Here is an 87,318-nt window from a genome sequence, read left to right as displayed (position 1 = left end):
GGATATCCAGGAACATCCGCATTTCAGGGAGTATAGGCGGTCGTCAGGGGTGCTTTTACCCAACCCCCTGGTGAGGGGCACGTTCCTCGGACGTGCCCCAGTCTGTCACAGCGTGCCCCGCGATGTCCCGCAAAAATGTGGCACAGGATCTGACACTTCCCGCCCCGCGATGTCCCGGTCGCCAAGGCGCAGAACAAGATCATTTACTGCACTTACGCCTCGATGCGGACACGGTCCAGACCCCAATACGGCAACTGCCCAGCAATTCGACAGGACCGGCCCGCAAGGCGCTATCATCGCACGCATGTTCGAACACTGGCCGGATGAACTGACGCCATCACTGAGGCGCGAGGTCCACCCACCTACCCCAGTGACCGTCGACCTCGGCGCCGCCATCCCCACCGATGGCGCCAAGTTCGGCGCCAACGAACTCCCCCTCCGCGTCCGAGCCGGCGGCCTCGAACTCACCGGACGCGTCCCGGGGCTCCTCCACGCATGGGCACGCAGCCGCGACGGAGACTGGATCGCGCTCGTATCCCTGACCGTCAAGACCAGCAACGGGCGCGGTTCGATAGAGATCCAGCAGTGGTGTTCCCAACGCGCGATTCAGCCGAGAGAGACGGACAAGGCGACATGAACGACGAACGCATCGTCACCATCGCAGCCCTGACCCTCACCGCCCTCACCGACGAAGGCCACGACAGCGACTTCGCCGCCTCCGATCTGTGGCCAGCGGTCCGGCATGGCATCGAGCCGAGCCCTACAGTCGCCGAGATCAACCAAGCCCTGAAACTGCTTCAACTCCCGGACATCCAGGGCGTGATCGAAACCGCGGCAGGTCTCTACCGGCCCGCTCCAGACATCGACGACGCGATGGTGCGGCTATACGACGAGGAAGACGACGACTACGGCTACGACCCGCACTTCAGGCCGACGTTTGCCGATGACCGCTACTGACCGGTCAGCCCAGCCACGGGAGACTTGCACCCTCCCTATGGTGTTGAAGTCTCAGGCGCACAGTCGGATGAACCGGCAAGCCCTCCAGCTCTTCCAGCGTGAGGAATCGAACCTCTGTGGATTCATGGGATACCTGGATCTCGCCACCGACCCGCCGGCCGTAATACACAATCGCGAACTCTTGGCGGACCTCACCGTCCGAGTACTCGATCACATGCTCTGGATCGGTGTAGATACCGAGCAAACCCGTGATCTCGATGTCCAGTCCAGTTTCTTCATAGGTCTCGCGGACCACGCAATCTTCAAGAGTCTCCCCAACCTCCATGATTCCGCCCGGCAATGACCAGTTCCCGGAGTCGCCCCGACGCTGCATCAGCACGCGGCCGGAGTCATCCACCACCAGCGCCGAGCCCCCCGGCTTCAGCGAGTTGGGCTTAGGTGCGTTCGGGTCCTTGTAGTAGTCACGCCGTGAGCCCATGGTTTACCTCTGTCCTGTACGGGGTTGTACTACCCCATATCTGCTCAAACTGATCCGCGAACGACTCGAATATGCCGTGCGGAGACAACTTCCGCAGATAGAGCGCAGTGTGCTGGTAGCCCCTGGCCCGGAACAGGTAGGGGGTAACAATCATCTCGGAGTCGAACCGGAACACAGAGTTGTACAAGTGTGTGGCGTGAAGCCCCACCGAACACCCTGGGGTGTCAACGAGAGGCCCGAGCATGGACAACGCGTTGCGTATCCGGCCGGGAAGAGTTCCGCCCATCTGCTCCAGCGTGTCCCGCTCCAGGACGTGAGGACAGTCAGGATCAGCGAACCCTAGCCGCACCACGCACCCCGATTTCGCTTTGGCTGCAATGAGTTCGGACGCTTTCGGCAACAACTCGAACACGAACGGGTACGCGTACCCGATGATGTCTATCCGTTCGGTTGCCTTGTGCACCAGCGACACCCACAGATCGTTAGGTATCTCAGCACGGTGTGCGTAGGCTCCGAGCACCTCTGCCGTAGCTGGCGCCCCAGGCTTGGTGTCCGGCCGGGAGGCAGGCCACAACGACTCTTCAGTCTCCCCGAGTGCTTCGGCTACCTGCAGCCTGGTTCTCCGATGGGGTACCCGCCCGGCAAGCCACCTGTTCACGGTTTTCACGTCCACCTTGACCGCAGCAGCCAGCGCGGCCGAGTCGATTCCAGCCCTGAGCATCGCGGACTCCAGCCGTCGAGTCATAACTTGGAACCCTACGGGCATTTCGAGGACGCATGGGACGTTTTGAACGTCTCCGGATGTGTCCTAGACACAGTTCTGGCGTCCCGAAGTTCTTCCTAACGTCGTCGTAGGCGCTCGGGGCCGGTGATCGTCGTCCCCGCCCCGAGTCGCCACCGACGACGACACAGACGACGAACGACGGCGAGGGACGACGATGGCCTTGACCGAATCAGAAGCGAAAGTGCTTGGGGCACTGTCCGCCCTAGGTTCACTAGAAACGCTCACAGTCCGACAGCTCTGCCCCGCAACGAAACTGACCGAGACGACGATCCACCGCGCCTTGCTGCGGCTGTCACGCTCCGGTCTCGTCGTGAGCGCCCCGCATGGACCGACCAGGTGGCGGCCGACAGACCGCGGTCGAGTCGCGATCCACCAACCCCGGTACCGAGAGTTCCTTGGGGTGCAGCCATGAGAAGGCAGGCCATCGGGTTCCTGCGCCGAGACGTCTCCGGCGCGAACTGGCAGAACGATGAGGCGGCCATTCACGCTATCGCCGAGGAGTGCGACACGTGCGTTGCGCTTGTGGTCCTTGCCGATTCGGCTCGCTGGGGTGACCGTCTGGTCAACCATCTGTTCAACCTCACCTACGGCGAAGACGCGGACGATCTGATCGTGCCGACGATCGACCATTTCGACCACAGCGAACTTTGCGCGCTGGTGAAGATGGCCGATGTGATCTGCGTGGATACACGCAAGCGGTACACCGTCGCCTTCAAAGGCGACGACGGGTACGACCTGGAGCAAGTTGTGGTCCACGACATGGTCCCTCCGCAAGGGGTCTCACCGCTGGGACAGTGACCCACAAATGAATCGAAAGGGGGTGATGAAGTGCAGATTCTCGAACCCGGCCCGAACGGCAGCAGCCACGACAACTGGAACGAGGAAGCAAACTCTGACGGCCACAACGAAGACCTGAGCGGCTGGATCAACAAGCGGTAGAGGGTCTCCTGGCAATCAAGGCCCCCGGATGTGGATCAGGATGCGACCGCAAATTCATCCATCAGTCCCACTTGCCCGGGGGTCTTTCCATCCATTCCTGCGCGGCGAGATCGATCAGCTCAGCTGCAGCTCTGCCTGTTGCCGCGCGACTTTCAAGCACACCCCACGCTCGCCGGAAGACATCAACGTCCGCCGAAGTGGTCGCAACCAGATCCGACGTCAGTGTCTCGGCGATTGCAACGGAATCATCGATCAGCGCGAAGTTAGTTACGCGCCTCATCCACGCCGCGGTGCGCGGCACCACGCCGATCGACACAGTGTCTGATTCGACCAAGGCCCGAAGGTGATCCAGTTGAGCGAGCATCACTTCCGCGGAACCGATTGCGGACCACAGTGCCTGTTCGCCCAACAGAATCCGAATGTCGCGCCGGCCGTCGATCAGTTTCGCGCGGCGACGACGCACCTCCAACGCGCCCTCTACATCGGCTCCCCCCAGCAGCTCGGCATCGGAATCCATGAGCCGCGCCGCATACTCCTCTGTTTGCAGCATCGCCGGAACCGTCACCAGCTCGAACTCGAAGACAGACTCCGCGCGCCGCTCCCGCTCATACCGTTGCTCGTGCTGGTACAGCAGATCACCAGAGCGTTGTTTCGCCGCGGCGACAAGGCTTTCCAGATTGCGAAGGTCGGCGCGCAGTTCGGGTTCGATCCGGCGGGCATCGGTGGCCTGGCACCACAGGGTCAGGTCTTCGTCGGTCGGCAACTGCTGTCCGGTCTCCAACTTCGACACCTTGGACTTCGGCCAACCAGCACGCTCTGCCACTGCCGCACCAGTCATGCCTGCGCGCCTCCGCAGGGAGCGCAGACGAGCACCAAACTCGCGCCGCGCCTCGTCGACCACGCCCACAACCTCCTCAAGCCAGATATCCGCTTGAGCATGAGGTTAATGGCCGTCGCACGATTGATCGTGAACACGACGACACGACGACGCATTGAAAGTGAGCCCATCTCCACCCCTGATTCTCTATGATTCGAGGTTGGCTCAATTTGCCCTAGTCAGACTACACACATTATAAGTTTCTAGAAACACAACTCGCGGAACGAGACACACCAATGAGCGACGACCCACCGAGCCCTAACAGCAGCCATCGCAGCGAGGCCCGCTTACTTCGCCAGCCAACGGAAGAAATCCTGGTCCCCTCTGCGGACTTGCAAGTCCTGCTGAAGGCCGCCGCGGTGGCCGCACACGAGGCCGGACAGACGATGATGGGTGTCGAGCACGTGATTCTCGCGTTGCTCCAAACGCCGACGCTCTGGCCACACGAACAGCTCACTGCCGCAGGATTGCCCCCGCAGGAAGTCGCCGAGACGTTGGCGCGCGACGTAATCCCAGCCAGCAATGCCCAGAACGATCCGTCCGCCAACTGAAATGGCACGCGATGTCAGCGACAGCGGTCAGCCGGCAAGCTACGATCCCCCAAGCGCTTGCAAAGTAACAGCAAACAACCGCGCACCCGATGAACGGCTGAAAACGCTTCCTAGCCAGGGGGATCCGTGACCTACCCGCCACAACCGCCGCTCGGCCCCCAGGAACCAACTCGGCCGTATCCGATGCAACAGTTCCCGGGCGCCGCTCCCCTGCCCCACCCCGGTGCGCAGCCAGCAAAGAAGCCCTTCCCAATCTGGCTGTTCCTTGTGGGCCTCGCGGTGCTCACGGTCTTTGGACTGGCGAGTGGACCCGACGACATTCCTCCAATCGTCGTGCTCATCGTCGCAGTCCCAGTTCTCATCTTGTTCCTGGTCATCCGAGCACTGATCAGGGTTGGCGACAAGCGTCCGCCACCTGTGGTTCTCGCTCCTCCACCACAAAACCTGCCGCCGGCTGGTTGGTACACAGACGGCGCCGGCGCGGTCCGCTGGCACAACGGTACCGAGTGGACGGACATTGTCCAACCACCCACGAGCTGACCCACATACGACGAAATCTGCCCCGACCTTTGAAGGTCGGGGCAGATTTCTTTTCGAGAGGAGAGGGGGTCAGGTGATTCGGACGTAGCTGCCTATGCCGGTGTTGATCCGGAGGTTGCTCGCAGCGCTCGCGATGGCTTCGACCGTCAGCACCTGCCCGGAAGTGACATCAGCGTTTACAGACAGATCGACATTCGCCGTGGCGGTGGAGCCGATGGTCTGGGGCGTCCCAGTCACCTTGACGACGCCATCGAGCAGTAGCCGCACTGTGATTGTGAACGACCCGAAGTTGACGTTGGTGACCGAGAGCCGCACGGCGAGCAGTGCACCTGTCTTCGATCCCTGCGCTACGAGGCCATTGCCCGATGTCGTCGAGCCTGAATAGCCCGAGGTATCCGCCGTCCAGCTGGGCACTTGCGCGGGAAACGAAGTCGCAGTGATCAGATAGTCGGTGTTCTTGTTCATGCCGGATGGCTTGAACGTCGTCGCGGTCGCTGACAGGGTTCCAGCGCCTGTGAATGGCGCTGTCGCCGATGGTGTTCCAGTCGCGACGAGCGTGCCGGCGCCCGAGAACGATGCTGTCGCACGGGCGACACCCTGTGCCGAAAGTGTTCCTGCACCCGTGAATGGCGCTGTTGCAACAGCGACGGCGGTCGCGGAGAGACTCCCCGCTCCTGTAAACGGTGCGGAGCCCTTGTTTGTCGGCACGATCAAAGTGCCGTCGCTGGAGAACGTCGCAGTCGCAGCGCCAGCGCCCAGAGCCGACAGCAAGCCAGAGCCAGTGAATATCGCCACAGCTTGAGGAACCGCGACAGCGGACAGCGTGCCAGCCCCAGTGAACTGCGCAAGTGGGGGCGGCACGTACAGCATGTCGTGGCGGAGAACGGATCTCGACCGAGTAGGCAGAACGGGTGATGTGGAGCCGCGGGCTGGGAATGACGCGCGCCAGCCTGGGCGGCGTGGCAGCTCAGTCATTGGATCAGCTCTGCGCGAAGCTCGGTGTCACCTTGATCGTGCCGGCCGAACTCAGAGTGATGTTTGGCGACAGCGCGCACTTGTCATAGAAGGTGCCGCTCGTACTCGCCGACCACAGGCCAACATGGGTGTAGCTTCCGGTCGGGGCGGTGAACGTCAGCTCCGCCATCGTGAGCGAACCGCCAGTACCGGACGTCCAGGTGCCCTGCACGCGTGCATAGCCGCCGCCGCTCGCTTCGTTGTTGCCCACCGTGGTCGGGTCCGAAGTGTGCAAAGACACCCACACCGTGGACGCGCCAGACAGGGTCTTGTAGGCATCAGCCAGTACCTGGCGAGTCGTCGCAATAGCAATGGACATGGTTACTCCTGTCGGGCGACTTGCCCGCGGTACCAGCAGAAGTCCGCGCCGTCGTTGTAGCGGAAGTAGATGCGGAAATCGGCTGGGAGAGGGATGGTGTCGGCGACCGTCGAGGAGACCGTCCAACTGGCCGCGGATGAAGACACCGACGCAGACCAGGTAGCGAGTACGGCCCGGCTGCCGGTGGCGTAGAAGATGAGGTCGACAGTCGTGCCCGTGGGGATACTCGCACCGTCGGGCGGGTAGATGTCGTGAAGGAAGTCTTGGCCGGGGACCAGCACAAGGGTGTCGATCAGGGGTTCGTGACCGATAGTCATAGGCGCCGCCTTGAGCGAATGAGAATTGGTGCGCGGCGGGCGATTTCGCGGGTTAGGTGCGCGTCAGTAGGCGCACGTCATTCCAGGACGCGGAGTTGTTTCCGCTTTTCTGCGAAACCCGAAGGCCGCCCCAGGAATTCGAGGTGGTGACCTTGTTGTTCACGTCGGCCATGAGGACGATCTGGCCGTTCACTTCGATCCACGCCGCCTGATTCGTGCAGGAGAACGCCACGGTCGCGCCGTTCGGGACGGTCACCTCGGCGGTGTCCATGTAGTCTGTGTAGGTCGGATTCGTGAGACCGCCGGTGAATCGCGACAGGTAGATGTGGCCCGCGTAAAAGTTCGCCGAGAGTCCCTCGGAGCCATCCGATTTCGCGCGCAGGATCAGGCTCGCGTCCGCTCCGCTGCTCGGTGGGAGGTTGCCGCCGATGACGCCTTCGACACGTTGAATCCCGGACGTCATGCCCGTGTCGCGGATCAAGCCGACGTTGGTGTCCGCAGTTCCGGTAACCGACCAAGAGTTGCCGACGATGCCTGCGTTGGTGCCCTGCTGCGTCCACCCGTTGCTGACCGCGCCGTTCGCACGGTTGAAGTCGTCGTAGAAGACACTGGACCACGGTGCGACGCTTTGGAAATCGCTTTGCTGGTCGAACAGCACGAAGTTCGACTGCTCGGACCAGGCCGAGGTTTGATTCAAAAAATTCAGGGCGCGCCTGCCGGGACCGGCCTTCAGCGCAGTGGATAGCCAGTACTGGAAAACAAACGTACCGCTGACGTAAACCCGGACGAGGCGGTCCCGGTCCACCAGGATCGTGAGCCGGTACGTCGATCGGTTCATCAGGCCCGAGTACTCCTGTGTGGAGGCGAGCGTGTCGTGGAAGTTGAGGTCGTGATAGACCAAGATGCGGATCGAGGCGGTTGATGAGAAAACTCCCCGATAGATCGCGATCATCGGCAGTTCTTTGAGATCCGTGAACGCCACGCTCGTCCAGGACGGCGAGATGCACGCGGCCCAGAACTGTTCCTGGATGATGTTGCCGTCGATGTTGAGATCCATCTCGCAGCCCCAGTTTTGGGTGAACGGCATCTGCCAGTAGGAGACACCGCCGAGCTGCATCGGCGTTGAGAGGCCGTCGTTGATCTTCAGGACGTTGTTCTCAAGCCAAACGGTGCGGCTGTTATTCGTTTGCCGCCAAGGTGGCTGCACCGGATTCTCGTCCGGCCGCGAATGAAGGGCGTCGAGGTCGCGCCAGCCTGCCCACGCCCGCGCAGTGCGGCGCAGAAGGAAGCTCACGCAAGCACCTCGTCATCCACGACGCCGGTGATGGTGCCGCCATTCTGAGCCAGCCAGGCCCGAATCTTCAGCAGTGCCTGACGGTTGCCGAACAGCCCGATTGGATCGTCGGGGGCGACCCGGGGGCGGAGAGTCTCGGGTTCAGAGTTGAATCTGGCGACCGCAGCGTCGATGACAGGGATCGCCGCATCGTCCGGCGTCATATCGAACAGTGCCTCAAGCGATTCCACACCAAACGCGGCGGTCCACAGTTCAACCCGGTTCGGTAGGACCGCGAACGTTGCGTGATAGGTCCCGCCACGGTCGATGCACTCGAAAGCCTTCAATCCACTTGCCTCTCAGATGAATACGCCAGCGACGCAGATTTGCAGGACAGTCGGCGGGGTCGTCCCGGTGATCGAGGTGACGTACGGCCAGAACCGTTCTTTGTCCAGCACGGAGACGGACAGGGTGCCGAAGTCGCGGCGGGTGACGTTGGCACCCAGCACGCCGGTGTGGATGGTGGTGTAGCTGGTGCCCGCTGCGTTCCACTTCCGTGTTTCCACCGTGAACCCATTGGGTTGATTCAGCAGGCCCACGTGGATGTCGGTGAGCAGCGCGGTCCGTCCATCCGGGACATTGAGAATCGGTCCCAGCAGAAGCTCATTCACACCGAGGAGCACTTCGGCGCTAGCGACGATGAACTCGATGCTCCAGAAACTCGCTGTGTCATAGGCGATGTCGGCCTTCTCAGAGGCGTTCGCAGCGTCATTGGCCGCCGCCTGGGACGTCGTGACAGCTGCGTCCGCCGCACCTTGCGCCGTTTGAATCGGCGCCCGGATCTCGGTGCCGACCTTGTCCTGCGCGCCACCGAAGGCGCCCAGTGCACCGGATTTCATCGCGGTTTTGGCGTCGTCTGTCGTCGCAGTCTGGAGCGCCCTAAAGCCGCCTACATTGATCGAGCCATTGGGATCCGGCTGATTGGGGGCAGTCACGAGCGATCACCCCCATTGTTCAGATGTCGTTTGAGATTTCGGGCGGGATGGGTGGAGGCGGCGGCGCTGGCACGTGCTCGCGAATGAAGGCGAGCAGGTCTTTGACGTAGTCGACGAGGACATCGATGCGCCGCTGGTCCTTGTAGTGCTGGGCGACGTCGTCGACATGCTGTGTCTCAAGGGTTTTCACGCGTGACCGCAAGTCTTTGAGCTCTTCGCTCAACGGCGCGAGGACAACCGCGAAGTCGGCTCTCTGTGAATCCAGAGAGCGTGACCTCGGCGCGATAAAGCCGAGGACAAGCCCAAGAATGCCGCCGCCCGCCCCGAAGACGGCTTCCCACACGCGGGGTTAGCCGATGCTCGGGGTCTTGGCAGCAGCCACACCCAGACCCAGCACAGCCGAGACGACAGCCACGACCGCGGCAACCTGCGAACCAGTCGCGACCCCGTAGGCGATCAGGACCGGCTGCGCGGCACCGATGATGCCGTACAGCCAGCTACGCCACGTCGCGGTCGAATTGGCGCCGGCCATGGTGAAGCCCAGCAGGGCGGTGACCACGGAGGCCCACAGGGACGCGTTCGAATCGGAGAGCAGGCCGAAGGCGACCAGCAACACCTGAAGAGGAGCCAGGACCGCGTAGATGCGGCCCCGGATGTCTGCGGAGATGTCGCGCAGGGTGTCGAAAGACATGATGATACCTCGCAATGCGTTGAGGAGGTGCAAGAGTCAGGCGGCGTCCGCGACGGGAGTGTCCGTCTCGCCTGAAGTCAGCAGGCCGAGGGTCTGCTTGGGGGTCCAGTAGATGCGGCCATGCTCGAACTCCTGATAGGAGCCGGTGTCGAACGGGACCTCATCGGAGGTCGGCCAACCGAAGGGCCCGGTCTCGAAGCCGGAGCGGTTCCAGCGGTTACGGATCTCGCCGTGCACCCACGCGCCTGGCTGCCCGTAACGGCGGTAGATCGCGCCGTTCTCGAAGCCCTGCACGTCGCCCACCGCAGAGCCGTCCGCGGCCTTGAGGACGGTGTGGTCGCCGACCGGGTAGCCGAGAGAACCAGCCTCCCAGCCGAGTTCGGCCCACTTTTGGAACACGTTGAGCGGCAACGCGTGCGCGCCTACGCGCGGATGCCAGTACACGTAGCCGTTGTCGAACTCTGCGTAACGGCCTTCACCGTCTGAAGTGGGCAGTTCGCCTTCGGTCTGGCGCTTCCCGATCCACGCCGCGGCACGTGCCGCCTCTTGATCGATCATGTTCACCGCCGGGGCGACAGGAGCTGGCGTTGCCCCGCTCACGAACTCCGCGACGTGCTTGGCTGCAACATCCCACGGGAACGCGTAGCCAAGATCAGTGTGCGTGCCGATACCCAGGCATTGGGTGACGTACTTGTGGTCGGAGATGCCATCGCGGCGCGTGTAGGGCGGCGGGATCATGTCCGTCGAGGTGTTGTACTTGCGGGCGTCCTGCACACTCAACCAGGCGGCGATCCGGATGTCAGCTTCGCGGGCCAGCCACTGATCACGTGACCACGACGACCGCGAGCCCGCGAAACACATGTTGATCGTGTACGGATTCGCGTCCAGCACACTCCAGCTGGCGTAGTCGGTGTCCACCACGTCCACGACGACACCGTCGCGGATGGTGTAGTGGTAGGAGACCTCGTTGCCAGTGTTGTTCAGGTAGGCAGCCAGGCTCTCGGCCGAGCTGTTGCCTTCCTCGGTGTGCCAGAGGATGTTGCGGACACGCGAACCCCACCGGTTCGAGCACGAGTTGCCCATCCGGTCCAGTTCGACGTAATCAGGCTTCGACGCCATGGATGGACTCCTAGAGGGAGATTGAGAAGAAGTGGGATCGACGGCGCCGGCGAAGTACGGTGCCGGATCGACCGCTCGGCCGCCGACGCGACCTGGCGGGGTCCAAACCTCAAGATGGAGGTGCGGGCCGGTGCTCTGCCCGTAGGTGTTGACGTAGCCGAGCAGCTGCCCCGCGCGAACGCGGTCGCCTCCGCGCACCGCGGGGTCGCCGTGGCCGAAGATCAGGTCCACGCCGGCCGCGGCTTGGGCGTCGAGCCACACCCATCGGCCGAAACCTTCGACGTCGGTGCGCTCGGCGCCCTCGACGATCGTCCCGGAAAGCGGGGCATAGAACGGGGTGCGCATCTTCGCGGCGAAGTCCATGCCGTAGTGGAAGCCACCATCACGCGGGCCGAAAGGCGAAGACACTGTGTAGGTTCCGGACTTGAGCGGAAGGTACTCGAAGCTCATCGGCTACCCCTGCGGCTCGTAGCGCTTCAAGATGCCGCGGCGCGCGCTGCCGAGGAAGCGTTCGATGTCCAGCACGCGCCCGCGTTCGTCCTCGTCCACGTCACGCAGGTACGCCAAGACCTCAGTGACGGTCTTGTGGATCGGGTCGAAGGGCAGCGGCTCGTTGGAGACGCTTGCACCGTCCCGCGACGGCCGGCCATAGCGACGCTCTGGTGCTGGGGCCTCCCAGCGATCGGCCAGCTGGTCGTCCTCAGGTACCGCGGTCTGAGGGTCGAAGCCGAGTGCTTCGGCCAACTGCCGCTTCGCGTCCTGTGGCAGCGACTGGACGAATTCCTTAATGTCGAGCTGGTTGCGCTCCGGCTCATTGATGTCGACCCACACGCCAGGGCTGGTGAGCCAGTGCGGGTTCGAGGTCTGGGGACGCTGGTACTTGATGATCCGCTTCGGCGGAATCACGGATCCCATCGGCCGAGAACCGCAGTCCCACTGGCGTCGCGAGACCATCTTCAGGTACTCGACCGGGAACGGCAGCGGTGCCCCCTTCATCCCCGGAAGACCAGCGAACGTCGGAAGGAACGCTTCCTCTGGGCAGTTCGGATTGCAGTTCTCGAAGGTCGGGAAGCCGCCCTCAGGCAGCCACGGTGAGGTATCGACCTCGACTGGTTCGTCACTCAAAGTGGTTGTGCTCCTGGGCTATTTGCCGGTCACGCCGAGCGTGCGGACCGTGCTGTAGAGGTCGCTGATCAAGCTGAGGGTGCGTGCGCCTCGGTCTTTGTTCTTTTCCTTCTCGCCGATCGTGCATTTCCACTCGGCGAAGCTGTCGCGATCCCACGCGAGCGTGAGCTCAGTGACCTGGTCGACGTAGATCGTGAAGTCGTCGAAACCTTGCGTTGCCGCGAAGTCGCCGAGGACTTGCGCACCGATTCGGTCGCCAATGAAGAAGTGGCCCTTGCCCTGATCGCCGATATACCACGGGGCACCGTCACGGATCATGACCTCGTGGGAGAACCATGAACGAGTGTCGTGGAGGCCCTTGCGGATCGAGAGAAGTGCTTCGAGTGTGTACGCCCGGTCGCCAGACGATGCGATGTACTCGTACAGCCGCGCCCAACCCGAATGGGTCGCTCGCGCTTGGGATTTCGCATGATTCCAGGCGGCGATGGTGTCCCAGTAAAATGGCTGAAGCACGGCATCAGTGGCGCCACCAACCGGCGGAACACCGATCATCATGGCGATCAGATCGCCTGCGGTCTGGATCGTGTTGTGGTTCCAGAAGCCGTTGGCGGAGTAGTTCTGCCACCCTGGTACGGACATGTCGTAGTAGTCGTCGACGCCGAGTGGTCGGATCTCCACCACAACCTCGTAGGTTGCGTAGATCGATTCCGGCACTGCGCGATAGCTGGAGTCGTCCAGATCCGATGTCGGCAACTGGACTTCAGCTCTCGAATAGGTCGAGTGGTTGGCCGCTGCGACCGCAGATCCGACCTGAACATCGACGCCCCGTATCCATCCGGATGGCGACAGAAACCGGTGTTTGTGCGTCGCTTTGATCGATCGTCCACTCTCTAGGACATATTCGAAAAGCTCGGCCCGCCCTTTGAGGAAAGCGCGTGTCGCCGTTGCTGGAACACAATCGCCTGATGGGGTCAGCGACCATACGCGGAACGGTTCACCGTGAGCAGCGAGCGCATCGATCCGCAGAGCACCATCGGGACCGTCGACAATGGTGTCTCCAGACACGCAGGCACTTATCAACTCGTTTACGAACGGCATCGAATGGCCGCCCGTGACAATCTGAATCGCTGTCGAGGGCGTGTACGTGAACTTCGACGATTCGATGCCGGTCTCTTCGCCCTCCATGTACACGACGTATGGGCACGTCTTGTCGGTGAGCTTCTGCCCCGGAACGCCATAGGAACCAGGCACAGCTGGGTCGACGATGGCGTCTTGGAAGTCGTCGAGGAAATCGTCGGTGAATTTCGCGACGGTGCGTTTTAAACCGAGGAACGGGTCGCCGCCGTTAGACGTGTCGCTGTAGTAGCCGGACTTGTCGACGATGTCGATGACGAGGCACCCGTTGCGAAGCGTTTGACCGGCGATCGGCTGCTCGTCGTCATCAGTTAAAAACCGGCGGCAGATGACGGAGAGCTCGGCATCCGCGAGGATGTCCTTCGACATCTCTGTCCAGTACTTGAACCGCGAATTCGGTACGGACCAAAGCGTTCCCGCATTCATGTCATCGAGGAACTCAGTCGGCTTAACGACCACCGACCAGTTACCCATGCCCGGCGCTGAACTTCCCTGGTTCATTGGGTCGTCGGGAAGCTCCCACAAGCTCGTCTGCTCGCGCATGATATTCAGGAACAGCGCGGTCTTGAGCGTCCAAATCGACGGGCCAGCCAGGAAAAATGTGCGCGGGAACTGCACGAAATCCGGGAGGAACGGGTTACACCAGACGAGATAGTGCGACAGGAAGAAGAAGTCGTGCATCCAGCGCACGACCAAAACCCGTGTGCCGTCTTCTCTTTTTTCAATCGTGTGATCAAAGAGAACACCGGACCAGCGGGCGCCGTCCTTGTCTACAGTGATGAAGACGTTGCGACGCTCGCCAGCGTCCACACGGTCCTTGACCTGCCAAATCCACTTGGCGATCGGGTCCCAGAGAGGGATCTCGGTGAGACCGGTGCCCGCGTCGTTGTCGATCCATGTGAACTCGGCTGTGTACTCGGTGTTGAGCACGCCAGCCAAATCCCAGTCACCGGTCCAGATGCGGACTTTCGGTGGTTCGAGGCGTGAGCGGGCTTCGGCTTCTTCGCGGGCTGTGGTGGCAGCCCAGATCATGTTGCACTGTTCTTCGAGGGACAGCGTTGATATATCGGTCATTCCGGTTTGACACCGCACCTAAGCTGAATGGGATCCCCGAAATCAGGTGCCTACCTGGAGGTTTGGCGTGTCAGAGTCCCCTGAGAAATGGCTCCCAGTAGTTGGATGGGAAGGGCTGTACTCGGTGTCAGACCGAGGGCGCGTGAAGGCTGAGGCGCGAACTTTGACGCGCAGAGACGGAATTCCCCAGCGGCGCCGAGAGACGATCCTCAGCCCTGGCCTCACGCCCACCGGCTATCTCACACATTCGCTGTCGAAGGACGGCGTAAAGACCACCGTCCCGGTTCATCGGCTTGTGCTCGAAGCCTTCGTCGGCCCCCGACCTGAAGGCTGGCATGCATGTCACGGCGAGGGCGGCAACCAGGACAACCGCGTCGTCAATCTGCGCTGGGGAACGATCCAAGACAACGCGCAGGACCGCATTCGTCATGGAAACAACCCCATGCTGAACAAGACCCACTGCCCGCGGGGGCACGAGTACACACCGGCGAACACGTACAGACGACCTGGAAATGAGGCTCGGAACTGCCGAGCATGCCGTCGCCAGGAGAAGATCAACCGCAAGACTCGTTCCGCCCAGCCGCAGTTCCCGGCCTAGTGCAGACCCCAGGCTCGACCCCACCGACGTGGGCAATACACCTCAACTCGTGCACCACCGGTTGGGGCGCTTTCGACCCGGACCGGTAGTTCGGTCTCTGGGGTGTACGGCGGCAATTTGTGCATAAACCAGATGCCGTTCATGCGGCCGATGAGGTTGGTGTCGTTGTAGTCGCGGATTTGCAGCTTCATCGGGTCGAGGTCGATGCGTGCGCCGCCTTCAAGACTGGTCAACAACGGGAGGGTGATCTTCCGGTTCGCCCAGTCGCCACCTGGGACCCGGTGATACCGCTTACCTGTCCATGAGAAGTCCGGAAGTGTCCACTTACCCTGCGTGACAACCCATTTTAAAAACAGGGGTTGATCCGTCGGGTTGTAGACAGTCACGAACCCGTCGCTGGTGCCGGAAGCGCCTGTCTGGAAGTAGTCGTATGGGGTGTTCTCCCATTTGTCTTCGAACCAGAATGGCTGTGCGGCAGTGACTGCCATCGGGACGACCGATGAAACTGTGAGTCGTGGGTCATGCTTCGACTCGAATGCGATCGATTCGGAGAGGGCCAAATACAGTGAGCGCGTGCCGGATCGATCGGTGGTGACCGACATCTTCGTCAACGTCGATGCCGGATCCCACGGGTCTGGTTCGTAGTCCCAGGCTTGCCGCCAACGCGAGTCGAGATCTTCCCAATCCTCGGGGGTTTCGCCCTTCAGATTGACAGCGAAGGTGAGGTCTCGCTGCTGGACCTTCTTACCTTGATACGTGGATCCACGTTGGTACGCCGACGACTTGTACTTTGTGGTGACCGGCGTGTCGTAAAGCCCTTTGACATCTGTTGCCAGATACATGCGGGTCGACACGCCGGGACCATTGATGACGTGATGCGAGTCGTCGACGCCGAAGATTTCCACCTTGGCGGACTGGCGCAATAGAACTCAGTTCCCTCGTGCGGTTTTGGTCAGCGCACGCAGATCCGCGATTTGCTGTGCCTTCCGATAACCCTCGGTGACGTCAGCGGGGTAGATGTTGATCGTCGTCGATTGGTCATTGCTGATTTGCTGTCCAGCGGGCGTGGCCGAAGTTGCCTGATCCGCAGCGCCGGTGACGTTTTGGCCGGCGTTGTAGTAGCCGGAGTCGGTCAACGCCTGCGACGCTTGTGCCGCTGCGGCCTTCTTCTTCTGCCACTCATCCCAGGTGTCCTTGTAGGACGTCGCCTGCTTGTACAACGGAATGTTGCGGGGGTCGTCGATCCCCAGCGCGCCGAGATTCGCGTCGATAGCGTCGGTGAGCCCGGTATCCCACACGGACTGGAAGCGCTCTTTTGTCTTGGTGCCGAGCGTCTTCCAAGTGTCGAGACCGACCTTCTCGTTGCTATTCACGCTCTCGCTGAGCAACGGATCGTTCGAAACCTGCGTCGAGTCGGGCAGCGTCTGCCCTTCGACCGTCGTGCCTGGGTTCGGCGTGGGCGTCGAGTCCTTCTGCAGGATCCCAAGCCCTTGACCGAAGTCCCGCAGTGCTTTCCACTGCGGATTCGTGAGCACCGCCTCAGGCAAGCCCGTGGTGTTCCAACCGAACGTCATGTTCGGCCAGATGCCGCCCTGGTCGTAGCCGTGGCCTTGGAACCCTTGATCCAGCGACCCATGTGCGTGGATTGCCCAGTTGATGCCGGCGCGGATGTTCGACTCGGGATCCCAGATATCGGTGTTGTATCCAGGGTCCGCGTAGGCTGCGAAGGTCGGATCGATGACCTGCATCAAGCCCTTGGACGGCGTGCCCTTCTTGGCGTTGTCGTCGGTGAGGTTGATCGCCTTCGGGTTGCCGCTCGACTCGGACTGCATCTGCATCAGAACCCGGTCGGTGTAGCCCTCAGAGAGGCCCTTGGCCTTCAGAATGCTGACGACCAGGCTGCGCCATTGCTCCACGCCCGCGGACGGGGTGTAGTTCGCCGAGCCACTACCCGCGCCGACGCTGCCCTTCAAGGTGCTGACGACGGTGTCGACGATCTTGTTGGCGAAGTCCTTTGGGATGCTGCCGAACTCGCCAAGGCCGTTGAAGGTGGGGACGCTGTCCGCCATCGCCCGCAGGGGCTTCTCGACGAGGTTGTTGACCATGAGATCGCGACCGCCACCCACGATGGCACCGACGCTGCTCTTGATGCGCTCCCAGAGGCTCTTCTGCTGATCGCCGCTGAGATTCGCCAGAGGCTTGACGTTCGCCCAGTGGACGTGGTCAAAGTGGCCACCCAGATCGCTCGCGTAAATGCCTTGCAGCTCAGCCTGATTCGACGGATCTGCGTGGTAGCCGCGCGCGTTGTAGAGCAGCGGACCAGGGCCGTAGATCAGCTGAGTCGACTCGGGGTAAGCCGAATAGATCCAGTTCGCGATCTGCTGCAAGGGTCCTGCGATGTCGATTGCTTCGCCCTGGCCGTGGAAACCGCTGTCACCGGGCCGGTAGCCGCTGGTCACAGTCGCATTTGAGAATGCCTGCTGGATGACATCAGCCATCCAACGGTCAGCGTCGGACCCAAAGGTGACGCCACCGCCGATGGCGAAGTTGCCATCCGTGGACTGCTTGCCGCCGCCAGCGAGCACCGACTTGCGCATCCGGTACATGGCCTGATGGCCACCAGCTGCTTGCACTTCGGCGGCGGTCCACATGTGTTCGCCGGCCGATGCCATGATCGGCACCCGGTCCTCGGTGGGGCCGCCTGGTCCGTAGATCGGGCCGCCAGTAGCGCGGTGGAGAGGTCCACCCGATCGGCCGCCGGTATCGCCGCCTTCGCCGATCCGCGGGATGTCGGTCCACTTCTTGTCGGAGCCAAGGAGATTCGCGACCGCGTTCCAGGCGCCGCCGAGCCCGGAGTTCAGGAGGTCGATGACGGTGTTGAGCGGGCCTTTGATCTTGTCGCCCAGTCCGGACCAGTTGAGGCCCAGCTTGTCGGCTATTCCGCCAAAGAAGCCAGGCAGGTCACTGAAGGCTTTCTTGATCTTGCCGAGTCCGTCATCGCCGGTAAGGAAGCCAGCCAAGCCGGACATGCCGCCTTTGAGCTTCTCAAACCCGTTGTCGCCCAGGATGTCTGTGATGACACCGGGGAGCAGGTTCTTCAGGCCATCGAGCGATCCGGCGATTCCGTTGCCGCCCAGGAGGTTGTCGAAGGCACCAGATCCGAGGCTGCCGAGGTTCCTTGTCAGGTCGGTGAACCACTTGGCGATCGTCGGGATCTTCTCGGCAACCTTCTGTTGCAGGCCGTCGAGCTGATTACCGATCCATCCGGAAATGTCGCCGGTGAGTGGTCCGATGTCGCCGCTCAGTAGTTTGCTGATGTCGAAGGCGCCGTTGCCGATCTTGCTGAACAGACCGACTTTGCGATCGAGCCAGTCGAATGCGCGAAGCACCTTGTCGGCGTCTTCACCGATCTTCTTCATGGTTTCGCGCAATTCGCTGAAGAAGTCTTTGATGCGCTGCTGCCCCTCAGGGCTACCCAGGTAGTCGGCTAGTTTCTGAGCACCGCTGACCAGGCTGTCCATCCAGGACTTTCCGGTGTCGTCGGAGCCCTTGAAGATGGATGCGATGATTCGAACAACTTGTTTGCCGAGTGACATGAATCGGTTGAACGCGTCGATCGAGTCTTGAATGAATTGCTTGAATTTAGCTTTGCCCTCATCGGATTCGGCCCACTTGCGGAACTTCTCGGTAAAGCCGAGGAAGCCCTTTGACATGTCCGGGAAAAAACCGGAGCCGGTTTCCGAGAGCGACAGGAAGCCCTGGACCAGATTGTCGATGCCATCGACGATCGGGCCGATCGAATTCTTGACGTTGTCGAAGACGGTCGACAGCTTGGAGCGAGTCGCGTCGGTGTCGAGGTCGGCGAAGGCGCGGCGCAGGGCGCCGTTGATCTGGTCAGCGATGCCACCCAAACCGCCCTTCAGGGTCGGAATCCAGTTGTTGACAAAGCTTTTCGCGGAGTCGCCAAGCTTGTCGAAGAAGTTCTCCTGGACCGAGAGCTTCAGGTCCTTCAAGCCCGACTTGACGTCGAGCATCTTGGTGACGAAGTCCTGTGCCGCCGGCGACAGCTTGCCCATCGCCTTCTCGAAGTCCTTCACCGCATCGCTTGGCTCGGTCAACGCCGTTTGGAGATCCTTCGACGCGTCCGCGAGCGCCTGTTGCGACTTCGCCAGGGTCTTGTAGGCGTCCGACAGGTTCTGCTGGGCGGTCTCTTCAGCCTCTGCAGCGGAGGTGACCTTGTCTTTGGCGGATACGACAGCGTCTGCGCCTTCGACGCCCTTCTGATTGGCCTCGGCGGCGTCTTCGGCTGTGCGCTTCGACTTTTCGATGACGTCTTGCTGGTCGGCGAGCGCTTCCTTAACCTGAAGCTGCGCTTTCGCCTTGTCGATCGCGGTCGACGACGTGTCGCTGAAGACGTCGTACAGGTTCTTGTATGCCTCGGCGACACTGATGGCCGCGGACTCTTCGTTCAGCTTTGTTCGCGCGAGCGCACGGTTGAGGTCGTCGATTTCCCGCGCCGCGGTCTTGCGGGCAGTCGTCAGGTCCTTCTGTGCCTGCAGCGAATTCTTTTGCGCGTCACGCACACCACGCTCAGCAGAGACAATCCCCCGTTCGGCAGACTCGAGAGAGTCCGCTGCCGATGCTTGCGCTTTCTGGGCCGTCTCGATCTTCTTGCCGCGTGCTTGAGCATCGTCGGCGGCGTTATCGGATACCTTCTTCGCTGCCGCAAATGCGTCGCTGACGCCATTGAGAGCGACCTTCAGCGTGCCGAACACGGCGGCAGCACCGGTAATCGCTGCAGGAAGCAACGCGACTACGCCCAGTGCCTGCACGAGCTGACCGATCAGCGGCACAAGGCTCACAGCAGCGAGACCGATCAACGCGACCTTCGCGATACCCAGGAGGTTGCTGAAGCTGAAGAGTTGGCTGAGTGCGTTCGACAGTCCATCAGCAATGGCCGATCGCAGCCCTCTGAATCCCGCTCCCAGCAGGCGGGTGGCTGAGTTCTGGTTGCCGTGGGCGCGGGTGAGGTTGTCGGAGGCTGTGGCTTCTCGCCCCATCAGGTCGAGGACGTCGCCTGTAGCGCGGCCCAGTTCGCGGTTTGCTCGCGTGAGGGCTTGTCTGGCGGAGGTGCGTCGGGATTCGCTCGAACTCGAGCGGTTCATCACCTCGTCGTAGCGTTGCTGCGCGAGGGTGACCGCGTCCTGCGCGTCGGACTGCCTCTGGCGTGCAGCGCTCAATCTGGCTGCGACGCTGGCAACTTCGGCTTCTGCACGCGCGACGGAGGTCCGGTCGATCTCGATCTGAAGGCGCACCGCCCGCACAGGGCGGGTGAAGATGTTGCCAGTCAGTCTTTGGGTGCTGCGGCTGGTGCCGGTCCCAAGGTCACGGAACTGGTTGTTGATCGCGCCTGCGAGGCTGCGCAATGCCAGCAAATGCGCCGTTGCGGCCGCGGTATCAACGTTGACGTTCAGCGTCAGCGGAATCGCGTTTTGCCCGGTGCGGAAGGCTTCGAGCTGAGCGGTTGCCTGCGTGACATCGGCGTCGACGTTGGCGGTGATCTTGGCGGCGATGCCGCCCTGAGCGGTTTTGACCTTGTTGCGGAGAGCGGTCTTGAAACCCGTGATGTCAGGATCGACAGGGACTTTGACGGTTACACCGGCCGCTGCGGTGTTGACAGCCTGACGCAATTTGGTCTTCAGGCCAGCTGTCTTGGTGTCGACCGGGATTTCGATCTTCACGCCCTGTTGGGCAGTCTTGACCTTGTCAGCAATCGACGTCTTGAGGCCGATCGTCCTCACATCAACAGGGACACTGACCTTCACACCCGCCGCAGCGGTCTTGACCTTGTCTCGAAGATCAGTCCTGAAGCCGGCCGCGAGGGTCGGCTTCGCCTCGATAGAGACGCTTATCCCTGCTGAGGCGGCATTGACCTTCGACTTGAGGTCGGTCTTGAAACTCTTCGCCAGTGTGGGCTGAACAGTGACCTCAAACGACTGCTGAATCGGCTCGAGAAGCTTCTTGACATCGGCCTTGAAGGTCGACGGCAGTTTCGGTTTCAGCAGGAGCCGCGCCGATCCGGCGGTATAGCTGCCCCATTCGGCCACAGCGGCCCCCTGTGTAGTTAGTCGTAGATGCCGAGCTCTTTGAGCGCGTTGGTGACTTCGATCTGGTCCATGCGGTCGCGCATGCGCTGGTAGGCGGTTTGCGGGCGCGGTTCAGGCGGGAAAGGCGGCGGGAGCTTGCCGCTGAAACTGGCGGGGACGACCCGCATCAGCTCCTTCAACAGATCGATCTGCTTGAGTGCGAGCAGCACTTCGAGGCTGTATCCGCGCGGTGAGATCGGCGGAACCTCTCGCTGCTCAACGTGTTCCGAGTCATCGGCCTGAATGCGCTGCCAGGCGAGTTCCTCATCCATGGCCAGCGCTGACTGGTAGCGGGACTCGATCGGCAGCTGTCGCAGGAACCGATGCAGCTGTTGCCAGGGATGGCGACCGCGGAAGAAGTCGAGCAGGTCCCAGCCGTGCCCGTACTCCCAGAGGTCGCCTTCGATTTCCTCCCCGTACTCCTCGATGAGGAGGACGAGGGCTACTCTCCCCCCGGCAGCTCGGCACCGTCCTCGTCAGGCACCGATCCGAAATGCTTGTTGAGGTCGTCGACGAAGTCGTACAGCAGCTCGATCGGCTCGTTCTTGAGCTCAGCCCACACCGCGTCGAAGGCGTCGCCGCAGATGGCAGCCAGGAGCGGTCGCAGCTCGGAGATGTTCGCGGCGCCGTTGTTGTCGATCATTTCCGCGATCGCCAGAGAGCGGGCGACGGTGTCAGGCGCTGTGATCAGGATCGGCGGATCAACGGCATCGAACTCGTACGGTTCCTGCGCCTTGTGCTTCGCGCGCGCCTGGTCTCGCAACGTGGCGAATCGCGACTTCTTCGCAGCAGTCTTCGGTGCAGTGTTCTTGGCGGTGGCCATGTTTCGTCTCCTGGCAGGAAGGGGTTACTTGGCGGTGGGCTTTTTCTCGACCGGAGCGGGACGCTCGACGGCCGGCCGCTGGACCGGCTTGGGGGCCGGTGCGGCGATGCTGTAGCCCTGGTTCAGCAGCTGCTCACGCTCGGTCGCGGAGCCAACGAGGCAGTCGCGGCCATCGGGCGCGACCATGCGAACGGGTTCGAATGCCATGGGGTTCTCCTGGCTTGAATCCCTGGCGGCAGAGGAAGATTGGGCCTGCCCCGCGCGCGGCCAGGAACACGCGCGGGGCGGCTGTCAAAGAACGCCGGTTAGGCGTAGGTCACCGCGAACGGCGCAGACGCACCGGTCGCGTTGGTGACGATCACGTTCTGCGAGCCAGCCGTCTTGGGCGGCGTGGTGATCGCCAGAGTGAGGTCGTCCACAAACGTGAAATCAACGGCGTTGGTGCCACCGACAGTGACCCCGGTGGTGCCGGTGAAGTGCTGGCCACGCAGCACGACCGACTCGTTGCCGGCCGCCGCCCAGGTGCCCGCGGGCAGATAGGAGCTGATGACCGGAACCGCAGCGGTGGAGGTGAAGCCCATCGCACTCAGGAGCGGCTTGATGCCGGGACCGCAGAGCACGTTCTTCACCGAGTAGCCCAAGGTGCTGTCGATCTTCGCCTTGAGGGTGATGTTGTACTCCAGGGCCTTTTCCTGCGACCAGGACTGCTCGCCGACCTCGGTGACGGTGGCGCGCGGAATGACCCGCAGGTAGTAGATGGCATCAGCACCAGCGCCATCGACCATGCCGACGATGACCCGGTTGTAGCGGGTCGCGGGCGAGGTGGGATCGGTGAACTGGACCTCGCCGGTGGTGGCGTCAGCGGTGACCGCGGACAAGTCGACACCGGAATACAGTTCGAGGGTCTGACGGCGGGTTTCGATCAGCGTCATGCTGATGGACATGTCGCGGGTCAGGATGTCGGTGCGCGGCGGTTCGAGCGCACCCCACGCCTCCACATCGGAGCTCTTGACGTCCGGCTTGAAGCTGGGCGGGTTGTCCTTGCCGATGTAGCCGAGACTCTTGAAGTCCGACAGCGACTGGAAGTCCGCGGCCACACCGGAGGTGAAGCTGGCGGGGATGTTGGCGTCATGCGCGCCGATCAGCACGAACCCCTTGTTGGGCCGGCGGATCAGCTCGGGACGCCATTCAGCGATCTGCTCGAAGGTGACAGCAGTCATGAAGGTTCCTTGGTTCAGCCACACCCAGAAGCCCGGCGCCACTAGGCATTCCGGGTGGTGTGGGAGGAAGAAGAGTTGCGCCTACGCGCGGGGTCGCCGGTAGGAGAGCTCGACGGTGGCGGTGACACCGCGGGCGTCGCGACGGAAAGGCGGGATGTACTGGCCGCCGGTTTTCTCACCAGCGGTGTCGATCAGGTGGCCGCCGGGTGCGGTGTTGCCTGCGAATTTGATGCGGTCGAGGACAACTGTTTTGAGATCCTTGGAGGCTGCCCGGTCAGCGGCGACGCATTCGACGTCGATGATCGGGCTGTCGATGAGATCGGTTGCTGCCCCGCCGACGCGGGTGACGTAGATGTAGGGCGGAGGGATCTCGTCGGACTCGTAGGTGACCACGGGCGCGATGTCGTTGAGCAGTGCGCGCATGACGTCGTCGAAGTTAGGGAAGGGAATCAATCGCTCACATCCCGAATGAAGTCGGCCATCACATGCTCGGGTCGGTTCCAGCGGGTTCCGTGTTCACGGAAGCGTGCGTAATAGCCTGAGGCGTAGACGATTCCGGTGAGAACGCCCTCGTCGGGGATCACTCCGGCTTCCACGTGGGTGGCATTGAATCCGGTCCTCCACCTCGAACGGAGTGCCCACCGGTCCGCGCCCTGCTCCGCGACCTCTTGGAGGAATGCGCGCAGCTCGTCGCTGTCGACCAGGATGCGTTCGAGGTCGAAATCACCGCTGTCGTACTCCATTGGTGCCGTCCTTCGCGATCTTGAACCGGACGCCGGGAGCCCAACCGGTGTAGCCGTTCTGAGCCACCCGCACCTCACCGTCGATCACGAACTCGTGAGCGACGCCTGGGACGCGAATTCCGTCCGATGCCAACACATCCGAGCCGAGTGGTGCGGTGATCTGCGCGAGGCGCTGCAGCAGGTCGCCGGTACTGGCGTCGGTGCTGTCGGTCAGCCACTTCAGGTCGACAGGCCCGATCTGGTGGGTAGTCGCGGTCGCGGTCACGTGGTCGCCTTGCCAGTCACGGGCATTAGCTGTGCCGCGGCGGACCACGGTGAGCATCGTGCCGTGTGGGTAGCGGGCTGGCGCGTAGTTCACCATGAGCGGGGCCTCGTCGATGCCAGGCCGGCGTTGCGCAGGATCACCAGTGCTGCGGGTGCGAGGGTGCTGAGTGCGCGGCTGATTTCTTCTGCGCTGGGTGCGTCGGCGTAGGTGACCGATCCGCCGTCCGCGGTCTGCGATTTGATGGCGACGGCTCGCCCGACACTGCCCGCTGTGGGATCGATTCCCGCGAGATGCCATTGCGCGGCTTGCGCGCAGGTGGCGTTCTTCATGGCCTCGGCGATGTCGAGGTCGATGGGCAGCCCTGACGGGTAGGTGTCGTAGAGGTCGCAGCGGGTGGTGTTGCGGACGAGTTGGGAGGCGTAGCGGATGAGGCGGTTGGCCGTGGCCGTGTCCGGGAGGTCGGTCAGCCAGTCGGCCAGATCATCCGGTTCGGCGTAGACCAGCACGTGTCACTCCTTGGTGGCGGCGCGACGAGTGCGCTTGGCGACCGGCTTGGGCTCGGCCGCCGGTTCCGCGTCGGGCTCCGGTTCGGCTTGACCGCCGGCGGACGGTTCTGGCGCCGGTTCCCGGACGGGTTCGCGCGTGGGTTCTTTTGCGGGCGCGTCGATCTCGGACCAGTACGCCCATTCCAGAAGGTCTGGTCGCGGCTGCTCGGATTCGATCACCCGGTTCGAGTGCAGGTACTTGTAGTAGTGCACGACTCTCCGAAGGTGTTGGGCCGCGACCGATCACCCGATGCCGCTGGGCGACACCGGGTGATCGGGAGCGGGATTAGGCCAGGTCGCCGCGCAGCAGCACGCCGCGGTTGGCGTCGAGGACCTTGGTGCCGAACAGGATGTCCAGGCTGATGACATCGGACTTCTTGTCCATGCTGTACTGCTTGACCAGACGCAGGCTCAGGCCCTTGTAGGACTCGATCGCAGCCCAGGTGTTGTCGGTAGGCAGCGCCAGGGTGGCCGACGCGAACGCGGTCGAGGTCCGGTGGAACGCCACACCCACCTCAGTGGTCGGCTGGCCGGTCGCCGGGCTACCGGCGGGCTGCACGATGTTCTGGGTCATGTAGGTGTCGAAGCCCAGCAGCTGGCGACCCAGCGAGCCCTGACGCAGCGCGTCGGTAGAGCCGCTGTGCTCGGCGAACTTCAGCCAGTCGGTGCCCAGCCACTGGGCCCGCGTGGTGGGGCCGATGACCGCGGCACGGTCGGAGGCCGGAACGTTCGCGATGTTGAGCAGACGGTCGGCCTCGATGAGGGTTTCCGGGTGCTTCCAGTTGTCGTGCGCGCCGGTGGTGGTGCCGGGGAAGTACTCGTCACCCGCCACCTGCGTGAACGCGGCCTTCTGAGTGGCGATGATCGCGCGGTCCACGGCCTGCGCCAGCGATTCCGCGGCCGGGGCCAGGAACTGCTGGTCGAAGTCCTCGAGCCGCAGGGTCAGATCCGCAGAGCTGATCGCGAAGGACACATCCTTGTGGGTGTCCAGGGTGACCTGCACGCCGGTTTCAGTGGCGTTCTGAATGGTGATCGACGGGCTGGCCGGATCGAAGGTGTTCGCGACGAAGGTGGCCGGCTTGCGGATGGTGACGGTCGAACCGATCTTCTGACCGGCCCATTCCTGCGACACATCGGTGTACACCAACGGGACCATGCACAAGTTCTCGTACAGATTCGCGAGAACCTGGCGCGCGATAACGCTGGGAGTGAGAAGGGTATTCGCCATTGAGGATGGCTCCTAAAGAATTACGACCGCTCACGATCGCGGCGTTCGCGCCGCTCTCGGATCAGGTCTTCAACGGTTTTGGCGGCATTGGGCTTGGGAGCCGCATTGCCGCTGCTGAGGTCACCGCCGCTTCGGGGAGCCGCCGCCTGGGCGGGCGCCTTTTTCAGCTTCGGGTTGGATGCGACTGCCGCAGAAACGATTTCGGCCACCTGGGTCGCGAAATCGTCGGCAGTGGTGTCGAGCTTCTCGATTTCGCCCGCGATCTTGCGCGAGTCGAGAATGGCGTCGAGATCGCCGTCTACGCCCTTCGCCGCATCGGCGAGGGCGTCCTTACGCGCGTAGGAGCGCAGCTTCTCGGCGTAGGAGTCGCGTTCGGCAGCGAAGTCCGCTGCCTGCTTCTCCGCGGCCTTGAGCAGTTCGGCCGGATCGGGTTCGGCCGGATCGAGACCGAGGGTGGCCCGTAGCTTCTCCACGAGATCGGTGGTGGCCTTCTTCGCGGCTTCCTGAGCTGCGGTTTCGGCCTTCTCGTTGCCCTTGACGCGGTTGGCGGCAGCTTCCTTGCGGAGCTTGTCCACCTCGCGATTCAGACGAGCGATCTCGGGATCGACTTCAGGCTTCGCCGAATCGGTTTCGGCCTTTTCGGTTTCGGTGGCCTGTACATCGCCACCGAGTTCCGGGGCCGCAGTTTCCTCGGCGGAGGTGTCGACGGTTTCGTCGACGAGGGTTTCCTGGGCGTCGGCTTCGTCAGCCATGAATGTGCCTCCTGGACACGCAGAAACGCCGCACGGCAACCTGGCCGGATACGGCGTTGAAATGACGAAACCCCCAGGGCCACAGGCCAGAACTGGGGGTTGTGAAGCCGCTAAACGCGGCGGGGATTCAATTGAGAATCAGATCGCTCGCCAGGACTCGAACCTGGACTAACTGAACCAAGGTCAGTGGTGCTGCCAATTACACTACGAGCGAGCGCCTCATGCCTTGCCCGAAGATGCATCCATTTGGTTGATCTGTCGGTCGAGGGCGGCGCGGGCTTGATCAATCAATCGTTGAGGCACAGCGGGGTGTGCATCCGCGATGTCCCACATGAGGTCTTCGATCTCCGAGGAGAGCCCTGTCGAGGTCGGCAGAAGCTCACCACGCAGGGCGCTGGCAAGAGCTGCCTCGAACGCCGGCGGCAGTTCGTCGCGGGAAAGACGACGTGATCTCACGGCCTTCCTCTCTGCTGGGATCGCTCGACCAACACCCTATGCAGCACCTTGGCGGGATCGCTCGCACGGTCGCCGAGGATCTCGACATCAGCGAAGGAACTGGCCAGTGCTTCACCGGGATCGAGAGGCCCATGGTTGCTGTCCACGAAGCTGTATCCGCTGAGTTGGGCGCGCCACTGTTTGTAGCGCAAGTCCCACTGGCCCTGCCGCTCGCCCGGTTGGATCGGGTTGTTCTGTCGCCAGTGGGTATCCAGGATGTCTTCGGCTTCGTTGCGCAGCTTCTTGCGGCGCCCGGTCGCGAACTCCATTACGTGCCCGTACTCGTGAACGACAGTGGAGTACACCGGTCTTGCCGCAAACTCGGGAGGAAACAGGCCGGAGGCGATCGCGGCTTCGATCTGCGACTGCATGTATGCGGGATCAGCCGCATGCATCGCGTTGATCATCAGATCCTTGCCGGCCAACCGGCCATCCGGGGTTTTCTTTCCCGTGGTCATGCCAAAGATCCGGTCGGGCTCGAAGGACGGATCCAGCAGTTGCCGGAAGTCGCGGATCGCGACCGTCTCGATCTCGCCTTGCGGATACTTCGTCAGCATGTCGTGGACGCCGCGGGCGATCTCCTGGGCCGTGTCTAGTGTGACTCCTGGGGTTTCGAAACCCTCGACGTTGATACCGTGCAACCGTTGAAGGAGCTGTGCCACTTCGGCATTCGTCGTGGCCGAATCGAACGGTGACGGCGGTATCAGACTGTTGGGCCGCGAAGCAGTGGAGCCGTCGCCGCTGCCGCCGGCGCCTGCCATGAACGACGGTTCGCGCTCGAGTTGGTTCTGTGCGTCGACCAGTCGACGTCGTGCGGCGCGCTCGGTCTGTGGGGATTGCGCGACATCGGCGACTCGTTGACGGCCTCGCACCTGTCTTTCCAGGTAGCGCTGACGTTGTTGGGCGCGATATGCGCCTTCGTCCGGAGCCGAATCCGTTGGAGGTAGAGGCGAATCCGCGGTCCACACGCTGACCACATGCCTGCAGCCGGGGTGCCAGAGCCCACGGGCGCGCGCCTCCGCGATGGAGGCGTACACGGTCACGGTGACCGATCGGCCGAAGCTGTCCGAAGCAGTCCGTGCACCCGATGCGCCCGTAATCGAGAGCACTTGCCCTTCGAACGGCCGGCACAGCTTGCATGCCTGCGGTACGTCGGAGACGACCACGAGGTCATGGCCTTGGCTGGACAGGGTCGAGATGTACGCCTCGACCTCCGCGAAGGTGGAGGCCGCGCGGACGGTGGTTTCGACGTAGGAGACCAGGTTGTGTCGGCGCCCGTGTGGGTCGGTGTAGCCGGTCACTCCTGGTTCGGCTGCCTGATCGAGGATGCGCTGTACCGCGGCGGCGCGTTCAGCTTCCGATAGCGCGGGGTCGCTGCCGGCGTCGATGGCTTGGCGGAAGACCTGCTCTGCCCATGCGCCGATACGTGGGTGCGTCGCGGCGATGCGCGCGAACACTTCTCGGGTAAGCCGGTCCGACTGCCCGCGACCGATGATTGTGCCGGCCATGCCGAGGTCGTCGAATGCTGCGGACGCGCCGTGCTCCCACGATGCGGTGATCGCGGCACCTACTCGGCGCGAGGATTCCTGGTCGAGGTCTTTGGTGATGCGTTTGACGCCGCGGCGCAACTTCAGCAGCCGTGCCAGCATGCGCGCGACCCACTGTCCGCCGGGGAACGGCATGAGAATGCGGGCGAGCCACTTCAGGACGCTGCGTTCGGCGTTGTTGTAGAGGGAGACGACTGGGCCGGCTACGCGGTCACCGAAGCTGGGTTTCAGCGGCATCGCTGCTGCCCGAATCGTTCATCGAGTCATCCGCGCCGGGGTCGGTGGCGGAAGTGTCCGCTGCCACTGGGTTGTCGAACTCGCTGGGCAGGGTGGGTTGCTGCTCCATGGCGTCCTCTTTGAGGATCCGTTCGACCTCCTCCTGGACCTCGTCATTGCTCCAGTTCGGGTTGAACATCCGCACCGCAGTCTCGGTCGAAACCGCCCGCGCATTACGAAGGTTCGAGATCGCGGTCGACAGGGACACAGGGTCCTGGTCCACGCGCACCGGAAACTTCATCTCCGGATCCGCGGACAAGCCGTAGTCGCGACCATCGCCGTAGACGATGGCGTCGAGTTTCAGGGCGGTCGTCGCCAGCGGCTGTACGTTGGCTTGCCAGTACAGGATCTTGCGGGACCGGGTTTCGTTCGACTTGTTCTTGCGCGCAGACACTTCCGTCGCGGTCATCGCCGCGGCATCCGAGTCGTCAAAGTCAGCGCTGGAGTATCCACACGCGCGCAGAATCTGCTTCAGCAGCTTCTCGCACGTCTTGTTGTGCTCTTCCACACGGATCTCGAACTGCTGCGCCTGCACCAGGCGGCTGCCCTGTTCGTCGTTGAGGCTCATTCCGTCGGACGGCACAGGCGTGAAGATCTGCTGCTCCGGATCCCAACTGGCGCCTTTACCGGGGCCTTGATCCTCCAGAAGCTCCTGGGCTACGAATAGGCGGCCCTTCGCGATGTCCAAATCGCGCATCCAGCTCGACCAGGCTTCGTCGAGCGCATCGAACAGCGGCTCGACGCCTTCGAAATCGCTGCGCCCCAACGCACTCAACTGAGGGACGTTGCGCCACTTGCGGGCGGGTCTCACGTTGGGCACATAGGCGGCGGTCAAACCATCCACGCCCGTGTCGATCCCGGAGTTCTCGTCAACGAGGTCAGCAGCCCAGGCTGTGGCCTCCTGGTCGGTGAGCGGCATGCGCCGGCCGATCGAGGCATCGTCACCCACGTAGAGCGCGTGCTCGATACGGCCGGCCTCGTGGTGCTCCAGGTGCCGCCAGGTGCCTTGGGCGTCTTTGCCGACGATGGTCCAGAAGGTCACTTCACGCAGGCGCCCGTACTGCCAGACCGGGATCGCACCATCCGGCGCGACCGCGGACACCATCACCTTATTGGAAGCGGTGTTGTCCCACCACAACCGCAGGAACACCCCGCCTAAAGCGGCTTGGATCTCTGCGGCTTCCAGGAACGTCGCCACGGTATCGGCGTCGTCGAATAGGTCATTGAGCCGGTCCTGCGCGCCTTCGACATCGGTGGCGTCATCAGCATCGAACAACCAGCTCGGCGGCTGCCCGAACAGCAAGTCCGCCGAAGTCGTTGCGATATCCGCCGGCGCGGGCACATGCAGACGTTTCGTGTCCTGCAAGACTGGTCGGCCCCACCACAAGCGGCTGAGCATCCCAACCACACCGCCTCGCAGCTGCGAAGGCCGCGGGGTGGGAATCAGGTAGTTGGCGTTGCTGTAGATCGTTTGCAGGGCGAGCGTGTCGCCGGCCCACCAGGAGCTGTAGACGCCGTAGTCGTCGTAGGCGGTGTCGTGCGGCTTGGGAGGCCATACCCCCGCATAGTCGGGCATCGCCACAGGGCGCCTCCGGAGTTCAGGAAGGCGCGGGTGGCTGCGGAGCTAGACGAGGCTCATCGAGGAGACTTCACCCGCGCGGGTGAGGTAGACCAGGCCGCCGCGTTTGGCTTCGGCGCCGGTCAGGTCGCGGTAGTAGTTGCTGCCGCCGTCGAATGTCGGGGAGCAGATGCGGGTTCGGGTCTTCGCGGTTTCGACGGCCCACGTGTGGTAGTGGCCGTGCGCGAGAATGTGTGCGCCCGCAGGGTTTTGCTGATGGAACGACTGGTCGGCCCACCAGGTGAAAGCGTGAGAGCCCTTCGCGGTGCCGCCGCCCTTCCACTGATGCCCATGCGCGATCGTGAAGATCGTGTCGCCGCGAGCCACCGTCATGAACCCCTGCTCGGGGTGCGGCACTTCGACGGTGACGTGCCCAAACGCAGCCGGGTTCATCTTCAGGGCGTCAGCGACGCTGATGGCGCATTCGGTGGCCCATCCATCGCCAGGGTTGGTGGTCTGGAAGCGTTGGGCCTCATCGTGATTGCCGTTCACAACCGACAACCACACCTGATCTGTCAGGGGCGCGAACTGCTCGACCGCGTGCAGCATGAGCCGGCGCAGGATCCGGGTCTGGGTGGTGACCGCGTATTCGGTGCGCCACCAGTTGCGGCCTTCCTGCGAGACGTTGCCTTCTATGCAGTCGCCAGGGAACAGGACGTGCACGCCACCGAGGCCGCGGTGAGCCAGCGATCGATGTTCGGCGACTGCACGGTCGACGGACTCAAGGAACTTCTCGACGATGGCTTCGGTGCCGCCACCGTCGACCTTGGCGATCTGCAAATCACTGGCCTGGAAGTTGAAGACGTGCGGGCCAGCTGCGGTAGTCGGCTGGTGCGCGGTCCACGAATCGACGCGAGCGATCAGCTCATCCATGCCCGCGGCGGTGGCACGGCGCGGCGCGATCCGGAATCGGTAGGCCGCAAGCCAGCGTTCGTCATACGTCTGCCAACGGCTAATCCGCGGGACGCCAACGATTTCGACCTCATCGGGGTCGTACCCGAACTGCCGGAGGAGCTCAACGTGCGAGGCAGGTGCTTCTGCGAGCGGGCCCGTCTGTACGTAGCCATCGCGTCCGTCGAACTCAGTGCGTGGACGGTGCTCGGCCTCGGCGGCAGTAGGCTGACGGGCCAGGTCATCAGCGAGGCTCACGCGGCGTGCTCCAACTTGAAGCAGGAGCAGCGTCGCCGGAAGTGCGCTCGAAACCTTGTTTCCGCGGCCCCGCATCCGTTGCGCACCGCGAGACCGTGGAGGTGGGAGACCGGTTTTCCGGCGGTGAGGAAGTCCTCGATGGCGGCGCGGTCGCGATCGTTCAACGATTCGACCCAGGCACCGGTTTTGCAGAGTTGCTTCTGGTTTGCTTCGAGTTCCGCTTCGCGCATATCGTCAGCGAGGGACACGGTGAATTCTCCTCGTTTCGGTTCATGCACAGTGTATTTGCGGGCGCAAACCAGACGGTCCGACAGATTGCTAGGCGGCTTCCAGGTCCGGATCTTGCAGCTGACGACCAGGGAGTGTGCCGAGCTTGATGTGCCGGCGCCATTTCCGTTCGGCGGTCACCAGCAGGTACCGCGTTCCGTCGATGCCGTGGTCGTTGAGTTTGACGACCTGGTCTTTGCCTTCGGCGCTGGCCTTCTCGTCCCAGACGTAGGCGGGGATCTCTTTCAGCAGTTCCGGGCAGCGATCGGTGATTTTGAGCCGGTCCGCGCTGAAAAGGGCAGCCATCGTGCGGATCCCGTACAAGACGTCCTTGGTCGCTTTGAGCGAGCTCAGCCCGTCTTGCTTGAGTTGGACACGGAAGTCTGCGGCTGCCGAGTCGACGACCACTGATCCAGTCAGCCGCGGGGGCTGCTCGGGGTTGTCGCTCGGGTGGTGGGCGGTGTCGATCCAGTCCCGAACACCCTGCGACAGTTGCACGTTCGACCATCGGACTGATTCGTTCGATGCCTTGTACCGCCATTCGTCCATGCAATACAGGACGTCATCGACACCGTGGCCGATCATGACCGCGTGGGTGGGATTGGTTGTGCCGTGGTCGATTCCGACGCCGAGGATCCACCGCATGGGCGGCAGATCCTCCCAGCGGACCACATGCCGGTCAGGATCGAAACTGTCGAAGACAGCGCCTTCCGCCGCAACCCATTCACCGCGAATGAACCGCTTGTAGAAAACCCCCGTGAATTCCGCCTTCTTGCGTGCGATGTAGTCGGCCCCCAACTGGGGGTTGTCGTCCATGTAGAAATGGAAGACCTTGACGTCCATCCCAGGTTCGCCGGCCCGGTCGATGAACTTCTTCTTGAGATAGTGCTGCGGGTTGTCCGGGTTCGTCGTCGCCAGGCAACGCGCCCCCGGTACAGACAATCGGCCCTGAAGCTGGGTCCAGAAGTTCTCCGGGATCAGTGTCGCCTCGTCGACCATCGCCAGATAAGCGGTCAAGCCGCGGATCTTGGCTTCAGCGCCGACATCGTTGGCGCCGATCAGATGGACTGTGCGACCGAGGATTACCGCAGTCGAGGAGCCTCGGGTGTGGTGCACCTGACGCGCGAGCGGGCCGTAGATGGCCTCGTCTTGCATCAGCTCGATGACGTTGCGTTCGATCGTTTGCAGTGTGCGTCCGACGATGAGGATGATGCCGGTTCCTGGTGCGCGCCACACGCCCAGGAAGAACGCGAGGATGCTCGCGACGGTCTTGCCAGCTCGGATGGCGCCTGTCCAGATAGTGATCGCTGCGGTCTCAGCACCGATGATGGATTCGAGCTGCTTGGCCGACATTGGCATGTCGATGTCGGTCACGCTGCCTCGTCAGCGGATCCTGGATCCGGTTCCGTGGCTTTCGCTTTGGCGTAGGCGTCCAGGGCGGAGGCAAGCGCGCCGACCATGGAAGTGGCGTCGTCGGCGACCGTGCCCTTTGCATCGGCGATGGCCTTGAGTTCCGCGGCCTTGTAGGTGCCGGTCAGCCTCGCGCGCATGTCGGTGATCGCGAGGGCGCGGTCGATCTTCCAGGTGTCGCCGTGGGTTGCGTCTTTCCAGATGCCTACCCACATCGCGTCGAGGCGGGACAACTCGATCTGGAGGTATTCGTCTGCCTTCTCGCGGGTGATGTCGGCGAGGGCGTGTTGGATGTAGTCGCTGATGGTGGACTTGTGCAGTCCCATTTCCTCAGCGATCTGCGTTTGATTCAGCCCGGAGAGACGTAGTTCGAGAGCGCGTTTGCGGCGCTGCTGAACGTCGTGCACTTCTTCGACAGGCTTGGTCTTCTTACGAGCCATTCGGCGGACCTCCAGGATGCACGGCGGCTCCTGGCCGATCCGCGATCAGGTGGTGGGAACGGCTGCCACCTGGGCTAGCCGGGAAACGGGCACGATCAGGGTGTGCCCGTTGGTGAGTGACGTGATGAGCGCACGTCCACGCTCGATGCGGGTGATGCGGTAACGGCCGCGGCCGTCGAAGGTCACCAGGTCGTTGGATCCGAGTACTTCGTGGCGCATTGGCCGTCACCAATCATCAGCGGAAGGATTTAGGCGGCAAAGCCTTTGGCGGCTTCCCACGCCTTGAACGCCGCAACCAGGGCAGCGTCAGCATCGGAGGGAACCGGAGCCGGCGTGGGCGCTGGTGCGGGGCTGGGCGCTACGGTCGGGAAGGGGCCGGGCTGCCCGGTCAGCGCCTCGTAGTTCGCATTGAGGGCGGCACCGTCGATCGCAGCGGGCGAAACACCTTGCGCGGTCAACCAATCCAAGTCAAGAACCGTCCAGACCTCATCGAAGTAGCGTTCGAAGAAGTCAACACTGAGCTTCTGGGTCTTGCCCCAGGTGACACAGGTGAAGCTCGAAGCGTCGTAGGCGCCGATCGGGACGCAATGGCCGCCCTCGATACGAGACCGGGAGACAACAGTCCACGGCTTGCCAGAGTTGAACTGGTCCATCGCACTGGCCGGGAAGTTCATGCCCGTGTAGACGGCACCGAAGAGGCTGATACAGGCGCGGATCGTGGCCAAATCAGTGGCTTTGATCTGCGCGTAGGCGGCGATCTTGTTCCCGCCGACACCGGTTGTGTGCCAGTACTTCAGAGCGTCCTGGAGGGTCGCGCCGACATCGGTGGACGCATTGCCGGGCTGATATCCGGAGATCGCCTCGTACATGGCGAGCACATCACTGTCAGCGACGGGCGCGTCCTGATGCTGCCCGTACCAGTTGATTTGCTGGGCGACGTGTCCGGCGCCGGCCGCGGTGCAATCGCCCAGGCTGTCGTTCAGCGACATAGGCCAGGACGGCACTTTAGACAGCCAGTCTGCCGTGGCGGGTGGGGTGTAGCCGCGGAGGTGGTCTGCGGTGATCGTCAGGCGTGCGGGGCGCGGGTCGTGTGGGAGACGACCGAACGCAAAAGTCTGAGGCAAGGAGTGAGCACTCTCAGGAGAATGGTGAACGGATCGACCTGGCGGGGCAGGAGATTCGCGAGGTGAAGCGCGGTGACCGCGATGAGGGCGCGTGTCACGATGGGTCGGCGTTGGATTGCCCGGTCGACGCCCTCGGACAGCAGCTGATTCGGCGGGGCCGCCAACTCCCATACGCCGATCGCCGTGAGAAGGATGGCCCAAGCGTTTTCCGCGGTGCAGCGGCGCGCGGTCATTCGCTGTCGCCGTCGCTGTCGACATCCATCGGGATCCCGATGAAGCCTTCGGCTTGCGACATCGCCGAGTAGACGGCCGTGACGAGATCGAGAGTGGAGACCTGCTCAGGTGCCGGAGTGTCGATCTCGATTTCGAACCACAGGAGCTTCAACCGAAATCTCATGGGAACTCCTGTTCAAGAAGGGAATCGCGGCTACTCGTCACCGTCGCGCGGTGCGCGGATCGAGCCACGCAGATAGGACAGACGGCTGTCGAGCAGCCCGATCTGGATGTAGCCGGGCACGTTGTCGTCACGGGTGAGCGTGACTACCGACGTCCAGCGGTCACCCTCATCGTCGATGCCGCCGCGGGCCGCGATGACGGTGTAATCCATGAGCAGGCCGGGGTCGTCGCCGTCGTCGAAGTAGACGCGCATGGCGTGTTCGATTGCCGCGGTCAGCGCTTCGTCGGCTGCCTTCTGCTCAGGCGTCCGCGCCATCGGCAACTGCCTTGGTGATCTTGTCCGGTGAGTAGCCTGACCAGTGACGTTCTCCCGCAACTACCACCGGCGCTTGCTTGTAGCCGAGGCTGCGTATGAAGTCGAGGGCATCGTCGTCCTCGGTGACGTCGATCTTGCGGAACTCGGCGCCCAACGATTCCAGCTTGCGGATCGTGAACTTGCACGGCTGGCAGTTCGGGCGGCTGTAGACAGTGATCTCCGGCATCAGGCGTCGCCCAACTCCTTGTTCAGTTGCTCCATGCGTGCGTGTGCACGGCTGACCACTTCTGCAAGCGCGTCGAGCGCCTGGTCGAATTCGTCTTGCGCCGCGATCTCGTTGATCTTGGCTTCATCTAGCCCGCGTTTTGCGTCCGCAACCCGCTGCTCTGCTGTCTCGACAGGATCAGCGGACATAACGGACCTCCGAGGACGGATGCGGCGTGAGTTTGAAGCCCGCCGCGGCGCGGGGTAGCGGGCCGGCGCGGCGGGCTGGTCGCGGCGCCGATGGCTGCCTGCGACCCGCCACCGAGAGACCCTGCTACCCGTCGTGAGATGCGGGTGGCCCCTTGCCGAATGGGGCACTAGGGTGGTGGCGAAATCTTGGTAAGATCTGCGGCAGACGCCCCAGGTTCAGCTGCCTCTGCTATTGCATGCAGCGTTCGCCTCTCCCCTATTCGGGTGATGCGGCCTGGGGCTTCGCCATGTGTTGCGGTAGGTGTTCTCTGGGCAGCACCGCTACTACCACTGCGTTACCTCATGCATTGAGGTCGCACCGCGCCTATCGCGCGGTTAAAATTTGTTGTCCCAGTCGGACCAGCCAACGGTTATCGACGGCTCGGTGACGTCGTCCGGGGCGCCGGGGACGGCGATAGTGGTCGCCGGTTGGTATACGAGCTCGGAAAGGGTCAACGTCGACCGCTGCCCGTCCTCGTCCACGGTGAGGTGGACGGTCTCCCCTCGATCGACGAAGGCGTCGATGATGTGCTTCGCGCCGGGGTGGTCGGTCGGGAGCTCAGTGAAGGATTCGCCCTCGGCGAAGGTATGGACGAGGTTGAAGTCCTTGTCCCACATGCGGCGAACGACCTGCTGGGGCTTGCTCTCGTGCCCGATCTTCACGATGCGGGCGAAGAGAGTGAGTGTCACCTTGACTGGTTCGTGGGCGTTCATCGTGACTCCGTGCACGATCACCGGATCGTCAGCTGGCGCGAGCACGGGTTTGCCGTTTATGCGGATCTCGTTCGGGGTGACGATGCCGCCGGCACCGTCACGGCTCGCACGCGAGGTCTTCTCGATGATCTCGATGTCGGCGCAATCGGGGTACTCGCTCACTTGCCGCCCTGCTTCCTATGTTGGGCAGATCCTGGGTAATAGCCGAAGTGGGCATGGAAGTACTCGGTTGCCAACCCGTTCGCCTTCTCGATCGACATGTATTGCAGGAGTTGGGTTCTCAACGCCCGCCACGGCGTGGGGCTGTCAGCCCACTTGGCGAGACCTTCGCCGAGCCAGTACGCGTTGAGCTCGCGGCTCGCACCTGTCTTGCCGTCAGGATTGGCCAATGCTGTACACCCCCTCGGGCGGGACGTCGCCTACCGGCTTGGTCGTAACGGTGCAGCACAGATCCGCGTCGTACGGGCACGGGCGGTGGTCGCGTGGGCACTCGTCGTCACACTCGTTGACCGGGTTTGTCTCGTACTCGTCGCGCCAGTCCGCGACTTCCTGCTTCTGGCGGGAGCGCAAGAGCCGCCGGCTCTCGGCGACCAGGCCAGCACGCCTGCGGTGGACACGTTCGCACGAGCAGCGCGCACCGTACATGCAGAAGTACGGCGTCTGATCAGACCTGCCAAGCATCCGAGCCACGTGCACCGCCATTTACATCGCAAAAAGGAACACGCTGGTCAGAGACTCGCAGCACCCGAAGCGCCAGATACATCGCAAAGAACGGCAGCCTCAGCGGCCATGATCTCGGCAGCACTCACGACATCGATCAGGACATTGGCGTAATCGAGCTGATCACCGGTCTTGCGGCAGATCCATTTGGCCATAGTGAGTTTGATGTCGTCGCGGTCGACGAAATCGGCGACGACCTTGGTGGCAGAGTGAAATACCCGCCAGCATCCGTCCGGGTACTGGGAGGCCAACACCCGGAAGCAGGACATCAGGACTCCATCGGCTCGTAGGTCTGCTCGAAGATGTCCGCCTTGCAGGGGTAGAACTCGCCAGCCACACCGCGGATGATCCAGTCGCCGACGTTGGCGATCATCGTGCCTTCGAGGGTTTCGATCTCCACCCAGTTCGGGCAGTCGCCATCGAACACTTCGCGTCGGATGGGGTCCGAATGGACGTGCCTGGCTTTGCCGCCGTTGGCTTGGATCCAGTCGACCAGCCGCTGCCCGTTCAGGCTCGAAAGGCGATTGGCTTCGACTTCGACCGACCGCTTGCGATAGCGGAGGGCGTTCACCACGTCCACACGCCGATCGGGGCTTCCATCCGCAACTCGAGGGTGCGAATCGGCTGGTGGCAGAACAGGCGGATGATGGCCGCGAAATCCATTGAGGCTCCTGGCGAGAGTAGTGGTTGTCAGACGCGGGGCGGCCAGTTCCAGTGGCCCGGAGTCGCGGTCTCGGCGAACGGAACGGCCTCGTTGAAGAACATCCCAGTCGGGTTCAGGACCGCCAAGCCGACGACGCCGCCGTCTCCGACTGTGGTGATCACCGCCGCGCGAGCCTCAGGCAGATACTCGCCGCCCGGAGTGCCGTAGGACTGATAGTGGACAATTCGACCGACTGAAGGGGTCACCGATTTCTCCTGGCTTGGGATGGATGGTGCTACAAAGTGATTGGGTCTCCGAGGACCCCGCCGTTCAGATGACGGTGCGACCAATACAGGTCCGGGCTACCGTTCTCATCGAGAAACAGGATCCATCGGCTACCATCTGCGCGTTCGCCTTCGATGAGGCCGGACCAGTCGCAGGTGGTCGACGGGTGTTCGTAGCGTTCGATGCGGATGTTCTTCACTGGATGCTCCTGAAAAGTGTTGCCGGAACATCCATCCGGGCGAGTTAAGCCCGTCACCTGAGGCAGCGGGCGGGTTGTTCGGGTGGCGGGATTCGAACCCACGTATCTCGCGCCCAAAGCGAGTGCCCTAGACCAAGCTGGACGACACCCAAAGAACCCGCCGAAGTGAGGAAGCTTGCGCTCTAGCCTTGGCGGGCATAGTTGTTCGTGCAGCGTTAGCCGATCACGGCGGTCAGCACCGCGAGAATGACCTTGCCGGCACATTCAGCGACACCGACCCAGTCGATGGCGGACGCGGCAGCAGACAGGGTAGACAGCATGAGGGACTCCTCGATCAGGGGTAACCATTCGGATTCGAATGGGGCCAACGGGCACGTGCGCCCGAGGGCGCTTGTTGCAGCGCCGGTTACCTTCGAAAGGTGTTGGCAGGTCCTTTGACCACCCGGTCTTACCTTGCCGAGACTGCATCGATGCGGTGGCCGGATTTGAACCGGCGACAGACCCGGGTTATGAGCCCAGCGAGCTACCGAACTGCTCTACACCGCAATGAAATAGGCGAAACCCGGCTCACCAACCGTCCGGATGGCTGCCGGGTTCTCGCAGGTTACGGGCCTCGCCTGAGCGAGTAGTCCTGCATCCCCACTTCCGGCCTCTCCTCGAAGAGGCCAGCAAAGCACGCGCGTTTCCCGGCGATCAACTCGGGCACCGCAATTGCGGCGGACTTGAGACGCGCCCCTCAAGCTCCATCCAATGTCCTCAGGGGTAGGCCAAAGCCCAGCATTACCCGAGGCGAAGTAGAGAGGTGGGGAGTTTCCTAGGCTCCGACCGGGGCACGGGCCGTAAGGCTGTAGGTTCCCGGTGCTGCGAATTGCCCGCTGAGGCATCGGTTTCAGGCCGCTAAGCCCTCCCCTATCAGCCACTTGGCCGTCAGGTTCCCGACATCGCACACATTCGCGGCCCGACCACGCAGGTAGCCGCTCACTCTGTCACCACCAGCACAGCTAGCTACGCTGCGCTTTGCTCTCCGGGCGGGATTCGAACCCGCACCTATCCCCGTCGGGACGCCTTCTGCCACTTGAGCTACCGGAGAACTTTGAAGTTATTGCCGCAGACGCACATCCGTGAGAATGGTTGAATGATCTGCAGCTGACAGCTAGACGCTCACAACCTAGGAGGAGCGTCCGCATACACTCGTCGCCGCTGGCCGTATTTTGGGTACAGTTATTGCGACAAGATCAGACGGTAGCAGCCGATTCCGCGAAAACGCCCATGCGTCATAACGAATTGGTAACGGTCAGCTGGCGAGGGTCGCAATCTCCGTCTCACCGCCGCGAATCACAGCGTCGAGGTACAGGTCAACCGTCTCGTACGTGAACTTGTCGTGCCGAATCGTCTTGTTCTTCAGGATGATCGACCCGTTCTTCTCCTGCCCGGACAGGTCAGCCCAGTTGATGCCCTTCTCCAGCATCAGCATGTCGTGCAGCTGTTGCCGGTTCTTCCCGTGACATTCCTTGTGGGAGAAGTGCGCTCGGGCCAGCATCTGCAAGCTGTTGCGCTCCCAGTCCTGCTGCCGCCACACGAACATGTTCGGTACATCCTCCCGCGGCACCACGAACGCCCGCGAATCGAACGCCGCCGGCCCCGGATCGTTGTGCATCGCCAGGTTGAAGAACCCCGTGAACAACGACGCCGACAGGGACACCAGCTTGTTCAGCTCGTACCCGAACCAGCCAGTCGTGTCGTGGGTGTCGAAGTCGGTGATCAGGAACGTCGCCTCGTCGGACTGCACGTAGCCCAGCTTGAAACCCTGCATCTCGCGCGCGGTCTCGACCGCGGCCTTCACCATCACGTTCATCAGTGCATGGTCGAATGGCTTCCGCATTCGCCGCGTGAACGTGTGGAACGCGCGCCCGTCGACACGGATGATCACGCACGAATTCGGGGTCAGCTTCTGATTGTAGGGCGCTTCGTAAGCCTTCATCCGGTCACCGATGCTGGTCATGCCGTCCTCGCCTTCGTCGTTGTTGTTCCCCGCTGGCCGTACCAATCGCCGCGCGAGACCTCACCTGCGCGAACTGCGGGAGCCAGATGTCCGGCATGCCAGCCGTTCTCGATCACTGGGCACGGGTAGCCGTTGAGCTTCTCGTTCGGGAATCGCCGCCGGCACGCGTTCTTGGCGGATTTGCGGGAGGTGAATGTCTGCTTCTCGCAGTGATGGCACCGACCCAGCGCCGTTCTATGCGACGTCACGCCACCTCATCTCGCGTATGGGTGACATTCCGAACCGATTTGATGTCCTCCGCGGGCGCGAACAGAAGTAGTTTCCAGCGGCCCTCGACCTCGCCGTGAAACGTCCACCCGCTGCGCTTCCGGGTTGTTGTCTCGCCCGAAAACAACCCGAGGATCGCCTCATCCGGCGGCAGAAGAACTTGATGGGCTTGGATGTACTCGATGTGGCCGCTCGCCCACATGATCTCGTAAGTGTCGAGCGGACCATAGTCGAAGCTCATGCCGCGGCCACCCATCCTGCGGTGGCGAGCACGCCCGCAATGTCGGGCGGAGACCAATGAGCAGGCTTCAGGACCTTGCCGCCTTCGTCACGGATCACTTTGCCGTCCACCAGCTTCCGCATGTTCGAGGCGTGAACTTCCTTCCACAGCGACTTCAACGGCAACTGCAGAGCCGCGGCGAGGGGCAGGCAGGCGCTGATAAGCAGCTCGACATAGGCGGCGGTCAGCTTGAGGTACCGGTCATTCGCCACCTCGGTCATCCGCTCGCAGATGTCGGCGAAGTCCTCAGGGCGCGGCACCCGCGGCGAGTCGTCGTAGACCTGCCAGCCCGGGACACCGCGCACATCCACGAGCAGTCCGATCCGCGCAAGCTTCTTCGGGATACAGCCGATTCGCAGTCCCAGCCCCGCCGTCACGTAGATGACGTCGACAATGCCGTCCACCGTCGCGACCATGTCTCGCGACTCGAGCCCAGCGCACAGTTCGGCGACTTCCTCAGCAATCAACCGCAGCGCGAGGTCGACGTCCTCGTCCGCCGGCCAGCCTGGCGTGTCCAGCATCGCGACGCCGAACGCCTTGCCGAATTCCGCCACATCTGTCCAGATGGTCATCAGGCCACCGCTTTCGTCGCTTCGAGGTCCGCGTACGTCAGCGCGCGGAGCACTCGGACGTGAAGGTCATCCAGGATCAGCCGCATGTTCAGCCAGTCGGCGCCATCGAATGCCCGCTGCGCTTGGCCTGCCAGCGCTTCGAGCTCGTGCATGACCACGGCGATATCGGTGGCGGAAGGGTGTTTCCAGAGGCGGTGTTCTTCTAGCCGGTCAGCGTCCACGACCGCACCGGTAGACAGAACCTGTTCGCACTCAGTGCATTTCATGGTCGTCTCAGCTCCAGAGTTCGGGCATGATGTCCACGAAGGCGTGGCGGGCTTGCCGGACACGTTCGAGGTATTCGGTCTCACGTCGTCTGAAGTCCGCGAAGATTGGCTTCACTGCTTCGGAGTCGACGACTGCACCCCGTGGACAGGCAGCAGCGAAGACGGCTTGCTTCTCCGGCGTGTCACACACGTGCGGCGGTTCTTCCGAGAGGCGGTCAATGAGGGTCTGGTACTTCACCCTCCGCTCGGGCGAGCAGAAGCACACCGAGTGGTCCATGTGGTACTTCAGCGACGCGACCGCCAGCTCGTTGAAGCTCGCGTCGAATTCATCGATCACCCAGTCGAGATCGCGGATTTGGAGGCCGACGAGGTCCCGGTAGCTCTTGCCGCGGCCGGCGATCTCGACCGTCCATCGCCACAAAGGCATTCGCACGTTCAGTTCACGGCAACGCCCACGCCACCAACACCAACGAGGGCCATCTGTGGCCGGGTCGTAGTCCTGGAGAATGATCGACCAACCGACGACTGGGACATAAGCGGATTTGAACATCAGCAACCTCAGAAGTCGTCATGGTCGGGGACGCCTGCGCGGAGCAGGGGGACGCCGAGGCGATACCAGAGGCGGGCCACTTGCAGCCTGTCGTCGAAAGCGCCGAGGATTCGGTATCGGTTACGCACCAACCCCAGCAGTTCGTGTTTCACGAGGTAGTCTGGGCGTTTGTCGCCGGTGGCCCGCATGTGCAGCTCGGCGAATGGAATCTGATTTCGCTCCAACCACTTTGCGGTGGCCTCTCGGCACGAGTCCGGGCGTCCGGTGAGGTTCAGGATCGCGGCATCGGCAGCCAGCTTCCGCACGACAGTGACTACGTGCTCGTTCGGGACGTCCTCGTCGACCCGGTCGTAGTCGTGCGGCCCGCGACCCGTCATCAAAGCGACGGTCCCGTCCAGGTCGACGATCCACGCGGGCGGCAAGCTCTCGTCCGGCACATACGGATCCGGAAAGAAGAACAGGTCTGGCGATGGAGTGATCTCCGGCCACTTGCTGCGCGGGAACTTGCGCCCGAGCACGCGAATGGCCTCCTCCCCCACTGATCGCCCGCCCGCGGCTGCGCGCTCGCGGTCGCGCGCGATGCATTCCTCGACCGTGGCCTCAAGGTTGATGACCTCGAAGTCGGCGCCATTCAATGCTGCGAAGTTCGCCCAGCCGCGCGCCCAGTAGGCGCGCAGGTTCATGGCATCCACGAAGACGTCGTAGCCTGCCGCGAGCAATGCTTTCGCCTGTGCGCGTTCGGCTTTGGTGATCAATTCTTCGTCAGCGTGCGCCATTCGCCCCTGCACCCCGAAGAGGGTTGCGCGGGCATCGTCGCGGGATACGCGCGCGAGGCGCGGGTTCTCCGCGCGCATGCGCGCGTACAGGGTGCTCTTCCCAGAGCCCGGGTATCCCCGCGGCACATAGACCTTCGGGCGGCGCGCCTCCGGAATGACGTCGACAAGCTGGGTGACGCTCACGCCGCTTCCTCCTGGCCGTTGTGCATCCGGGTGTCGCCCTCGGGCTTGAGCTGCTTCCAGATCTCTTGATCGATCTGGTGCCACGGGAACAGCAGGTTCTTCATCGAGTCAGGCAGATCCGCGATGGCCAGTGCGAATTCCTTGCGGGCATCCGATCGCGGGAGTCCGACAGAGCGGGAGATCTTCTCGTACGCCTTGTCGGCCTCGATGCAGGTGCTGTCGTAGCGCGCCTGAAGGTCATCCCACACGTCGGCTACCCATCGGTGGAATTCGTCCGGAAGATCCGCGATCAGCTCCTCGAACGGACGCCCTGCCGCTGCGTGTTCCCACACGACTTTCTTCGAGAGGCCCGTGACGATGCGGTGCAGTCGGATGTACTCGTCGAGCTTGATCTTGACCATTTGACCGGTCTCGACGTACCGGATCACGAACCCTTCGGCGTTGTCACGCGGCGGGGCGGCAAGGGCTTCGCGCAGCGTTGTGTAGGCGAAGGCGTCAACGATTCGACCCGGCCACGTTCTGATGGTTCGCCCCGGCCAGTCGTGGAATATGGTGCCGCTGTTGAACTGGCCTGTGTCGTTGTCGACCTGGCCGAGCAGCACCAGGTCCGACCAACCGTACGACACAACGATCCGGTTTTCGGGGTACACGATCTCAACAAGAACGGTCGTGCCCGGAGCGACACGGAACGTGTCGGCGTATTCCCGGCGGAAGAACGCTGTGGCCCACTCGGCTTGCGCGGATTCGAACGAACCCCGAGTAGCCACAATCGGCTGGCCGTCGTACTCGAACAGGATACCGAGAGAGCCGTCCATCTTGTCGGTGACTTCTACGGGCGCATCGAGATCCAGGTCGGGCAGGTGCTCGCTGCGGTGCTCGGTGTCGTTGAAGAACTTCCGGAATGGCCGTGCGACAACGGTTCCTGCGTCGTCGACGACCAGGCCGCGGCATTGGAGTGTGGCGTCGTTCCACACTCGTTCGTACTGTGCGGAGTCGCTGTAGTTGAGGATCCGCAGCGGAAGTGTGGGGTGGCGACGCTCTTTGATGTACCCGCGGTCGATCATGTCCGCGAGAAGATCCAGCCCCATCAGTTGCTGAATATTGACCATTCCACGACAGTACAGTGCAATACATTGCACTGTCTAGCGCGCACTGCATTCTTATAGCTGGAAGACCGTAATGTTGTCCGTTACCGGTGCCGAGTCGTCCGCGAGGATCGTGACCATCGTCCGATAGCCGTGCTGGATGTCGTCGAGTGGTGTCGCGAGCCTGCAGTGGTAGTGGCCGGCGAACAGGTGCTTCGGCTGTACCTGGTCGACGATGATCCGCAGCAGTTGCCGATGTTGTTCAGCGAGCTCGATTTCCCGCTGGGGGAAGCCAAGAGGGTTCGCCTCGATGCAGGGGATACGCACGCCAGCTGGGACGTCATGGCACACCATCACGTCGACCGGTCCGCCGCTGGTGGCGTTGCGGGCGTCGTCGTAGCTGATTGTCTCGCCATGCCACCATTCACGGCCGGGGACGCGCCATGGTCGGTCGACGGAATGTGCGCCGCCGAGCGCGAGGAAGCGGACGCCATTCCAGGTCCATCGGTAGCCGCGCGGCAGGTAGAAGATGTTCGGCCGCAACGGGATCGCGGTTCGGCCGTGTTCTGCGACAAGCTCGCTCAGCCGCTCATGGTGATCGTGATTTCCATCGACCCAGCCAAGGACGAGCCCGGTGTCTTCGAGTGCGCATTGGACGGCTGCGAAGAAGTTGGGACGCATGTCGAACGCGAAATCCCCGACATGCAGGATCGCCTGAGCGCCCTGCTCGGCCGCCCAGCGGATCGCGCGTTTCGCGTGGTGCTGGTTGGCGTGCCAGTCCCCCGCTATTGCGATCTTCGTCGGGTTGAGCTGCGCCCAGTCAGTCACGTTCGTCCTGTTCGTCTTTGTCTCCGCCCAGCAGGAGCAGGACGTCTCGCCCGAACTCGGTGACGTGCGGCAGGCCGGGCTTAGGTTCGTTGTTGGTGACGGGGATGTCGTACTTGGCGACCAAGTCCCAAATACCGTCCCAGAACGCTTCGGTCGGCTTCCCGCTCATGCCGCCTCCGCGGCGAAGCGACGCGCAAGGTTGTCTGCTATCCGCATCGCTCTCTCCCATGAGCTCACGAACGCGTACTCGCGGTTTCTGTAGCACACTGCCCAGCCTCGGGTAGGTCCGTTGTCGGAGTAGCGCACCGAGCGCACGTAGACACGGTTCACTCGTCGCCCCATACGCTGCGCGGGTTCGCCAACACTGCGAGGGCTTTCGTCATCGAGATTGTCGAGTCGTGGGATTGGGCGGTCGGGGCAGGCGAGTTGGTGAGCGTAATGCTCCATTTGCGACCTGTGGTGATCGCGAGGAACAACAGCCGTTCCATGGTGGGTTCGTTGTGGTAGCGGCGCAGGTAGTCGGGGGTGTCTACGACTTGGCCGTGCCGCAACAGAATGTAGTGGCCACCGGAAATCCATTCCCAGCGGCCCGCTTTCAGCCCGTCGTCGATGGCTGAGGCCAACTGGGCTTGCTTCGGGGTGAGTTTGACGTCTTCACGAACCGTGATCACGCGGGCTCCTCGCCAGATTTGAATTGCGGGACAGCACGAATCGGTTCTCGCGGATCACCAGATCGTCGGCTTCCCATTCGGCGTCATATCGAACCTGCTACCTGCTTGCATGGTGTAGCGGCCAGAAGGTTCGGTCTCGACTGTCATGAGCGGCTTGCCAGCTGACCACATGCTCACGGCGTAAATCTTGACCGTTGGGGTCTGGTGGACCTCCATGTATCGCCGCCGGAGTTGCCACCATCGGCGCGCAATGGGGACACGGCGGGGTGGCACGGAATCGAGGATCGGAAAATGCCACACAACCGTCCCGCCTTCCGAGAATCGGTATGTCCGAGGCAGTCCAGTGCCGAAGAGCAGATTTTGGTCGAGACCTGGGCCGGGTTCGCCGTGGTGGAGTTTGAATACGACCTCATCGCCGACCTTCTTGTCCAGGTAGCACTGGAGGTCTTGTCGGATTCGTCCGGAGAACGTCATGCGCCCCTCGCTCCGGATTGCCGCCGCTTCATGAGCCCGTAGATGTTCGCCCCGCCGTAGGTGAAGGCCGACAGAAGGAACCACCATTGTCGTGTGGCGATGGCGTGGGCGATCCAGAGCGCTTGTACAGCAAGCCCGATGCACGGGCCAACCAGCGATTGCGAGCGGTAGACAAGGATGAGCCCTGTCACGCCGATCGTTGTCAGCGCGAAGGACCACCAGAGTGAGATCACGCTGCTACCTCGCTGGCCATCAGCCACGGCCAAGTGCCATCGCGCCCGGCTTCGAGCAGCGAAATCAGCTTGAAGCTCGCGTCGCTGAGGCCACCGATGGTGTGGCGGTACGGTCCGCTCGCCGCATGGCCTGCCTTGTAGCCCGCGAGATTCCACGTGTACAGCGGCGTCTTCTCCGGCAGTGCACGGCCCACGTTGCCAGTCGCGTGCGCCTGCTCATCGGTCAAGATGATGACGCGGTCGTGGCCGTTGAAGTGTGCGCGCAGGGCACCAGCGGTATCGGTGCCGCCGCCGAGGAAGTAGCCGCCGGCCTTCCACCGCTCGACAGCCTTCAGCAGCGACTCGCCGTCCTTCGTGGGGAAGGTCTTCGACAACGGAATGTCGTAGTGGCCGAGCCCTCGCGGGCCGCGCGCGTACCCGTGGAACTCGGCCGAGTACGAGACGACGTCGGCGTTTGCGGCGCGGCGGGCGATGGCAAGGCCGAAGACGGTGGCGGCGTCCCACCGGTGAAGGGTGCCGTCCTTGGAGAACGGGTCATCCATCGAGCTGCTGGTGTCGGTCAGAATCAGTGTCCGGCCGTGCAGGGCAGGGATGTTCGACAGCGACGCATCGAGCGCCTGCTCCAGCGCCCACGCCCAACGCAGCGACGGGGCAGCGTTGTACGCGGACAGGAACCGCATCGGCAGCTGGCGCGAGCGGGCGACCTCTTCGGGATCGGCCAGGCGGGCAGCGACCTTCGTGGCAACGTCGTTGGAGACACCAGCCTGGTCGAAGTTCCGGAGGTTCCGAAGCAACGCCATGTAGCCCATCGACGGGATGATCGCTTCCCACCGCTTCGCGGTCCACGCGCCACCGAGCAGCGACGGCACCGCCTCCCAGGTCATGCCCGCCGCTGCGAGAGCGTCAGCCGCGCTGCCGTGGAGGTCGTGGGCGCCGAACAGGAACTCCTCAGCACGCTTCTGGCCCATCGCGCGCAGGGCAGCGTTGTCGCGCACCATCAGCAGCGATGCGGGGATCTCTTTGTCCCGGTTGTGGCGGCGGTCGAGGGCGTGTTCGTACAGGTCGCCCTGCTGCTTGTCGTTCGAGAACGGGTGGACGAGGTCGATGACATCGGCGAATCGCCAACCGTGGCTGGAAGTGTCGTACTTCAGCATCGAGTACTCGGTGTACAGACGCTGCACCGCATCGGCCACACCGCGAATCACAGGCTTGGGCAGCCGCCGACCGTAGTTCGACGTCCAGTAGGCGAGCATCTCGCCCGGCTCGTCGGCACGCTGAAGCACGGAACGGATGACTTCCCGGTTGCCGCCGTCGATTCCGGCATCAAGACGGGCCTTCACGTACTCGGCCGCGCCGACCAGCGATGCCGAGCGCAGGTTCGCTTCAGGACCTCGCAGCCACCACAGCAGTCCGCGAGTCCATTCTCCATCTTTGACAGCCATCTTGCGGATCAGGCTGCGGTAGCGGTCATCCCGCGTGAGCGCGTCCTCGTAGGCGGTCGCCTCGCCCACCATGTTCGACACCGCGAGCAAAAAGAGCTCCGAGCGGCTGTCGCGGCGGGCACCATCGCCGCCTTCGTGCGTGGTGATCGGCTTCTTGCCGGCCTTCGTCTTGATCGGGCCGACCGCGGTATTCGCCGACTGTGTCGCGGTGGAGTTGAATTTGGACACGACGAAATGCCTCCCAACTGATTCCTGGCTTATGTTGGGAGGCAGCAGATTAGGGTGCTGACATCAAGTTGAGGTAGGTATTTGCGGGCTCGAACCGCGGCTCCCAGTTGTGGCTGAGAGTTTCATCCAAAGAAGTAACCCACATCTTCGGACCAGCACCCGTTCTGAAGTTCTCCCGGATCGTCCCGGATTGCCTTGGGAGGCATCACAGGAGGCGCTGACATCAAGGGCGAAGTAGGTGACGTTGTACGTGTGCTGCCGGTACACCACGCCCCCCGATGGGGGCGGCGGGAGTTGAACCCGCTCCACGCGCTCCAGATGCGAAGTAACCCACTTCTATCGGACCAGCGCCCTGTGAAGTTGTATCCCGAGGTCAGGTCGCGGACGGCTGGTTTCATTGGAAGTGAAGTATCCGTCCGCTTCGCACCGGGATTCGATGCTCAATGCACTCTACACTACTCGATGCAATCCATGCAACTCGCGCCTGTTCACTCCAACACACCTTCAGGCAGACCGGCGCCAATCAGCCGGGCCAACGCAGCGAAATGCTCTGGCGCCCACGTCGTCTCGCACGCGATACACCGCGCCGACGACCGGTCAGCCTGCAACACATACCGCCGCACCTGCTCCCCCGACCCGTCGTCAGCATGGATCATCGTCTCGCCGCAAGCTGGGCAGGCCGCCCGAAGCTCCCACATGTGCGTCGCCTCGGTCGGTAGCAGCACTCGGGCGCGCGCGACCCACGCGAGGACTTCACGCTCCATCCGCCGCAACTCCCCCACGTCCTGAGGGCGCCACTGGTAGTCGACCAGCGCGTACAACCGACGCACCGTCACCGGGACAGTCGCTGTCCCTGCAGGGATTTCAGGCCACCACACCGCTACTCGCTGATCGATGCGGATGACGAGGGACATCGCATCAGTCCAGCCTGGCGCGGTCGATGCCGGCGCACTGCGGACGAGGGTGTCTTCGATCCGTTCACCGTGGCGAGCCTCAAGAAGTTCCCTGTAGAGGCTGCCCCGGACGATGTGCTCGGGCCCACCGTCGCGGTCGATGGTGTCAGGGCGGAGGCTGATGAGCGCGTGGACAGCGTCGGAGAACGCAGTTTGGGCGCCGGCGAGTAGTTCGGTGGTCGCTTCGGTCATTCGTGGAGGTGCACCTCTCGCGCCTTCAGGACTCGCATCACATGCCGTGCGTCTTCGAGCGCGTTGTGCTGCCCCTCAATCTGCTCGGGCGGCACGAAGTCGGGCGAGAGTTCGAGCGCCTGCTGCAGGTCATGGGTCCACATCGGGATGCCGGCCGGGAGGTGGATCATGGATCCCCAGAGCTGGCAGAGGGCGACGTGGTCGTAGGCGGCATAGTCTGCCCACAGTTCGGGTTGGTCTGCGCTGTGCAGGAATTCGCGCACCTCGTTCGCGATCACCCATTTGGGCTTCACGAGGGTTGACGTCTTGTCGATGGCGAATGACCACCGGAAGCCCGTGAGTGTCGATGGTTTACGAAGATCGTCGCCAACCAGCGGCAGGGTAGACACGACGTTGCTACACAGCCAGCCATCGTTCTTGATGGTGTTCCAGGGCGCTTCAGAGTTGACCGCGTAATACTCGCGCCCATCCGCACAGACGATGCCGATGGAGATCAGCTCGATGGTCTTGCCGTTCTCTACGAATTCGGTGTCGTACGCGTACTTCGTGCGGTCACTCACCGGGCTTGTCTCCATGGTCGTGGTCTTCGCGGATGCAATGGAACTCGCTGTCCCACAGGCATTCCTCGGGCCGCAGGGGCGTCGGGTATGGGTAGGCGGCCAACCGTCCGGTGGGCGACCCCATCGCCTTGCGAAGCGCGTTGTCTGCGTATGTGCAACCGCCCCAGTCGATGAGCGGGATCGAATCGACTCCAGGACCACCAGGGCCGAAGATTGGCCCGCCGATGGCACGCTCGCTGTCGGGGTTGCTCTGGTTTTCGTCCGTCACAGCCCACGACCGCCGAATGCCATGCTGGTCGCAGCCCGCATTGCCTTGATTCGCGCTGCCAACCCGTCGTCGACTGCCGCGTTGACCTCGTAGGTCGGCTTGATCGCGATTCCCCCGTTGCGCGCCTTGTCAGCACGCCGCAGATAGCGAACCATGAGCACACTGCACGCGAGGATTGCGACGACCAGAACCAGGGTCACGATGTCGACGAGGCTCACTCTGGGCTCCCTGTGTTGTCGCCGAATCCGAGGTCGGCGGGCGTGATCGGCCGGTTGAAGTGCTGCAGCGCATGAACGTTCATGAGCGCGCGAATGTCGGAATCGACGAGCGGCGGCCCTGACCACATTTCGCATCCGTGGGATACGCACCGGATGTGCTGCATCTGGGATCGGTTAGGCATCGTTGATTCCTTCGGCGCCGGCGGTGAGCCAGCGGAGGAGCGGGGGCGTACCCAGAAACCAGGCCACCACCACCGCGAGGGCACAGCTAATTGCAATCCGCTTCATCAGGTTCGTCCTCCGGGTCGTAGTCATCGGAGAAGACCGCCGTGGTGCGTTTCAGGTTGCAGAACAGGTTGGGACGCTGTTCATCGAAGCCGTTGCTATCACCGCTGAACTGCATTTGCTGACTCCTTGCCGATGTTGATCAGAGGCTATCGGCGGAGTCAAACCACGCTGAGCCACAAGACGTTTGCCTAGTAGGTCCGGGAGTTGCTGGGTTGACTCAATGACCCAGATATGCTGACCAAGCAGTTGCTACGTTCGCATTGTCCATTTTGGATTGAGCCGCATCCGCAGTTCCCTCGTCCCCAGCCCGTACCCTTTGCTCATGGAAGGTCCTTCGTGGGCCGCTCTGCTGGGCGTGCCGGGCACTATGGTCGCGGCGACATCGCTCGTCACCTTGCCGTTCTGGACTGCTCGACGTCGACACATCCGAGAGGCTGAGCAACTGGCGAAGATAGTCAGTGCGACGGGCCCCGACTGTCCGCGGCATCTGCGAACAAGGCTGCTGCAAGAGGCGTATTGGATCGCGTCGTACAGTGCTGTTCGCTTCAATCGGCGCGCAAAAGGCATCCTTGTTGGCGCGTTGGCCCTTGGCTGGTTGGTCATGTTGCCGATCTATGTCGCCGCGCTCGCAACAGAGGGATTCGGCCTTGGATGGCCTGTGCTGCCCCTAACGTTCGCTGTCTTTCTGACCACTGTCGGGATGAGCAACGCGGTTCTCACTCTCCAAAGTTGGCTGGCGGCCAGGAGGCGCCTCTACGCGAAACTGGGAGGACGGTCTGACATCCCCAAGGTGCCCCTACCCTACGACTGGCGAATGCACTACACGAGCTCTCTGGTTGACGGATGGGTTCGATCAATTTTTGGCACTTCCGACCCGATACCGAAGAACATCAGTCCGAACGATATGGAAGCGCTCGGAAAAGCCATCTCCGACTGGGAACAGTCCCTGTCAATCCTTAGAAGGCCCAAGGGCAGACCACAGAGGCGAGGCGTGCGGTGATAGACCACCAGCCCCTGCGCCTCCACAATCTGCCCCGAGCACCCGGCTGACTCACTCACCCCAGTCAGACTGAAAGCCCGTCAGGCCCACCATGTTTGGACGCGCGTTGGATCAAGGTGATCAGCTCGTCCCATCCGGCTGGCTGCGGGAAGAACTCCGAATCGACGGCGTGCAGGATCACATCACTGCTCATCGACACGATCAACGCCCGCTGCTTGGTCTGCTCCGCGAGGCACAGGTCTTCCACCAGCTTGAGGCGCCGCTCGAGATCGAGGGCGTTCGCTTGCCAACTGCGCCTCGACTCCCACAGCCGGTGCAACAGCGCGGCCTGCTTGACTCGCTTGTCCCGGTTGGTGTCGCGACGCCGCCTGATCACCCCGAGCTCGGATTCGCTACCGAGCGCGCGGGACTGCCAGAAACGGCGAGACTTCCACAGCCGCACTACTGTCCGGTTCGCGCGGCTGCGCGCGTGCCGTTCGCCGAACATGACCGCGTTGTACAGGCGCGCCTGGTACGGGCTGATCTCATCCATTGGATCCCCCCAAGAGGTTGTTGGTCTCCCACCACTGCCGGTAGGTGTCGGTGAGCCAGCGGTCGATCGCTGGAAGGTCGGGTTTGGCCGGCAAGTCTGCGGTAACAGACAGTGCTCGCAGCTGGGCCGACAGCCCGTCGACGACTCCGAGTGCGTCTTCCTTGGTGTACTTGCCGTTGCGGAGGTCGATCAGCCAGTTGCGTTCAGGCTCTGGCATCGGGAGCGTGATCCGGCCCGTGGTGAGCAGTTCGACGCCTTGCAGTCCGAGGCGGATCATGTGGTACCCGTACTTTGTGTCCCAGGAGTACTTTTCGATGAGCTCGGGCCGGTTGGTGCGCTGGCTGCGCAACCCCAACATCCGCTCCTTCTGGGCGTTCAGGTAGCCGAGGAATCGGTGTGCCGCTTCACGCGACAGGAATCGTTCGGGGTGGGCTTGGATGTCGTGGCCGACGTCATTGATCGACACGATTTCCTGCGGCGGAATGAACATGAGCAGCAGGACTGTCGGGTTCCCCTGCGCGGCGAGGCGAGCCCACTTCCGCAGCGAATAGATGACGAGGTCCAGGTCACCAGCGCCGGAGCGGACGCCCTCGGGTTGAGTCCGGTAGATGTACTGCTCGAACGAGGCGTTACCGATCACGTATTCCGGCGGCTCGAGACACACGCCCATCTCATCGCGGTCATCATCTCCAGTCGTGACCCCGTGGAGTCCGGAACCGACCTGCCCACGGAGGACAGTGTTGACGGTGGCGATGCGCTCGAATTCGCTTGTGCTGTGCGGGTTCGTGCTCAAACCTGCTTCTCCTTGATTCGATTGGGGTGCTTGCGTTTTCCGGTCCGCGGCTTGAGAGGTCCCGAGATGCGCGCGAGGTCTGATTCCGCGTTGAAGACTGGAAAGCTCGGGCTGGACGGCACTGACAGGACTTGTCCGGTGGCTGGCCATCGGAGGCGATGGTGGTTGCGCCCGGATCGGCCGACGTATTCCCATCCGACGGATTGCGCGCGCCGGAGGAGATCGCGCACTTCTTTGCGGCTGGTCATGCCGCGGTTCGCTGTTGTTCGCCGGGGCATGCGTCGGCGGGGTGCGACTGGCGGATGGTCTTGGATCGGCTGTACGGGTGCTGGGTGCAGTCCGGGTTGACATTCATGTCGTCGACGAGCCCGCATGGCGCTTTCGGGCAGGGGCAGTCGTCTTCGAGTTGGGTGCCGGTCCAGGATCGGCCGATATGCCAACTACGAATAGTCAGCCGACTCATGCTGCGTCCTTCGCTGGCGTCCAGGGGCTTTCGGAATCTGCGCGGGTTTCGCTGGTGACGTCGTAGCCGGCGTTGATCAGGGCGTCGCGTTTGTAGCGCCAGTCGATCGAGTCGGAGCCGATCACGAATTCCTCGCCGGTGGCAGGGTCGCTGTAGGTGAGTCGGTACTCGCGCTCGTGCGAGGTCGCCGGTTGGGTGGCGCGCTCGCTTTGGTTATCGGGCATGGGTGAGTCCTTCTGGGAGCCAAAGCTTGTCGAGCGCAGCCAGGTGAGCAGCTGGCAGAGGATCATCGATCGGTGCTCCAGTGAGTCGTAGGCCGATGGCCATGAGGATCACGGCGTCGGCTTCGTCGTTGGTGTTGATGTCGATGTGCGGGTAGCGGCGCACTGCGGCAGCGAGCACTGCGTCTTTGCCGGAGGTGCCTTTGCCGGTCGCGTACTTGGCGCGAACAGTCGGCTCGACGGGCAGCACGGTGCGGGTCGTACCGGCGAGGAGGTCATACAAGATCCACCACAGGCCCGAGCGGTCATGCTGGGAGCCGGTGACAGATCCGTAGGAGGGCGCTTCGATGACTACGAGCGCGCAATCCGGGATGACGGGCAGGATGCGGTAGGCGATGGCGCTGAGCCGCTTGTATCGCGTCGCCCAGGAATCGCCCTTCTTGCCAGTGGATTCGATGACGCCGCACCACGGCTTGAGTCCGGGCGTGGAGACAGCGATGCCAGTGGAGGTGAGCGACAGATCGAGTCCGATCACGGTGTCGTAGCTGGTCACAGTTGCTGCCATTTCACGAAGTCGTTGAAGGTGTTGAACTCTCGCCGGCACTTGGGGCACGTGACGGTGTTGCCCGCGGCTTTCCGTTCGAACTCGGCCTGGACCATTTGCAGGCATGGAGCGCAGGTGAAGTTGTCTGAGCAGTCGTGCCAGTTCGCCCAGTAGTCGGCTTTCGGTGCCGGTCCGTGCGGGCCGAACAGGTGGATCATGCTGCCGCACACCGGGTCTGGCAGCTCGGGGAGATCGGCGGCGGTCACAGTGGCACCACCGTGAAGAGATCTTCGACCGATGTAAACCCGGTCTGGCAGATGCCGCATTCAAGGACGCGCTGGCCGTCCGAGTCCAGGTGCTGCTCGCACCTCGCGCGCAGCCGCTCGACGCACGGATCGCAGTAGCAGGCTTCAAAGCATCCGTGCTGGTTATACCACCAGCTAGCGGTCGGCCGCGCTTCGCCGTGCTTGTCGTTCGAACACAGGATCTCAGGGTCTAGATGTTCGATGCTCTCGACATCGGGCGCGATGAGCGTGGCCATCAGGCGGCTCTCCTTTCATGCGTCGGCTGCTTCGAGGTGTGCCAGTGCTTCCCGCACGGGCACTCGTACGCGCGCACGGGGCGCCGACCGGTTCCGGGTTTGGCGACGAAGTGCCAGATGGCGTTTTCGGCGTGGATCCGGTTGGGGTATTGGGTTTTGTGCGGGGTCGGGCATTCGGGCCGGCCGCTGTTGATGACGTGGAGGTAGAGGGTGGCGGCGGCTTTCCCGCGGTCGCTGTGGGACTCGTGGTGCCCGCACAGGCAGTACGCGATGTAGCTGCCGCCAACAGCCCGGACTTCGCTCAGGCGATGGGCGTCAGTCATCGGCAGGCACCTCCCACGTTGCGACCGCGAGTCGGTACTCATGGCGGGTCCGCCGACGGCATTGGGCCAGCTCCTGCTGCGCCTTCCGCTTCGACGTGAACACCAACGTGTAGGCGGCCTCCCACTCGTTCTTCGTTTCGAGACCCCGAACCAGCACGATGTACCCGTGCATGGTTTTCGTCGTAGTGCTCATCGGTCGCTCACCCGCCGATACGGCTCCACCTTCGGCTGAATGCCTTTCGCCAGGCACATGGGGCACTCATCGCCGAACTTCTCGGCGATGAACCAGCCGCGGTCCATAAACCAGTCAAGCGGTGGTTCTTTCGGGAATGCTTCGCTCGTTGTGGGGCAGCCGATTTCGTCGCATCGCATCACCCACTCGGGGATGTCCTCGTCGATCCATTCGCGGGTCATCGGTCCACCTCAGGCTCTACGAGCACCTCGACGGGCAGCTTTGGCGTGCAATAGGTCTCGCGCCACACGGCTCCGGCACGGCACCATCCGTCGGTCTGGAACGGCTTCTCCCAGATCTGCGGGTAGAACTCGATCTCGTCCTCGGCGGGGATCTCGCGGATGACGCACGGGAAGCCGAGGGCGTCCAGTTGCTCGGGCGTCTCTATGCGGCGAGCCGCCGGGCGGTAGCCCTTGGTGAGCAGGTGGCCGGCCAGACGTTCCGAGTCGCGCTGGGTGCAGCCCGAGACTGCGTAGTCGATGTAGTCGTCGTAGCGCCAGATGTCGGCCGCGAGCTGGTCGCGAATCGTGTTGTCAGCCACGGTCGTTCACCTCGGTTGCATCCAGGGCGCGCTGTACGTCAGCCACGGCGAGCTTCCAGCCGCACGTCACCGGGTCGCCGGCCGGGTGAACATCGCAGCGTGGATGCGCGGCGAGAGCCGTGCGGACAGCCTCGACGATGGCCTCCAACTCGGTGATGCGGGCGTGGGCCGAGACCACCACTGCATGCGCTTGTGCGACACGTTCGGAAGCAACGCCGATTTCAGTGCTGGCCTTGGCGATGGCAGTGCGGGCGTGCTCCAGCTCGTCGAGCAACGGGCCGAACCTGTTGGCCATGAACACGAACAGCTCGGCATCCGGAATCCGTACGCCCCGGGCAACAACCTCCCGGTAACCGTCCTTGCCGGGAAGGAGCCGGTGCAGTGAATGCAGATCAGTGAAAATGCCTTCACGGCTCGCGATTTGGAAAGGGCCGGGTGCTGCCGCAGCAAGCCGTTGCCGCCCTTCGGTGATGAGGTCTCGGTCAGGCATCGGTGCGCACCTCCATTCCACGTGCGCCGTTGCAGGGATTGGCCGGGTGGTTCCCGCATGCGGTGCCGACGGGCTCGGCGTGGAAGCCGTATGGGTCGACCGGGCAGGTATGAAGCCGAACATGGTCTCCGTCGCTGTGGACCCAGTCGCGGGTGGTCGTCTTGTCGCTTCGATGGATCGGGCCTTGGCAGTGCTTGCAGACGGCTTGGTCAGCCACGGTCGGCCTCCTCCACAGGTGCGCTCGGAGTCCAGTTCAGCAACGCGTCTTTGAGCTGATCGATCTTGTCGAGCTGGAACCCGGACCAATGCATGTCGCCCGCGACGATGACGGGCAGGGACTGATAGCCGAGGTTCCGAACACGTTCAGCAGCGTTCGCGTCGCTGCTCACATCGCGTTTCACGAACGGGATTCCCCGAGCCACAAGCGCTTTCGAGGTAGCGACACACTGGCCGCAACCCGGCTTGCTGTACAACACGACGTTCGGGGCGTCGGGATGGATCTGGTCAGGCATTGTTCGCCTCCAGCTCGATGAGGTCGGCGATTGCGCGCAGCGCCGGCGGCCGCAGTCCCCAAGCCGCGAACGGCGCGGGCTGGAATCCACCGTCGATGACTCGCCCCGCCTCAGTGGGGCGCATGTCGGCTGGAGCATCGGGATGGTCGAGCAGAACAATGAGGTCGCCGTCGCGGTCGGTGAGAGTCACGATCGATCCGCTGTCGGTGGTGATTGTCCGGTCAGACATTTCAGATCTCTTCCTCGTCGATGCTGGGTTGTGGGTTTGCGCCTGCCACGCCGCGCACATCGCTCGATGCATATATCGACATGGATGTATCCGTGTGACTCATGCGGCTTCGGCGTAGTCGTCGCGGTCCCGGTCGACGTGAATCCGTCCACCCCAGATCCCCGGAACCCGCTCCCCTTTCGCGCGAACCAGTTCGTCATGCCGCTTCAGGCATTCGGTTCGCAGCGGGCAGGAGAAGCAGAGATTGCGGGCTTTGAAGTGCCGATCGTCCTTTTGTTTCTGGGTTTCTCCGTCGACGTAGTAGTCCCACATCGACGCGCGCCGCTTCCGCATCCACTGCTGGTAGTAGTCCTGCCGGCAGACGGCGTCGGCCCAGATGTCGTTGATTTTCAGGGTCATTCGCGCACCGCGGCGATGATCGGCGCGAGTAGCGCACCGAAGAGCACGAGCGGGATGGCGGCGATTGCCCCGAGTATGCGAGCGAAGGGTTTGGGCGGTTTCATGGCGTTCTCCGGGTGGTTCAGCAGTGAAGCGTTGAGGGGTGGCTGAGCGGTTTCCCCCGGTTCGCCGGCCACGTCTTGATCTTAGTGTCTATTGCATTGCATCGTCTACATTGCACTACACATTGCGTGTCGCGATTTTCCGGTCGAGGGCTCGGAGTTCGCCCCATCCCTGCACGGACTCCCCCACGAGCTCCTGAACCTCGTCGATGGTGAGCGGAATGCTGGTAATGCCTTGGGAGCCAGCGATGTTGAGGACGGCGCGCTGCGGCTCGGCGGCGTTGATGGACGGCAGGATCTGGATGTCGACGGTGTGGCCGGACTGGGTGCTGATCATTGAGGGGTGCCCTTCATCGGTGGATATGGGTCTGCCGCACAGCGCTGTGTGCCCTTTCGCTGTGCGGCAGGAGGGTTAGGCAGCGGCGGTTGAAAGCTGTTCCGCGTGCACCTGTTCGGCTTTGACGCCACGGGATTCGCGGTACTGGTCCTGGTCGGCAGCCTCGTGAGCGCGGAGCCGAGCCAACGAATGCAGGCCCATAAGGAAGTCCTGGAGCGCCTTCTCGGCTTGGTCGCTGCCCTTCGGCCCAGCCCAGTCCGCCTTCTCGGCAAGATCTTCGAGGAGTTCGTAGCGTCGGCTGGCGTATCCGTAGACGTGGTCACCGCGCCGGTTCATGCGGCAACCTCGCTCACCAGGTCGGTGCTGTGGGAGTCGTGCGCGACGAGGATGTCTTCCAGCCACGCGAGGGCGTCACGGTTGCTCGCGGCGAACAATCCCGACGCTTCCTCCGGCCACAACCCGAGCAGCCGGGCAGCGACGGGCTCGACGTCTTCCACCTCATGGGTGGTGAAGTTGACGACTTCGGTGGCGTCACGGAGGCTTCCGGGCTCGCGTTTGAACGCGTAGCCGCCGTTGAGTCGGATAGCCCAGCCGGCAACGCAGTTGGCCCACTTCGACTGATCGAAGGTCTCAGGCTGCTCGGTCGCCTGCTCGTACACGCGGCGCATGAGGGGGATGTTGTGTTGCATTGGGGTTCACCTGATTTCGGTGTCGATGGGTCTTGGTAGGGGCGGCGCCTGGCAGAGCGGGTCATCCCAGGCGCCGCGCTCCTCCTTCGCGGGACTGCCGTCAGCGCGGTCGCATGTGGGTCGCTGCGGCGAGCCGGAAGGTCTAGCGGAGTGGCTTCACAGCCACAGGTAGCGGGCGCGTTCCTGAGCGCCGATGCGGTTGCCGAGACCGAGCGCTTCGAGCCAGGTCCCGAAGGTGCCGGCGCATTCCCACTCGTCGTCGGAGACGTGCTTGGAGACGGCCCATTCACCGCCCGGGATGCGGTAGATGAAGGGGCGCTTCACGACAGCACCTCCACGAAGCCGTTGCCGTAACGTCGATCCAGGTCGATGTCGGCGACGAAACTCTCGGTTCCGTCGACGTACTCGCGGAAGCTGTGCAGATCGAACCGAATCCAGCTGTATGGACCGTTCCGGTGCTCAGCGGAAACGAACCGAACGCCAAACGGAATCTCCTCGGTCGTCTGCCAGGTGCGCGGCTCGACAGTCTCGGTCAGCACCTCGACGTAGGCGTTCTGCCCGTCCCCGAAAACGGCGAGCCGATGCATCGAGCCACTGCTCAGGTGGAGACAATCGGCTTCGCGCCGCTCATAGACGTTGGCGTACGAGCGGAGATGGAATCGGGTGCCGACAGGGATGTCACGGACGCTGCTCCAGGTACGCGGTTCTGTCAGGCCGACGACGTTGGCCTCCATGATGGGCTCATCGTCTCCGACCATTGTCTGCAGCTCGCGAATGAGCGCAGCAACATCGATCGGGCCGCCCGGCTCGCGCCACTCCCCCTCCTGCAGGACGCTGATCAAGCTCCGCACGCGGGCCGCCAGAAACGAGGAATCACGCACGGCTTCATCGAGGATCGGTGCGTCCACGATTCCGTCGTCCGCGACGTGATCCGCGACGACCGGGCGGATCTCCAGAGTGGTGCGGACACGGACCTCGACAACACGCGAGTGCTGCATGAAGTGCGTCTGGAGGCCGTAGCCGGTCAGGTCGGTTGAAAGCTGCATCCGGACTGACCGCGCGACATCGGGCGTCTCCCACAGGTAGGCGGATTGCCTATTGGGAAGCATGCTGTGCACACCGCCCGCTCTGTCCCAGCTGCCAAGGTCGTCCACCAGCTCGCCGGACGGCAGTTCGATCGCGTAACACGTTGTCTCGGTGACAGTCTCGGTCATCGCGGTGCTCCTTCTGTGAGGCAGGACTGCATGTAGTGGGTGAGGCCGGCGAACGCGTCGCGGTCGTTGACGCGCAGCCATTCGATGGCGCGGATTGCGATCTGCCGGATGAATTCGGCGTCGTGATCGGCTTCCCACGCGACGAGGCGCGACAGGAGTTCGCGGACGCCAGTTGCGGCCAGGTCGACGCGGAGCTTCGGACCCGATCCGTTCGCGTCGGTGGCTACGCGGAGCAGGCAGAGGCTTGATTCTTTGTCGGGGCAGCCGATTTCGATGGCGTAGCCGTCGCGGTCGACCACGGGCGCGTCACCGAAGTAGGTGACGCGCTCCTGGGCGTCTTCGCGGGTGATCACGCCGCTGCCTGAATCGTGTTGCCGGCGTGACCGAATGCCCCGTACTGGATGGCCCAGTAGTTGACCCACACGAGGGTGTCGTGGTCGATGGAGCGGTCTTCGCGGTCGAGGATGCAGCGCACCTCATCGGAGGCGTGTTCAGCGCAGTACATGGCGTCGGTGCCGATCCAGCCGTCCACCTCGTCGTTGACGGTGTACTCGACGAACACCGCGCCGGGGCGGTTGCACAGTTCGCATTCGGTGTCGTGGAACCGGTCGAAGGACTGGGTGTCCAGGATGCCGTTGAAGCGGGGCGCCCAGTCGGGGATGTTGAGGGCGTGCTGGATCTGGCGGGTGTCGCGGTCGATCATGCCGCCACCTCGTTCGCGAAGTCGGCTTCGGTGTAGATGAATTCGCAGGTGGTGTCGCACTCTTCGTGGCCGCAGTGCGCTTCGGTGCTGTAGCGGCGCTCGTACCAGTCGCAGTACTGCGAGGGGTCGAGGTGGGTGGGGTTGCGCATCGTTTCGCTTTCGGTTGGTGGTGACCGGTGCCAGCCGGTATTTGATGCAGCTCACACTATGCAGTGCATTGTGTTGGATTCAATAGGCCGCGCTGGACCGTTACCGAACCGTCATCAATCGGTCAAACGCGAGTCCATGACACCCGTGCAACGTCGAGCGACCTCGAACTTTCTGGATGCATTCCATTGCACTTCATGCATTGCACTGATATCGTTGCATCATCGTCACAGCGAAAGGGACCCGATGAACATCCGCCAGCTCGCCACCGAAGCCGCCAAGACCGGCCGTCGCATCGCCGACCGCGTGCGCCGCCTGGCCGCCCCGGTCGAGATCGCGATCCGCAACGGGATTTCCACTACCCGCGAGCTGGAGACCGGCGAGCTGACCCTCATCGGCGATGAGCTCGCTGCCATCGGCGCGGACGACGAGTGGATCAACTCCTACAGCGGCTGGGCGGGCAAGCACGTCGCCCAGGCGTGGCGGAACCAAACCGGCACTGAGCCCCGCCGGGTGTGGTCGCGTCACCGCCGTACCGGGCACCCGATCCACGTCTACGCCTACCCGACCACCGACGCTGGCCGGACCGCGATCGATGCCGGGTTCGCCCGCTACAAGCGCACCGCCGAACTGATCGCCGCCTGACCCGCCAAGCCTTACTGCACAAGGAGATTCAGATGACCGCCACCAGCCTCACCAACCGCCTCAGCTTCGTTGGCGCGGGGATGGCCTACTTGAACGCTCGCGGGGGCCACAAGTCCGGACTCCGCGCCGCAATCAAGAGCGCCGGCGTCCTCGACCTGCCCAACTGCTCTGCCACACGCGACGACGCGCTCCAGGCCGCCCTCCGCGCGTACCCGGAGTGGTCTCACGCGCTGCACGACCGTGGGCTCAATGCCGCGGTCATCGCCGCCGCCGAGGCGTGGACCGCATGACCTTTCAGCCCACTCGCTCTATCCGGCAAGGAGTTTCACGATGAGCCCGACCGCCACCGCTACCTGGTTCGTGGACGACCAGCTCCACACCCGCGACTACGACACCTCCGACGTCGCTCTCGCCGCGATGCGCACGGTCCCGTGGGCGCTCGGGCTGCCGACGTGGGAACGCGAGGCCGGTATCCGCACGTGGATCTACCAGGACTGCCTCACCGACGAGTGCGCACGCCCGAACCGGTACAGCGACAACGCCCACGTCGGCGGTGCACATGCGCACCGCATCGGCTTCTACATGATCGAGCCCGCCGGCACCGCCACCGAGATCGTCTCTGTCACACCGCGCACGCGATTCCCGCAGTGGGCCGCGCAGTAGCCATTTAGCCCGCGGGCCGGTTCACGGGCACAACGGCGTGAACGAGTGGGGGCCAACGACGTCCCCCGCGCACTGAACCGGCCCGCACTCCACACTCCCCCGCCCCACCAACATCCGGAAGGATCAAGCCATGCCGACCAACCCTGTTGATCCGTCAGCCCCGTGGGCAGTCGCCGGCGGGAAAGCGTTCGAGTTGCACTGCACCGTTCGGAAAGGACCCGAGAGCCCGATCTCGGTCATCGCGACGACGGTTTCATCGGCCACAACAGAGACTCGGATCGTTCTCGACAACGGAGCCAGATACCGGACCAGCGAAGCCGCCACCGATGGAGTCACGGTCACCTATTACCGCGATGACCCTCGATCCGAGAATCGGTACTTCTTGCTGGTAGGTCCCGAAGACCCCCGTGCCAACGTTGCCCGCAGCTAGCGATCCGACTGAACGCCCCGACCTGGCGGCCTGGCGGCGTCGGCACGAGCTCCGCAAGTCGAATGCGGCACAGCCGATCCCGCCAGCGAACCAGTATCAGCGACGACCGAAGCATGAGAAGGAACGGGAGCGACGAGATGGCTGAACAGGTGCCGGCGCCGAACGCCTGCCGCTGGTGTGGTGTCGACCGCCGGGAGCACGTCCAGCGGTGGGCGCCGGAGGTGAAGTGGCATGTCTGGGTGGAGCCGACGCCCGAGCAGCGGAAGGAACGGATGTTGAAGAGGAGAGCAGCGTCATGACCGGCGACCCGATGGGTGAATACAGCATTGCGCGTGACGAACTCGCGCATGCCGCGGTCGCGTACCTGCGGGCGATGATCGACCCGCGTGAGCATCCGCACTCGGCAGCCGCGGCCGAGTACGCGCAAGAGCAGATGCGCCTTGCGGCACGGCGGGTCACACGGGCGGTGGTGGCGCTGCCGGTCGATCGACAGCCAGTCGGGTGGTAACCTTGCAACAAGACACGCAGTAGCTGTCTCGTTGCGACACACCAAAGTTCGACACCACGCAACCCTGTAAGTTATTGGGCGTGCCCATCTACGGCGAGAAAGACAAGCCCCGCGCTCTGGTCTACGGGATAGACGAAGGCGCGCCTGCGGCGGCAGTCATCAAACAGTACTGCCCTACTGTCTTACACTTTAATCGAGAGTCTCCGAGGTTTCGTTGGGAGAGCTGGGACTTCCTTGTGTCTGTGGGGGCGCCATTCGCCGACACCAGCTGTCTCAATCAACTTTTTTGCATTCAGTTCGGGGGCACACCGGTAGGCCGGAAGCCAGTAGAATCCGTCTCATTCCGCGCAAATAGTCCACTCTTCGACGACGTAATGGTTCCGGTAGCCCCAGTTGTCATCCCGGCGGAGCTCGACAAGAAGTGGTCGAGCCTCGTTAAGGCTGAGCTTCTACCGAAGCTGCTTGCCGATAGCGTGTACCGCACCGTTATCCACACATTCGGGCTACCTGAACAAATGCCGCGCCCGACGCCGCTGGTAGTCGACGTCGACGGCCACCCGATCGCTTTTATCTATCAACCTGTGGTCGGTCCGCGCGAATGCATCTATCTGCCAGCTGAAGCCGCCGACAACATCGAGCCATGGCTCCTGGCGGCCTTCGAGCGTTGGGCTGCTGCTGAACCATCAGTCTTTCCGTCCGAGCCTGATTGGGTCTCCAATCCGACATGGATGACTTCGGCCGAGCTTGCAGCGCGGGCCAACATAGAGCAACGGCAGGCTACTGCTGACGCAGCGATCGAACAGCTCCAGCGGGAGATCGCCGAGGCTGAATCTGCACTTCATTCGGCGCGAGACGCAGGTGACGCTGGACCACGAATTCTCCTGACAGGCACAGGCGATGAGTTGGTTCACGCGGTGAACGAGGCGCTGCAGCGACTGGGGTTCGATGTGCGCGATATGGACGTCGACCTTCAAGGACAGAAGCGTGAAGACCTGCGAGTCAGCGACGGCGACTGGACATGCGTTTGTGAGGTGAAGGGTTACACGACTGGTGGCAAGCCAAGCGACTTGGCGAAGCTCCAGCGATGGGTTGGCTTCTACACGGCGGAAAACCGGAAGCTTCCGGAGGCGGCCTGGTACGTCGTGAACCAGTTCCGAGAGCGTGATCCGAGCGTCAGAAAGCAGCTCCTATGGGGCCACGCCGAAGACGTTGAGGTCTTAAAGGAGCAGGGCGCCACCGCGATTGACACCCGCAGCTTGTTCTTGCTCGATAAGGCCGTCGCTGCTGGTGAACTTGCCGCAGAAGACGCGCGCGCTCTACTGCGAGACTCGGTTGGACTGTTTGTCTATCCGCCAACTGATGCAGTTCCTGTGCAGAACGACGCAAGTGTTACCGATTGACACGGCATGCCAATCGAGCCCCGGACCGCGTGCGTCGGTTCGGGGCTCGATCAGGGTAATCGCCATCCCTGGTCACACCAGGTTGATTGACCAATGCACCATACAGGCGCCAGCGGACTCAGTAGGTGTCTAGAACTGCCACCGGAGATCGCCCCGCAGGCGACCATTCACCGTCTTGCGGCAGAAGATCTGCCGACCGCTGCGGTAATCAGTCCACATCGCGCCCTCGATGAAGCATGAGTCGCCGACGGATACCCGGTTGTGCGGGTCGACGGGCATCATCTGGTTGGTCCGCGACCACACCGAGGCGTCGGTGGCGGCGACCCGCACGCAGTAGGCCGTTGCGCCGTCGTCGAATTGGGCAGTGGTCGCCCACTGGCCGTAGGTGTTCCCGCAGTAGTCGCCAGCCTTGACGACAGGCACCCCTGCGGTCCGGCCGTCGTCACCGCCACTGCCGGTTGGGATTGCCTCCGCGGTCGGGGCGCCTAGTAGTAGCGCCAGCGTTGCGAGGCCGGCGATGCGGGCGGGTTGGTTCACGGGTGTCCCTTCGTCAGGTGATGGGGTTCAACGTCGTGCGGTCGTCCCATCCGTTGACGGTGAGGCACCGTTACCGGTCTAAACCTGGTCCAGGCAAGATCGGCACGAGATGTCAGCGATTTGGCCTTGCTGGTCTCCCCAACATCCGCGGGTCGCCGCCGGCCTGCACTTCCCGCCACAGCAGGTATCTGATCCAGGCGAGGTCGAGCTGGATACTCAAATCGTCGGGGTCGTAGCCCATCTCGCGAAGATCCTGTCGGCGCTCCCAGTCCATGTTGGTTTGGACGGTAACCAGGCACGTCCGGTTCCCCGCGGCGCGCCGGGAACACCTGTTCGAACCAGTTCGTCCGATTCGCTACGATCCAGCGGTGGCCGATGAACCGAGACTATGTGTCCTGTGCGGAGCGACAATGCCTGAAGGTCGCTGGATGATGTGCGGCGACTGCCAGACTCGGGTCGAGACCTTCAACCGCGAGCACTGGGGTGCAGCGGTCGATTAGTCCTTACCCCTACCGTGAACGCGACGCGCCGCAACCAGTGGCGCGTCGGCCTTGTCACCGCTCGCACGTAGAGTCTCTCAACGTGCCAGATTCCTTGTACCACTACACAACCGCGGCCGGATTGCTTGGCATCCTTGAGCCTGTGCCGAACACGGAGGACCTCGGCCTCGCGATCGATACGACGTCCGAACGGTCGTTCTCATTGTGGGCGACAGATGCTCGCTACCTCAATGACTCGGCCGAGCTTACGCATGCGGCAGACAAGCTTGCCGGCGCGATCATCAACGAACTGCAACACGTTGATGATGGCGACCGTAAGGAGCGGCTTCGCCAGTTGGCTGAACAGATCCGCAAGGGTGACTTCACCGAAGACGACGGCCAGGTCACCCGGTTGACGCACACCGCATACGTTGCATGCTTCTGCACGGACGGTGACTTGCTCAGTCAATGGCGGGGATACGGAGCCAATGGAGGGGGCTACTCGGTTGAGTTCGATAGCAAAGTCCTGCGGGATATCCTCGTTCCAGCACTGAGGGCTGGCTCTACCACCGTCGGTTACCAAATTGGCACGAACTTGGTCAAGGTGAACTATGACCTTGACGACCAGGAGCTTCGAGCCGCGGCCAAGCAGATCGTTGAAAGCGACCCCGGATGGGAACTGTCTCGCGCGGTCGGAGTCTTGGCCCAGTTCAAACACGACGCCTTCTCAGAAGAGGACGAGTGGCGGCTGATCCACCCCGCCGGGGACTTCTACGCTCCCCTGCAGTTCAGGCCGGGACCTAACGGAATTGTCCCATTCATCAAATTGATTCGGCCGCAGCCGTTCGATAGCCGCGTATTCGTCCCATCCGCCATCAAGTCCGTCACCGTCGGGCCCGGACCTGATCAAAGCCTTCGAGAGGAAGCGGTTCGCCAACTACTCGCCCAACGCGGATTCTTCGACACCGAGGTCAAGCCCTCGAGAGCAACCTACAAAGGCTGATCACCGACGACGGCCTCGTAGTCCGAGCAGACGCACCCTGGGATGGCCATCTTCACGCTGCGACACCGCCTTCGCCAGCTTCAGTTCCGTGACAGCAACTTCTGCTCGGCCAGGTCGAGGACCACGCCGCGGTCGACTACTTCGGTGACGGGTGCAGCGGGCGCATGGAATGACTCGATGGGGTCTTCGACGGACGCCTGCCACTCCCCCATCAGCGCCACGCGGTACAGGTCGCCGTTCCAGGTCGACGCATAGTGCTTGGCGTCCAGGCGATCCGGGGTCGCGAACACGCGGTCAGCATGCCGGGTTGGCTGCTTGCGGCGACGTCGGTGAGCCGGCTCGAAGAGATCGCCGACACGCAAGCCCGGCAATCCGCCGAGGTAGAGGTGTCGACTCAAGCGGCGGCCTTCGGCGACCAGGGCCAACGTCGGGTCTGGGGTGCCGTCGTGTAGCCGAGGAGTCGTAGCCCCTCGCCTTGGTCGATCCACTCTGTCTGTGCTCGATCGCCGAACCGTTGTGGCGGCTTCACCCCCTGCGACCGGAACCACTGTCGATCCCACTCCGGCGTGTCGGTAACCCACCAGTCGCGGCCGTGTTCGTCGGTGCACCAACAGCCGGGCTCCACCTTGCTGCGGTTGTTCGCTTCGATCCAGGTGAGGTAGTAGTCCCCGAACCATGGCCCCTTGATCGCGTGACCGCGCCAGTTCGTTCGGATCGTGTTCACTCGTCCTCCCAAGCGGTCACAGTGATTTCGAAGTTGGCGCCCACGGCTTTCGCGTACGCGCGAATCGCGGACATCGTCGGGTTCGTCCCAGCGGTTTCGAAGCGGGCCACCAACGCCGGCGCCTTCTTCATGATCATGGCGACCTGGTCGACGGTGAGGCCGCGGGCTTCGCGAATCTCACGCAGGCGGATGATCAGGTGCACCTGCTGCTCGGCTAGCGCGAGGCCCAGCCGGTCCTGTGATGTCGGATCTTTGATCCCGGGGAACTCGTCCATCGCAGCGCTGCTGGGTCGGATCACTGTCCCGGAGATTGCGTCTCGCGTCTCATCGCAGTAGCTGCAGATGATGATCGGGTTGTCCATGTCGAACCGCCACGAGTGCCTCGGGCCGTCGAAGTGACGGGACATCAGGCAGACGTCGTCGGTCACGTGTTCCTCACTCCCAGCCGGTCCATGAGCTTGTCATGCCAGTCGCGGTCACTCCGATAGCCTTCGGCTTCAATCGCGTCGAGGGCACCGACGATCGAGTCGATCTGGGCTTGGTCGCGGGCTTCAGCAGCCTCGGTCGCTGCCTTCAGTTCCGCGGCTCGTCGCGCTTGGGCTTCTGCCTGTCGGCGTGGCTCGTCCAGCCAGTCGAAGTAGTCGCTGGTCTCGAAATCGTCGAGGTCGAACCGCTTCTCGTGGCCGCCACATTCGATGACGAGTTCGAGGCGGTTGTGGTCGCCGTACTCTTCGCTGAGGGTCGCTAGGGTGTGCTTATTCGCGCCGAACAGCTCGCGGATCTGTTCTGCCAGTTGACCGATTGCGTCCGCTTTCGGACCGAATCGGCAATCTGCGTACGCAAACCATTCGTCGATGCTCGACACTGTCTTCTCGATCACGCGGCCTACTCCTGTGATTCGAGGCGGATGCCGTAGTTGGCGCCGCGCTTGCAGCCGATCCACGTGCCAGTGATGACACCGTGGTCGATCGTGTGGTTTTGGACGATCGCGAGCATCTCGGTCATGAACATCGGGTACTGGCAGCCGGTTTCGATGTCCTCAGCGATGTAGCGGGCCGCGGACCGGCCACGCTCGGTGCCGACAATGCGGAGGCTCGCGGTGAACGGTTCGTTCGGACGCCATTCGGTCCACCGACCCGGGAAGGCATCCATGTTCCCGGTGACGGGGTTGAACGGGATCTCAGCGAAGACCTTGCGGCTCATGCGGACTGCCCGGTCGCGCCGAGTGCAGTGATCGCCTGCGCGATCAGCTCATGGCCAGTTCGGTCGTCGCAGGTGTCGAGAAAGCCTTCGTCATCGAGGGTGGCCTCAATCAGTCCGGCTCCGGCGAGGGTTCTGTACAGGTCGTATTCCCATCCGGAATTACCGAAGGGGCGCTTCCCGCCGAAGTTTTCACCGTGCTCCCACAGCTGCCGCAGCAGCGCGGTGAGATACCCGCGGATGGTTTCGGCGCCGGCGTCGTTGTCCTGCATCGGCAGGTCGAGGATCTCGTGTGGAGTCATCACGGGCTTGCTCCTATCGTCCGCGGCGGTTGGTCTTGCGGGCCTTGCGTGCGGCGCGGTTCTTCACGCGCCTACGCGAGATCTCTTCGTCGGGCACGGTGCCGGCGTAGATCGGTTTCGACTGGAGGCCGAGGAGGATGGCACGCGCCCAGCGGGTGTCGTAAGGGTCGGGACGAGTGTCGCGCGGCAGAGGGGTGATTTGGAGCATGCGAGGTCTTCTCCTGTCAGGGGTTTGGGGCGGAGGGAATCAGGCTGCTCGGCTTGTTCGAGCCTCGCCCGCAGGTCGGTACACCCAGTTGCCGGTGACGGTGTTGAGTCCGGAGCGGACGTAGGTGACGTGGTCGACTGGAGCAGTCGTCGCAATGTCATCGCCGCGCGCGAACAGGATCGGGCGCGGAGCCCATCCGGCTATGCGATCGACCTGGGAGCCTGCCCGGTGAAGGTCGTGGGTTCGACCGTTGTTGGGGCCGCCGCGGAACTCGCCGGTGCGTGAATCCGGTGGCAGCCAGCGCAGTTCGGCTGTCACGGTGTCGCGCTGGTGGTCGCGTTCGATCTCAGTGGATGCAATGTCGCGGATGTGGACGCCAGGGAAGCGCCGTTGAACCTCGCGCCGGAATTCGTTGACGTGGACGCGGTCCAGATCTGAGCCCATGGCAAGGCGTGGGCACGAAAGTTGGAGCCGCCAGTTGCGGAGGTGCCGCAGCTGGTCGAGGGTGAGGATCGCGTCCTCGTCCCGCAGGTACCAGCCATCGGCCGACGGGCGTTCGAAGGTGTGGACCTCCAGCCAGTGCTGGCCGTCTGCGCTGATGCCCCGGCGAGCATAGTGTCCACTGCGCTCTGGGATCAGATCCAACGTGTGGCGACCTACGCGCAATGTGCCGCGGCGTGGTCCGCTGACACGCCGCACTTCGAGGTAGTCATCGTCTTGGTGGAATTGAAGCTCGACGGACTCCTGCTCACGGATGTCGTCGCACCGCCACCAGTGCGGGCCTGACTGGACAGCGGCCGCGGCCCCGGTCAGCCGTCGCTCAGCACTGGAAAGCCATGAGAAGTCTGCGTCTTCGAGTTCAAAGGTGAGCTCGAAACTCCTGGGGGCTGCTCGCCAGCCCGACGTCTCTACTTGGTCGGGATTGGTTGCTGTGAACTGGATCCCGCTCGCGCTGAGGGTGCCGATCTGGTGCCATCCGCTGTCACTGGACCAGACAGACACTCTGGCGTTGGGCGAAACAGGAGGTGCTGGCGGCTCGAACTCGCCTTCGAACGTTGAGCCGGGGCACAGGACTGGTGATGTGTCTTCGTTGTACTGGTAGTCAGAATCGACTCGGCCGCGGAGGCGCATGCCGCGCATGCGGGCCGTGATCTTGAGGCCGTGCCAGTCTTCGTCGCACCAAGGGTGTGGGCATTTGTCCTGGTTGACGTTGAAGTCGTAGCCACTGCGCTGGTTGTAGCCGGCGAGCTGCTCGTCGACGAGTTCGTCGATGGCGTCGACGATGTCGCGATCAGGCATATGGGTTCTCCAGCTGCTCGTCGAGCAGTCGCAAGGCTTCGGCGGTCGCCGGCGACTCGACGCGCAGCGGAGCGTCGCGGCCTGGGATGTGGTCGACGTGCTGGACCGAGGAGAGCGTGATTTGGTCTTCGACCAGGCCGAGTTTGCGCGCGATGATGCGAGGCAGGAGGCCGCGGACGTCGGCTTCGTCGGCGACGTCGATTCGCCAGTCCGGATGGTCGAGAACCCGTACGGCCCAGCCTGTATCTATGGGCGCGTACTCAAGGTCGAAGGCGATCACGTGGCTATTCTCGAGACGAAGTCAAGCCAAACTCAGGGATACTTTCTTCATCCGTCCCGGACCCCTAATTCGCTAGCCCTGTCTTCTGTGCGAGGGGCATGATGGCGAGGTCACCATGATCAAACCGGGGGGTTCTCATGACTGAAGTGTTCGCGCCGTGGATGGAGTTGATTAATCAAACCCGCGAGCTTGCTGCGATCGCCGAAACCTACGCTGCGACACCAGAATCCGACTTGAAGGCGACTGATCTGCCGAAGGGCGATCTCCGCAATCCTTGTGATGACGTGCGGCAGCGCGCGATCGAGATCGCCGAGCTCACGCGCGCGTGCGAGGAGGATGCGTGGCGCCGGCAGCACGCGCACGGGATGAGCATCGTTGAGATCGCGGTCCGGTGGGGTGCAGAGGTCGCTGTGGTTGAAGCTGTTGTGGCGGTCGAGGACTATCTGGGCCGGCGTGACGATGACTGATTGTCGTCGCTGAACTCGTACTGTCACATGCTGACTGAGCGCGCGTAGCTGACGCGGGACATGACCTCCGCGAACGACTCGGGACCGAACACGGGAATCAACGTCTGGTGGTACCGGCCTGCGTTGGCCACGCTGACCTCGATGTAGCCCGAGAACTTGGTTTCCTTGACCAGTAGGAAGAGCAAGCCGACAAAGCACACGGGGAACAACAGGATCGCCAGCACGATCGCGTATGCGGGCATCCTGGTCTCGGTCCGTGAGTTGTCGACCGCGGTCCATCCCGCGCCTTTCAAGGGCATCTGCCCAGAAGGCGTGATGATCACCCCTTGCAGCACAGTAATGTCGCCGATGCTCACGAGCGGGGCGGGCGCGGACGGCATTGGTGCGGGGACGGGCTGCGCGGTCGATGGGATCTGCGCGGGCAGCCATTGACTGGGGTTGGTCATCGGCTCTCGGTTTCGTGGGAAAGGTGTTGGAGCCCTCGATCTTCGTGGAAGATGCGGCGCACTATCGGCTAACGCAATGCACGTCCGCGCAGATGGCACACAATGTCACGCACACGGCACAACTGGCCAGATGTGACATCGGATAGCGCCGCAGTAGTTCGTCGGACATCCCCCATACTTCTTGCTGTATTCAGATACCCTCTCTACCGACGTTGGGGGATGTTGCATCCTCTTCTACTCAGGCAGCGCGGCAAGGAGATTTCGCATGATTAAGTTCTTCGGAAGTTCCATCGCAATGCTCGCCGGTGGAGTCCTTGCCGTCACGATCGTTGGATGTTCGAGTAGTCCCGATTCTTCTTCTCCCACAAGGGCAACGAGCGCCGCATCGACCACCTCCAAGGCCAGCGTCGCAGCTGACTACATCGATGCTCTGAACTCGGCGAAGGCTGGTCCTCCGCCGGGGAAGGGCCTTCTCTCAAGCAGCCCTGACTCTGAGGGTTTCCTCAAGTCAGTTGGGCCGATGCCAGCGCTGGCCGGGTTCACCGACTCCCAGCGTCTGGAGATGGGCAAAGCGACCTGCGCTGCACTGATTCGCGGTGTGTCATCGAGCAGGGTGGAGGCAATCGCTACCGACAAGTTGGGAAATACGGGACTTGTCGCTACGGCGAAACTGCTTCTTTGCTCCGAGGTCATGTAGACCGGCCTGACACGGACTGTCTATGTAGATGGCCTTTTCATGCCGCCGCCTTCCATGCGCGCGGGTCGCATCCGTTCTCGCACGGCACAAGACCCGTGTGGACCGCGGCGCCGCATTGCACGCAGTGCGGTGTGTAGCAAGGGTTTTCCGGATCGAAGATATTTGTGCGACACCCTGTGTGGTCGAGATCGGCCAGCCAGGCATCCACGTCCGGGTAGGCGTCTCGGGGCTTCTGGTCGGTCACAGCAGGGCTGCGATCGCCGCGGCGCAGAGTCCGGCGACCAGGCCGCAGCCGAGCATGACGCCGGCCATGCGGCGGATCCACTTGCGTGCTTCGGCGTCGGGCTGGCAGAGCGCGGCCCACAGGAGTGCGGTGAAGAACCCGAGGGTGAAGTAGAAGCCGTTGGGCATGCGCTCATTCTCGAGAGCGAGTCAAGCCAGGTCAGCACGCCTCCGCTCGGTCACCGCGTTTGTTGATTTTTCTTCAATCGTTGGACCTCCTCGCGCAGATGGTCGATCTCATCGCACAGGGCTATGACCACGAAGGTTGGCAGGCCGTACTGTTCGTCTTCAGCGGACATCTCGTTGACACTCATGGCAATTTCGCGGATCTTGTCAGTAGCCGGCCGCGGTCGAACCTTCGGCGCCTTCCGGAACGCTTCGATCAGGCGCGCCTTGATGCGTTCAGGCATTGGCCCCAACTTGGCGACAGCCTGCGATACGTCAATCTCATCTGGCTTGTACCTGATCATTACGTGGTACTCGGTCGGCCACTGTCGACGGATGTCATCAAGAGAGTTGGGCACCTCCCGCCCCGGGCGAAGCCAGTCGCCCACCTTCCTGCTTTTCGTCACACGCACTAGGAGATCGGCAGGTCCCTGCCCGATGCGCAAGATCGTTCCGATCGGGAGGGCATCGAGATCGTCTGGACTGCTCACGAAGTTGGCGCACATGGCTGCAGATCCTGATGCTTTGAGGTCTGCCAGGTCGACTGTTCCAATGAGATGTCCTACCACTGTCCTCACTTGTCCGCATAGGCGAGGCGGACGACCGGCGGGGCGAGGCCGAAGCCACAAAGTCGGAACCCCGCCGGTCAGCACATCGACCAATCCAACGAAAGGAGGTCGCCGCCGATCGTAGCGCCGAATCCTCTCCGGCACATCGCAATCAACAACGGCCAACCGTACCTACTCGGCTTGGGCCACAGGTGCGGCCGCGGACTTCGGTTCCGGATTCAGCGGGGCGCCAATGCGATGCCGCGGCACCATCGCGGCTTGTGCGACAGCCGCGTCGACCAGCTTCTCGAACTGCGCCGGCTGGTCCGCCGCAGGCATCTGAGCGATCGCTCGTTCAGCCATCAGCATGTAGCTCTGCACTAGCGGCTGCTCGAAGTAGAACCGAACTTGCTCCTGAGTGCCCGAGTGCACCCGAATGAACGTCTGTGCGATGTAACCACCTGTCGCGGTTCCTGCCACCGCGACGATTGCCGCAGAATACTTCGCAGCGTCTTCTTCAGCAGTCACTGCAATCCACAAGCCAACACCTACGATTCCAAGGCCAACAGCCATGGCGGCCATGCTCATCCAGTGAGATGCGCTGCCCTGTCGCCGTGCGGCGACATCGTATGCATCCATCTGACGTCGGTTGAGTTTCAATAAGCCGAGTAGATCATCAGGCCCTTTGAGTTCCTCAAGTGCGGCGTAAACGTTCGCCTTCGCCACAACTGACTCACCTCGGATCACCACGTCGCCAGTACGTAGCCATTGGGTTAGCCCGAAAGCAGCAGTCACGCTGGCAAGCGCAATCCCGTACATTCGCCAGTCCGAATTCCACGACACCGCCAGGAAGGCAACGACTCCGACGACTGTGATGGCACCGAACACCCGACGGATCGACTTCGTCGACTTCACTATTGCCTGGGCATCGACAAGCAGTGCCCGAGCTTTGTGCTGAGCCTGTTTAGCCAGAAGCTCCTCCCGTTCAGCCTCTAGCGCTGCTCGTTCAGCCAAAAGGCGCTCACGTTGGGTGTCGCTAAGGTCAGCGCCACCGTTTGTTGCAGCGCCGAGTACCTGCACTTCCTCCACCGAATGGTCCTCCATCAGCTTGGATACTGCACTAGCGTAAATAGTTGCAGGTTATGCGATTCGGAGGTGAGCTGGACCGCTTCAACCAGCGACGCGCCGGAGTCTGTATGGATCCCTCCGCGTATGGTGCACCGGCCCTGCACCTGGATCATCCAAGGCGCCCTCGTCCCACTGGAATGGCAGCGGCCACCGATGCTTCCGCCCGTGGGCGCGGGCGCGTTCAGACGGCCCAGGCTGCATCTGGAGCCGCTCGAACAGCTCGCACACCGCGCGGTGGCGCCACGCGGTCACGTTCTGCTGATGATTCAGCAGTATCGTGAGGTTGCCTGGGCTCATCCCCAACTCGTCGGCCAGTGAAGCCTGCGGCCATCCTGCAGACACGAGCGCCTGGAGGCGCCGGCGGGCACCGATCGATGGCACGAGCGCAGTCGGGGCGGCGATCTCGTGCGGAACCACCGGAAGCGGAACCGACAGGAACGCATCCGCGGTCGACTTCTTCAACCACACCGCCGGCTCCCGCCCGGTCTTGCCACGCAACAGCACCGCCAGGGTTTGCCGCGGCATCCCGGAGACCACGCAGATCTGACGGCGACTCACACCCGCGGCGATCAACTCCTCGACATGAGCACGCACAGGCGCCGCGTCCACGCGGTCCGCATCCCATCGCCCATACGCGTTCTGCCGGTATCGGTTTCGCTCGTAGCAGCGGTTGCACATTCCGCGGCGGGGCGGGTTCGCGACCCGCCCGCACGCGCAAACGATCTCGGTCACGCCGCGTCCGTGATCTGCTGCATGATCCAGTCGAGCTTGCCCCGCGCGTCCTCAGTCTGCCCGTCGCGCAGCTTCAGCTCGATCTCGGCGAGCACGAGGGCCAAGCCACCGAGCGTCGAAACCGTCAGCGGGTCAGACCCGATCAGTTCCCGAGCTTCCGCGATGCGCGCGTTCACCTTCGCCATCACCGTCGCCCGCGCACGCTTACGCTCCCCAACCTCGTTCTTCGCCTCCACGTACGCCTTCGACGGTCGGCCGTCAGTCGTCCGGCCCGGATGCGACAGCAAGGCGGCATTGTCGTACGCGTTCTGCGCCCCGATCGCGGACCGGATCTCCACGAGCGCCCGCAACCAGCGGAGGCGATTCTCTTTGCGCCGCAACACGTCGAACTGGGGGCCGGTGCCGGCTTCGTCGCGGAGGTCGGCGCTCACCATCTTGTCGAGGGCGGCGTCACCGAGGACGGCCCGCACAGGCTTTCGATTCGGGCAAACCGACACCGATGCACGGAAGTCGCTCGAAGATCGCTCCACGGCAACGCTGGACGGCAATGCGGGCGCGTCAAGATCAGATGCGCGGTCGCTGAATACAGGGGCGGTCGGATGGGACTGCGTCGCTACCAATTGAAAATCCTTTCCATTAAGGCTGTGAGTGCTATGCGACCTGCGTTTTTGCACCGGTGAGGCGGGAGATGCAGGGCGCGAAGGCTTCTTGCCCGGTGGCGCTGGTGCAGTAGTGGCCGGCGTCGGCTCCGCAGTGTGGGCAGGGGTAGTTGATGGCTCCTGCGATCTGGTAGGCCGGTCCGACTGCTCGCCGCATGGGGCGTTGTGCGGTTGTGCGGGTGGCGATTTGGTTGGCGAGGTCGATGACGGCTGCCGGGGTGATCCGCCAGGTGCTGGTTTTGTGGTGGATGGCGACGGCTTCGAGGGCGGTCTTGGTGTCGAGGTGGCCGATGTGTTCGTGCCAGTGGGTGATGACGTCGGCGTTGATTTCGCGGTGGTCGTATTCGGCGATGGCTGCGAGGACGCGGCCGGTGTCGGCGCGGTTCATGACGGGATCGCTTTCTGGTCAGCGATGCGGGTGAGGATCCGGTGGAACGGGTTGGCGCGCGGGTCAGTTGGCGTCTGCGCGAGTTCGTCGCGGGCGGCGAGTTTCTGCTGGAGTTCAGCCTTTTGCGCCGCGGTCAGCTGGACGTCGGTGCGCTGCCCAAGCGCGATCTGCCGGGAGATCCGGTGTGCCTGTGGTGGGGTGAATCCCATGTCCTGGAGGGCGTGGCAGGCGTCGTCTATGCGGTGGCGTCGTTCGTCGGGTTGCGCGCGGAGCGCGTCGAGGCGGGCGGTGCGCGCGTGTTGCAAGATCGACGCGGGCAGGGGCCGATAGCCGGGTGCTTCGTGGTTGTAGGCGTGGTCGACGCCGGCGATGAGTTCGTCTCGGGTGAGCCGGGATTCGGCGAAGGCGTTGGCCCATGCGGCGATGGCGGTTTGGCTGGGGTGGGGGAACCAGAGGTCGTAGCCGCTGCAGCGTTTGAGGATGTCTGTGGCGATTTCGATGTACTGGTCGGGCTTGGTGGTCATGCGATGTGCTCCGTGTAGTCGCCGTCGATGACGCCCAGCAGGGGCCGGTTGTCGTTGGAGGGGAGGCTGGTTTGCTCGCCGGGGACGATGCCGAGGTTGCGTTTGAGTTCGGCGGCAGCGGCGTCCCAGCCGAGAGTTTTGCGGTCGTGGTTCGACAGGTGCGGGCGGTCCAGCTCGGCGCCGGCCACGGTTGTGGGCCGGGTGCGGGCGCGGATGACGTCGGTGACGAAGTGCGGGAACTGGCTCGGCCCGAGGTCTTTCGCGAGCCACCGTTCGAGGCCCGCCGCGATGTCCTCAGCGGCGATGCCCTGCTTGAGCATGGCGCCGGCGTGGGTGGCGAGGGCTGTGCGGGTGGCTTGGGGGAAGCCGTTGCAGGATCCCTTGATCAGCTTCCAGCCGTCGATGTCGACCTTGCGGCCGGGTTCGTCGAGCGCTGCTGCCGCGGCGGTGTTTTCGGGCTCGTGCGCGTTACTTACTAGAGCCGCACTAGGAACGTACGTAAGTACTTCTTCTTCTATATCTATATCTGGTACAGATTCGCTAGGAAAATCTCTAGCATCTGCTAGCCCGCTGCTAGGGGCTCGGCGCTGGTTTCGCTTGGCGTTGGCCGCCTTCGCCTGACCGCCCTTTTGCCCTGCCGATCTGGCCTTTTCTCGCTTCGCTTCGACGTCTGCGCGGCTCTGCTGGTGCTCCAGATAGTCGTGGAAGACGACGCAATTTTGTTCTGCGTCTTCAGAACACGCACCGGCAGCAAGAATCGCTTTTCTGTTCCGATCTGTTCCCATCTTGCGCCAGGCGGCCATGCTGATGACGCCGTCGGTGAGGAACTCCGCGCAGTGCAGCCAGGCGCGGATGATGAGGAACTTTTGCGCGTCGTTGAGGGCCGCGTACTTGGGGTTACGGTCCATGTCGACGGCCACGGTGATGAACGGGCGAGTGTCTTTTGGCATGGCTAGATGCGTGCTCCCTTCCGGCTGTTGCAGCTCCGGCAGAGGGTCTGGAGGTTGTCGACGGTGTCGTCGCCGCCGCGGCTCCACGGGTAGATGTGGTCGAGCGCAAGGTCCTCGGCGGATCCGCAAAAGACGCACTGGTGGTCGTCGCGGTCGAAGACGAACGCGCGCACGCGGATTGGGATGTGCGCCCGCTTTGCCGGACGCTGGTCGCGGAACTCCCACCCGTCGATTCCGGTGATCCACAGGCCAGCGTCCACGAGTTCGCGGGCGCGGATCTCGGCTCGGTCAATGCCGACGAATTTCAGCAGTTCGAAGGGCAGAAATCCTTCGTGGCCTGCCGCTCCGGCCAGTGCGTAGCCTCGGGTGAGCAGACGCTCCGCGTTCATGCTGAGCGACTGAACGGCCGGGTCCATGTAGTAGGTGGAAGACAGCCAGACAGCATTCATCGGTGCCCTCCTTCAGGGGTTAGTGGCATGTGTGGGTGTGCCCTCACGCCTTTCGGCGCTCGATTGCCAGTTAGGCGGCCGGCGTGGTGTCGCGGCGGCGGCTGGCGCGGTTACGGATGCGGTGGCATTCCCGGCACGACTGGTGGCCGGTGGAGCTGATGAGGATGTTGTCCGGGCTGAGCGCGTGGTTGTTCTTGCAGTGACTGCGGATGGCTGCACGCGAGGGGATGGCCGCGGGGTGGTCGATGTCGATGTCGTACCAGGCCAGTGGCGGCATGAGTCCGCGGTTGCGGGCGCGGACCATGGTGTTGCGGCCAGGGCCTGGCTTGTCCGAAAGTTCTTCGTACAGTTCGTGAATCGCGTGCCAGGTCGTGTAGCGGATGCGTGGCTGTTTGATCATTAACTGCAGCCGGACGCGGTCGTAGATGTCGAGGCGTTCGGCCAGGTACTGCGATTGCCAGCCCATGGCGTTGAGCGCTTCGATGCGCCGGCGGGCGCCGATCGCCAGTGCGAACCACTGGCTTGGGCGCGGACGGTGATCGACCGCCAGAAGGCGCTGCGCGAGTTCAGCTTTAGCCCGGGGGAAGGTGCCGTCGACAATGAATCGGACGGCTTGACCTGAGCAGTCTGCGCCCTGACTGATCATTTCCAATGTCATTCCCCAGCCCATCAGCTTCTGGATGTGGGCTCGCACAGGCGCAGGATCGGCGAACACTTCGATACCGTTGGCGCGCCGCCACAGATACTGCTTCTGTTGCCGGCTCCGGTCGGTCAGACGGGTCATGCTGCGGCCTGCTCGCGCAACTTCCGGCGGCGCCGGACGAGAGCCTGATCGGCTGCTTCCTTCTTCAGATCGAGAAGAGGTGCGACTTCTGCCCAGCCCCAGCCCTTTCCGATCGCGTAGTCGAGGACTGCGTTCCGTGTAGCCTTCGAGATCTCACCTGTGTATCGGCCGGACAAGATGCGGTCCAGAACCACAGGATCGACATACTCGTTGTCGGCTTCAAGCTCGGGTTCGACTGCGGGTGCGTGGTCGGGATGGTCGATGTCGATCCCGTCCCAGTCCAACGGAGCGGCGTAACCCTTCCGGCGCGCGATGGTCGCGGCCGACTTCGATGGCCCTGCAGCGCCCGAGTGGGTTTTGTAGAGGTCGTCCACCTTCATCCAGGTCGAGCCAAGGACCTGTGTCGTGTTCGACATTCGGCAGATGTGGTTCTGGGGGACATCGAGCAGAGTCGCGAGCGTGCGAGTTGAATAGCCAATCGCCTGTAGCGCATGCAATCGGCGTCGCAGCCCGAGCGCGGGCACGAGGGTTCGTGCTTGCAGTGATGTTGGAACGTGAGTGACCGCCAGGATCGGCTGGGCACGCCGACGTTGTGTTGTCACATGCTGCCCGGCTCGAATCAGCGCAATCATCTGCGTCGTGACGCCCGCTTGGACTGCGATCGCTCCGTCAGTGAATCCGATCGATCGCAGCCATTCGATGTGAAGGCGTACCGGCTCCGCGTCGATATAGCCGGGCAGACCTCGTGACGCTTCCAATAACCGCAGCTTGTGGCGCTTGTACGTACCGAGAACTGGCACACGCGTTTTCACACTCGTCACGCGGCGTCACCAACTGCGAGTGCCTTGTTGACCTTGGTGCCGGACATGCCGAGTTCTTTGCTGATGCGGACCTTCGCCCAGCCGTGCTCGCGGTGGAGGACTCGCGCGTAGACGGGCTTGTCCTTCGGGACGATCGCGACAGGGCTACCGGCCAAGATTCGTGTCAGGACGTCCTCGTCCACGGTCGTGGCCGGCGGCTCAGGCAGCGGGTAGAGGATGTAGAGCTCTTCGGGGTCGACGGCGAGCAGGCGTCGTTCGAGTTCCGGGTTGACCAGCCGAGAGCGGCCATCGGCCAGGCGGAGCAGGGACGTGGACGGCCATTGGATGTGCAGCGAAAGACGGTGGAAGGACACGCATCTGGTGGCCATGATCTTCGCCAGGTGGATCTGGGCGCGGGTGGCGTCGATGTAGCCGTCCGCGATCAGCCGGCGGGCGCCGTAGGAGAGTTCGGTGGTGGTCATGCTGCTTCGGCTTTCGGGGAGTAGAGGGGCCACTCGGTGGGGACGTCGGTGAACGACTCCCCTTTCCGGCGCAGCCAGTCGATGAAGCTGTAGGCGCGCTCGCGATACCAGTGGGTCTGCGCGGTCATGAGTTCGTCAGCGGTCATCTCCGCGAGGACGGGATAGATGCGGGGCAACCGCCACGCCAGGCGGGCCGCGGCAACGGCGTCACCTTCGGCGTCGTGGGCGTTGTCCAGGCCGACCTGGTAGTGGATCGCGACGGCGGACAGCTTCCGAGATCCCTTGCGGTACTTGTCGAACTCGCGGTCCAGGACGTAGCCGTCCACGATTGGGCCGCGGATTTCGAACCCAGCGTGGTGGGACGCGATCATCGAGAAGTCGAAGGCGCCGTTGAAGACAGCAACAACGCGACCTTCATCCCACACCTGGTACAAGTCCTCGACGACTTCGGCGACCACCTCGGCGTGTGGATGCCCGTGCTTCTGGACGTATTCGTCTGTGTAGCCGTGGATCTCGGTAGCTTCGGCGGGGATGGGGATCCCCGGGTTCGCGATCCAATGCCGCGGTTTGACGTTGGGACCGTTGATTCGACCGACGAACGCGGTGACGATCCGGTCGACACCGACGTTGACGCCGGTTGTCTCCAGGTCGAAGCACGCGAGTGGAAGTTCAGTCCATTTAGTCACGATGCCCCTCGGCTTCCACGATGGATTCGCCGAGGGCGATGTAGACGGCTTTGAAGCCTTCGTTCTTGTTGACGAAGCGGAGCGCGTGGAGCTCGGAGTCTTCGTTGTTGCCGAAATAGCGGACGGCATAGGCGTCTCCGCCTTCACCTGGCCGCGCACCCACTGCGGGGTACGCGATCCAGGCTCCACCGTCCAGCCGCACCTTGGGCTGGCTCACGCGCTACTCCCCCGTGTCCGTGGCGAACATGCCGCCGTCTTCAGCCGGCGGGACGTCCTCGTAGTAGTCCGTGGGCGCGTCCTGGACGTCGGTGGTCTCGACGTCGATCACCGCTGGATCCACGTGGATCGGGTGGTCGATGGCGTCCGGGGAGAGGTCGATTCGGACAGCTTCGTCGTGCTCGATGGCGCGGGCGAGGTCGGTGGATTTCGGCATCCACTTCGCGAGCTGGCGGACACAGGTCTTGTGGGCCATGCCTTCGAAGTTGTCGATCCAGGGGCCGAAGACCTTGCCTTCCTTGGTCTTCGCCGTCGCGTTCTCCTGCCGGTACTCGATCATCTCGTCGTAGGTCATGACGAGGAACGCGTGCCCGCCGGTGGTGAACTTGGCGATGGCGTAGAAGGCCACGATCTCGCCGCGGCTGCCCTTGAGGTTGGGCTTGTGGACGAGGCGGTCTTCGAGGCCGTAGTCGACGTCGAACACGTCGTTGGAGTAGACGGTGCGGGCGATGAGGGAGCTGACCTTGCCTGAGCGGTGCGCAAGCTCGACGAGCCCCTGATAGCCGACAACGAGCTGAGCCTTGTAGCCGCGGGACTTGCCGTCCCAGAACGGAAGCAGCCACGCATGCCCGAGGACGCCGGGCCGCAGACCGAGCTGAGCGCAGGTCATCAGCGAGCCCAGGACGCTCATCTGCTCGCACTGGGCAAGCTTCGGGTTCTGCTTGAGGCAGGTGATGGCGTCACGGACCAGCTGCGCGGCCTCCATGCCGCGAGGCATGGCCATGGCGAACTGCTGCTCCATCTTCTCGATGTTCGAGCGCAGGTCATCCTTCTTGACGGGAGTGTTCTGGGTCGCCTCGATGCGGTCAGCGAGATTGCGGGCCATTAGGCCACCTCTTTCAGGTCAAGGGATTTCGCCTGGTAACGGGCGTAAATGTCGGGGTGGTCTTCGCGCAGTTCGCTCGTATCGAGGCTGGCGAGGGTGAGGTATTCGGCGTAGAGGTCGGGTTCGGCGTCGCGGAACGCGGCAGAGCGGAAGGTGCTGTTCTTCAACGCGACCCACACGTCGTCGCCGACGAGGAGCCGGTCGTGGCCGTCCATCAGTGCGCGGATCTGGTTGCCGGCCGCGGCTTTCCGCTTGGCGGCGTCGTTCTCGTCCGCCAGCGCTTGCCGGTAGCTGGCGTGGAGGGCGCTGATCTGTTGGCGGGTGACGTGCAGGTCTCCGCCGACGTATGGGTGGAGTAGTTCGATCGATTCGCGGTCGGCGGTGGTGCCGGTGATCGGCGGTTCGATGTCGGCGAGGACGTGTTCGGTCCAGAACTGGTCGCACCGGTTGACGACGAGGTCGATTAGGCGCTCGTTGCGGTCGACGCGTACGACTTCGAGCCGGTTGCCGCCGATGAGTCCCGCGGCGTAGGCGTGTTGGGCGCCTGTGACGTACATGCCGTGGTGCAGTTGCAGTTCGGCGTGGTCGGACATCTGCCCGTTCCAGCTGGACGCCATGAACCAGGCGGTGTTCTTGCACTCCAGCAGGCCGCCATCGGAGAGCAGACCGTCCGGCGAGTAGAGCATGTGGGGGCGTTCGACCGATTGCAGCGTTCCGGGTGTCTCGACGGTGAGGCCGAGTCGCTGGCATGCGACCTGCCGAATGGTCGGCTCAAGGGCGCGGCCCCAGAACATCGCTTCGGTGTCGATGTCGGATCCAGGCGGGGTGCGGTGGGTCTTTCGCAGCCAGATCGACCAGGCGGAGTCCCAGTCGACGAGCCCGAAAAGTGCTGACACTTCGGAGGATCCGATACCGGCCAGCCGTGCTGTGAGCCATTCGGGGCTGCCATGTTCGGTGCGTGGAAGCTCGCGGTAGAGAGCAGGGTTGGTCACCAGGTGCTCCACAAGGTCGCGCTCCAGTCGAGCAGCCATGCGAGCGACCCGATGAGCAGGCCGAATCCGATGATGCTGAGGTAGGCGAAGAACGTGTAAACGAGCCCGTGTATGGCATTGCCATCAGGGCTTTCAGGGATAGGCTGTCTGCTGGACATGCCATGGTCCTTTCATTCGCTTTGGGTTGCTGTGGCGGTTCAGCCCGTCCTCATGCCAGTGGGGGCGGGCACCTAACTTCAGAGAGAGAGTCACCAGAGAGAGGGTGTCGTCGTTCAGTGCAGTGAATGTTGTTGCTTGCACTGCACACAATACAGCCGAAGAGACCCTGGCGCAACACCGTCTGTCTGGTGAACTAAATGAACGCAACCCCAACACGCCCACCCCGCCCGAACAGCGGAAATGTTCCGGAACCCTGGGAAAAGGCTGAGGAGTGTGCAACGAACCGTTCAAACTCCAACGAACACCCGATACCATCGAGACGCCAGAGAGAGAGCCCCCGCGGGGGCCGGCCGCACACGAAAGGGTGTCCGGTGTCGACCCAGACAGCACAAGAGACGGAGTGGTCCAAGTACCTCACGTCTCTGATGACCGTTCAGAAGGTCAAAAACAGCGAGGTCGCTGACGCCATCGGCGTGTCACGCAGCACGCTGACAAATTGGCAGAAGGGCGTCGTCCCGGATTGGAAACAGGTTAGGGCTGTTGCCCTCTTCTTCGACCGGCCAATCAGCGAAGCGCTCATCCGAGCGGGATTCCTGACCGCAGAAGAGCTCGAGTTCGTAGCGCCGCCACTCGCACCAGAGTCGATGTCCAATGAGCAACTGCTCCTGGTCCTCAAGGACCGGCTCGATGAGCTCGCATCGCTACGAAAGATAGTGGCCGCCAACGAGGCCGAGCCAGATACCGGAGGAAAGAAACTACCGGCAGCGGATCGCCCGCCGAAGACGATCAGAGGACGTCAAGGCCCAACTGGCCGCCGTTAGCGCGCCCGGAAAGTTGACAATGCCCCACACCTGAACCCAGGGCCAGGGTGGCGGCCCTGGTCGTAGTCGCCACTCCCCTGCCTCACTGGTCTAGACGGTTGTGTCGTAGATCCGCTGGAACTGCTGGTCCTGCCAGCCGCGGAATCCGCGGGCGGCCTGGATCATTCGCACGACGCGGTCGTTTGCGAACGCCTCGATGCTGATGTGGCACTCGTAGTAGCAGCCGTGAATGCGGTGCGTCCGACGTGTCCAGTTCTCGGGTCGGCGTCCAGTCGGGCGATGTATCCAGGCTCGCCATCCGGCGCCGCGCAGGTACCCGAGCTCTTCGTCGTCGAGAAGGATGTAGGGGTGGACGTCGATCCGGTTGCGGTCGGCCCAAACGACAACGCGGCCAATCTCTTTCCAGAAGCCTTCGCGGTCCTCGCTGATGCAGGTCATCCCTTGGGGATCCTGGATCGTAATCCCTGCGAGGCTTAGGTCTTCTGCCGAGACATTGTCGATGTGGGTGTAGTGGACTCGTTGATACTCGGGCATCCTATGTGTTCCTAGTGTGCGCATGAGTGACCCACTCCCCCATAGCAATGGAGCGGTCACCTCGGTGTCCTGGGCCACCGAGGATCGCTGTTCTTCGATCCCCTCGACCCCCATACATGGCCAGCGAACCCCTAGCACGCAACTGGCCTATGCCCCGGCAGACATGACGCAAATGGGTGTCAGTTACCTCATCTGCGCCTCGTCGTTGTGGCATACCGGTGACTCTAATATGTGTCATGCATTTTGTCCCAGATGACTCCTTCAAAAGTTCCGCAACCGACATGCGAACAGAGTTTCCTTCAGAATCCAGCAGATTCTGCACACATTCGGCAATCAGCCGAGACATTTTTGCGACAGTCAAAACCGAGAGTCTGGAACGATCTTGAACTCCGGATACTGGCCGGTAACTACCGCGAACCGACCTGCCGTGCCACCGAAACCAAGCCAGGTCGACATCCCACGCGACCCGAGCCGCGACAGCCGCGCACCGAACTACGGACGGCAACCGAGCCAGCAATCGCGATCGAGCGTCAAGCTGGACCCACCGATGCCGGTCCCACTCCTCGACGCCCCTGATCTGCACTTACCAGCTCCTCGCCGCGCAAAATTCACCACAGGATCGAACTAATGTTCGAATCCTAACGTGATCGCGAGGTCACGTCACCCAGCAAATACGCACAGCGCCCCGCCGAAGCGCAATCCAAGAGCGCCATCAGCCTTGCAACCAGCGCCTTTGCTAGTCAGCTGCCCGGTCGAGGAAGTTGATGACATCCGGCGAGTCACGGACTCTTCGATCGACCGACGCCGATGCAAGGGCAGCCGGATCGGAAAGCAGCCCACGGAGACACTCAGAGCTCAGCGAAGGTTTGGCGCACGACGTTTCGCGGGTATTCCGAGCGCGGCTCCAGCACTGAATTTGATCGAAATCTAGGCTAGCCGAGAACATTAGTTACGCTAAAGAGTGCTGAATCGTGCCACTTCCTCAGTGGGGTATGGACTTCTTTCCACTGATGTGAATAGACAAAAGTCAGAAGAGTTAGCAATCTGACGGCAATTTAGCCCTATATGGGGTCCGCATACTCCCTGCGCGTGTCCCCGAGACCATACGACAGCCCGATTGTGCAGAATCCGGCTTCGATGCGACTCGCGCACACGACACGCACAAGGCCACGCCAGCCTGGCGGAGCCCGCTACCCAGCGTGTGCGACACAAGAGGAAGCGCCGGCAGCCCGCCCCCACATCATCGGCGCAGGCATCCACCAGATCTGCAATGCAGCGCATTGCACTGCATTGCATGTGTTACATTCGTGGCATCCGGGATACCCCGGGACATTTCAGTGATCAGACGAACGAGGTCAGGATGCCCAACGACACCATCTGGCTGACGAGAGCCGAGCTTTCCGCGCGGACCAAGCTGTCCGAGAAGACACTTCGCAACTGGACCGCCAAGGGCCGCGGACCGCGGTTCAGCCGCTTCGGTGGCCGCGTCCGCTACCGGCTCACCGATGTCGTCGCCTGGGAGAACCAGCAGGACCGCACGCTCGCACGGCAGGCGGCCTGACGCCATGGCCTTAGAACCAGGCGAGCTGCCGCCGAAGAACAAGCTGATACCGACGAAGCGCGAAGACGGCACCTACGAGCTCGACCGCGTCCGTCATCGCGCGCTCAATGGAGAAGTGGTTCGCACCAGCGCGGTTGGGCGAACCAAGAAGGATTGCATCGACGAGTGGATGCGCCGCTTCGACATCAACAATCGCAAGGGGTCGAAGCGCAAGCGGGTCAGTAGGCGCGTGCAGTTCGCGCCTACTGACCCGATGAGCAAAGTCTTCGCCGAGATGGATCGGCAGTGGAAGCAGCGTGTCGAGGACGGGACCCTGTCCCGAGACACGCACAGCAACTACCACCGCACGATCTACCCCTGCAAACCCGGCCCGAAGAACCACAACCCCGATGCCTTCAAGTTGGAGACCGAGATGGGCGACCTGTCCATCGTCGAGGCCGCGGACGCTGCCGACATCACCGACTATCTCGACGAGGTCGCAGAGACGGCACCGTCCCGAGCCGAGATGCAGCACCTGGTGTTGGGCATGGCATTCAAGATGACGGTACTCGGGCGCGGACTGCCGACCTCGGATAACCCGATGCCGCATGTGATTTGCCCTGCGCGCAAACCGACCATTCCTCGCCCGTTGGCGCGACCGTTGCAGATCTCCATGTACGCCTACATCGTCGAAGCCCGTCCGCGGGAAGGTGCGTATTTGCGGCTGTACTACCTCTTCCTGTTGGGTACCGGAGTTCGCCCGGGTGAGGGGTTGGCGGTTCGCTGGGTGGACATCGCGACAGAGACGCTCGAGGACGGCTCCGTGCGGACTGTCGCGTACATCGGGGCCACCGTTCGCCGGCGCACCAAGATCGGGACGTTCCGGCACCCGAACCGCAAGAGCGGCAATCCCTATTGGATTGTTCTCCCGCAGTGGTTGGCGGCTGAACTGGCCGCGGAGAAGGCTCGGGTGCGGCCGGTGTCGGACGAGGATCCGGTCTTTCGTGGTCCGGTTTCGCAGTCGTGGGTGAGTGTGCAGTCGGCCGAGGACTCGGTTCTCCGGCTGCGGCGTGAGAGTCCGGTGCCGGACTTCCGTTTGTCGGATCTGCGGGACACTGTTGCCAGTCACATTGCGTCATTGACGAAAGATGATGATCGTGCCAGTGCTCAGTTGGGGCACACGGATGGCAAACTGTCGATTGCGCAGAAGTACTACATCAGTGCCGAGGCGAAGCGGGTCGCGGTCGTCGACAACGCCGACGAGCTCGAGTTGCTGAATCCGCTGGAAGTGGGAGCAAATTGGGAATCCGACGGCGATATGTCCGTATGACTCAACCGGTTTCATGCCCTGACCTGCGGAAACGCTTCTGTCCTAGTGGATATCCAGGAACATCCGCAT

General features: G+C 63.0%; 134 protein-coding genes and 4 tRNA genes. 18 read left to right on the top strand and 120 right to left on the bottom strand.

The features are described 5' to 3' along the window. Positions 1 to 304: 304 nt before the first annotated feature. Together ABZV44_RS40435 and ABZV44_RS40430 are read left to right on the top strand one after the other, a co-directional pair. Positions 305 to 637 (top strand): hypothetical protein, encoded by a 333-nt coding sequence (locus ABZV44_RS40435; RefSeq protein WP_354848962.1) that lies wholly within the window; start codon positions 305 to 307, stop codon positions 635 to 637. Then, positions 634 to 957: a hypothetical protein gene (locus ABZV44_RS40430; RefSeq protein WP_354848959.1), complete on the top strand. Its 324-nt coding sequence runs from the start codon at positions 634 to 636 to the stop codon at positions 955 to 957. The genes ABZV44_RS40435 and ABZV44_RS40430 overlap by 4 nt, the downstream gene beginning before the upstream one ends. A 4-nt stretch (positions 958 to 961) precedes the next feature. Here ABZV44_RS40430 and ABZV44_RS40425 read toward each other — a convergent pair whose 3' ends face one another. Both ABZV44_RS40425 and ABZV44_RS40420 read right to left on the bottom strand, forming a co-directional pair. Continuing rightward, on the bottom strand, positions 962 to 1,435 hold the full coding sequence (locus ABZV44_RS40425) for an NUDIX domain-containing protein (RefSeq protein ID WP_354848957.1): 474 nt from the start codon (positions 1,433 to 1,435) through the stop codon (positions 962 to 964). Beyond that, a complete protein-coding gene (locus ABZV44_RS40420; RefSeq protein WP_354848955.1) occupies positions 1,419 to 2,180 on the bottom strand; it encodes an XRE family transcriptional regulator in 762 nt (253 codons plus the stop codon). The genes ABZV44_RS40425 and ABZV44_RS40420 overlap by 17 nt, the downstream gene beginning before the upstream one ends. A 447-nt stretch (positions 2,181 to 2,627) precedes the next feature. Between ABZV44_RS40420 and ABZV44_RS40415 the strand changes: the two genes are divergently transcribed. Further along, positions 2,628 to 3,017 carry a hypothetical protein gene (locus tag ABZV44_RS40415; protein WP_354848953.1) on the top strand — a complete coding sequence of 130 codons (390 nt, stop codon included), beginning with the start codon at positions 2,628 to 2,630 and terminating at the stop codon, positions 3,015 to 3,017. A 202-nt stretch (positions 3,018 to 3,219) separates the two neighbouring features. Here the strand turns inward: ABZV44_RS40415 and ABZV44_RS40410 are convergent, their stop codons facing one another. Continuing rightward, positions 3,220 to 4,059: a DUF5753 domain-containing protein gene (locus ABZV44_RS40410; RefSeq protein WP_354848950.1), complete on the bottom strand. Its 840-nt coding sequence runs from the start codon at positions 4,057 to 4,059 to the stop codon at positions 3,220 to 3,222. A gap of 212 nt (positions 4,060 to 4,271) precedes the next feature. Here ABZV44_RS40410 and ABZV44_RS40405 point away from each other — a divergent pair, with 212 nt between their 5' ends. Further along, positions 4,272 to 4,586 carry a hypothetical protein gene (locus tag ABZV44_RS40405; protein WP_354848947.1) on the top strand — a complete coding sequence of 105 codons (315 nt, stop codon included), beginning with the start codon at positions 4,272 to 4,274 and terminating at the stop codon, positions 4,584 to 4,586. Between the two features lie 183 nt (positions 4,587 to 4,769). Then, entirely contained in the window at positions 4,770 to 5,126 is a 357-nt protein-coding gene (locus ABZV44_RS40400) for a DUF2510 domain-containing protein (protein ID WP_354848968.1), read from the top strand. Between the two features lie 69 nt (positions 5,127 to 5,195). Here the strand turns inward: ABZV44_RS40400 and ABZV44_RS40395 are convergent, their stop codons facing one another. From ABZV44_RS40395 to ABZV44_RS40345, 11 genes are all read right to left on the bottom strand, one after another. Next, positions 5,196 to 5,591, bottom strand: a complete 396-nt coding sequence (locus ABZV44_RS40395) for a hypothetical protein (protein ID WP_354848944.1) — start codon at positions 5,589 to 5,591, stop codon at positions 5,196 to 5,198. 514 nt (positions 5,592 to 6,105) lie between these two features. Then, complete coding sequence (locus ABZV44_RS40390) at positions 6,106 to 6,459, bottom strand: hypothetical protein (RefSeq protein WP_354848941.1); 354 nt, start codon at positions 6,457 to 6,459, stop codon at positions 6,106 to 6,108. Positions 6,460 to 6,461: 2 nt separating this feature from the next. Then, a complete protein-coding gene (locus ABZV44_RS40385; protein WP_354848939.1) occupies positions 6,462 to 6,776 on the bottom strand; it encodes a hypothetical protein in 315 nt (104 codons plus the stop codon). Between the two features lie 52 nt (positions 6,777 to 6,828). Continuing rightward, positions 6,829 to 8,070 (bottom strand): hypothetical protein, encoded by a 1,242-nt coding sequence (locus ABZV44_RS40380; RefSeq protein WP_354848936.1) that lies wholly within the window; start codon positions 8,068 to 8,070, stop codon positions 6,829 to 6,831. After that, the gene (locus tag ABZV44_RS40375) at positions 8,067 to 8,396 is read right to left on the bottom strand and encodes a hypothetical protein (RefSeq protein ID WP_354848933.1); all 330 of its coding nucleotides are present in this window, start codon (positions 8,394 to 8,396) and stop codon (positions 8,067 to 8,069) included. The genes ABZV44_RS40380 and ABZV44_RS40375 overlap by 4 nt, the downstream gene beginning before the upstream one ends. A 12-nt stretch (positions 8,397 to 8,408) precedes the next feature. After that, positions 8,409 to 9,044: a hypothetical protein gene (locus ABZV44_RS40370; protein WP_354848930.1), complete on the bottom strand. Its 636-nt coding sequence runs from the start codon at positions 9,042 to 9,044 to the stop codon at positions 8,409 to 8,411. Between the two features lie 19 nt (positions 9,045 to 9,063). Next, positions 9,064 to 9,387 (bottom strand): hypothetical protein, encoded by a 324-nt coding sequence (locus ABZV44_RS40365; protein WP_354848927.1) that lies wholly within the window; start codon positions 9,385 to 9,387, stop codon positions 9,064 to 9,066. A gap of 6 nt (positions 9,388 to 9,393) precedes the next feature. Beyond that, positions 9,394 to 9,735, bottom strand: a complete 342-nt coding sequence (locus ABZV44_RS40360) for a hypothetical protein (protein WP_354848924.1) — start codon at positions 9,733 to 9,735, stop codon at positions 9,394 to 9,396. Positions 9,736 to 9,771: 36 nt separating this feature from the next. Next, complete coding sequence (locus tag ABZV44_RS40355; RefSeq protein ID WP_354848921.1) at positions 9,772 to 11,304, bottom strand: peptidoglycan DD-metalloendopeptidase family protein; 1,533 nt, start codon at positions 11,302 to 11,304, stop codon at positions 9,772 to 9,774. Positions 11,305 to 11,307: 3 nt separating this feature from the next. Then, positions 11,308 to 11,979 (bottom strand): DUF2744 domain-containing protein, encoded by a 672-nt coding sequence (locus tag ABZV44_RS40350; protein WP_354848918.1) that lies wholly within the window; start codon positions 11,977 to 11,979, stop codon positions 11,308 to 11,310. A gap of 18 nt (positions 11,980 to 11,997) precedes the next feature. Then, positions 11,998 to 14,187, bottom strand: coding sequence for a hypothetical protein (locus ABZV44_RS40345; RefSeq protein ID WP_354848915.1), 2,190 nt, complete (start codon positions 14,185 to 14,187; stop codon positions 11,998 to 12,000). 46 nt (positions 14,188 to 14,233) lie between these two features. Here ABZV44_RS40345 and ABZV44_RS40340 point away from each other — a divergent pair, with 46 nt between their 5' ends. Further along, positions 14,234 to 14,785, top strand: a complete 552-nt coding sequence (locus ABZV44_RS40340; protein ID WP_354848913.1) for an NUMOD4 motif-containing HNH endonuclease — start codon at positions 14,234 to 14,236, stop codon at positions 14,783 to 14,785. On the opposite strand, the gene ABZV44_RS40335 is transcribed toward ABZV44_RS40340, so the two are convergent. The 53 genes from ABZV44_RS40335 to ABZV44_RS40075 all read right to left on the bottom strand — a co-directional run bounded on the left by ABZV44_RS40335 (position 14,782) and on the right by ABZV44_RS40075 (position 51,010). Beyond that, a complete protein-coding gene (locus ABZV44_RS40335) occupies positions 14,782 to 15,708 on the bottom strand; it encodes a hypothetical protein (protein WP_354848910.1) in 927 nt (308 codons plus the stop codon). The two genes, ABZV44_RS40340 and ABZV44_RS40335, sit on opposite strands and share 4 nt — an antisense overlap. Positions 15,709 to 15,714: 6 nt before the next feature. After that, positions 15,715 to 20,892, bottom strand: coding sequence for a transglycosylase SLT domain-containing protein (locus tag ABZV44_RS40330; protein WP_354848908.1), 5,178 nt, complete (start codon positions 20,890 to 20,892; stop codon positions 15,715 to 15,717). Between the two features lie 17 nt (positions 20,893 to 20,909). Beyond that, positions 20,910 to 21,203 carry a hypothetical protein gene (locus ABZV44_RS40325; protein WP_354848905.1) on the bottom strand — a complete coding sequence of 98 codons (294 nt, stop codon included), beginning with the start codon at positions 21,201 to 21,203 and terminating at the stop codon, positions 20,910 to 20,912. Between the two features lie 170 nt (positions 21,204 to 21,373). Further along, positions 21,374 to 21,754, bottom strand: a complete 381-nt coding sequence (locus tag ABZV44_RS40320; protein ID WP_354848902.1) for a hypothetical protein — start codon at positions 21,752 to 21,754, stop codon at positions 21,374 to 21,376. A gap of 24 nt (positions 21,755 to 21,778) precedes the next feature. Then, positions 21,779 to 21,961: a hypothetical protein gene (locus tag ABZV44_RS40315; protein ID WP_354848899.1), complete on the bottom strand. Its 183-nt coding sequence runs from the start codon at positions 21,959 to 21,961 to the stop codon at positions 21,779 to 21,781. A 98-nt stretch (positions 21,962 to 22,059) separates the two neighbouring features. Continuing rightward, a complete protein-coding gene (locus ABZV44_RS40310) occupies positions 22,060 to 22,974 on the bottom strand; it encodes an IPT/TIG domain-containing protein (protein WP_354848897.1) in 915 nt (304 codons plus the stop codon). An 81-nt stretch (positions 22,975 to 23,055) separates the two neighbouring features. Next, entirely contained in the window at positions 23,056 to 23,427 is a 372-nt protein-coding gene (locus ABZV44_RS40305; RefSeq protein WP_354848894.1) for a hypothetical protein, read from the bottom strand. Further along, positions 23,424 to 23,717 carry a hypothetical protein gene (locus ABZV44_RS40300; RefSeq protein ID WP_354848891.1) on the bottom strand — a complete coding sequence of 98 codons (294 nt, stop codon included), beginning with the start codon at positions 23,715 to 23,717 and terminating at the stop codon, positions 23,424 to 23,426. The genes ABZV44_RS40305 and ABZV44_RS40300 overlap by 4 nt, the downstream gene beginning before the upstream one ends. Beyond that, entirely contained in the window at positions 23,698 to 24,078 is a 381-nt protein-coding gene (locus tag ABZV44_RS40295; RefSeq protein WP_354848888.1) for a hypothetical protein, read from the bottom strand. The genes ABZV44_RS40300 and ABZV44_RS40295 overlap by 20 nt, the downstream gene beginning before the upstream one ends. Beyond that, the gene (locus ABZV44_RS40290; RefSeq protein WP_354848886.1) at positions 24,072 to 24,488 is read right to left on the bottom strand and encodes a hypothetical protein; all 417 of its coding nucleotides are present in this window, start codon (positions 24,486 to 24,488) and stop codon (positions 24,072 to 24,074) included. The genes ABZV44_RS40295 and ABZV44_RS40290 overlap by 7 nt, the downstream gene beginning before the upstream one ends. Positions 24,489 to 24,491: 3 nt before the next feature. Further along, positions 24,492 to 24,740: a hypothetical protein gene (locus ABZV44_RS40285; protein WP_354848883.1), complete on the bottom strand. Its 249-nt coding sequence runs from the start codon at positions 24,738 to 24,740 to the stop codon at positions 24,492 to 24,494. A 73-nt stretch (positions 24,741 to 24,813) separates the two neighbouring features. Beyond that, positions 24,814 to 25,755, bottom strand: a complete 942-nt coding sequence (locus tag ABZV44_RS40280; RefSeq protein ID WP_354848880.1) for a P22 phage major capsid protein family protein — start codon at positions 25,753 to 25,755, stop codon at positions 24,814 to 24,816. Positions 25,756 to 25,775: 20 nt separating this feature from the next. Then, positions 25,776 to 26,507, bottom strand: coding sequence for a hypothetical protein (locus tag ABZV44_RS40275; protein ID WP_354848877.1), 732 nt, complete (start codon positions 26,505 to 26,507; stop codon positions 25,776 to 25,778). A gap of 142 nt (positions 26,508 to 26,649) precedes the next feature. Then, positions 26,650 to 26,721 (bottom strand) — tRNA-Gln (locus tag ABZV44_RS40270). A gap of 5 nt (positions 26,722 to 26,726) precedes the next feature. Then, complete coding sequence (locus ABZV44_RS40265) at positions 26,727 to 26,963, bottom strand: hypothetical protein (RefSeq protein ID WP_354848874.1); 237 nt, start codon at positions 26,961 to 26,963, stop codon at positions 26,727 to 26,729. Beyond that, on the bottom strand, positions 26,960 to 28,786 hold the full coding sequence (locus ABZV44_RS40260) for a phage minor capsid protein (RefSeq protein WP_354848872.1): 1,827 nt from the start codon (positions 28,784 to 28,786) through the stop codon (positions 26,960 to 26,962). The genes ABZV44_RS40265 and ABZV44_RS40260 overlap by 4 nt, the downstream gene beginning before the upstream one ends. After that, a complete protein-coding gene (locus ABZV44_RS40255) occupies positions 28,761 to 30,401 on the bottom strand; it encodes a phage portal protein (RefSeq protein WP_354848965.1) in 1,641 nt (546 codons plus the stop codon). The genes ABZV44_RS40260 and ABZV44_RS40255 overlap by 26 nt, the downstream gene beginning before the upstream one ends. A gap of 48 nt (positions 30,402 to 30,449) precedes the next feature. Continuing rightward, positions 30,450 to 31,592 (bottom strand): hypothetical protein, encoded by a 1,143-nt coding sequence (locus ABZV44_RS40250; protein WP_354848870.1) that lies wholly within the window; start codon positions 31,590 to 31,592, stop codon positions 30,450 to 30,452. Then, on the bottom strand, positions 31,589 to 31,840 hold the full coding sequence (locus ABZV44_RS40245; RefSeq protein ID WP_354848868.1) for a hypothetical protein: 252 nt from the start codon (positions 31,838 to 31,840) through the stop codon (positions 31,589 to 31,591). The genes ABZV44_RS40250 and ABZV44_RS40245 overlap by 4 nt, the downstream gene beginning before the upstream one ends. Positions 31,841 to 31,910: 70 nt before the next feature. Next, positions 31,911 to 33,233, bottom strand: a complete 1,323-nt coding sequence (locus ABZV44_RS40240; RefSeq protein WP_354848865.1) for a PBSX family phage terminase large subunit — start codon at positions 33,231 to 33,233, stop codon at positions 31,911 to 31,913. Next, positions 33,230 to 33,709 carry a helix-turn-helix domain-containing protein gene (locus ABZV44_RS40235; RefSeq protein WP_354848862.1) on the bottom strand — a complete coding sequence of 160 codons (480 nt, stop codon included), beginning with the start codon at positions 33,707 to 33,709 and terminating at the stop codon, positions 33,230 to 33,232. Before ABZV44_RS40235 ends, ABZV44_RS40240 begins: the two co-directional genes overlap by 4 nt. 45 nt (positions 33,710 to 33,754) lie before the next feature. Then, on the bottom strand, positions 33,755 to 33,928 hold the full coding sequence (locus ABZV44_RS40230) for a hypothetical protein (RefSeq protein ID WP_354848859.1): 174 nt from the start codon (positions 33,926 to 33,928) through the stop codon (positions 33,755 to 33,757). A gap of 29 nt (positions 33,929 to 33,957) precedes the next feature. Next, entirely contained in the window at positions 33,958 to 34,698 is a 741-nt protein-coding gene (locus tag ABZV44_RS40225; protein ID WP_354848857.1) for a hypothetical protein, read from the bottom strand. A 77-nt stretch (positions 34,699 to 34,775) separates the two neighbouring features. Continuing rightward, complete coding sequence (locus ABZV44_RS40220) at positions 34,776 to 35,066, bottom strand: hypothetical protein (protein ID WP_354848854.1); 291 nt, start codon at positions 35,064 to 35,066, stop codon at positions 34,776 to 34,778. Beyond that, the gene (locus tag ABZV44_RS40215) at positions 35,063 to 35,230 is read right to left on the bottom strand and encodes a hypothetical protein (RefSeq protein ID WP_354848851.1); all 168 of its coding nucleotides are present in this window, start codon (positions 35,228 to 35,230) and stop codon (positions 35,063 to 35,065) included. Before ABZV44_RS40215 ends, ABZV44_RS40220 begins: the two co-directional genes overlap by 4 nt. Before the next feature lie 30 nt (positions 35,231 to 35,260). Beyond that, positions 35,261 to 35,545: a hypothetical protein gene (locus ABZV44_RS40210; protein ID WP_354848848.1), complete on the bottom strand. Its 285-nt coding sequence runs from the start codon at positions 35,543 to 35,545 to the stop codon at positions 35,261 to 35,263. Beyond that, positions 35,529 to 35,771 carry a glutaredoxin family protein gene (locus tag ABZV44_RS40205; protein ID WP_354848845.1) on the bottom strand — a complete coding sequence of 81 codons (243 nt, stop codon included), beginning with the start codon at positions 35,769 to 35,771 and terminating at the stop codon, positions 35,529 to 35,531. Before ABZV44_RS40205 ends, ABZV44_RS40210 begins: the two co-directional genes overlap by 17 nt. Further along, entirely contained in the window at positions 35,771 to 35,959 is a 189-nt protein-coding gene (locus ABZV44_RS40200; RefSeq protein WP_354848842.1) for a hypothetical protein, read from the bottom strand. The genes ABZV44_RS40205 and ABZV44_RS40200 overlap by 1 nt, the downstream gene beginning before the upstream one ends. Before the next feature lie 375 nt (positions 35,960 to 36,334). Next, on the bottom strand, positions 36,335 to 36,874 hold the full coding sequence (locus tag ABZV44_RS40195) for a hypothetical protein (protein WP_354848839.1): 540 nt from the start codon (positions 36,872 to 36,874) through the stop codon (positions 36,335 to 36,337). Further along, on the bottom strand, positions 36,871 to 37,101 hold the full coding sequence (locus tag ABZV44_RS40190; RefSeq protein WP_354848836.1) for a hypothetical protein: 231 nt from the start codon (positions 37,099 to 37,101) through the stop codon (positions 36,871 to 36,873). Before ABZV44_RS40190 ends, ABZV44_RS40195 begins: the two co-directional genes overlap by 4 nt. Before the next feature lie 339 nt (positions 37,102 to 37,440). Beyond that, a complete protein-coding gene (locus ABZV44_RS40185) occupies positions 37,441 to 37,701 on the bottom strand; it encodes a hypothetical protein (RefSeq protein ID WP_354848833.1) in 261 nt (86 codons plus the stop codon). Then, entirely contained in the window at positions 37,701 to 38,012 is a 312-nt protein-coding gene (locus ABZV44_RS40180) for a hypothetical protein (protein WP_354848830.1), read from the bottom strand. The genes ABZV44_RS40185 and ABZV44_RS40180 overlap by 1 nt, the downstream gene beginning before the upstream one ends. Before the next feature lie 110 nt (positions 38,013 to 38,122). After that, positions 38,123 to 38,341 (bottom strand): hypothetical protein, encoded by a 219-nt coding sequence (locus ABZV44_RS40175; protein WP_354848827.1) that lies wholly within the window; start codon positions 38,339 to 38,341, stop codon positions 38,123 to 38,125. A 29-nt stretch (positions 38,342 to 38,370) separates the two neighbouring features. Further along, positions 38,371 to 38,559, bottom strand: coding sequence for a hypothetical protein (locus ABZV44_RS40170; RefSeq protein WP_354848825.1), 189 nt, complete (start codon positions 38,557 to 38,559; stop codon positions 38,371 to 38,373). Between the two features lie 77 nt (positions 38,560 to 38,636). Beyond that, positions 38,637 to 38,711: transfer RNA gene (locus ABZV44_RS40165), tRNA-Pro, on the bottom strand. A gap of 318 nt (positions 38,712 to 39,029) precedes the next feature. Further along, positions 39,030 to 39,105 (bottom strand) — tRNA-Met (locus ABZV44_RS40160). Positions 39,106 to 39,579: 474 nt separating this feature from the next. After that, positions 39,580 to 39,649 (bottom strand) — tRNA-OTHER (locus ABZV44_RS40155). 204 nt (positions 39,650 to 39,853) lie between these two features. After that, positions 39,854 to 40,561, bottom strand: coding sequence for a tRNA(His) guanylyltransferase Thg1 family protein (locus tag ABZV44_RS40150; RefSeq protein WP_354848822.1), 708 nt, complete (start codon positions 40,559 to 40,561; stop codon positions 39,854 to 39,856). Between the two features lie 244 nt (positions 40,562 to 40,805). Beyond that, the gene (locus ABZV44_RS40145) at positions 40,806 to 41,069 is read right to left on the bottom strand and encodes a hypothetical protein (RefSeq protein WP_354848819.1); all 264 of its coding nucleotides are present in this window, start codon (positions 41,067 to 41,069) and stop codon (positions 40,806 to 40,808) included. Further along, entirely contained in the window at positions 41,066 to 41,680 is a 615-nt protein-coding gene (locus ABZV44_RS40140) for a hypothetical protein (RefSeq protein ID WP_354848816.1), read from the bottom strand. Before ABZV44_RS40140 ends, ABZV44_RS40145 begins: the two co-directional genes overlap by 4 nt. Continuing rightward, positions 41,680 to 41,901 carry a hypothetical protein gene (locus ABZV44_RS40135; RefSeq protein WP_354848813.1) on the bottom strand — a complete coding sequence of 74 codons (222 nt, stop codon included), beginning with the start codon at positions 41,899 to 41,901 and terminating at the stop codon, positions 41,680 to 41,682. The genes ABZV44_RS40140 and ABZV44_RS40135 overlap by 1 nt, the downstream gene beginning before the upstream one ends. 52 nt (positions 41,902 to 41,953) lie before the next feature. Then, entirely contained in the window at positions 41,954 to 42,496 is a 543-nt protein-coding gene (locus ABZV44_RS40130) for a hypothetical protein (RefSeq protein WP_354848810.1), read from the bottom strand. An 8-nt stretch (positions 42,497 to 42,504) separates the two neighbouring features. After that, positions 42,505 to 43,455: an AAA family ATPase gene (locus ABZV44_RS40125; RefSeq protein WP_354848807.1), complete on the bottom strand. Its 951-nt coding sequence runs from the start codon at positions 43,453 to 43,455 to the stop codon at positions 42,505 to 42,507. Next, complete coding sequence (locus tag ABZV44_RS40120; RefSeq protein ID WP_354848805.1) at positions 43,452 to 44,564, bottom strand: RNA ligase; 1,113 nt, start codon at positions 44,562 to 44,564, stop codon at positions 43,452 to 43,454. The genes ABZV44_RS40125 and ABZV44_RS40120 overlap by 4 nt, the downstream gene beginning before the upstream one ends. Positions 44,565 to 44,615: 51 nt before the next feature. Next, positions 44,616 to 45,368: a metallophosphoesterase gene (locus tag ABZV44_RS40115; RefSeq protein WP_354848803.1), complete on the bottom strand. Its 753-nt coding sequence runs from the start codon at positions 45,366 to 45,368 to the stop codon at positions 44,616 to 44,618. Beyond that, positions 45,361 to 45,537 carry a hypothetical protein gene (locus tag ABZV44_RS40110; protein WP_354848801.1) on the bottom strand — a complete coding sequence of 59 codons (177 nt, stop codon included), beginning with the start codon at positions 45,535 to 45,537 and terminating at the stop codon, positions 45,361 to 45,363. Before ABZV44_RS40110 ends, ABZV44_RS40115 begins: the two co-directional genes overlap by 8 nt. Before the next feature lie 157 nt (positions 45,538 to 45,694). Continuing rightward, the gene (locus ABZV44_RS40105; protein WP_354848798.1) at positions 45,695 to 46,039 is read right to left on the bottom strand and encodes a hypothetical protein; all 345 of its coding nucleotides are present in this window, start codon (positions 46,037 to 46,039) and stop codon (positions 45,695 to 45,697) included. Positions 46,040 to 46,509: 470 nt separating this feature from the next. After that, positions 46,510 to 46,746: a hypothetical protein gene (locus ABZV44_RS40100; RefSeq protein WP_354848795.1), complete on the bottom strand. Its 237-nt coding sequence runs from the start codon at positions 46,744 to 46,746 to the stop codon at positions 46,510 to 46,512. After that, complete coding sequence (locus tag ABZV44_RS40095) at positions 46,743 to 48,416, bottom strand: TROVE domain-containing protein (protein WP_354848792.1); 1,674 nt, start codon at positions 48,414 to 48,416, stop codon at positions 46,743 to 46,745. Before ABZV44_RS40095 ends, ABZV44_RS40100 begins: the two co-directional genes overlap by 4 nt. 488 nt (positions 48,417 to 48,904) lie before the next feature. After that, positions 48,905 to 49,561 carry a hypothetical protein gene (locus ABZV44_RS40090; RefSeq protein ID WP_354848789.1) on the bottom strand — a complete coding sequence of 219 codons (657 nt, stop codon included), beginning with the start codon at positions 49,559 to 49,561 and terminating at the stop codon, positions 48,905 to 48,907. Next, the gene (locus ABZV44_RS40085) at positions 49,558 to 50,121 is read right to left on the bottom strand and encodes a 3'-5' exoribonuclease (RefSeq protein WP_354848786.1); all 564 of its coding nucleotides are present in this window, start codon (positions 50,119 to 50,121) and stop codon (positions 49,558 to 49,560) included. The genes ABZV44_RS40090 and ABZV44_RS40085 overlap by 4 nt, the downstream gene beginning before the upstream one ends. Positions 50,122 to 50,385: 264 nt before the next feature. Next, positions 50,386 to 50,607, bottom strand: a complete 222-nt coding sequence (locus tag ABZV44_RS40080) for a hypothetical protein (protein ID WP_354848783.1) — start codon at positions 50,605 to 50,607, stop codon at positions 50,386 to 50,388. Between the two features lie 268 nt (positions 50,608 to 50,875). After that, on the bottom strand, positions 50,876 to 51,010 hold the full coding sequence (locus ABZV44_RS40075) for a hypothetical protein (RefSeq protein WP_354848780.1): 135 nt from the start codon (positions 51,008 to 51,010) through the stop codon (positions 50,876 to 50,878). A gap of 207 nt (positions 51,011 to 51,217) precedes the next feature. Between ABZV44_RS40075 and ABZV44_RS40070 the strand changes: the two genes are divergently transcribed. Continuing rightward, positions 51,218 to 51,895 (top strand): hypothetical protein, encoded by a 678-nt coding sequence (locus tag ABZV44_RS40070; RefSeq protein ID WP_354848777.1) that lies wholly within the window; start codon positions 51,218 to 51,220, stop codon positions 51,893 to 51,895. Positions 51,896 to 51,959: 64 nt separating this feature from the next. On the opposite strand, the gene ABZV44_RS40065 is transcribed toward ABZV44_RS40070, so the two are convergent. The 23 genes from ABZV44_RS40065 to ABZV44_RS39955 form a co-directional block, all read right to left on the bottom strand. Then, positions 51,960 to 52,427, bottom strand: coding sequence for a hypothetical protein (locus tag ABZV44_RS40065; RefSeq protein WP_354848774.1), 468 nt, complete (start codon positions 52,425 to 52,427; stop codon positions 51,960 to 51,962). Beyond that, positions 52,420 to 53,370, bottom strand: coding sequence for a nucleotidyltransferase domain-containing protein (locus ABZV44_RS40060; protein ID WP_354848771.1), 951 nt, complete (start codon positions 53,368 to 53,370; stop codon positions 52,420 to 52,422). Before ABZV44_RS40060 ends, ABZV44_RS40065 begins: the two co-directional genes overlap by 8 nt. Before the next feature lie 309 nt (positions 53,371 to 53,679). Next, positions 53,680 to 53,907, bottom strand: coding sequence for a hypothetical protein (locus tag ABZV44_RS40055; protein WP_354848769.1), 228 nt, complete (start codon positions 53,905 to 53,907; stop codon positions 53,680 to 53,682). Further along, positions 53,897 to 54,457, bottom strand: a complete 561-nt coding sequence (locus ABZV44_RS40050) for a hypothetical protein (RefSeq protein WP_354848767.1) — start codon at positions 54,455 to 54,457, stop codon at positions 53,897 to 53,899. Before ABZV44_RS40050 ends, ABZV44_RS40055 begins: the two co-directional genes overlap by 11 nt. Next, entirely contained in the window at positions 54,454 to 54,714 is a 261-nt protein-coding gene (locus ABZV44_RS40045; RefSeq protein WP_354848764.1) for a hypothetical protein, read from the bottom strand. The genes ABZV44_RS40050 and ABZV44_RS40045 overlap by 4 nt, the downstream gene beginning before the upstream one ends. Beyond that, positions 54,711 to 54,989: a hypothetical protein gene (locus tag ABZV44_RS40040; RefSeq protein WP_354848762.1), complete on the bottom strand. Its 279-nt coding sequence runs from the start codon at positions 54,987 to 54,989 to the stop codon at positions 54,711 to 54,713. Before ABZV44_RS40040 ends, ABZV44_RS40045 begins: the two co-directional genes overlap by 4 nt. Next, entirely contained in the window at positions 54,989 to 55,312 is a 324-nt protein-coding gene (locus ABZV44_RS40035) for a hypothetical protein (RefSeq protein WP_354848759.1), read from the bottom strand. The genes ABZV44_RS40040 and ABZV44_RS40035 overlap by 1 nt, the downstream gene beginning before the upstream one ends. Next, positions 55,305 to 55,505, bottom strand: a complete 201-nt coding sequence (locus ABZV44_RS40030; protein WP_354848756.1) for a hypothetical protein — start codon at positions 55,503 to 55,505, stop codon at positions 55,305 to 55,307. Before ABZV44_RS40030 ends, ABZV44_RS40035 begins: the two co-directional genes overlap by 8 nt. Further along, on the bottom strand, positions 55,502 to 55,726 hold the full coding sequence (locus ABZV44_RS40025; protein WP_354848753.1) for a hypothetical protein: 225 nt from the start codon (positions 55,724 to 55,726) through the stop codon (positions 55,502 to 55,504). The genes ABZV44_RS40030 and ABZV44_RS40025 overlap by 4 nt, the downstream gene beginning before the upstream one ends. After that, a complete protein-coding gene (locus ABZV44_RS40020) occupies positions 55,723 to 56,085 on the bottom strand; it encodes a hypothetical protein (RefSeq protein WP_354848750.1) in 363 nt (120 codons plus the stop codon). Before ABZV44_RS40020 ends, ABZV44_RS40025 begins: the two co-directional genes overlap by 4 nt. Then, entirely contained in the window at positions 56,078 to 56,575 is a 498-nt protein-coding gene (locus ABZV44_RS40015; protein WP_354848748.1) for a hypothetical protein, read from the bottom strand. Before ABZV44_RS40015 ends, ABZV44_RS40020 begins: the two co-directional genes overlap by 8 nt. A 209-nt stretch (positions 56,576 to 56,784) precedes the next feature. Beyond that, positions 56,785 to 57,087 (bottom strand): glutaredoxin family protein, encoded by a 303-nt coding sequence (locus ABZV44_RS40010; protein WP_354848746.1) that lies wholly within the window; start codon positions 57,085 to 57,087, stop codon positions 56,785 to 56,787. Then, positions 57,080 to 57,316, bottom strand: coding sequence for a hypothetical protein (locus ABZV44_RS40005; protein ID WP_354848744.1), 237 nt, complete (start codon positions 57,314 to 57,316; stop codon positions 57,080 to 57,082). The genes ABZV44_RS40010 and ABZV44_RS40005 overlap by 8 nt, the downstream gene beginning before the upstream one ends. A gap of 99 nt (positions 57,317 to 57,415) precedes the next feature. Beyond that, positions 57,416 to 57,715 carry a WhiB family transcriptional regulator gene (locus tag ABZV44_RS40000; protein ID WP_354848741.1) on the bottom strand — a complete coding sequence of 100 codons (300 nt, stop codon included), beginning with the start codon at positions 57,713 to 57,715 and terminating at the stop codon, positions 57,416 to 57,418. Next, complete coding sequence (locus tag ABZV44_RS39995; protein WP_354848739.1) at positions 57,712 to 57,891, bottom strand: hypothetical protein; 180 nt, start codon at positions 57,889 to 57,891, stop codon at positions 57,712 to 57,714. The genes ABZV44_RS40000 and ABZV44_RS39995 overlap by 4 nt, the downstream gene beginning before the upstream one ends. Before the next feature lie 43 nt (positions 57,892 to 57,934). Next, complete coding sequence (locus tag ABZV44_RS39990) at positions 57,935 to 58,153, bottom strand: hypothetical protein (RefSeq protein WP_354848736.1); 219 nt, start codon at positions 58,151 to 58,153, stop codon at positions 57,935 to 57,937. A gap of 75 nt (positions 58,154 to 58,228) precedes the next feature. After that, entirely contained in the window at positions 58,229 to 58,489 is a 261-nt protein-coding gene (locus tag ABZV44_RS39985) for a hypothetical protein (protein ID WP_354848734.1), read from the bottom strand. Then, complete coding sequence (locus ABZV44_RS39980; RefSeq protein ID WP_354848731.1) at positions 58,486 to 58,842, bottom strand: hypothetical protein; 357 nt, start codon at positions 58,840 to 58,842, stop codon at positions 58,486 to 58,488. Before ABZV44_RS39980 ends, ABZV44_RS39985 begins: the two co-directional genes overlap by 4 nt. Positions 58,843 to 58,998: 156 nt before the next feature. After that, positions 58,999 to 59,166 carry a hypothetical protein gene (locus ABZV44_RS39975; protein WP_354848728.1) on the bottom strand — a complete coding sequence of 56 codons (168 nt, stop codon included), beginning with the start codon at positions 59,164 to 59,166 and terminating at the stop codon, positions 58,999 to 59,001. Further along, positions 59,163 to 59,996, bottom strand: coding sequence for a hypothetical protein (locus ABZV44_RS39970; RefSeq protein WP_354848725.1), 834 nt, complete (start codon positions 59,994 to 59,996; stop codon positions 59,163 to 59,165). Before ABZV44_RS39970 ends, ABZV44_RS39975 begins: the two co-directional genes overlap by 4 nt. A 56-nt stretch (positions 59,997 to 60,052) precedes the next feature. After that, positions 60,053 to 60,409 (bottom strand): hypothetical protein, encoded by a 357-nt coding sequence (locus tag ABZV44_RS39965; protein WP_354848722.1) that lies wholly within the window; start codon positions 60,407 to 60,409, stop codon positions 60,053 to 60,055. Next, on the bottom strand, positions 60,406 to 60,759 hold the full coding sequence (locus tag ABZV44_RS39960; protein ID WP_354848719.1) for a hypothetical protein: 354 nt from the start codon (positions 60,757 to 60,759) through the stop codon (positions 60,406 to 60,408). Before ABZV44_RS39960 ends, ABZV44_RS39965 begins: the two co-directional genes overlap by 4 nt. Beyond that, on the bottom strand, positions 60,756 to 60,908 hold the full coding sequence (locus ABZV44_RS39955; RefSeq protein ID WP_354848716.1) for a hypothetical protein: 153 nt from the start codon (positions 60,906 to 60,908) through the stop codon (positions 60,756 to 60,758). The genes ABZV44_RS39960 and ABZV44_RS39955 overlap by 4 nt, the downstream gene beginning before the upstream one ends. A 244-nt stretch (positions 60,909 to 61,152) precedes the next feature. Here ABZV44_RS39955 and ABZV44_RS39950 point away from each other — a divergent pair, with 244 nt between their 5' ends. The 5 genes from ABZV44_RS39950 (at position 61,153) to ABZV44_RS39930 (ending at position 64,552) form a co-directional block, all read left to right on the top strand. Continuing rightward, complete coding sequence (locus ABZV44_RS39950; protein WP_354848713.1) at positions 61,153 to 61,551, top strand: hypothetical protein; 399 nt, start codon at positions 61,153 to 61,155, stop codon at positions 61,549 to 61,551. Between the two features lie 32 nt (positions 61,552 to 61,583). Beyond that, positions 61,584 to 61,841: a hypothetical protein gene (locus tag ABZV44_RS39945; protein ID WP_354848711.1), complete on the top strand. Its 258-nt coding sequence runs from the start codon at positions 61,584 to 61,586 to the stop codon at positions 61,839 to 61,841. 40 nt (positions 61,842 to 61,881) lie between these two features. Continuing rightward, positions 61,882 to 62,214: a hypothetical protein gene (locus ABZV44_RS39940; protein ID WP_354848708.1), complete on the top strand. Its 333-nt coding sequence runs from the start codon at positions 61,882 to 61,884 to the stop codon at positions 62,212 to 62,214. A gap of 725 nt (positions 62,215 to 62,939) precedes the next feature. Continuing rightward, positions 62,940 to 63,152, top strand: a complete 213-nt coding sequence (locus tag ABZV44_RS39935) for a hypothetical protein (protein WP_354848705.1) — start codon at positions 62,940 to 62,942, stop codon at positions 63,150 to 63,152. Positions 63,153 to 63,232: 80 nt separating this feature from the next. Then, positions 63,233 to 64,552 (top strand): hypothetical protein, encoded by a 1,320-nt coding sequence (locus ABZV44_RS39930; RefSeq protein ID WP_354848703.1) that lies wholly within the window; start codon positions 63,233 to 63,235, stop codon positions 64,550 to 64,552. A 129-nt stretch (positions 64,553 to 64,681) separates the two neighbouring features. Here ABZV44_RS39930 and ABZV44_RS39925 read toward each other — a convergent pair whose 3' ends face one another. After that, positions 64,682 to 65,089, bottom strand: coding sequence for a hypothetical protein (locus tag ABZV44_RS39925; protein WP_354848700.1), 408 nt, complete (start codon positions 65,087 to 65,089; stop codon positions 64,682 to 64,684). A 112-nt stretch (positions 65,090 to 65,201) separates the two neighbouring features. After that, the gene (locus tag ABZV44_RS39920; protein WP_354848697.1) at positions 65,202 to 65,363 is read right to left on the bottom strand and encodes a hypothetical protein; all 162 of its coding nucleotides are present in this window, start codon (positions 65,361 to 65,363) and stop codon (positions 65,202 to 65,204) included. Between the two features lie 308 nt (positions 65,364 to 65,671). Here ABZV44_RS39920 and ABZV44_RS39915 point away from each other — a divergent pair, with 308 nt between their 5' ends. Beyond that, positions 65,672 to 66,571 carry a DUF2971 domain-containing protein gene (locus ABZV44_RS39915; RefSeq protein WP_354848695.1) on the top strand — a complete coding sequence of 300 codons (900 nt, stop codon included), beginning with the start codon at positions 65,672 to 65,674 and terminating at the stop codon, positions 66,569 to 66,571. Between the two features lie 80 nt (positions 66,572 to 66,651). Here ABZV44_RS39915 and ABZV44_RS39910 read toward each other — a convergent pair whose 3' ends face one another. From ABZV44_RS39910 to ABZV44_RS39870, 9 genes are all read right to left on the bottom strand, one after another. After that, on the bottom strand, positions 66,652 to 66,861 hold the full coding sequence (locus ABZV44_RS39910; RefSeq protein WP_354848692.1) for a hypothetical protein: 210 nt from the start codon (positions 66,859 to 66,861) through the stop codon (positions 66,652 to 66,654). 104 nt (positions 66,862 to 66,965) lie between these two features. Then, positions 66,966 to 67,295 carry a hypothetical protein gene (locus tag ABZV44_RS39905; RefSeq protein ID WP_354848689.1) on the bottom strand — a complete coding sequence of 110 codons (330 nt, stop codon included), beginning with the start codon at positions 67,293 to 67,295 and terminating at the stop codon, positions 66,966 to 66,968. Continuing rightward, positions 67,292 to 67,723 (bottom strand): helix-turn-helix transcriptional regulator, encoded by a 432-nt coding sequence (locus ABZV44_RS39900; protein WP_354848686.1) that lies wholly within the window; start codon positions 67,721 to 67,723, stop codon positions 67,292 to 67,294. The genes ABZV44_RS39905 and ABZV44_RS39900 overlap by 4 nt, the downstream gene beginning before the upstream one ends. Further along, positions 67,720 to 68,175, bottom strand: a complete 456-nt coding sequence (locus ABZV44_RS39895) for a hypothetical protein (protein WP_354848683.1) — start codon at positions 68,173 to 68,175, stop codon at positions 67,720 to 67,722. The genes ABZV44_RS39900 and ABZV44_RS39895 overlap by 4 nt, the downstream gene beginning before the upstream one ends. A 5-nt stretch (positions 68,176 to 68,180) precedes the next feature. Continuing rightward, positions 68,181 to 68,498, bottom strand: a complete 318-nt coding sequence (locus ABZV44_RS39890; RefSeq protein ID WP_354848680.1) for a hypothetical protein — start codon at positions 68,496 to 68,498, stop codon at positions 68,181 to 68,183. Then, positions 68,495 to 68,767: a hypothetical protein gene (locus ABZV44_RS39885; RefSeq protein WP_354848677.1), complete on the bottom strand. Its 273-nt coding sequence runs from the start codon at positions 68,765 to 68,767 to the stop codon at positions 68,495 to 68,497. The genes ABZV44_RS39890 and ABZV44_RS39885 overlap by 4 nt, the downstream gene beginning before the upstream one ends. A gap of 43 nt (positions 68,768 to 68,810) precedes the next feature. Continuing rightward, a complete protein-coding gene (locus ABZV44_RS39880; RefSeq protein ID WP_354848674.1) occupies positions 68,811 to 69,005 on the bottom strand; it encodes a hypothetical protein in 195 nt (64 codons plus the stop codon). Positions 69,006 to 69,044: 39 nt separating this feature from the next. Next, on the bottom strand, positions 69,045 to 70,304 hold the full coding sequence (locus ABZV44_RS39875; RefSeq protein WP_354848671.1) for a hypothetical protein: 1,260 nt from the start codon (positions 70,302 to 70,304) through the stop codon (positions 69,045 to 69,047). Beyond that, complete coding sequence (locus ABZV44_RS39870) at positions 70,297 to 70,584, bottom strand: hypothetical protein (protein WP_354848669.1); 288 nt, start codon at positions 70,582 to 70,584, stop codon at positions 70,297 to 70,299. The genes ABZV44_RS39875 and ABZV44_RS39870 overlap by 8 nt, the downstream gene beginning before the upstream one ends. Before the next feature lie 137 nt (positions 70,585 to 70,721). On the opposite strand from ABZV44_RS39870, the gene ABZV44_RS39865 reads away from it, so the two are divergent. Continuing rightward, positions 70,722 to 71,051 (top strand): hypothetical protein, encoded by a 330-nt coding sequence (locus ABZV44_RS39865; protein ID WP_354848666.1) that lies wholly within the window; start codon positions 70,722 to 70,724, stop codon positions 71,049 to 71,051. Between the two features lie 23 nt (positions 71,052 to 71,074). Here the strand turns inward: ABZV44_RS39865 and ABZV44_RS39860 are convergent, their stop codons facing one another. After that, entirely contained in the window at positions 71,075 to 71,497 is a 423-nt protein-coding gene (locus tag ABZV44_RS39860; protein WP_354848663.1) for a hypothetical protein, read from the bottom strand. Positions 71,498 to 71,762: 265 nt separating this feature from the next. Between ABZV44_RS39860 and ABZV44_RS39855 the strand changes: the two genes are divergently transcribed. Then, positions 71,763 to 72,194: a hypothetical protein gene (locus tag ABZV44_RS39855; RefSeq protein ID WP_354848661.1), complete on the top strand. Its 432-nt coding sequence runs from the start codon at positions 71,763 to 71,765 to the stop codon at positions 72,192 to 72,194. 240 nt (positions 72,195 to 72,434) lie between these two features. Here ABZV44_RS39855 and ABZV44_RS39850 read toward each other — a convergent pair whose 3' ends face one another. The 17 genes from ABZV44_RS39850 to ABZV44_RS39770 form a co-directional block, all read right to left on the bottom strand. Next, entirely contained in the window at positions 72,435 to 72,605 is a 171-nt protein-coding gene (locus ABZV44_RS39850) for a hypothetical protein (protein ID WP_354848658.1), read from the bottom strand. A 50-nt stretch (positions 72,606 to 72,655) separates the two neighbouring features. After that, complete coding sequence (locus tag ABZV44_RS39845) at positions 72,656 to 73,147, bottom strand: hypothetical protein (protein ID WP_354848655.1); 492 nt, start codon at positions 73,145 to 73,147, stop codon at positions 72,656 to 72,658. A 234-nt stretch (positions 73,148 to 73,381) separates the two neighbouring features. Then, positions 73,382 to 74,293 carry a hypothetical protein gene (locus ABZV44_RS39840; protein WP_354848652.1) on the bottom strand — a complete coding sequence of 304 codons (912 nt, stop codon included), beginning with the start codon at positions 74,291 to 74,293 and terminating at the stop codon, positions 73,382 to 73,384. A 66-nt stretch (positions 74,294 to 74,359) separates the two neighbouring features. Further along, complete coding sequence (locus tag ABZV44_RS39835; RefSeq protein ID WP_354848649.1) at positions 74,360 to 75,049, bottom strand: hypothetical protein; 690 nt, start codon at positions 75,047 to 75,049, stop codon at positions 74,360 to 74,362. Beyond that, on the bottom strand, positions 75,046 to 75,669 hold the full coding sequence (locus tag ABZV44_RS39830; RefSeq protein ID WP_354848647.1) for a hypothetical protein: 624 nt from the start codon (positions 75,667 to 75,669) through the stop codon (positions 75,046 to 75,048). The genes ABZV44_RS39835 and ABZV44_RS39830 overlap by 4 nt, the downstream gene beginning before the upstream one ends. 31 nt (positions 75,670 to 75,700) lie before the next feature. Continuing rightward, a complete protein-coding gene (locus ABZV44_RS39825; protein WP_354848645.1) occupies positions 75,701 to 76,096 on the bottom strand; it encodes a hypothetical protein in 396 nt (131 codons plus the stop codon). Next, positions 76,093 to 76,620: a hypothetical protein gene (locus ABZV44_RS39820; protein WP_354848643.1), complete on the bottom strand. Its 528-nt coding sequence runs from the start codon at positions 76,618 to 76,620 to the stop codon at positions 76,093 to 76,095. Before ABZV44_RS39820 ends, ABZV44_RS39825 begins: the two co-directional genes overlap by 4 nt. Then, complete coding sequence (locus ABZV44_RS39815) at positions 76,617 to 77,570, bottom strand: hypothetical protein (protein ID WP_354848640.1); 954 nt, start codon at positions 77,568 to 77,570, stop codon at positions 76,617 to 76,619. The genes ABZV44_RS39820 and ABZV44_RS39815 overlap by 4 nt, the downstream gene beginning before the upstream one ends. 2 nt (positions 77,571 to 77,572) lie before the next feature. Further along, on the bottom strand, positions 77,573 to 78,019 hold the full coding sequence (locus ABZV44_RS39810; protein ID WP_354848637.1) for an HNH endonuclease: 447 nt from the start codon (positions 78,017 to 78,019) through the stop codon (positions 77,573 to 77,575). 70 nt (positions 78,020 to 78,089) lie between these two features. Next, entirely contained in the window at positions 78,090 to 78,803 is a 714-nt protein-coding gene (locus tag ABZV44_RS39805) for a hypothetical protein (RefSeq protein ID WP_354848634.1), read from the bottom strand. Then, positions 78,800 to 79,624 (bottom strand): hypothetical protein, encoded by an 825-nt coding sequence (locus ABZV44_RS39800; RefSeq protein ID WP_354848632.1) that lies wholly within the window; start codon positions 79,622 to 79,624, stop codon positions 78,800 to 78,802. The genes ABZV44_RS39805 and ABZV44_RS39800 overlap by 4 nt, the downstream gene beginning before the upstream one ends. Next, a complete protein-coding gene (locus ABZV44_RS39795) occupies positions 79,621 to 80,085 on the bottom strand; it encodes a hypothetical protein (RefSeq protein ID WP_354848629.1) in 465 nt (154 codons plus the stop codon). Before ABZV44_RS39795 ends, ABZV44_RS39800 begins: the two co-directional genes overlap by 4 nt. Then, the gene (locus ABZV44_RS39790; RefSeq protein ID WP_354848626.1) at positions 80,082 to 80,771 is read right to left on the bottom strand and encodes a 3'-5' exonuclease; all 690 of its coding nucleotides are present in this window, start codon (positions 80,769 to 80,771) and stop codon (positions 80,082 to 80,084) included. The genes ABZV44_RS39795 and ABZV44_RS39790 overlap by 4 nt, the downstream gene beginning before the upstream one ends. Then, positions 80,764 to 80,988 carry a hypothetical protein gene (locus tag ABZV44_RS39785; protein WP_354848623.1) on the bottom strand — a complete coding sequence of 75 codons (225 nt, stop codon included), beginning with the start codon at positions 80,986 to 80,988 and terminating at the stop codon, positions 80,764 to 80,766. Before ABZV44_RS39785 ends, ABZV44_RS39790 begins: the two co-directional genes overlap by 8 nt. A 3-nt stretch (positions 80,989 to 80,991) precedes the next feature. Then, positions 80,992 to 81,873: a recombination protein RecT gene (gene recT / locus ABZV44_RS39780; RefSeq protein ID WP_354848620.1), complete on the bottom strand. Its 882-nt coding sequence runs from the start codon at positions 81,871 to 81,873 to the stop codon at positions 80,992 to 80,994. Continuing rightward, a complete protein-coding gene (locus ABZV44_RS39775; protein ID WP_354848617.1) occupies positions 81,873 to 82,865 on the bottom strand; it encodes a lambda-exonuclease family protein in 993 nt (330 codons plus the stop codon). Before ABZV44_RS39775 ends, recT begins: the two co-directional genes overlap by 1 nt. Further along, positions 82,862 to 83,023, bottom strand: coding sequence for a hypothetical protein (locus ABZV44_RS39770; RefSeq protein WP_354848614.1), 162 nt, complete (start codon positions 83,021 to 83,023; stop codon positions 82,862 to 82,864). Before ABZV44_RS39770 ends, ABZV44_RS39775 begins: the two co-directional genes overlap by 4 nt. A gap of 372 nt (positions 83,024 to 83,395) precedes the next feature. On the opposite strand from ABZV44_RS39770, the gene ABZV44_RS39765 reads away from it, so the two are divergent. Further along, positions 83,396 to 83,845: a helix-turn-helix transcriptional regulator gene (locus ABZV44_RS39765; protein ID WP_354848611.1), complete on the top strand. Its 450-nt coding sequence runs from the start codon at positions 83,396 to 83,398 to the stop codon at positions 83,843 to 83,845. 90 nt (positions 83,846 to 83,935) lie between these two features. On the opposite strand, the gene ABZV44_RS39760 is transcribed toward ABZV44_RS39765, so the two are convergent. After that, on the bottom strand, positions 83,936 to 84,379 hold the full coding sequence (locus ABZV44_RS39760; protein ID WP_354848608.1) for a hypothetical protein: 444 nt from the start codon (positions 84,377 to 84,379) through the stop codon (positions 83,936 to 83,938). Between the two features lie 1,360 nt (positions 84,380 to 85,739). Between ABZV44_RS39760 and ABZV44_RS39755 the strand changes: the two genes are divergently transcribed. Next, the gene (locus ABZV44_RS39755) at positions 85,740 to 85,940 is read left to right on the top strand and encodes a helix-turn-helix domain-containing protein (RefSeq protein ID WP_354848605.1); all 201 of its coding nucleotides are present in this window, start codon (positions 85,740 to 85,742) and stop codon (positions 85,938 to 85,940) included. Positions 85,941 to 85,944: 4 nt separating this feature from the next. Beyond that, positions 85,945 to 87,249: a hypothetical protein gene (locus ABZV44_RS39750; protein ID WP_354848602.1), complete on the top strand. Its 1,305-nt coding sequence runs from the start codon at positions 85,945 to 85,947 to the stop codon at positions 87,247 to 87,249. Positions 87,250 to 87,318 lie beyond the last annotated feature (69 nt).

Origin of the sequence: Nocardia sp. NPDC004860, from assembly GCF_040609015.1 — a bacterium.
In the GTDB taxonomy this organism is placed as follows: Bacteria; Actinomycetota; Actinomycetes; order Mycobacteriales; family Mycobacteriaceae; genus Nocardia.
Note: the sequence above shows the minus strand (reverse complement) of the source record. Positions and strands in the feature narration are given on the sequence as shown.

Bases quoted from the DNA above. Each gene is read 5' to 3' on its own strand.
- ABZV44_RS39795 (WP_354848629.1), bottom strand. From the start codon at position 80,085: ATGACCACCACCGAACTCTCCTACGGCGCCCGCCGGCTGATCGCGGAC.
- ABZV44_RS40300 (WP_354848891.1), bottom strand. From the start codon at position 23,717: ATGGAGTACGACAGCGGTGATTTCGACCTCGAACGCATCCTGGTCGAC.
- ABZV44_RS40255 (WP_354848965.1), bottom strand. From the start codon at position 30,401: ATGCCCGACTATGCGGGGGTATGGCCTCCCAAGCCGCACGACACCGCC.
- ABZV44_RS40205 (WP_354848845.1), bottom strand. From the start codon at position 35,771: ATGCCGGAGATCACTGTCTACAGCCGCCCGAACTGCCAGCCGTGCAAG.
- ABZV44_RS40325 (WP_354848905.1), bottom strand. From the start codon at position 21,203: ATGGATGAGGAACTCGCCTGGCAGCGCATTCAGGCCGATGACTCGGAA.
- ABZV44_RS39855 (WP_354848661.1), top strand. From the start codon at position 71,763: ATGATTAAGTTCTTCGGAAGTTCCATCGCAATGCTCGCCGGTGGAGTC.
- ABZV44_RS40060 (WP_354848771.1), bottom strand. From the start codon at position 53,370: ATGGCCAGCCACCGGACAAGTCCTGTCAGTGCCGTCCAGCCCGAGCTT.
- ABZV44_RS40315 (WP_354848899.1), bottom strand. From the start codon at position 21,961: ATGGCATTCGAACCCGTTCGCATGGTCGCGCCCGATGGCCGCGACTGC.
- ABZV44_RS39875 (WP_354848671.1), bottom strand. From the start codon at position 70,304: ATGCCTGATCGCGACATCGTCGACGCCATCGACGAACTCGTCGACGAG.
- ABZV44_RS40425 (WP_354848957.1), bottom strand. From the start codon at position 1,435: ATGGGCTCACGGCGTGACTACTACAAGGACCCGAACGCACCTAAGCCC.
- ABZV44_RS40090 (WP_354848789.1), bottom strand. From the start codon at position 49,561: ATGACCGAAGCGACCACCGAACTACTCGCCGGCGCCCAAACTGCGTTC.
- ABZV44_RS40260 (WP_354848872.1), bottom strand. From the start codon at position 28,786: ATGCCGCTGAAACCCAGCTTCGGTGACCGCGTAGCCGGCCCAGTCGTC.
- ABZV44_RS39760 (WP_354848608.1), bottom strand. From the start codon at position 84,379: ATGCCCGAGTATCAACGAGTCCACTACACCCACATCGACAATGTCTCG.
- ABZV44_RS40275 (WP_354848877.1), bottom strand. From the start codon at position 26,507: ATGGCTGACGAAGCCGACGCCCAGGAAACCCTCGTCGACGAAACCGTC.
- ABZV44_RS40185 (WP_354848833.1), bottom strand. From the start codon at position 37,701: ATGTCCTGCTTCCGGGTGTTGGCCTCCCAGTACCCGGACGGATGCTGG.
- ABZV44_RS39880 (WP_354848674.1), bottom strand. From the start codon at position 69,005: ATGCTCCAAATCACCCCTCTGCCGCGCGACACTCGTCCCGACCCTTAC.
- ABZV44_RS40130 (WP_354848810.1), bottom strand. From the start codon at position 42,496: ATGTTCAAATCCGCTTATGTCCCAGTCGTCGGTTGGTCGATCATTCTC.
- ABZV44_RS39860 (WP_354848663.1), bottom strand. From the start codon at position 71,497: ATGACCAACCCCAGTCAATGGCTGCCCGCGCAGATCCCATCGACCGCG.
- ABZV44_RS40345 (WP_354848915.1), bottom strand. From the start codon at position 14,187: ATGACCGATATATCAACGCTGTCCCTCGAAGAACAGTGCAACATGATC.
- ABZV44_RS39985 (WP_354848734.1), bottom strand. From the start codon at position 58,489: ATGAACCGGCGCGGTGACCACGTCTACGGATACGCCAGCCGACGCTAC.
- ABZV44_RS39940 (WP_354848708.1), top strand. From the start codon at position 61,882: ATGAGCCCGACCGCCACCGCTACCTGGTTCGTGGACGACCAGCTCCAC.
- ABZV44_RS40055 (WP_354848769.1), bottom strand. From the start codon at position 53,907: ATGCCCGATAACCAAAGCGAGCGCGCCACCCAACCGGCGACCTCGCAC.
- ABZV44_RS40225 (WP_354848857.1), bottom strand. From the start codon at position 34,698: ATGTCGCTGAACGACAGCCTGGGCGATTGCACCGCGGCCGGCGCCGGA.
- ABZV44_RS39815 (WP_354848640.1), bottom strand. From the start codon at position 77,570: ATGCCAAAAGACACTCGCCCGTTCATCACCGTGGCCGTCGACATGGAC.
- ABZV44_RS40070 (WP_354848777.1), top strand. From the start codon at position 51,218: ATGGAAGGTCCTTCGTGGGCCGCTCTGCTGGGCGTGCCGGGCACTATG.
- ABZV44_RS40355 (WP_354848921.1), bottom strand. From the start codon at position 11,304: ATGAGCTTCGAGTACCTTCCGCTCAAGTCCGGAACCTACACAGTGTCT.
- ABZV44_RS40210 (WP_354848848.1), bottom strand. From the start codon at position 35,545: ATGGCGCGGACGCCTGAGCAGAAGGCAGCCGACGAAGCGCTGACCGCG.
- ABZV44_RS40310 (WP_354848897.1), bottom strand. From the start codon at position 22,974: ATGACTGCTGTCACCTTCGAGCAGATCGCTGAATGGCGTCCCGAGCTG.
- ABZV44_RS40235 (WP_354848862.1), bottom strand. From the start codon at position 33,709: ATGGCTCGTAAGAAGACCAAGCCTGTCGAAGAAGTGCACGACGTTCAG.
- ABZV44_RS40120 (WP_354848805.1), bottom strand. From the start codon at position 44,564: ATGGTCAATATTCAGCAACTGATGGGGCTGGATCTTCTCGCGGACATG.
- ABZV44_RS40220 (WP_354848854.1), bottom strand. From the start codon at position 35,066: ATGACCGCGCGCCGCTGCACCGCGGAAAACGCTTGGGCCATCCTTCTC.
- ABZV44_RS39805 (WP_354848634.1), bottom strand. From the start codon at position 78,803: ATGACCCGTCTGACCGACCGGAGCCGGCAACAGAAGCAGTATCTGTGG.
- ABZV44_RS40145 (WP_354848819.1), bottom strand. From the start codon at position 41,069: ATGAGCTTCGACTATGGTCCGCTCGACACTTACGAGATCATGTGGGCG.
- ABZV44_RS40280 (WP_354848880.1), bottom strand. From the start codon at position 25,755: ATGGCGAATACCCTTCTCACTCCCAGCGTTATCGCGCGCCAGGTTCTC.
- ABZV44_RS39935 (WP_354848705.1), top strand. From the start codon at position 62,940: ATGACCGGCGACCCGATGGGTGAATACAGCATTGCGCGTGACGAACTC.
- ABZV44_RS39950 (WP_354848713.1), top strand. From the start codon at position 61,153: ATGAACATCCGCCAGCTCGCCACCGAAGCCGCCAAGACCGGCCGTCGC.
- ABZV44_RS39960 (WP_354848719.1), bottom strand. From the start codon at position 60,759: ATGATCGACCGCGACACCCGCCAGATCCAGCACGCCCTCAACATCCCC.
- ABZV44_RS39840 (WP_354848652.1), bottom strand. From the start codon at position 74,293: ATGGAGGACCATTCGGTGGAGGAAGTGCAGGTACTCGGCGCTGCAACA.
- recT (WP_354848620.1), bottom strand. From the start codon at position 81,873: ATGGCCCGCAATCTCGCTGACCGCATCGAGGCGACCCAGAACACTCCC.
- ABZV44_RS39770 (WP_354848614.1), bottom strand. From the start codon at position 83,023: ATGTCCAGCAGACAGCCTATCCCTGAAAGCCCTGATGGCAATGCCATA.
- ABZV44_RS40360 (WP_354848924.1), bottom strand. From the start codon at position 9,735: ATGTCTTTCGACACCCTGCGCGACATCTCCGCAGACATCCGGGGCCGC.
- ABZV44_RS40435 (WP_354848962.1), top strand. From the start codon at position 305: ATGTTCGAACACTGGCCGGATGAACTGACGCCATCACTGAGGCGCGAG.
- ABZV44_RS40395 (WP_354848944.1), bottom strand. From the start codon at position 5,591: ATGAACAAGAACACCGACTATCTGATCACTGCGACTTCGTTTCCCGCG.
- ABZV44_RS39890 (WP_354848680.1), bottom strand. From the start codon at position 68,498: ATGAGCCGCAAGGTCTTCGCTGAGATCCCGTTCAACCCCGTCACCGGG.
- ABZV44_RS40420 (WP_354848955.1), bottom strand. From the start codon at position 2,180: ATGACTCGACGGCTGGAGTCCGCGATGCTCAGGGCTGGAATCGACTCG.
- ABZV44_RS40000 (WP_354848741.1), bottom strand. From the start codon at position 57,715: ATGACCCTGAAAATCAACGACATCTGGGCCGACGCCGTCTGCCGGCAG.
- ABZV44_RS40320 (WP_354848902.1), bottom strand. From the start codon at position 21,754: ATGGCCACCGCCAAGAACACTGCACCGAAGACTGCTGCGAAGAAGTCG.
- ABZV44_RS39920 (WP_354848697.1), bottom strand. From the start codon at position 65,363: ATGGACTGGGAGCGCCGACAGGATCTTCGCGAGATGGGCTACGACCCC.
- ABZV44_RS39825 (WP_354848645.1), bottom strand. From the start codon at position 76,096: ATGAACCGCGCCGACACCGGCCGCGTCCTCGCAGCCATCGCCGAATAC.
- ABZV44_RS39810 (WP_354848637.1), bottom strand. From the start codon at position 78,019: ATGAATGCTGTCTGGCTGTCTTCCACCTACTACATGGACCCGGCCGTT.
- ABZV44_RS39945 (WP_354848711.1), top strand. From the start codon at position 61,584: ATGACCGCCACCAGCCTCACCAACCGCCTCAGCTTCGTTGGCGCGGGG.
- ABZV44_RS40030 (WP_354848756.1), bottom strand. From the start codon at position 55,505: ATGAGCACTACGACGAAAACCATGCACGGGTACATCGTGCTGGTTCGG.
- ABZV44_RS39750 (WP_354848602.1), top strand. From the start codon at position 85,945: ATGGCCTTAGAACCAGGCGAGCTGCCGCCGAAGAACAAGCTGATACCG.
- ABZV44_RS40015 (WP_354848748.1), bottom strand. From the start codon at position 56,575: ATGCCTGACCGAGACCTCATCACCGAAGGGCGGCAACGGCTTGCTGCG.
- ABZV44_RS40010 (WP_354848746.1), bottom strand. From the start codon at position 57,087: ATGCCTGACCAGATCCATCCCGACGCCCCGAACGTCGTGTTGTACAGC.
- ABZV44_RS40430 (WP_354848959.1), top strand. From the start codon at position 634: ATGAACGACGAACGCATCGTCACCATCGCAGCCCTGACCCTCACCGCC.
- ABZV44_RS39820 (WP_354848643.1), bottom strand. From the start codon at position 76,620: ATGACCACCAAGCCCGACCAGTACATCGAAATCGCCACAGACATCCTC.
- ABZV44_RS40140 (WP_354848816.1), bottom strand. From the start codon at position 41,680: ATGACCATCTGGACAGATGTGGCGGAATTCGGCAAGGCGTTCGGCGTC.
- ABZV44_RS39990 (WP_354848736.1), bottom strand. From the start codon at position 58,153: ATGATCAGCACCCAGTCCGGCCACACCGTCGACATCCAGATCCTGCCG.
- ABZV44_RS40230 (WP_354848859.1), bottom strand. From the start codon at position 33,928: ATGCGCCACGAAGTACTCGGATCCAACGACCTGGTGACCTTCGACGGC.
- ABZV44_RS39850 (WP_354848658.1), bottom strand. From the start codon at position 72,605: ATGCCCAACGGCTTCTACTTCACCCTCGGGTTCTTCACCGCACTCCTG.
- ABZV44_RS40400 (WP_354848968.1), top strand. From the start codon at position 4,770: ATGCAACAGTTCCCGGGCGCCGCTCCCCTGCCCCACCCCGGTGCGCAG.
- ABZV44_RS40040 (WP_354848762.1), bottom strand. From the start codon at position 54,989: ATGGCCACGCTCATCGCGCCCGATGTCGAGAGCATCGAACATCTAGAC.
- ABZV44_RS40405 (WP_354848947.1), top strand. From the start codon at position 4,272: ATGAGCGACGACCCACCGAGCCCTAACAGCAGCCATCGCAGCGAGGCC.
- ABZV44_RS40110 (WP_354848801.1), bottom strand. From the start codon at position 45,537: ATGAGCGGGAAGCCGACCGAAGCGTTCTGGGACGGTATTTGGGACTTG.
- ABZV44_RS39955 (WP_354848716.1), bottom strand. From the start codon at position 60,908: ATGCGCAACCCCACCCACCTCGACCCCTCGCAGTACTGCGACTGGTAC.
- ABZV44_RS40075 (WP_354848780.1), bottom strand. From the start codon at position 51,010: ATGCAGTTCAGCGGTGATAGCAACGGCTTCGATGAACAGCGTCCCAAC.
- ABZV44_RS40390 (WP_354848941.1), bottom strand. From the start codon at position 6,459: ATGTCCATTGCTATTGCGACGACTCGCCAGGTACTGGCTGATGCCTAC.
- ABZV44_RS40025 (WP_354848753.1), bottom strand. From the start codon at position 55,726: ATGACCCGCGAATGGATCGACGAGGACATCCCCGAGTGGGTGATGCGA.
- ABZV44_RS39980 (WP_354848731.1), bottom strand. From the start codon at position 58,842: ATGCAACACAACATCCCCCTCATGCGCCGCGTGTACGAGCAGGCGACC.
- ABZV44_RS40065 (WP_354848774.1), bottom strand. From the start codon at position 52,427: ATGGATGAGATCAGCCCGTACCAGGCGCGCCTGTACAACGCGGTCATG.
- ABZV44_RS39845 (WP_354848655.1), bottom strand. From the start codon at position 73,147: ATGTGCGCCAACTTCGTGAGCAGTCCAGACGATCTCGATGCCCTCCCG.
- ABZV44_RS40215 (WP_354848851.1), bottom strand. From the start codon at position 35,230: ATGAGATTTCGGTTGAAGCTCCTGTGGTTCGAAATCGAGATCGACACT.
- ABZV44_RS40415 (WP_354848953.1), top strand. From the start codon at position 2,628: ATGAGAAGGCAGGCCATCGGGTTCCTGCGCCGAGACGTCTCCGGCGCG.
- ABZV44_RS40035 (WP_354848759.1), bottom strand. From the start codon at position 55,312: ATGACTGACGCCCATCGCCTGAGCGAAGTCCGGGCTGTTGGCGGCAGC.
- ABZV44_RS40295 (WP_354848888.1), bottom strand. From the start codon at position 24,078: ATGGTGAACTACGCGCCAGCCCGCTACCCACACGGCACGATGCTCACC.
- ABZV44_RS39755 (WP_354848605.1), top strand. From the start codon at position 85,740: ATGCCCAACGACACCATCTGGCTGACGAGAGCCGAGCTTTCCGCGCGG.
- ABZV44_RS40200 (WP_354848842.1), bottom strand. From the start codon at position 35,959: ATGTCCGCTGATCCTGTCGAGACAGCAGAGCAGCGGGTTGCGGACGCA.
- ABZV44_RS40385 (WP_354848939.1), bottom strand. From the start codon at position 6,776: ATGACTATCGGTCACGAACCCCTGATCGACACCCTTGTGCTGGTCCCC.
- ABZV44_RS39865 (WP_354848666.1), top strand. From the start codon at position 70,722: ATGACTGAAGTGTTCGCGCCGTGGATGGAGTTGATTAATCAAACCCGC.
- ABZV44_RS39885 (WP_354848677.1), bottom strand. From the start codon at position 68,767: ATGCAGGACAACGACGCCGGCGCCGAAACCATCCGCGGGTATCTCACC.
- ABZV44_RS40150 (WP_354848822.1), bottom strand. From the start codon at position 40,561: ATGACCAGCATCGGTGACCGGATGAAGGCTTACGAAGCGCCCTACAAT.
- ABZV44_RS40005 (WP_354848744.1), bottom strand. From the start codon at position 57,316: ATGTCTGACCGGACAATCACCACCGACAGCGGATCGATCGTGACTCTC.